86 protein-coding genes, 12 tRNA genes, 10 rRNA genes, 1 pseudogene, 1 riboswitch and 2 other annotated features (2 of these 112 running past the window's edge) are annotated in these 115,343 nt (G+C 40.3%); of the genes and pseudogenes, 24 read left to right on the top strand and 85 right to left on the bottom strand.

The annotated features are described in order from the left end of the window. Positions 1 to 1,662 carry the 3' portion of an ABC-F family ATP-binding cassette domain-containing protein gene (locus RE409_RS01650; protein WP_201188343.1) on the top strand. The gene continues 258 nt to the left of window position 1, outside the view, so the window shows 1,662 of its 1,920 coding nt (coding positions 259-1,920); the start codon falls outside the window, past its left edge; it ends in the stop codon at positions 1,660 to 1,662. Positions 1,663 to 1,943: 281 nt separating this feature from the next. Here RE409_RS01650 and tsaD read toward each other — a convergent pair whose 3' ends face one another. From tsaD to RE409_RS01550, 20 genes are all read right to left on the bottom strand, one after another. Then, positions 1,944 to 2,957, bottom strand: coding sequence for a tRNA (adenosine(37)-N6)-threonylcarbamoyltransferase complex transferase subunit TsaD (gene tsaD, locus RE409_RS01645; RefSeq protein ID WP_056523290.1), 1,014 nt, complete (start codon positions 2,955 to 2,957; stop codon positions 1,944 to 1,946). Further along, positions 2,954 to 3,406, bottom strand: coding sequence for a ribosomal protein S18-alanine N-acetyltransferase (rimI, locus tag RE409_RS01640; RefSeq protein ID WP_201188341.1), 453 nt, complete (start codon positions 3,404 to 3,406; stop codon positions 2,954 to 2,956). Before rimI ends, tsaD begins: the two co-directional genes overlap by 4 nt. Before the next feature lie 25 nt (positions 3,407 to 3,431). Continuing rightward, positions 3,432 to 4,124 (bottom strand): tRNA (adenosine(37)-N6)-threonylcarbamoyltransferase complex dimerization subunit type 1 TsaB, encoded by a 693-nt coding sequence (tsaB, locus tag RE409_RS01635; protein ID WP_201188339.1) that lies wholly within the window; start codon positions 4,122 to 4,124, stop codon positions 3,432 to 3,434. Beyond that, a complete protein-coding gene (gene tsaE, locus RE409_RS01630; RefSeq protein WP_053348963.1) occupies positions 4,124 to 4,576 on the bottom strand; it encodes a tRNA (adenosine(37)-N6)-threonylcarbamoyltransferase complex ATPase subunit type 1 TsaE in 453 nt (150 codons plus the stop codon). Before tsaE ends, tsaB begins: the two co-directional genes overlap by 1 nt. Before the next feature lie 225 nt (positions 4,577 to 4,801). Beyond that, positions 4,802 to 4,875, bottom strand: a tRNA-Met gene (locus RE409_RS01625). Positions 4,876 to 4,946: 71 nt separating this feature from the next. Next, a 5S ribosomal RNA gene (rrf, locus tag RE409_RS01620) occupies positions 4,947 to 5,062 on the bottom strand. Positions 5,063 to 5,177: 115 nt separating this feature from the next. After that, positions 5,178 to 8,110: ribosomal RNA gene (locus RE409_RS01615) — 23S ribosomal RNA — on the bottom strand. 175 nt (positions 8,111 to 8,285) lie between these two features. Continuing rightward, a 16S ribosomal RNA gene (locus tag RE409_RS01610) occupies positions 8,286 to 9,836 on the bottom strand. Together the 16S, 23S and 5S rRNA genes with 12 tRNA genes alongside form the textbook arrangement of a ribosomal RNA operon. 97 nt (positions 9,837 to 9,933) lie before the next feature. Continuing rightward, positions 9,934 to 10,007: transfer RNA gene (locus tag RE409_RS01605), tRNA-Gly, on the bottom strand. Positions 10,008 to 10,039: 32 nt separating this feature from the next. Then, positions 10,040 to 10,116, bottom strand: a tRNA-Pro gene (locus RE409_RS01600). A gap of 6 nt (positions 10,117 to 10,122) precedes the next feature. Next, positions 10,123 to 10,199 (bottom strand) — tRNA-Arg (locus tag RE409_RS01595). An 18-nt stretch (positions 10,200 to 10,217) separates the two neighbouring features. Then, positions 10,218 to 10,303: transfer RNA gene (locus RE409_RS01590), tRNA-Leu, on the bottom strand. Between the two features lie 59 nt (positions 10,304 to 10,362). Then, positions 10,363 to 10,444: transfer RNA gene (locus tag RE409_RS01585), tRNA-Leu, on the bottom strand. 9 nt (positions 10,445 to 10,453) lie between these two features. Continuing rightward, positions 10,454 to 10,529 (bottom strand) — tRNA-Lys (locus RE409_RS01580). 9 nt (positions 10,530 to 10,538) lie between these two features. Beyond that, positions 10,539 to 10,613 (bottom strand) — tRNA-Gln (locus RE409_RS01575). Between the two features lie 82 nt (positions 10,614 to 10,695). Beyond that, a tRNA-Asp gene (locus RE409_RS01570) sits at positions 10,696 to 10,771 on the bottom strand. 27 nt (positions 10,772 to 10,798) lie between these two features. Then, a tRNA-Glu gene (locus RE409_RS01565) sits at positions 10,799 to 10,873 on the bottom strand. A 17-nt stretch (positions 10,874 to 10,890) separates the two neighbouring features. Then, positions 10,891 to 10,981, bottom strand: a tRNA-Ser gene (locus RE409_RS01560). A 7-nt stretch (positions 10,982 to 10,988) separates the two neighbouring features. Then, a tRNA-Asn gene (locus RE409_RS01555) sits at positions 10,989 to 11,063 on the bottom strand. Between the two features lie 132 nt (positions 11,064 to 11,195). Further along, entirely contained in the window at positions 11,196 to 11,675 is a 480-nt protein-coding gene (locus tag RE409_RS01550) for a SprT family protein (protein WP_201188337.1), read from the bottom strand. Positions 11,676 to 11,760: 85 nt separating this feature from the next. Here RE409_RS01550 and cmpA point away from each other — a divergent pair, with 85 nt between their 5' ends. Then, positions 11,761 to 11,880 carry a cortex morphogenetic protein CmpA gene (gene cmpA, locus RE409_RS01545; protein ID WP_089364909.1) on the top strand — a complete coding sequence of 40 codons (120 nt, stop codon included), beginning with the start codon at positions 11,761 to 11,763 and terminating at the stop codon, positions 11,878 to 11,880. A gap of 96 nt (positions 11,881 to 11,976) precedes the next feature. Here the strand turns inward: cmpA and RE409_RS01540 are convergent, their stop codons facing one another. From RE409_RS01540 to acpS, 14 genes are all read right to left on the bottom strand, one after another. Further along, complete coding sequence (locus RE409_RS01540; protein ID WP_242485343.1) at positions 11,977 to 14,160, bottom strand: Tex family protein; 2,184 nt, start codon at positions 14,158 to 14,160, stop codon at positions 11,977 to 11,979. A gap of 93 nt (positions 14,161 to 14,253) precedes the next feature. Continuing rightward, positions 14,254 to 14,865: a PP2C family serine/threonine-protein phosphatase gene (locus tag RE409_RS01535; protein ID WP_309558402.1), complete on the bottom strand. Its 612-nt coding sequence runs from the start codon at positions 14,863 to 14,865 to the stop codon at positions 14,254 to 14,256. Further along, positions 14,865 to 15,650: an RNA polymerase sigma factor SigB gene (gene sigB, locus RE409_RS01530; RefSeq protein WP_056526373.1), complete on the bottom strand. Its 786-nt coding sequence runs from the start codon at positions 15,648 to 15,650 to the stop codon at positions 14,865 to 14,867. The genes RE409_RS01535 and sigB overlap by 1 nt, the downstream gene beginning before the upstream one ends. Continuing rightward, complete coding sequence (gene rsbW, locus RE409_RS01525) at positions 15,628 to 16,101, bottom strand: anti-sigma B factor RsbW (RefSeq protein WP_053348277.1); 474 nt, start codon at positions 16,099 to 16,101, stop codon at positions 15,628 to 15,630. The genes sigB and rsbW overlap by 23 nt, the downstream gene beginning before the upstream one ends. Continuing rightward, the gene (locus tag RE409_RS01520) at positions 16,098 to 16,430 is read right to left on the bottom strand and encodes an anti-sigma factor antagonist (RefSeq protein ID WP_201188335.1); all 333 of its coding nucleotides are present in this window, start codon (positions 16,428 to 16,430) and stop codon (positions 16,098 to 16,100) included. Before RE409_RS01520 ends, rsbW begins: the two co-directional genes overlap by 4 nt. 59 nt (positions 16,431 to 16,489) lie before the next feature. Continuing rightward, on the bottom strand, positions 16,490 to 17,500 hold the full coding sequence (locus tag RE409_RS01515) for a PP2C family protein-serine/threonine phosphatase (RefSeq protein ID WP_201222387.1): 1,011 nt from the start codon (positions 17,498 to 17,500) through the stop codon (positions 16,490 to 16,492). Positions 17,501 to 17,508: 8 nt separating this feature from the next. Beyond that, on the bottom strand, positions 17,509 to 17,910 hold the full coding sequence (locus tag RE409_RS01510; protein ID WP_053348280.1) for an anti-sigma regulatory factor: 402 nt from the start codon (positions 17,908 to 17,910) through the stop codon (positions 17,509 to 17,511). 3 nt (positions 17,911 to 17,913) lie between these two features. Continuing rightward, positions 17,914 to 18,270, bottom strand: a complete 357-nt coding sequence (locus RE409_RS01505; protein WP_034306376.1) for an STAS domain-containing protein — start codon at positions 18,268 to 18,270, stop codon at positions 17,914 to 17,916. Positions 18,271 to 18,272: 2 nt separating this feature from the next. After that, on the bottom strand, positions 18,273 to 19,100 hold the full coding sequence (locus tag RE409_RS01500) for an RsbT co-antagonist protein RsbRA (RefSeq protein WP_053348281.1): 828 nt from the start codon (positions 19,098 to 19,100) through the stop codon (positions 18,273 to 18,275). 485 nt (positions 19,101 to 19,585) lie between these two features. Next, entirely contained in the window at positions 19,586 to 19,936 is a 351-nt protein-coding gene (locus RE409_RS01495) for a type II toxin-antitoxin system PemK/MazF family toxin (protein ID WP_034306610.1), read from the bottom strand. 7 nt (positions 19,937 to 19,943) lie between these two features. Further along, positions 19,944 to 20,225 carry a CopG family ribbon-helix-helix protein gene (locus RE409_RS01490; protein WP_309558401.1) on the bottom strand — a complete coding sequence of 94 codons (282 nt, stop codon included), beginning with the start codon at positions 20,223 to 20,225 and terminating at the stop codon, positions 19,944 to 19,946. Between the two features lie 160 nt (positions 20,226 to 20,385). Then, on the bottom strand, positions 20,386 to 21,543 hold the full coding sequence (gene alr / locus RE409_RS01485; protein ID WP_309558400.1) for an alanine racemase: 1,158 nt from the start codon (positions 21,541 to 21,543) through the stop codon (positions 20,386 to 20,388). A gap of 250 nt (positions 21,544 to 21,793) precedes the next feature. Next, a complete protein-coding gene (locus tag RE409_RS01480) occupies positions 21,794 to 22,798 on the bottom strand; it encodes a LolA family protein (protein WP_098176644.1) in 1,005 nt (334 codons plus the stop codon). A 234-nt stretch (positions 22,799 to 23,032) separates the two neighbouring features. Beyond that, a complete protein-coding gene (gene acpS, locus RE409_RS01475) occupies positions 23,033 to 23,389 on the bottom strand; it encodes a holo-ACP synthase (protein WP_201222390.1) in 357 nt (118 codons plus the stop codon). 110 nt (positions 23,390 to 23,499) lie between these two features. Here acpS and RE409_RS01470 point away from each other — a divergent pair, with 110 nt between their 5' ends. Next, a complete protein-coding gene (locus RE409_RS01470) occupies positions 23,500 to 24,090 on the top strand; it encodes a rhomboid family intramembrane serine protease (protein WP_201188331.1) in 591 nt (196 codons plus the stop codon). A gap of 27 nt (positions 24,091 to 24,117) precedes the next feature. On the opposite strand, the gene RE409_RS01465 is transcribed toward RE409_RS01470, so the two are convergent. The 3 genes from RE409_RS01465 to RE409_RS01455 form a co-directional block, all read right to left on the bottom strand. Continuing rightward, the gene (locus RE409_RS01465) at positions 24,118 to 25,593 is read right to left on the bottom strand and encodes a PH domain-containing protein (protein ID WP_201222396.1); all 1,476 of its coding nucleotides are present in this window, start codon (positions 25,591 to 25,593) and stop codon (positions 24,118 to 24,120) included. After that, positions 25,586 to 26,059, bottom strand: coding sequence for a PH domain-containing protein (locus tag RE409_RS01460; protein WP_056526348.1), 474 nt, complete (start codon positions 26,057 to 26,059; stop codon positions 25,586 to 25,588). Before RE409_RS01460 ends, RE409_RS01465 begins: the two co-directional genes overlap by 8 nt. A gap of 219 nt (positions 26,060 to 26,278) precedes the next feature. Then, positions 26,279 to 27,778, bottom strand: a complete 1,500-nt coding sequence (locus RE409_RS01455; protein WP_201250158.1) for a degradosome RNA helicase CshA — start codon at positions 27,776 to 27,778, stop codon at positions 26,279 to 26,281. 1,452 nt (positions 27,779 to 29,230) lie between these two features. On the opposite strand from RE409_RS01455, the gene RE409_RS01450 reads away from it, so the two are divergent. Beyond that, positions 29,231 to 30,382, top strand: coding sequence for a PP2C family protein-serine/threonine phosphatase (locus RE409_RS01450; RefSeq protein WP_309558399.1), 1,152 nt, complete (start codon positions 29,231 to 29,233; stop codon positions 30,380 to 30,382). Positions 30,383 to 30,435: 53 nt separating this feature from the next. On the opposite strand, the gene murF is transcribed toward RE409_RS01450, so the two are convergent. The 3 genes from murF to RE409_RS01435 all read right to left on the bottom strand — a co-directional run bounded on the left by murF (position 30,436) and on the right by RE409_RS01435 (position 34,368). Next, positions 30,436 to 31,818 carry a UDP-N-acetylmuramoyl-tripeptide--D-alanyl-D-alanine ligase gene (murF, locus tag RE409_RS01445; protein ID WP_201188323.1) on the bottom strand — a complete coding sequence of 461 codons (1,383 nt, stop codon included), beginning with the start codon at positions 31,816 to 31,818 and terminating at the stop codon, positions 30,436 to 30,438. A gap of 160 nt (positions 31,819 to 31,978) precedes the next feature. Further along, positions 31,979 to 33,061: a D-alanine--D-alanine ligase gene (locus RE409_RS01440; RefSeq protein WP_056526341.1), complete on the bottom strand. Its 1,083-nt coding sequence runs from the start codon at positions 33,059 to 33,061 to the stop codon at positions 31,979 to 31,981. 524 nt (positions 33,062 to 33,585) lie between these two features. Further along, a complete protein-coding gene (locus tag RE409_RS01435; RefSeq protein WP_201188321.1) occupies positions 33,586 to 34,368 on the bottom strand; it encodes a hypothetical protein in 783 nt (260 codons plus the stop codon). 244 nt (positions 34,369 to 34,612) lie between these two features. On the opposite strand from RE409_RS01435, the gene RE409_RS01430 reads away from it, so the two are divergent. Continuing rightward, on the top strand, positions 34,613 to 35,356 hold the full coding sequence (locus tag RE409_RS01430) for a class I SAM-dependent methyltransferase (protein WP_201188319.1): 744 nt from the start codon (positions 34,613 to 34,615) through the stop codon (positions 35,354 to 35,356). Positions 35,357 to 35,418: 62 nt separating this feature from the next. On the opposite strand, the gene RE409_RS01425 is transcribed toward RE409_RS01430, so the two are convergent. From RE409_RS01425 to RE409_RS01410, 4 genes are all read right to left on the bottom strand, one after another. After that, a complete protein-coding gene (locus tag RE409_RS01425; RefSeq protein WP_201188317.1) occupies positions 35,419 to 36,681 on the bottom strand; it encodes a cation:dicarboxylate symporter family transporter in 1,263 nt (420 codons plus the stop codon). A gap of 172 nt (positions 36,682 to 36,853) precedes the next feature. Beyond that, positions 36,854 to 37,001: riboswitch (cyclic di-AMP (ydaO/yuaA leader) on the bottom strand. Between the two features lie 210 nt (positions 37,002 to 37,211). Further along, the gene (locus RE409_RS01420; RefSeq protein ID WP_309558398.1) at positions 37,212 to 38,471 is read right to left on the bottom strand and encodes an efflux RND transporter periplasmic adaptor subunit; all 1,260 of its coding nucleotides are present in this window, start codon (positions 38,469 to 38,471) and stop codon (positions 37,212 to 37,214) included. Positions 38,472 to 38,485: 14 nt separating this feature from the next. Beyond that, the gene (locus RE409_RS01415) at positions 38,486 to 39,148 is read right to left on the bottom strand and encodes a hypothetical protein (RefSeq protein ID WP_201254168.1); all 663 of its coding nucleotides are present in this window, start codon (positions 39,146 to 39,148) and stop codon (positions 38,486 to 38,488) included. Between the two features lie 669 nt (positions 39,149 to 39,817). Further along, positions 39,818 to 40,696, bottom strand: a complete 879-nt coding sequence (locus RE409_RS01410; protein WP_309558397.1) for a TetR/AcrR family transcriptional regulator — start codon at positions 40,694 to 40,696, stop codon at positions 39,818 to 39,820. 191 nt (positions 40,697 to 40,887) lie between these two features. Here RE409_RS01410 and RE409_RS01405 point away from each other — a divergent pair, with 191 nt between their 5' ends. After that, the gene (locus RE409_RS01405) at positions 40,888 to 44,019 is read left to right on the top strand and encodes an efflux RND transporter permease subunit (protein WP_309558396.1); all 3,132 of its coding nucleotides are present in this window, start codon (positions 40,888 to 40,890) and stop codon (positions 44,017 to 44,019) included. A gap of 405 nt (positions 44,020 to 44,424) precedes the next feature. Here the strand turns inward: RE409_RS01405 and RE409_RS01400 are convergent, their stop codons facing one another. The 8 genes from RE409_RS01400 to RE409_RS01365 form a co-directional block, all read right to left on the bottom strand. Then, on the bottom strand, positions 44,425 to 45,264 hold the full coding sequence (locus tag RE409_RS01400; protein ID WP_201188307.1) for a tyrosine-type recombinase/integrase: 840 nt from the start codon (positions 45,262 to 45,264) through the stop codon (positions 44,425 to 44,427). Positions 45,265 to 45,593: 329 nt separating this feature from the next. Continuing rightward, a 5S ribosomal RNA gene (gene rrf / locus RE409_RS01395) occupies positions 45,594 to 45,709 on the bottom strand. 61 nt (positions 45,710 to 45,770) lie between these two features. Continuing rightward, a 23S ribosomal RNA gene (locus RE409_RS01390) occupies positions 45,771 to 48,703 on the bottom strand. A 175-nt stretch (positions 48,704 to 48,878) separates the two neighbouring features. Continuing rightward, positions 48,879 to 50,428, bottom strand: a 16S ribosomal RNA gene (locus tag RE409_RS01385). Positions 50,429 to 50,860: 432 nt separating this feature from the next. Continuing rightward, positions 50,861 to 51,080, bottom strand: a sequence feature (23S ribosomal RNA rRNA prediction is too short). A gap of 61 nt (positions 51,081 to 51,141) precedes the next feature. Continuing rightward, positions 51,142 to 51,697: a sequence feature (23S ribosomal RNA rRNA prediction is too short), on the bottom strand. 187 nt (positions 51,698 to 51,884) lie between these two features. Next, positions 51,885 to 53,433 (bottom strand): 16S ribosomal RNA (locus RE409_RS01380). A 650-nt stretch (positions 53,434 to 54,083) separates the two neighbouring features. Next, positions 54,084 to 54,199 (bottom strand): 5S ribosomal RNA (rrf, locus tag RE409_RS01375). Positions 54,200 to 54,260: 61 nt separating this feature from the next. Further along, positions 54,261 to 57,193, bottom strand: a 23S ribosomal RNA gene (locus RE409_RS01370). Positions 57,194 to 57,368: 175 nt separating this feature from the next. Next, positions 57,369 to 58,918, bottom strand: a 16S ribosomal RNA gene (locus tag RE409_RS01365). A 714-nt stretch (positions 58,919 to 59,632) separates the two neighbouring features. Between RE409_RS01365 and RE409_RS01360 the strand changes: the two genes are divergently transcribed. Further along, positions 59,633 to 60,391, top strand: a complete 759-nt coding sequence (locus RE409_RS01360; RefSeq protein ID WP_309558395.1) for an alpha/beta hydrolase — start codon at positions 59,633 to 59,635, stop codon at positions 60,389 to 60,391. Between the two features lie 87 nt (positions 60,392 to 60,478). Further along, positions 60,479 to 60,649 (top strand): CsbD family protein, encoded by a 171-nt coding sequence (locus RE409_RS01355; RefSeq protein ID WP_082527580.1) that lies wholly within the window; start codon positions 60,479 to 60,481, stop codon positions 60,647 to 60,649. Positions 60,650 to 60,751: 102 nt separating this feature from the next. On the opposite strand, the gene RE409_RS01350 is transcribed toward RE409_RS01355, so the two are convergent. The 5 genes from RE409_RS01350 to RE409_RS01330 all read right to left on the bottom strand — a co-directional run bounded on the left by RE409_RS01350 (position 60,752) and on the right by RE409_RS01330 (position 68,122). Continuing rightward, positions 60,752 to 61,894: a SpoIIE family protein phosphatase gene (locus RE409_RS01350; RefSeq protein WP_309558394.1), complete on the bottom strand. Its 1,143-nt coding sequence runs from the start codon at positions 61,892 to 61,894 to the stop codon at positions 60,752 to 60,754. 305 nt (positions 61,895 to 62,199) lie between these two features. Beyond that, complete coding sequence (locus RE409_RS01345; protein ID WP_201188301.1) at positions 62,200 to 63,033, bottom strand: CheR family methyltransferase; 834 nt, start codon at positions 63,031 to 63,033, stop codon at positions 62,200 to 62,202. A gap of 28 nt (positions 63,034 to 63,061) precedes the next feature. Further along, the gene (locus RE409_RS01340) at positions 63,062 to 65,860 is read right to left on the bottom strand and encodes a response regulator (protein ID WP_309558393.1); all 2,799 of its coding nucleotides are present in this window, start codon (positions 65,858 to 65,860) and stop codon (positions 63,062 to 63,064) included. A gap of 320 nt (positions 65,861 to 66,180) precedes the next feature. Next, positions 66,181 to 67,494 carry a hemolysin family protein gene (locus RE409_RS01335; RefSeq protein ID WP_376110781.1) on the bottom strand — a complete coding sequence of 438 codons (1,314 nt, stop codon included), beginning with the start codon at positions 67,492 to 67,494 and terminating at the stop codon, positions 66,181 to 66,183. 196 nt (positions 67,495 to 67,690) lie between these two features. Next, on the bottom strand, positions 67,691 to 68,122 hold the full coding sequence (locus tag RE409_RS01330; protein ID WP_309558392.1) for a MerR family transcriptional regulator: 432 nt from the start codon (positions 68,120 to 68,122) through the stop codon (positions 67,691 to 67,693). Positions 68,123 to 68,651: 529 nt separating this feature from the next. On the opposite strand from RE409_RS01330, the pseudogene RE409_RS01325 reads away from it, so the two are divergent. Further along, positions 68,652 to 69,077, top strand: a pseudogene (locus tag RE409_RS01325) (DUF4395 domain-containing protein). Positions 69,078 to 69,116: 39 nt separating this feature from the next. Here the strand turns inward: RE409_RS01325 and RE409_RS01320 are convergent. The 4 genes from RE409_RS01320 to RE409_RS01305 all read right to left on the bottom strand — a co-directional run bounded on the left by RE409_RS01320 (position 69,117) and on the right by RE409_RS01305 (position 73,792). Beyond that, a complete protein-coding gene (locus tag RE409_RS01320) occupies positions 69,117 to 70,871 on the bottom strand; it encodes an FTR1 family protein (protein WP_309558391.1) in 1,755 nt (584 codons plus the stop codon). An 89-nt stretch (positions 70,872 to 70,960) separates the two neighbouring features. After that, entirely contained in the window at positions 70,961 to 72,247 is a 1,287-nt protein-coding gene (efeB, locus tag RE409_RS01315; protein ID WP_397329060.1) for an iron uptake transporter deferrochelatase/peroxidase subunit, read from the bottom strand. Then, on the bottom strand, positions 72,248 to 73,099 hold the full coding sequence (gene efeO / locus RE409_RS01310; protein ID WP_201188293.1) for an iron uptake system protein EfeO: 852 nt from the start codon (positions 73,097 to 73,099) through the stop codon (positions 72,248 to 72,250). Positions 73,100 to 73,303: 204 nt separating this feature from the next. Next, positions 73,304 to 73,792, bottom strand: coding sequence for a MarR family winged helix-turn-helix transcriptional regulator (locus RE409_RS01305; RefSeq protein ID WP_201188291.1), 489 nt, complete (start codon positions 73,790 to 73,792; stop codon positions 73,304 to 73,306). A 132-nt stretch (positions 73,793 to 73,924) separates the two neighbouring features. Between RE409_RS01305 and RE409_RS01300 the strand changes: the two genes are divergently transcribed. Continuing rightward, positions 73,925 to 75,439, top strand: coding sequence for an MDR family MFS transporter (locus tag RE409_RS01300; protein WP_053348259.1), 1,515 nt, complete (start codon positions 73,925 to 73,927; stop codon positions 75,437 to 75,439). A gap of 168 nt (positions 75,440 to 75,607) precedes the next feature. Continuing rightward, positions 75,608 to 76,300: an SGNH/GDSL hydrolase family protein gene (locus RE409_RS01295; RefSeq protein ID WP_309558390.1), complete on the top strand. Its 693-nt coding sequence runs from the start codon at positions 75,608 to 75,610 to the stop codon at positions 76,298 to 76,300. Positions 76,301 to 76,342: 42 nt separating this feature from the next. Here RE409_RS01295 and def read toward each other — a convergent pair whose 3' ends face one another. Then, a complete protein-coding gene (gene def / locus RE409_RS01290; protein ID WP_201188287.1) occupies positions 76,343 to 76,921 on the bottom strand; it encodes a peptide deformylase in 579 nt (192 codons plus the stop codon). A 232-nt stretch (positions 76,922 to 77,153) separates the two neighbouring features. Between def and RE409_RS01285 the strand changes: the two genes are divergently transcribed. Next, positions 77,154 to 78,881, top strand: coding sequence for an AAA family ATPase (locus RE409_RS01285; RefSeq protein WP_201222415.1), 1,728 nt, complete (start codon positions 77,154 to 77,156; stop codon positions 78,879 to 78,881). A gap of 45 nt (positions 78,882 to 78,926) precedes the next feature. Here RE409_RS01285 and nagE read toward each other — a convergent pair whose 3' ends face one another. Then, entirely contained in the window at positions 78,927 to 80,837 is a 1,911-nt protein-coding gene (nagE, locus tag RE409_RS01280) for an N-acetylglucosamine-specific PTS transporter subunit IIBC (RefSeq protein ID WP_309558389.1), read from the bottom strand. A gap of 312 nt (positions 80,838 to 81,149) precedes the next feature. Here nagE and nagA point away from each other — a divergent pair, with 312 nt between their 5' ends. From nagA to RE409_RS01255, 5 genes are all read left to right on the top strand, one after another. Next, positions 81,150 to 82,328 carry an N-acetylglucosamine-6-phosphate deacetylase gene (gene nagA, locus RE409_RS01275; RefSeq protein WP_201222417.1) on the top strand — a complete coding sequence of 393 codons (1,179 nt, stop codon included), beginning with the start codon at positions 81,150 to 81,152 and terminating at the stop codon, positions 82,326 to 82,328. Further along, entirely contained in the window at positions 82,328 to 83,062 is a 735-nt protein-coding gene (gene nagB / locus RE409_RS01270; protein ID WP_201188279.1) for a glucosamine-6-phosphate deaminase, read from the top strand. Before nagA ends, nagB begins: the two co-directional genes overlap by 1 nt. A gap of 14 nt (positions 83,063 to 83,076) precedes the next feature. Continuing rightward, entirely contained in the window at positions 83,077 to 83,799 is a 723-nt protein-coding gene (gene phnF / locus RE409_RS01265) for a phosphonate metabolism transcriptional regulator PhnF (RefSeq protein WP_053348252.1), read from the top strand. An 86-nt stretch (positions 83,800 to 83,885) separates the two neighbouring features. Continuing rightward, positions 83,886 to 84,608 carry an SIS domain-containing protein gene (locus RE409_RS01260; protein ID WP_201188276.1) on the top strand — a complete coding sequence of 241 codons (723 nt, stop codon included), beginning with the start codon at positions 83,886 to 83,888 and terminating at the stop codon, positions 84,606 to 84,608. Between the two features lie 208 nt (positions 84,609 to 84,816). Further along, positions 84,817 to 85,341 carry a YtxH domain-containing protein gene (locus tag RE409_RS01255; protein WP_201188274.1) on the top strand — a complete coding sequence of 175 codons (525 nt, stop codon included), beginning with the start codon at positions 84,817 to 84,819 and terminating at the stop codon, positions 85,339 to 85,341. A 171-nt stretch (positions 85,342 to 85,512) separates the two neighbouring features. On the opposite strand, the gene RE409_RS01250 is transcribed toward RE409_RS01255, so the two are convergent. The 10 genes from RE409_RS01250 to RE409_RS01205 form a co-directional block, all read right to left on the bottom strand. After that, a complete protein-coding gene (locus RE409_RS01250; protein ID WP_201188272.1) occupies positions 85,513 to 86,403 on the bottom strand; it encodes a foldase protein PrsA in 891 nt (296 codons plus the stop codon). 365 nt (positions 86,404 to 86,768) lie between these two features. Beyond that, positions 86,769 to 87,842 (bottom strand): ABC transporter substrate-binding protein, encoded by a 1,074-nt coding sequence (locus RE409_RS01245; RefSeq protein WP_201250169.1) that lies wholly within the window; start codon positions 87,840 to 87,842, stop codon positions 86,769 to 86,771. After that, positions 87,839 to 88,642 carry an ABC transporter permease gene (locus RE409_RS01240; protein ID WP_201188268.1) on the bottom strand — a complete coding sequence of 268 codons (804 nt, stop codon included), beginning with the start codon at positions 88,640 to 88,642 and terminating at the stop codon, positions 87,839 to 87,841. Before RE409_RS01240 ends, RE409_RS01245 begins: the two co-directional genes overlap by 4 nt. 1 nt (position 88,643) lies before the next feature. Beyond that, entirely contained in the window at positions 88,644 to 89,447 is an 804-nt protein-coding gene (locus RE409_RS01235; protein ID WP_309558388.1) for an ABC transporter permease, read from the bottom strand. Then, on the bottom strand, positions 89,437 to 90,546 hold the full coding sequence (locus RE409_RS01230) for an ABC transporter ATP-binding protein (protein WP_053348245.1): 1,110 nt from the start codon (positions 90,544 to 90,546) through the stop codon (positions 89,437 to 89,439). The genes RE409_RS01235 and RE409_RS01230 overlap by 11 nt, the downstream gene beginning before the upstream one ends. 73 nt (positions 90,547 to 90,619) lie before the next feature. Further along, positions 90,620 to 91,162 carry a helix-turn-helix domain-containing protein gene (locus RE409_RS01225; RefSeq protein ID WP_053348244.1) on the bottom strand — a complete coding sequence of 181 codons (543 nt, stop codon included), beginning with the start codon at positions 91,160 to 91,162 and terminating at the stop codon, positions 90,620 to 90,622. A gap of 175 nt (positions 91,163 to 91,337) precedes the next feature. Beyond that, on the bottom strand, positions 91,338 to 92,723 hold the full coding sequence (locus tag RE409_RS01220) for a protoporphyrinogen oxidase (RefSeq protein ID WP_201188264.1): 1,386 nt from the start codon (positions 92,721 to 92,723) through the stop codon (positions 91,338 to 91,340). A gap of 296 nt (positions 92,724 to 93,019) precedes the next feature. Next, complete coding sequence (locus tag RE409_RS01215) at positions 93,020 to 93,514, bottom strand: GNAT family N-acetyltransferase (RefSeq protein WP_309558387.1); 495 nt, start codon at positions 93,512 to 93,514, stop codon at positions 93,020 to 93,022. Positions 93,515 to 93,628: 114 nt separating this feature from the next. Further along, a complete protein-coding gene (locus RE409_RS01210; protein WP_201188260.1) occupies positions 93,629 to 95,662 on the bottom strand; it encodes a Na+/H+ antiporter in 2,034 nt (677 codons plus the stop codon). A 238-nt stretch (positions 95,663 to 95,900) separates the two neighbouring features. Further along, the gene (locus tag RE409_RS01205; RefSeq protein ID WP_201222426.1) at positions 95,901 to 96,791 is read right to left on the bottom strand and encodes a diacylglycerol/lipid kinase family protein; all 891 of its coding nucleotides are present in this window, start codon (positions 96,789 to 96,791) and stop codon (positions 95,901 to 95,903) included. Between the two features lie 715 nt (positions 96,792 to 97,506). Here RE409_RS01205 and yhfH (RE409_RS01200) point away from each other — a divergent pair. From yhfH (RE409_RS01200) to yhfH (RE409_RS01175), 6 genes are read left to right on the top strand one after another with little or no spacing between them, the layout of a single operon-like run. Then, the gene (yhfH, locus tag RE409_RS01200) at positions 97,507 to 97,641 is read left to right on the top strand and encodes a protein YhfH (protein ID WP_082527581.1); all 135 of its coding nucleotides are present in this window, start codon (positions 97,507 to 97,509) and stop codon (positions 97,639 to 97,641) included. A gap of 46 nt (positions 97,642 to 97,687) precedes the next feature. Beyond that, on the top strand, positions 97,688 to 97,825 hold the full coding sequence (yhfH, locus tag RE409_RS01195) for a protein YhfH (RefSeq protein WP_098176682.1): 138 nt from the start codon (positions 97,688 to 97,690) through the stop codon (positions 97,823 to 97,825). A 28-nt stretch (positions 97,826 to 97,853) separates the two neighbouring features. Further along, positions 97,854 to 97,994, top strand: a complete 141-nt coding sequence (gene yhfH, locus RE409_RS01190; RefSeq protein ID WP_082527583.1) for a protein YhfH — start codon at positions 97,854 to 97,856, stop codon at positions 97,992 to 97,994. A 23-nt stretch (positions 97,995 to 98,017) separates the two neighbouring features. Further along, entirely contained in the window at positions 98,018 to 98,158 is a 141-nt protein-coding gene (gene yhfH, locus RE409_RS01185) for a protein YhfH (protein ID WP_082527583.1), read from the top strand. A 23-nt stretch (positions 98,159 to 98,181) separates the two neighbouring features. Beyond that, positions 98,182 to 98,322 carry a protein YhfH gene (yhfH, locus tag RE409_RS01180; RefSeq protein WP_082527583.1) on the top strand — a complete coding sequence of 47 codons (141 nt, stop codon included), beginning with the start codon at positions 98,182 to 98,184 and terminating at the stop codon, positions 98,320 to 98,322. Positions 98,323 to 98,345: 23 nt separating this feature from the next. After that, positions 98,346 to 98,486 carry a protein YhfH gene (yhfH, locus tag RE409_RS01175; RefSeq protein ID WP_201222427.1) on the top strand — a complete coding sequence of 47 codons (141 nt, stop codon included), beginning with the start codon at positions 98,346 to 98,348 and terminating at the stop codon, positions 98,484 to 98,486. Between the two features lie 148 nt (positions 98,487 to 98,634). Here yhfH (RE409_RS01175) and RE409_RS01170 read toward each other — a convergent pair whose 3' ends face one another. The 11 genes from RE409_RS01170 to RE409_RS01120 form a co-directional block, all read right to left on the bottom strand. Beyond that, positions 98,635 to 100,269, bottom strand: a complete 1,635-nt coding sequence (locus RE409_RS01170) for a PucR family transcriptional regulator (protein ID WP_309558386.1) — start codon at positions 100,267 to 100,269, stop codon at positions 98,635 to 98,637. A gap of 324 nt (positions 100,270 to 100,593) precedes the next feature. Next, entirely contained in the window at positions 100,594 to 100,809 is a 216-nt protein-coding gene (locus RE409_RS01165) for a hypothetical protein (RefSeq protein WP_053348238.1), read from the bottom strand. 16 nt (positions 100,810 to 100,825) lie between these two features. Beyond that, positions 100,826 to 102,310, bottom strand: a complete 1,485-nt coding sequence (locus RE409_RS01160) for an NCS1 family transporter (protein WP_201188255.1) — start codon at positions 102,308 to 102,310, stop codon at positions 100,826 to 100,828. A gap of 46 nt (positions 102,311 to 102,356) precedes the next feature. After that, a complete protein-coding gene (gene hydA, locus RE409_RS01155; RefSeq protein WP_056525995.1) occupies positions 102,357 to 103,775 on the bottom strand; it encodes a dihydropyrimidinase in 1,419 nt (472 codons plus the stop codon). 27 nt (positions 103,776 to 103,802) lie between these two features. Then, positions 103,803 to 105,089 (bottom strand): NAD-dependent dihydropyrimidine dehydrogenase subunit PreA, encoded by a 1,287-nt coding sequence (gene preA / locus RE409_RS01150; protein WP_309558385.1) that lies wholly within the window; start codon positions 105,087 to 105,089, stop codon positions 103,803 to 103,805. A gap of 26 nt (positions 105,090 to 105,115) precedes the next feature. Further along, positions 105,116 to 106,474 carry an NAD(P)-dependent oxidoreductase gene (locus RE409_RS01145; protein ID WP_201188420.1) on the bottom strand — a complete coding sequence of 453 codons (1,359 nt, stop codon included), beginning with the start codon at positions 106,472 to 106,474 and terminating at the stop codon, positions 105,116 to 105,118. Between the two features lie 748 nt (positions 106,475 to 107,222). Beyond that, positions 107,223 to 108,485, bottom strand: coding sequence for a GTPase HflX (gene hflX / locus RE409_RS01140; RefSeq protein ID WP_201222429.1), 1,263 nt, complete (start codon positions 108,483 to 108,485; stop codon positions 107,223 to 107,225). A gap of 625 nt (positions 108,486 to 109,110) precedes the next feature. Next, on the bottom strand, positions 109,111 to 111,234 hold the full coding sequence (locus RE409_RS01135; RefSeq protein WP_201250174.1) for a heavy metal translocating P-type ATPase: 2,124 nt from the start codon (positions 111,232 to 111,234) through the stop codon (positions 109,111 to 109,113). Then, a complete protein-coding gene (locus RE409_RS01130; protein ID WP_376107593.1) occupies positions 111,227 to 111,589 on the bottom strand; it encodes an ArsR/SmtB family transcription factor in 363 nt (120 codons plus the stop codon). Before RE409_RS01130 ends, RE409_RS01135 begins: the two co-directional genes overlap by 8 nt. Positions 111,590 to 112,281: 692 nt before the next feature. Then, positions 112,282 to 112,482, bottom strand: a complete 201-nt coding sequence (locus RE409_RS01125; RefSeq protein WP_034304915.1) for a cold-shock protein — start codon at positions 112,480 to 112,482, stop codon at positions 112,282 to 112,284. Between the two features lie 251 nt (positions 112,483 to 112,733). After that, positions 112,734 to 113,312 (bottom strand): TetR/AcrR family transcriptional regulator, encoded by a 579-nt coding sequence (locus tag RE409_RS01120; protein ID WP_201250175.1) that lies wholly within the window; start codon positions 113,310 to 113,312, stop codon positions 112,734 to 112,736. Positions 113,313 to 113,497: 185 nt separating this feature from the next. Between RE409_RS01120 and RE409_RS01115 the strand changes: the two genes are divergently transcribed. Continuing rightward, positions 113,498 to 114,256, top strand: coding sequence for an SDR family oxidoreductase (locus RE409_RS01115; RefSeq protein WP_056525958.1), 759 nt, complete (start codon positions 113,498 to 113,500; stop codon positions 114,254 to 114,256). Positions 114,257 to 114,317: 61 nt separating this feature from the next. On the opposite strand, the gene RE409_RS01110 is transcribed toward RE409_RS01115, so the two are convergent. Then, positions 114,318 to 115,343, bottom strand: partial view of a methyl-accepting chemotaxis protein gene (locus RE409_RS01110; protein ID WP_309558382.1) — the 3' portion only. The gene runs 669 nt beyond the window's last position; only the last 1,026 of its 1,695 coding nucleotides appear in the window; its start codon lies beyond the right edge, outside the window; the stop codon is at positions 114,318 to 114,320.

Raw genomic sequence — 115,343 nt, 5'->3', positions numbered from 1 at the left:
ATGCAGACTGTATTCAAAGACCTAATAGAGCAAGAGAAAGAACTGCGCCGACTTGAGGCCGAAATGGCCAAACCTGACACTTTTGATAACGAAATACTTTACCAAAAGGTGTTAAATGAATATGACACTTTACAGGTAGCCTTTAAAGAAAAGGGGGGCTATCAATATGAAGCAGATATCCGTTCCGTATTACATGGTCTTCAGTTTGGTGACTTTGACTATTCCACTCTCATTTCCACGTTGAGTGGAGGCCAAAAAACACGGCTTGCATTAGGAAAGCTGCTTTTAAAGAAGCCCGATATATTGATTCTCGATGAACCAACAAACCATCTGGATATCGAAACTCTCTCCTGGCTTGAACAATATTTACAAAGTTACCAAGGTGCTGTACTTATTGTTTCCCATGACCGCTATTTTCTAGATAAAGTTGTAAACCAGGTGTATGAAATTTCAAGAAATAATATGAAAAAGTACTATGGTAATTACAGTTCTTACTTAGAAGGAAAAGCGGAAGATTATGAACGGGACATGAAGCAATTCGAAAAACAACAAGGTGAAATCGAAAAACTGCGTGACTTTGTTCAACGTAATATCACAAGAGCTTCGACCACCAAAAGAGCGCAAAGCAGGCGCAAGCAGCTCGAAAAGATGGACGTATTGGACAGGCCACAAGGTGACGAAAAATCTGCTAATTTTTCCTTCCAAATTGAAAAGCAAAGCGGAAACGAAGTACTTCATCTTCAAAGCTTAGCTATTGGTTATGAAGGGGAAACAGTATCTAATAATATTAACTCTCGGATGACAAAAGGAGAAAGTATTGCCCTTGTCGGTCCAAATGGCGTTGGTAAATCGACGTTATTAAAAACGATTATATCCAAGCTGCCTGCAATTTCTGGCGATTTCCGTTTTGGAACGAACGTCGAGGTCAGCTACTACGATCAAGAACAGGCCAATTTGATTTCTAATAAACGCGTACTAAATGAACTATGGGATGAATATCCCCTTAAACCGGAAAAAGATATCCGCACAGTACTTGGTAATTTCCTTTTTAGTGGAGATGATGTATTGAAAACCGTTTCGACACTAAGCGGTGGTGAAAAGGCACGGCTTGCTTTAGCCAAAATGATGATGGAAAAAGGGAATTTTTTAATTCTTGATGAACCAACGAACCATTTAGATCTCGACAGCAAATTAGTGCTTGAAAACGCTTTGATAGATTATCCAGGAACCATTCTTTTCGTCTCACATGACCGTTATTTTATTAATCGAATTGCAACAAAGGTCATTGAGCTATCCAAAGACGGCAATGAAGAGTTTCTCGGCGATTATGATTACTATGTAGAGAAGAAACAAGAGCAAGCAGAAATTGAAGCACTCGAACAACAAAATAAATCGACCAATGTGGAACTAATCGTCGAAAAGACAAACTACAAAATTGATAAAGAAGCAAAAAAAGCAGAACGCCAGCGAAAACGCCGTATCGAGGAAATCGAGTCAGCCATGGAGCTACTCGAAACTGAAATAAACGAGTATAATGAGCTCCTTTGTGACCCAAACGTCTTCCAAGACCATGAGAAGGTAATGGAAGTTCAGACAAAGCTTGATAAAGCACAGGAAACTTTAGATCAGCATCTTGAAGAATGGGCTGAATTAGAAGAATAAACAATCGGACCGAGTTATTTAACTCGGTCTTTACATGATGTTTTGAAAAGATCGACTCAAAGTTATCCACATTTTTATACACAAACAAGTTGCTACTCAATAGCTACTCAATCAATTTATCCACAATATCCACAGAAACTTATGCACTTATCCACATAACAATTGGTTATACACAGCGGGTTTGAATAATAAAAAAACGTTATCCACAGAATATTCTATTTTTTTTAAAACATTATAAAAAAGACAGGATACCGAAGTTTGGTCTCCTGCCTTTTTTATCGTTAGAAAACTTCTAAATCTAAGCCGGGGTTTCCGTTCAAATCTAACCCAGAGCGCTTTCCTTTTTCAAACATGACACTTGCAGCTGCACCAATCATTGCTGCATTATCCGTACAAAGGTATAAAGGGGGAATAGAAATATCCATTGGTAAATCCATAAAGGCTTCAGTTAGTGCTTCCCGTAGGCCTTTATTAGCGGCAACACCACCTGCAAGTAACACCTGTTTCACATCATATTCCTTAGCAGCTTTTACAGCTTTTGTCACAAGTACCTCTATGACGCTTGCTTGGAAACTTGCGGCCAAATCTTTAGGATCAATTTTTTCTCCACGTTGTTCTGCATTATGCAAAGTGTTAATTACAGCTGATTTCAACCCACTGAAAGAAAAGTCATAGCTGCCATCCAGCCATGCCCGAGGCAGTTTCAAAGATGGTGAACCCTCTTGTGCAAGCCTATCGATATGAGGACCGCCTGGATAAGGAAGTCCTAAAGTTCGAGCTACTTTATCATATGCCTCTCCTGCTGCATCGTCCCGCGTCTCCCCTATTACTTTAAAGGAACCGGGCTCCTCTAAAAGCACCAATTCCGTATGGCCTCCTGAAACGACTAATGAGAGGGCTGGGTACTGAATTTCTTGAACAAGTCTATTAGCATATATATGGCCCGCGATATGGTGCGTTCCAACAAGCGGGATTCCATGAGCGAATGCCACCGCTTTAGCAGCATTAACACCTATTAACAATGCCCCTACTAGCCCAGGACCTTCTGTAACAGCAATAGCGTCCAAATCTTCGTACGTCACACCAGCCTGAAGCAAAGCCTCTTCAAGCACGATTGTAATTTGCTCTACATGGTGCCGGGACGCTATTTCAGGTACAACACCACCAAACCGCTTATGGCTTTCTATTTGTGAAGCAACGACATTGCTCAATATCTCTGTTCCATTTTTTATGACAGCTGCAGCAGTTTCGTCACAGCTGGTTTCAATTCCTAATATAAGTTGATCTTTTTTCATGAAAAATTCACCCACATAACATAAGCATCTTCTTGATTATCTGTATAATAATTTTTACGAATTCCACCCTTTTGAAAGCCTAGTTTTTCATAAAGTGAAATGGCCACTGCATTACTAACACGAACTTCAAGCGTCATCCTTACAACGCCCATGCTAATTGAGATTTCAATCATCTTTCTAAGCAGAGCTTCACCCAGCTTTTGCCCTCGGTATTCAGGTAAAATAGCGATATTGGTAATATGCGATTCATCAATGACAATCCACGCGCCGCAATAACCAGCAATTTCCCCTTCATCTTCAATAACCATGTAAACAGCATATTGATTATGATTTAATTCATTAAAAAAAGCTTCCCGGCTCCAAGGCAAAGTAAAGGATTGTTTTTCTACGTTTAACACTTGGTCGATATCTTCCGTTTTCATCTTTCGAAACGTCAATGTTTTACTCATAATAATCGGTCGCTTTCCTATTATTTTATTTCCCCTGCTGTTCGAGCCACTTAGCTTCCGCTTCAGCCATACGAATATAGTTCGGTACAAACTGGTGTATGTCCACTTCATTCTTGTTCAGGCCAATAAATGCAAGTTCGCTTGGTCGAGAGTTAAATAACTGTACGGGAGAAAATGCTGCTAAATTCCCTAACACTTTCGTAATCGCTTCCCGATGAATTTCTACATCCTGACCAACAAATAAAACAGGACGCTTTAATTCCTTTAATCGAATTGCCCATTCAGAGGATAGAATATTGCAATCTTCCATGACTGTATTTAACACATTATTTTCTATTTCATATAATCCAGTATAAATCTGGCCTCTTCTTGCATCAAACAAGGGCGAAACTAACCCGTTAAAATAACGTCCATTAGCAGCTAAAACTTCTAAACTAGAAACAGCCGATAATGGAATTTTCAACGTCCACGCCAATGTTTTCGCAATTGTCACACCAATCCTAACCCCTGTATAAGATCCAGGGCCCTGAGCGACCACAATTTTAGTCAATTCCTTAGGACTAGTATCACAATCCCTTAATAGGGTCTCAATTGCTGGCATCACTCGAACCGAATGATTTTTCTTTAAATTCGTAGTATACTCGCCAATTACTTGAGTATCATTTATTAGAGCAATCCCTAACGTGAAGTTCGATGTATCTATAGCTAAAACCTTCATCAAATAATCTCCTTACATAACGTAACATACCTTTCGCCTTTGGCTTCTAAGACAAGACGGCGGCTTGTATCACTAAGACGATAAATATAAATAGTTAAGATTTCATTTGGAAGCTGGTCTTTAATTAAATGAGCCCATTCCACAACGGTCACACCTTCACCATCAAAATATTCATCGAAACCTAAATCTTCTTCTGATTCACTTACCCGATATACATCCATATGGTATAAGGGTAATCTCCCAACGTATTCCTTTATTATCGTAAAAGTTGGGCTATTCACAGTTCTAGATACACCTAAACCTTTAGCAAGACCTTTTGTGAACGCCGTTTTCCCTGCTCCCAAGTCCCCTTCTAAAGCAAGTACATCACCACTTGAAAGCTTTTGTGCTAATTCCTGTGCAAAATGCGCTGTTTCTTCCTCATTCTGAGAAATCCATTCAAATTGTTGCATATATCAATCACCTTTATCATCTATTAGGAAAATGTTCTCTAGTTTTATCTTGAGAACCATAAACACAATACTTAAAAAAGCTAACGACCATAATTATATCCCTAATAAAGCATTCTATATGTAGTTTACCTTGTTTCAAAAGAAGAAACAAATAAGTTAAGGACATTATTATCCGAAATTCAGATAAAACAAAAAAACGAAACCAAGGTTTCGTTTTTTTCATGATTGCGGGGACAGGATTTGAACCTGCGACCTTCGGGTTATGAGCCCGACGAGCTACCGGACTGCTCCACCCCGCGACGGTATAAATGTTTCTTTTATAAAATTTAGTATGTCCTTTTTTTAAAAAAGGATACAATTAAAGGTTATAGCTTGGCGGCGTCCTACTCTCACAGGGGGAAACCCCCAACTACCATCGGCGCTGAAGAGCTTAACTGCCGTGTTCGGAATGGGAACGGGTGTGACCTCTTCGCTATCGCCACCAAACATTTAACCTTTTATCAGGACATATATTATTATAACATGCATCCTAATAAAATGCAAGAAGAAATTTTCATTCCTTCAAAACTAGATAATAAGAAGGTATTTCATTTTTTAAAGCGTGGTTAAGTCCTCGATCTATTAGTATCAGTCAGCTCCACATGTCGCCACGCTTCCACCTCTGACCTATCAACCTGATCATCTTTCAGGGATCTTACTAGCTTGCGCTATGGGAAATCTCATCTCGAGGGGGGCTTCATGCTTAGATGCTTTCAGCACTTATCCCGTCCGCACGTAGCTACCCAGCTATGCCTTTGGCAAGACAACTGGTACACCAGCGGTGCGTCCATCCCGGTCCTCTCGTACTAAGGACAGCTCCTCTCAAATTTCCTGCGCCCGCGACGGATAGGGACCGAACTGTCTCACGACGTTCTGAACCCAGCTCGCGTACCGCTTTAATGGGCGAACAGCCCAACCCTTGGGACCGACTACAGCCCCAGGATGCGATGAGCCGACATCGAGGTGCCAAACCTCCCCGTCGATGTGGACTCTTGGGGGAGATAAGCCTGTTATCCCCGGGGTAGCTTTTATCCGTTGAGCGATGGCCCTTCCATGCGGAACCACCGGATCACTAAGCCCGACTTTCGTCCCTGCTCGACTTGTAGGTCTCGCAGTCAAGCTCCCTTGTGCCTTTACACTCTACGAATGATTTCCAACCATTCTGAGGGAACCTTTGGGCGCCTCCGTTACTCTTTAGGAGGCGACCGCCCCAGTCAAACTGCCCACCTGACACTGTCTCCCACCCCGATAAGGGGCGCGGGTTAGAATTTCAATACAGCCAGGGTAGTATCCCACCAACGCCTCCACCGAAGCTAGCGCTCCGGCTTCTCAGGCTCCTACCTATCCTGTACAAGCTGTACCAAAATTCAATATCAGGCTGCAGTAAAGCTCCACGGGGTCTTTCCGTCCTGTCGCGGGTAACCTGCATCTTCACAGGTACTATAATTTCACCGAGTCTCTCGTTGAGACAGTGCCCAGATCGTTACACCTTTCGTGCGGGTCGGAACTTACCCGACAAGGAATTTCGCTACCTTAGGACCGTTATAGTTACGGCCGCCGTTTACTGGGGCTTCGGTTCAAAGCTTCGCTTGCGCTAACCTCTCCCCTTAACCTTCCAGCACCGGGCAGGTGTCAGCCCCTATACTTCGCCTTGCGGCTTCGCAGAGACCTGTGTTTTTGCTAAACAGTCGCCTGGGCCTATTCACTGCGGCTTTTCCGGGCTATTCACCCTAAAAAGCACCCCTTCTCCCGAAGTTACGGGGTCATTTTGCCGAGTTCCTTAACGAGAGTTCTCTCGCACACCTTAGGATTCTCTCCTCGCCTACCTGTGTCGGTTTGCGGTACGGGCACCTTACATCTCACTAGAGGCTTTTCTTGGCAGCGTGGAATCAGGAACTTCGGTACTATATTTCCCTCGCCATCACAGCTCCGCCTTAATGGAAACGGGATTTGCCTCGTTTCCGGCCTAACTGCTTGGACGCGCATATCCAACAGCGCGCTTACCCTATCCTTCTGCGTCCCCCCATCGTTCAAACGATGTATAGGTGGTACAGGAATATCAACCTGTTGTCCATCGCCTACGCCTTTCGGCCTCGGCTTAGGTCCCGACTAACCCTGAGCGGACGAGCCTTCCTCAGGAAACCTTAGGCATTCGGTGGAAGGGATTCTCACCCTTCTTTCGCTACTCATACCGGCATTCTCACTTCTAAGCGCTCCACCAGTCCTTCCGGTCTGACTTCAACGCCCTTAGAACGCTCTCCTACCATCGACACCATACGGTGTCAATCCACAGCTTCGGTGATACGTTTAGCCCCGGTACATTTTCGGCGCGGAGTCACTCGACCAGTGAGCTATTACGCACTCTTTAAATGATGGCTGCTTCTGAGCCAACATCCTGGTTGTCTAAGCAACTCCACATCCTTTTCCACTTAACGTATACTTTGGGACCTTAGCTGGTGGTCTGGGCTGTTTCCCTTTCGACTACGGATCTTATCACTCGCAGTCTGACTCCCAAGAATAAGTATTTGGCATTCGGAGTTTGACTGAATTCGGTAACCCGTTGGGGGCCCCTAGTCCAATCAGTGCTCTACCTCCAATACTCTCATCTTGAGGCTAGCCCTAAAGCTATTTCGGAGAGAACCAGCTATCTCCAGGTTCGATTGGAATTTCTCCGCTACCCACACCTCATCCCCGCACTTTTCAACGTGCGTGGGTTCGGGCCTCCATTCAGTGTTACCTGAACTTCACCCTGGACATGGGTAGATCACCTGGTTTCGGGTCTACGACCTCATACTCATTCGCCCTATTCAGACTCGCTTTCGCTGCGGCTCCGTCTTATCAACTTAACCTCGCATGAAATCGTAACTCGCCGGTTCATTCTACAAAAGGCACGCCATTACCCATTAACGGGCTTTGACTACTTGTAGGCACACGGTTTCAGGATCTATTTCACTCCCCTTCCGGGGTGCTTTTCACCTTTCCCTCACGGTACTGGTTCACTATCGGTCACTAGGTAGTATTTAGCCTTGGGAGATGGTCCTCCCTGCTTCCGACGGGATTTCTCGTGTCCCGCCGTACTCAGGATCCACTCAGGAGGGAACGAAGTTTCAACTACAGGGTTTTTACCTTCTTTGACGGACCTTTCCAGATCACTTCATTTACCCCGTTCCTTTGTAACTCCATGTTGAGTGTCCTACAACCCCAAGAGGCAAGCCTCTTGGTTTGGGCTAATTCCGTTTCGCTCGCCGCTACTCAGGAAATCGCATTTGCTTTCTCTTCCTCCGGGTACTTAGATGTTTCAGTTCCCCGGGTCTGCCTTCAGTACCCTATGTATTCAGGTAAAGATACTGTTCCATTACGAACAGTGGGTTTCCCCATTCGGAAATCTCCGGATCAAAGCTTACTTACAGCTCCCCGAAGCATATCGGTGTTAGTCCCGTCCTTCATCGGCTCCTAGTGCCAAGGCATCCACCGTGCGCCCTTTCTAACTTAACCGTTAAAAAAGATCTTACTGATGCTTTGAAAAAATTAATTGCCTTCTATCTATTATCTAGTTTTCAAGGAACAAAGAAGAAAGAATTCCATCACTACGTGATGAGATCTTTCGAATCTGAATGAATTACTCATTCAAAACTGAACAAAACAAAAGCGCTCTCGTATTTATCCTTAGAAAGGAGGTGATCCAGCCGCACCTTCCGATACGGCTACCTTGTTACGACTTCACCCCAATCATCTGTCCCACCTTAGGCGGCTGGCTCCATAAAGGTTACCTCACCGACTTCGGGTGTTACAAACTCTCGTGGTGTGACGGGCGGTGTGTACAAGGCCCGGGAACGTATTCACCGCGGCATGCTGATCCGCGATTACTAGCGATTCCGGCTTCATGTAGGCGAGTTGCAGCCTACAATCCGAACTGAGAATGGCTTTATGGGATTCGCTTACCTTCGCAGGTTTGCAGCCCTTTGTACCATCCATTGTAGCACGTGTGTAGCCCAGGTCATAAGGGGCATGATGATTTGACGTCATCCCCACCTTCCTCCGGTTTGTCACCGGCAGTCACCTTAGAGTGCCCAACTGAATGCTGGCAACTAAGATCAAGGGTTGCGCTCGTTGCGGGACTTAACCCAACATCTCACGACACGAGCTGACGACAACCATGCACCACCTGTCACTCTGTCCCCCGAAGGGGAACGCCCTATCTCTAGGGTTGTCAGAGGATGTCAAGACCTGGTAAGGTTCTTCGCGTTGCTTCGAATTAAACCACATGCTCCACCGCTTGTGCGGGCCCCCGTCAATTCCTTTGAGTTTCAGCCTTGCGGCCGTACTCCCCAGGCGGAGTGCTTAATGCGTTAGCTGCAGCACTAAAGGGCGGAAACCCTCTAACACTTAGCACTCATCGTTTACGGCGTGGACTACCAGGGTATCTAATCCTGTTTGCTCCCCACGCTTTCGCGCCTCAGTGTCAGTTACAGACCAGAAAGTCGCCTTCGCCACTGGTGTTCCTCCAAATCTCTACGCATTTCACCGCTACACTTGGAATTCCACTTTCCTCTTCTGCACTCAAGTTCCCCAGTTTCCAATGACCCTCCACGGTTGAGCCGTGGGCTTTCACATCAGACTTAAGGAACCACCTGCGCGCGCTTTACGCCCAATAATTCCGGACAACGCTTGCCACCTACGTATTACCGCGGCTGCTGGCACGTAGTTAGCCGTGGCTTTCTGGTTAGGTACCGTCAAGGTACCAGCAGTTACTCTGGTACTTGTTCTTCCCTAACAACAGAACTTTACGACCCGAAGGCCTTCTTCGTTCACGCGGCGTTGCTCCGTCAGACTTTCGTCCATTGCGGAAGATTCCCTACTGCTGCCTCCCGTAGGAGTCTGGGCCGTGTCTCAGTCCCAGTGTGGCCGATCACCCTCTCAGGTCGGCTACGCATCGTCGCCTTGGTGAGCCATTACCTCACCAACTAGCTAATGCGCCGCGGGCCCATCTATAAGTGACAGCCGAAACCGTCTTTCCATCTTCTCTCATGCGAGAAAAGAACGTATCCGGTATTAGCTCCGGTTTCCCGAAGTTATCCCAGTCTTATAGGCAGGTTGCCCACGTGTTACTCACCCGTCCGCCGCTAATCTCAGGGAGCAAGCTCCCATCGATTCGCTCGACTTGCATGTATTAGGCACGCCGCCAGCGTTCGTCCTGAGCCAGGATCAAACTCTCCGAAGAAATGTTTGACTTGCTCATTTTGCTTTTTTTGATAGTGTGTGCTCACTTAAAATTTAACGTTGGCGCTTTGTTTTGTTCAGTTTTCAAAGAGCAATAATGGAGCGGGTGAAGAGAATCGAACTCTCATCATCAGCTTGGAAGGCTGAGGTTTTACCACTAAACTACACCCGCATTTAATTTTTCAAATTATTTCTAAGAAAGAATGGTCGGGAAGACAGGATTCGAACCTGCGACCCCTTGGTCCCAAACCAAGTGCTCTACCAAGCTGAGCTACTTCCCGTAAATATGGTGCGCCCGGCGGGAGTCGAACCTACAACCTTCTGATTCGTAGTCAGATGCTCTATCCAATTGAGCTACGGGCGCTAATTTCTATGATGTTTTTGGTGCGGCCGAGAGGATTTGAACCTCCACGGGGTTTCCCCCACTAGGCCCTCAACCTAGCGCGTCTGCCATTCCGCCACGACCGCGAAAGCGACTTTGTAAGTCTAACACCTTTTCAACTTGTTGTCAAGAAGAAAAATATCAGTGCGGGTGAAGGGACTTGAACCCCCACGCCTTGCGGCGCCAGATCCTAAGTCTGGTGCGTCTGCCAATTCCGCCACACCCGCGAAATAAAATGGTGAGCCATGAAGGATTCGAACCTTCGACCCTCTGATTAAAAGTCAGATGCTCTACCAACTGAGCTAATGGCTCTAAATAAAATGGCTGGGCTAGAAGGGATCGAACCTTCGCATGACGGAATCAAAATCCGTTGCCTTACCGCTTGGCTATAGCCCAATAATCAATTACTAATTAACAGCCCGATTAATATTATATCACAATAACTTAATTCTAGCAAGTGTTTTTTTAAAGAAATAAATGGCGGTCCCGACGGGAATCGAACCCGCGATCTCCTGCGTGACAGGCAGGCATGTTAACCGCTACACCACGGGACCAGTAATTTAATTTAAACATACAAAAGATGGTGACCCATACGGGATTCGAACCCGTGTTACCGCCGTGAAAGGGCGGTGTCTTAACCGCTTGACCAATGGGCCGTGATAAAATGTATAACTGGCGGAGAAGGAGGGATTTGAACCCTCGCGCCGCTTACGCGACCTACACCCTTAGCAGGGGCGCCTCTTCAGCCTCTTGAGTACTTCCCCAAAAAAATGGCTCCGCAGGTAGGACTCGAACCTACGACCGTTCGGTTAACAGCCGAATGCTCTACCACTGAGCTACTGCGGAATAATGAAAATTGGGTTCCTTTTTTACGCTCAAGGACCTTAGTGGTTGTCGTGAAGAACAAGTTGTTATCTTGTCGACTCTTATGATTATAAGGAGGTTGCAACATAAAGTCAAGGGTTCTTTTGTTTTTTTTTATTTATTTGCTTCTTTTTCTTTAAAACCTTGGTATATCAGTGTTCCACGACACTTACCACAGACAAAACGAGTGGTATCGATACGCTTCTTTCTTAAATATAACTCCTGACAGTTTTCACATCTATATTGAATAGTATTCATTTTTCTCTTTAACTGGTTTGACGGTAGTGGCGTGCAAAATCTTGGGGCTCCAACTTTTTCGAGTAAACGCTTAAAGTCAGCATCACGATGCTGGTATCCTTTCTTCTCAAGGTGAAGGTGATAATGGCATAATTCATGCTTTATGATTCCTATCAATTCTTCCACTCCACGTTCATCAAGATATTTCTTATTAATTTCTATATTATGTGAACGTAGCAAGTACCTTCCTCCAGTCGTTCGAAGGCGCGGATTAAAACAAGCTAGGTGTCTAAAGGGCTTTTGAAAGTCTTTCCTCGAAATATCTTCAACTAATTTTTGCAATTGCTGATTATCCATCTTCCCCCTCCCTTTCCTTGGTAACATGACAACCCATTATAACATAGACTAATAAAACAATAGAAAACTACTGGAGGTAAGCGCTATGCCTAATTGGTTCCAAAATCAAATTCGTAAAGCCTTTTATGAAAAGGATTATTATCAAGTGAAGATGTTGAATCAATGCTGGTTTTTTTATCAAAAAAAAGAAAGTCTTCGATTATAGACCTCCATTTGAACCAAGCACTAATAAATTATAAAGAAGCATTACTATTCTTACAGTAATAAAAAACCCCTTCTATATAGAAGGAGTTTATAATAGCTAATCTTGATCTTTAGGCTGCAGCATCGTTAAAGATACCCTTTGCTTTTGAGAGTCCACCTTCTCGACCCAAACTGTTACAACATCCCCAACAGCAACTACATCCAATGGATGTTTTACAAATCGGTTGCTTAATTTAGAAATATGCACCAGCCCGTCCTGTTTGACACCGATGTCCACAAATGCACCGAAGTCTACAACATTCCTTACTGTACCTTGTAATTCCATTCCGGTTTTTAAATCCTCCATTTTTAGCACATCTTGCTTAAGCAGAGGTTTTGATAGTTCATCCCTAGGGTCTCTTCCCGGCTTCATTAAATCATCAATAATGTCCTTAATCGTGATTTCTCCAATTTCTAATTCATCCACTAATTCTGTTGGATTTAATTTGACTAACTCTTTATTCAAAACATCACTGCCTAAGTCTTCAGACGTGAATCCTATTTTCTTTAACAGTTTATTCACGGCCCCGTAGTTCTCCGGATGGATCGCGGTTTGATCCAAAGGTTCATTGCCATTAATAATACGCAAAAAACCTATGCACTGTTCGTACGTTTTAGCACCAAGCCGAGGAATTTTCTTTAATTCCTTCCTGCTTGAAAACTTCCCTTCTTCTTCCCTTTTCTTCACTATATTTTGAGCAACAGATTTTGATAACCCAGCTACATATTGTAATAGAGATGACGAAGCTGTATTGACGTTCACCCCAACTTGGTTAACAGCTGTTTCAACAACAAAAGTAAGGGATTCTGATAACTTTTTCTGAGAAACATCGTGCTGATACTGACCTACTCCTACGGATTGGGGATCGATTTTAACAAGTTCCGCAAGTGGATCTTGCAGTCTTCTCCCAATTGATACTGCACTTCTCTGCTCAACTTGAAGATCCGGAAACTCTTCACGAGCAATATCAGATGCTGAATACACACTGGCACCTGCTTCATTAACAATTATATAAGATATATTCCCTTTCACTTCTTTTAAAATATCTGCAATAAATTGCTCCGATTCACGAGATGCCGTTCCATTACCTATTGCCACAATCTCCACTGCGAATCGCTGAAGAATTTCAATTGTTTTTTCACGAGCAGCTTCAAACTTCGCAGCAGGAGGGTGTGGGTAGATTACACTGATATCGAGTACTTTGCCTGTTTCATCAATAACAGCCAACTTACAACCCGTCCGATATGCTGGATCTAGAGCAAGGACCACTTTCCCTTTAAGAGGAGGCTGTAGTAGTAAATTGCGAAGGTTTTCCGAGAATATATGGATAGCTTGATCTTCTGCTTTTTCCGTTAGCTCTTTTCTTATTTCCCGTTCTACAGAAGGCATGATTAGACGCTTAAGTCCGTCTTCAATCGCTTCCTTAATCAACCCTGCCGCTTCGGATTGATTATTTTTAATGATTTTCCGTTCCAAATAACTAATAATAATTTCTGTCCGAGGCTGGATGGATATTCGTAGAACCTCTTCCTTTTCACCTCTATTAAGTGCCAAGACTCGATGTGGGACGATTTTTTGGACAGGCTCTTCATATTCATAGTACATTTCGAAGATTTTTTTTTCGTCCTTTTCTTCATTTTTCACAATGGAGAACAATTTTCCTGCTTTAAAAATCTCAGCCCTTATCCATTTCCTCAATTCAGCATCATCAGAAATAAGTTCAGCAATTATATCCTGCGAACCCGCAATTGCCTCTTCAATAGAAGGAACTTCTTTTTCTTCAGATATGAATTCGGCTGCTTTTTCACTAACTGAAGCCTGAACTTGACATTCAAGAAGCCAAATTGCAAGCGGTTCAAGGCCTTTCTCTTTAGCCACAGTTGCTTTCGTTCTCCTTTTTTGTTTAAAAGGTCGGTATAAATCTTCCACTTCCTGCAGCTTTGTTGCCTTTTCAATTTGTAACTTTAATTCTTCTGTCAATTTACCCTGTTCACTAATCGAGCGTGTAACTTCCACTTTTCTCTGCCCAAGGTTTTCTAGATAGTTCCATCTTTCCATAATAGAACGAATCTGCACTTCATCTAGTGAACCCGTCATTTCTTTTCGATAACGAGCAATAAAAGGAACGGTATTACCATCTTGAAGCATCTGTATGACATTTTGCACTTGATGATTTTTCAAAGTTAACTCATTAGATATTTGTTTAATTAATTCTTTTAATGAATCTTCTACTACTATCAAATTTATTACCTCCAACCTTTTTATTCTGATATATATAGTCTAGCAAATGAGAGATGAAGTTGCGAATCCAATACAAAAAAGCTCACTTCCGAATTACGACGAAAGTAAGCTTCCTAAAATGAAAGTTGTATCATCCGCAGTAGCTGGGCTGCTTTCCAAAATACAACGAGCGTTTTTATCGATAGGGACCAGCCTCTTTAAGTACGATTTAGCTCCCTTAAGTTCCAACCCATCTGAATGAATAATGAATTTGGCATTTGGTTCGTATTTGAAGCTCTGCGTTCTATACTTTTGCTTCCTACCGGATAAATATCCGGTTACAGGTAGGGGGTAAACCAGCTTGTCGACGCTTGGATTGTACAAGAAAAAGCGAACGTTGCCTACTGAACTGTATACGAACTCATTCTTTTCATAATAGATTTTCAAGATAGAAACGGCCGCTCCCCGCTTATCGATCAAAACTTGATTACAGACCTCCATTAGCAACTCAACATCTAACTCATGGTTACGTTTTACTACCTCTATTACGGCATGGGAGGATTCATAAGCGGATTTTCCGCTACCTAGGCCATCCGCTAATACACAAACAAAGTATTCCTTCGTATGAAGAAAAAAGTAATCATCACCACAATAAATCATTCCGTTTTTAGAAGATTGGGAGACAAGGACTTCTATTTTCTCTTCTCGCATTATGTCTTTAATCACTATATTAACTCCGAGTTTTCGGCATTAATAGCTTCTTGAAGTTTTTTGATTGCGCGGCGCTGGAGTCTCGATACATGCATTTGTGAAATACCAAGTTTGTCCCCCGCTTCTTTTTGGCTTAAATTTTCTATATAAGTGTGTTGAATAATCATCTTTTCACGGTCACTTAGTACATGCAGCACCTTTTCAAGTACTAGGCGCTGATTGACTTTTTCAAAACCTTCATCTACGTTGCCGAATATATCCAGCAACGTAACCGTACCACCATCAGAATCTGCCTCAATAGAATGATCAACAGATAAAGCCTGATAGCTTTTCCCCATTTCCATTGCTTCTAAGATTTCTTCTTCTGTTACTCCTATACAATCAGCTATTTCATCTATTCTTGGTGAACGATGCAGAGTCGTCGTCAATTCCTCGACTGTCACTCTGATTTTTGGTCCAAGTTCTTTTATTCTTCTTGGCACATGGACGCTCCATGTTTTATCACGCAAAAACCTTTTGATTTCCCCGATAATAGTAGGAACAGCAAATGCCTCAAAGCTTTTACCGAAAGATTCATCATATCGTCGAATGGCACCTAATAAACCAATCATACCGACCTGAGCGATATCTTCCTGAAACGATCTCCCTTTTGCATATTTACGAGAGATTGTTTCAACCAAACTTTTATAATGAATTACCAGATTACTTTGCGCTTCATCATCCTGATTCTGCTGATAGGCTCTAATCCATTCATTAACTTGTTCTCTTTGTGCTTGATTAGGTTGAGACTGTTTTTGCATCCATCTCCACCTGCTCTCCTTCTAAAAACTTAGTCATAAAAACTGTAACCCCGTCATGCTGATGAATTTTCACATCATCCATCAAAGTTTCAATGAGGTAAAGACCCAAGCCTCCTTCTCTCAAGAGTTCAACTTTTTGCCCATGCTCATATGGACCGAGCCCTTGACGAACCTCTTCGAAATTACAGCTCTTTCCACTATCAGAAACCATGACCTCTAGGCGGTCAGGGTAAAGCCCAAAACTTACTTTCACTTCGCCTTTTTCAAGATCTTTATAGGCATGCTGTACCGCATTTGTACACGCTTCACTGGTAGCGATTTTCAAATCCTCAATTTCATCATACGCAAATCCCATCCGGCTACCTATCCCAGAAAGTGTTAAACGGATGACACCGATGAATTCCGGTTTTGCAGGTATTTTCATTTCAATGTAATCATATACTTGACTCATTCTAACCCACCCTCTGTACCACTTTTAATATCAATGATATCTGCAAGACCCGTAATATCAAATAATCGTCGTAACCTTTCTGATAAGCCAATCAAGGTAAATTCGCCATTATGTGCTCTTACGCTTTTAAACGCACCAACAAATACCCCCAACCCGGTACTGTCCATATAGGAAACTTCAGTTAAATCAATAATAATCGAAACATTGTCCTGTTCTGAAATTGGAAATAGCGATTCTCTTAATTTTGGTGCAGTATAGGCATCAATTTCACCTTTTAGTTTCACAATAAATTCCGCATTTAGTTCATTAACATCTACCGTTATATTCATCCTTGACCCACCTCTTTATATCCTCTTCATGCTTATATCTATACCCCGAAGAAAATATACTAAACATTTGATTTTAAAATTATTAATGTAAAATCATCCCTTAGTTGAAAGTTCTGCATTTTCTCCAATTGTTTATATATGTTATTTACTATTTCCTGTGCTTGTAAATGCATATTCTTTTGGATAAAACCAATGAGTGTTTCCCGTTCTATAAAACCATCATTTGTTCGGCACTCTGTTACTCCATCCGACAACAAAATGATCATATCTCCCGGATTAACTGTTTTTTCATATTGTCGATACCTTGTTTTTTTATCTACCCCAAGCAGTAAACCTTTTGCATCTAAATCGCTAAAATTCCCTGTAGTGGCGTCATAGTAAAACCCCGGCTCATGACCAGCTGAAGCATAGGAAAATTGCTTGTCATGAGGGTCATATAATCCATAGAACATCGTAATAAACATACTTGGATCAACATTGTGCTCTACAACACGATTTAAACTCTCTAGCACACTATTCGGTTCATGCCTATGTTCAGGAAGACTATCCATCGCATATTTAATCATTGACATGCACAAGGCCGCAGGGATCCCTTTCCCTATTACATCCGCAATTCCTACTCCGATGCGCTCATATTCATCCTGAACAAAGTGATAATAATCTCCATTCATTTGCCTAGCAGGGACACTAATCGCCCCAATTTCCAGGCCTTTGATATCCGGTATCTTCGTTTCTAAAAGCGTATGTTGGACATTTGCTGCAATCTCTATCTCCGTTTTTAGTTCCTGCTGTTGATGTCTAAGGCTCTGATGTTCACGATATGCAATACCGTAGCCCATCATGACTTCAAGCAGAAAATCGAAAGAATCCATTACTTTCACTGGTAAATCCGGGTATAATTCGATTAAGTTATTTTTATGCATACTGATAATTTCTTCTGGAGATATATTGTATTTAATATTTAGGCGACTGATTTTTTGACCTTGATAAAGCGCCTGCTCATTTTGGTCTTTAAGATAGGTAGAAAGCGCCTCATAATACTTTTTCTCCATATTCTCTTTAATATCCATAGTCCCCCCTAACGGAGCCATTTGGTTGCGACGATCTTAGTCCCTTCACCTGGTATCGATTCAATATCGAAATCATCCATTAAACGTTTGGCTCCAGGAAGGCCTGCTCCCAGTCCCCCTGAAGTGGTATATCCGTCTTCCATGACCCTGCGGATATCCTCTATTCCCGGCCCCTGGTCCTCTGCAATGATTTTCAACCCTGACTTTCCATTTATATTTAGCTTTTCTATGCTTACACTGCCTTGTCCAGCATATAGATATATATTTCGGGCCAATTCGCTTATAGCTGTTGTGATTCTAGCCTGGTCTATTGTACCGAATCCCAGCTCTTTAGCGACATTTCTTCCGAGCTGCCTTGCAGCTACAATGTCCCATTCATTTATGATTTTTACGCAGGATTGGAACTCCATTCTTTAATCCCCCAGTTCCTGTTGTAATTTCTCCAGGCCTTTCTCTAAATCTAATGCTGTCAGAACATCATCGAGACTTATTCCCAGTTCAATTAATGTTATTGCAACAGCCGGCTGGATTCCTGTAATTACAACCTTGGCCCCCATAAGCTTTGACATACTAAAAACATCACCTAATACCTTTGCGATAAAGGAATCTATAAAATCAATTGATGTAATATCAATGACAACTCCATTCGCGCTTGTTTCGTGTATCTTATGCAGTAAATCCTCTTGAAATTGAAGGGCTGTCATATCATCCAATTCCCACTGTATAGAGACTAACAAGCAGTCATAAAGCTTTAATATCGGAATCCTCATACCTATCCCTCCACCTTTACAATCTTACGGCTCGTTAATTCTAAAGCAACTTCAATTCCTTTTTTCAATGTATTCTTTGTAATCACTTCATTTAAATTAATTCCCAGGTTCACAATAGTTTGGGCGATTTCAGGGCGAATGCCGCAAAGTATGCATTTCGCGCCTACTAATCGGACTGCTTCTGCTGCCTGAATAATATGATGGGCAACCATTGTATCCACAACCGGAACTCCTGTTATATCAATTAGAACGACTTCAGACCTATGCTTAACCACACCAGTCAACAGATTTTCCATTATCTGCTTCGCACGCTCTGTATCAATTGTTCCAATTAGCGGCATAACCGTAATACCTTCCAATACAGGAATAAGTGGCGCCGAGAGTTCTTGCAAGGCTATTTTTTGCAATGAGACAGTTCTTTCCCAAGTTTGGGTATATATATTGACTATTTCATTATTTATTGGAGTGGACCACTTATCTAAATGGTTAACAAGTTCCACTTGATTACCAGGAGTTACAATGCCTTTTTCAACCATTCCATTAATAACAATTAGCGTGAATTTATGAAGTCCTTCATTCACAAAGGTAAGCGGCCATCCTAATTGGACGACTTTCTCAGCAAAATCAGAAAGCTTCAAGGTAAATTCCCTGTTTTTACTATCAACATGCGTGATAATCATATCTATAAATTCACTACTCGTTTGTGTAAACATCCGATCAGAGACAACTTTAATTAATCTTTCGTCCGTACTTTCCTTCATGATATCCATCCACTCAGTTAGGATGTAATCTTGATTTTGCTTAATAAAATCGTAAACCAATTGATTCATAATATCCTCCCATTCTAACACAATTACTATGTTTTCCCGTCCTCGTCACAAGGATGTTATCGAACTGTAATGTAACTCCACCAAGGGTTGTTACCGTTCTTCCCCAATATTTTTGTTTGTTTTATTTAATATTTACAACATACCTTTTTACCCGAAAAAGGAATTTGAAAACATTCTTCAAAGAAAAATTAGGAGGATACTATTTAAAAAATTGTATAAACATTCTATTATTTCGTTAAAATCTTTATTTTTCCTGCTGAAAGTTCCATCCATCATTAAACAATAAAATGAGAGGGACTACCTTAACTGCATTAATTCTTCTTCTTCAAATCCTATTAGAAATAAAAAGATCACAGGAGAATAATACACTGAATCCACAAATGCAAAAAAACACGATTCCCACTAATGCAGGAATCGTGTCATCTAAAATATAGAAAGAATAATTTGTATTATAATAACGCCCGTAATAACGGGAAAACTTTTCTCTAAAACTCAATGAGCCCTAAGCTGATTTGCAAAGCTTCATTGACTTTTTGCATCATAGGTTCGTCAAGATGCGTAATTTTATCAGTTAAACGCTGCTTATCAATTGTCCGGATCTGTTCTAATAAAATAACGGAATCTCGTTCGAATCCGTACTTTTTCGCATTAATCTCAACATGTGTAGGCAATTTCGCTTTTTGAATTTGAGCTGTAATGGCTGCCACAATCACAGTCGGACTAAAGCGATTACCAATATCGTTTTGTAGAATGAGTACCGGACGTGTTCCACCCTGCTCTGAACCGACTACCGGGGAAAGGTCTGCGAAGTATACGTCACCACGCTTAACAACAATCAATGGCTCAGCCTCCGCTAACTAATCGTTCAACGCAATGCCCAGCCTCGAATTCAGCCTGAAAGGCTTCAGAAGCAATCGTTAAATTAATGGCCGCCATTTCAATATAACCGCGTTTCATCGATTCACGAAACTCTTTCTTTCTACGTTCGCGAAGATACATTTTTGTGGCACGATAAATAAATTCACTGCGATTAACATTTTCTTCACTCGCATACCCATCTAACTCAGTTAAAAAATTTTGAGGTAATCGAATTAATATCTCTCTTGTTGCGCTGGATTCAGACACAAACATACACCTCCACCATCACTACACACCTTTATTATATATCCTTTTCAATATTACCATTAAAATGCCTATCTGCAAAGAGTATATTCTATTCTCAATCCTATTATCAGCATAATGAAGGAAATCTTATTCACAATCTTAGGATTTTTTTACAATCCAATTATTCTAAGATAAAGTTGCGTACATGATCTAAAAGATTGTCTTTTATATATATGCGGGGGACCCTCGCACCTATCATACAAGTTACTTCATAATTAATTGTTTCTAGCTTCGCTGCTATCTCATCAACAGAAACCGCTTCATTTCCATTATCTCCAATAAGCGTAACCTCTGTTCCTACAGGGAAAGACTCGGGTAGTTTAATCATGAATTGATCCATGCAAATCCTTCCGACTATTGGCACTCTTCGCCCCTCTACAATAACTTCCTGTCCTTGAAGCTTTCGTATCCAGCCATCGGCATACCCTATTGGCAATGTGGCAATCCATTCATTTCCCTGAGCAGTATAAGTCGCTCCGTAGCTAACACTTTCACCCTTAACTAGTTGCTTTACTGCGACCATCTTCGTTTTCAACGATATGGCTTGTTTTAACGGGAACGGTAAAATCGGAAGCATTTCCATTGAGGGACTTAGACCATACATGGAAATGCCCATTCTTACTGCATTCCATTCAGGATCAGTAAACCTTAAAGATGCTGCGCTATTAGCGGCATGAATATATTCAGGTCGTCTAATTAAGGTTGAAAGCATTCCTTTAAATACCTCAAGTTGTTTTTCATAATAGTCGGTCTTTAGTTCATCTGCTGTAGCAAAATGAGTGAATATCCCTTGAAAGTTGAAACACGCTTCTTGATTAAGTAAGCTCTCCACCTTCGTGAGCTGGTCTTTATCACGAATCCCAATTCTCCCCATACCACTATCCACTTTCACATGAACTTGTAGAATTTGACCCGGTTTAAGATTATCCCTTGCTCTTTCCAACCAGGCTACATCAAAAACCGTCAACGAAATACCCTGTTCAGCAGCAAGTCCTGCACTTTCAGGCCTTGAGGCCCCAAGTACTAGAATCGGCGCTGAAATCCCCTTTTTCCTTAAAGCCAGAGCCTCATCTACAAATGCAACACTTAAAAAGTCAGCCCCTGCTTCAAGCGCAGTTTGAGCCACTTCAAAATCTCCGTGTCCATACGCATTTGCTTTTACAACAGCGAAAAGACTAATGCCGGATGGCAGCCTTTTTTTCATAGAAGTGATATTTTCATAAATGTTATCTAAATTTACTTCTGCCCATGTATCTCGGTGAAATATTTTCGTTTCCAAACCAAGTTCCTTCTTTCTTACACTCGCAATAAGATTTCTTCTCAGTATCGAAGTTTGCCTTTTATTATAGACCATTCTATAACCAACGGATAGAAAGTTAAAGTGCTTTTTTACCATGACGCAATTTTTCCATAAATAATAAACCGCTCCAACCGAAAATAATTTAACAGTATAACAAGCCGCTTTCCCGCCTATCCTTCACGGGAGAACCCTTAAAAGGCGACGGGAAACATCAGCTCATTATGCACTGCTATTTAACAGGGTCTCCCCCAACTGAACGGGCTACTTCTATCATCTCTTCCTGGGTTAAGTCCTTTGATGCAAGCATGTAATCTACACCTTCAAAAGTCCATGCAATCGTATTTCCCGTCATAGCTCCAACTGTATATCCTAAATCAACCGGTTCTCCATTCACATTAGTTGAAACTGACGTCTGTACTACCTCAGCTTTTTCCTGAACCAATGTAAAACTTTTTGTGCCCTCATATGTCAAAATGATACGTTCTCCCTTTTCGGTTGCAATTTCTTTTTCTTCTGTTAAATTCATCCCATTAATAGCTTCAGGATATTTAACCGCAAACCCTTCATCTTGGACTTCTGCCATGACAGGGGCTTCAAGTTGTGCACTTGTCATGTTCTTTTTCATATCAAATGCATCTTTATCAAAATTCGTATTGAATTTCACTTTTGAAAATTCCACAAGGACTAACGCCGTCTTATCAGGGTCCATGACTTTAACACTCACTGGAGATAGGTCTTTTTTATTTATAGTAATCTCTTGAAAAGGTAGCATTTTATTGTTTTGATAGCGTGTTTTTGTCACAAAAACATAGTGTTTATCTGTTTCTTTATAAGTCGCACTCTTATCTTCCGTAATGTCTTTCACTAACGACTCAAACAAATAGGCCTGGCTGCTGTTCTCCGGCCACTCGCTTTGAAATTTAAAGCTTTTATTCAAAGCAGGTGTCAATACATACACACCATCATCATTTTTCAAGATCATCTGACTTTGATCCTTCTCTTCATTTTTTAGGTTTACGCGATAAAAAGAAGGATCTTTATGCCAGATTTCCACATTATACACTTGAGGCTCCGTCCCCATCTTCAGTGTCATTTTCGCATTGGCTTTATATCCCTTCATTTCTCCAAGCTTGTCATTCAGTTCACTCACTACATCACCTTGTGATTTTTGGCCGCAAGCAGAAAGAGCAAGCAAGAGCATGATCCCTGCAAAAAGCATTAACATCTTCTTCATCTTTTCAACCCCTTTTTGTCATTTGAACGTAAAAGGGAGAGGAAAAGGCAGGATCCGGACATTGGCTCGACTGATGTCTTACATTCCTCAGCATTTTAGCATGGACACTTTTGATCCCGCTAAAATCTTTTCGAGAGCACCTACTCTGCCATGTACCTTTTACCGGGCCTTGTCTCCCTATAGCACTAAATGTATATGAGACAACCTTAAGGATTATGACCCGATAAGACAAACTCAGTTCATCCTTTCAATTACAACTTGAGCTACTGCATAGTCACGGCTATGACTGATTGAGAGGTGAACCCCCTCCGAAAAAGGCTTTGAAATCAACGGTTTACCTTTTTCATCCGTGATGACTTCTATATCCAGAAAAGACAAGTGTTTACCAATTCCTGTACCGTACGCTTTTGAAAAAGCCTCCTTTGCAGCAAAACGGCCAGCAAAATACTCAATCCTTCTTCTTCCATTTAATCTTTCAAATATCAAAATTTCTCTGTCAGTTAATATGCGGTTCTTAAAACGGGGTTGCCGTTTGATCAATGTTTCCATTCTGTCCAACTCGGTAATGTCCACGCCTATTCCTTTAATCACTTTGACACCTCTTCTATTAATTAATATCTTGCATAGGTATTAGGAGGACCCTTTTACCAAAAAATGATAATATTATATGTAATTGAAATCTTTATGATAAGGAGGAATTTATGTTTACAAGAACTGAAAGTTTTCGTGAATACGCTACTTCCCACCGAGCCGTGACTGTGCTCATTCTTATTATGATGATTGTTTTTGTTCTCGTCCTTTTCCCCATATTTCCCGGCAATGTACTTTTTTATTATGGTACAGGTGTGAACTTATACATTGCTGATGGACAATGGTGGCGCTTGATTACACCAATTTTTCTACATAGCACCTTTTCACATTTACTTTTTAATGGATTCTCACTTGCCATCTTTGGTCCATCACTTGAGAATTTTCTCGGCTCCTTTAAATTCACGATCTTTTTTTTATCGACCGGTATCCTTGCGAACATTGCAACCTTCTTAGTTAAGCCACTAACTTATAGCCACGTTGGCTCAAGCGGTGCAATTTTTGGCTTACTCGGTTTCTTCCTCTACCTTGTGTTGTTTAATAAAAGTAATTTTTCGAACAACGAGAAAAATACGGTTTATACCCTAACTGGCATTGCAATTATTATGACATTTATTCAACCGCAAATAAATGTTGTCGGACACTTATCAGGTCTAGTAACTGGCGTTTTAACAGCTCCTTTATATTGGAGAAAAAAATGGTAGGACAAACAGCCGACTCTTCCTATTTTATCATTGGGAGTCGACTGCTTTTTTTGGTAAAAACCAAGATTTAATTATTTGACAATCTTTTTCTTCTACATCCACTACCATACCGACTTGAGAGCCGACTCCTGATTTAATCGAAGCTGAAATAGTTGCTAGTTCTTTACGTTTTTGAAACCAACTCTTTTTATATGTGATTGATTGAATCCTGTTTCTCTGCATAATCAAAGTCTCTTTAGAAAGAAAACGACTGCATAAAAGCAATAAATCCCCCTCAATACTCCACCCAGCATCTCTATATTGGAGATAAGCCCAAACCAATGCAAACGGAATAAGCAACAGTGAGAGGAACCCCCATGGTCTGAAAAACCATACCATGGCACCGATAATTGGGATGATGTAGATACCTTTTCGAAATACGTATCGGGAATAAGCACGCTTAGGTAGAGATGTCATTTCCATAGCTGTTTGATAAACCGGTAAAATTTCTTGGATTTTGCCATGTAAATGTTTCCTTTTGATCAAAGGGAACAGCATGATGGATAAACTTTCTTTATCTTCCACACTGCCACCTGCATACTCAAGGTAAACTGTCGCCAACCCCAATGGCTTTCGAACCAGATTTTCCATGATTCGAATACCTTGTACTTTATGAATGGGGATAGTCAGCCTCCTTTTCTCAAGCAGCCCCCTAGAAATAACAATTTCCTCATCCGTTTTTACCACGGTAAAAGAAGCATACCTAATAACCATACTTAAGGTAGCTAGCACATAAACGACCAATATACCCAATATAGCTAGCACAGTAAGAATAATAGTGCCCATTCCAATAAACTCTTCATAATCCTTAAATATTCGCTCAAAAGGGATTATCTCATCAAACTGTGAAATAAAAGCGATTCCGCCAGATAAGAATACACCGATTGCTCCCGAAGTAGCTGCCATAATGAATAGTTGTGGCAATGTCTGCTTAAAAACGGAAGTAGCTTTTTCTACTTCTCCATTCCCTTTTATTCCCTCTTCTGAAAAATCCCCTTCAAGAGAGTTATTTGTTTTTTTGTTTTTTTCCTCTATTATTAAAGCGTTAAGTTGTGCGGCTTCACTTTTCCTTATGGCTGATAAAACAGCATCCGCCTGAGTACCGCCTGCAGTTTCAATGTTCACCTTCACCAGACGGAATATCCGCTGGATAATGCCCTCTGAAATATCTATACTATGTATCCGATCGAACTTAATATACCGTTTCTTCCTTACGATTACTCCGGACTCAATTCTAAATTCGCCGTCCTCTATGCGATATGTAAAACGTAACCATTGTATAAATGCGTTAACAATTAGTAAAAGTACTATAATGCCAATGACCAGAGGTTGAATCCAACCTGGTATTCCATCATTCTTCCCTGGAAGAACGACCACTAGTAGAAAAGGAAAAACTAACTCTTTTATCGATTTAATAATGTTGAGCAATACAGCTATGGGGTGAAGCCGTTTAGGTTCAGACATCTTCTTCCTCCACACTGGCCATTTTAGAAATATAGTGCCGTAATTCATCTGCCTCTGTAAGATCCAGAGCAGGTATGACATGCATTGTTGCTGCCGTAGAAATTTCAACAGACGCTAATTCATATTTTCTTAATAAAGGTCCTTGCTTCGTTTCAACATGCTGAACCCTAATCATCGGTATGAGCGTTCTTTTAATGACAAAAATACCACTTTGGATGTCAATCTCTGTATTTCTCACTTCGTAACGCCATCTCTTCCATTTTACCGAAGGAATCAGAAAAATGGTCAGGTAGGATTGGATTATTGAAATAATAATCATTGCCCCAAAAACCCAATAAGTCCAATCAAAAATGATGGTTAACACTAAAATAGCGATGCTCAAAATCCACGTTATTGAACAGCCTATAAGTCCACTGATTTTCCAAACAGTCAACGCCTTATTCGAAATACGATTTTGAGGCTCCATAAGGTTCTCCTCTTCTGCACAGGCTATATTTGAATGAATCTACGTCATCCACCCTTCGCTTTCATCCATTATACTATATTTGGGTGATGGGATTTAAACACTTTCCAAACAATGTTAATAACCAGCCTATTCAATACTGAATTCAACTTAGGAATCCTAAGGAATTAGGGGGATTAGACAAAAAAAATGCCGCTCTAATGAGCGGCATTTTAAATTCAATTAAATTTTATTCGATTTTTCTCTTTTTTGGCTCGTGCTACGATTACCGTAACCATTTGATTTGCGGTTTGTGCTAGGACGTTTACTTGACCCGCTACCGTAATCTTTTCTGCCAGAAGAACTACGTCCATTACGTTGTCTGTTATTAGAAGAACTGCTTCCACCGCGGTTACGACGCATTGGGGATGGAGACTCTTCCGTTAACTTGATTGGCGTTTGATCCGGTTCTTTTGTCATTGATTTAAGCATAGCTGCAACTAAATCTGCTGCGCCGTGTTTTTGTAATAACTCTTCAGCTTGACCAAGGTATAATGATAAATCATCATTCTCAATTGCTGAAAGAATTTTTTCTGTTACTGCTTTTTGTTGGCCTTCCAACGCTTCAGTTAATGTAGGAGTTTTAAGTTTCTCCATACGTTTTTTCGTTGTATGTTCAACCGCATGCAGTTGGCCTCTTTCTCTTGGTGTTACAAACGTAATCGCAATACCATGTTTGCCCGCACGTCCTGTACGTCCAATACGGTGAACGTAGCTTTCTGGATCTTGAGGGATATCAAAGTTGTATACATGAGTTACGCCGGAAATATCAAGTCCACGTGCAGCCACATCTGTCGCTACAAGTACATCAATACTACCTTCTTTAAATTTTTTCAATACTGACAGACGTTTCGCTTGGCTAAGGTCACCATGAATACCTTCAGCCATATAGCCACGGATATTCAATGCAGAAGCCAATTCATCTACACGGCGTTTTGTACGTCCGAAGACAATAGCAAGATCCGGTGTTTGAATATCAAAAAGACGCGCTAGTGTATCGAATTTTTCACTTTCTTTTAGCTCCAAGTAATACTGTTCGATACGATCTACAGTCATTTCTTTAGCTTTTACACGCACAAGAACTGGTTCTTGCATGAATCTTTCAGCAATTTTACGGATTGGGTCAGGCATAGTAGCTGAGAAGAGCAATGTTTGTCTTTCGTCCGGAACCGTTGAAAGGATTGATTCGATATCCTCAATGAATCCCATGTTAAGCATTTCATCTGCTTCATCAAGAACTACAGTGTGAACTCCGCCTAATTTAATATTTTTACGTTTGATATGGTCCAAAAGACGACCTGGTGTACCAACGATAATATGTGGTTTTTTCTTTAAAGCACGGATTTGACGGTCGATATCTTGTCCACCGTAAACCGCTAATACACGAGCGCGTTTTCCATAACCAAGTTTGAAAAGTTCTTCAGAAACTTGAATCGCAAGCTCACGTGTAGGTGCAATAACAATTCCTTGCACATTTTCATTGGCAATATCGATATTTTCCATCAATGGAATACCGAACGCTGCTGTTTTACCTGTTCCTGTTTGCGCTTGACCAATAATGTCTTTACCTTCAAGTGCTAGTGGAATCGTTTGGGCTTGAATCGGGCTTGCTTCTTCAAATCCCATTTTTTCTATTGATTTCATAGACGTTCTATCTAATCCTAATTCGCTAAACAATGTCAATGTTTTCGTACTCCTTTTTATATCGTAAATTTACACGTGCATTCATAGATCATGCACAGATGTTTAGTTCAAATCCTCATCATCATGACGGATGTTCTACTTTATCTCTTATGAAAAAGTTTATCATTATCACCTAAAAGTATGTCTGCCTTTTAGTTCAAATGAACTCAATATGATTTTTTAAAAAGGAAATATACCAGCACGAACATTTCACTGGCATTCTTAGCATCGCGCACGTGTAGACTTATTTTTAACATACGCCCATCTTTTTAAAAGTACATGTAACCAAAATTAAATTCAATATGGAAAATTAAAAGTAGCATAAACGGCTGTTTCACCGTTTTATTCAGGTGAGGGCTGCTGCACCTATTATTCCACAGACTTAAAAGACTGTATGAATAAAACTTGACGAGCGCCAAGATTCTTATACAAAACAGGCCCGGTGCGTTGAGGATTTGCAGAAGTGGAAAAGCGCTAAACGCGGCTTGATTCCCTATTAGCTACTAAAGCCGCCAAGAAATGCAGCTTTTATATATGACCAGACGCGCGGCCTATTTAATCTAAAATAATCTCAAAAATGAACCTCATGAAACATGTAAGAACAAACAATTTTGTTGCCTCAACCTGATTTAATTTAATTAATCATCAATGATAAGACATTTAAACTCATACTTTATATTACCATTTTCAAACTGTTATTGCAATAAAGGATATCACTGCATCCATGGTTACTCAAAAGTTTCGAGTATTCAAGAAAAGCTAAAATGAAAATCCCCATAGAAAAATGTGCGGCCGAGATACGTTTATTAACTAATATATTGTATTCATACAACATTGAAACTGTTTAATGTTTGGTTTCAAAAAAATCCTGTCACACTTGTCCATTAGATTTGTCTAAAACTCTCCTCAAATTAGGGGAACTTAGACGTATCTACATTTAGGCTAGAAAACTGCTTCCTTTACAATTGACCAAACTTACACTAGATAAATCAAATTAATGGTATTTTATATTTTTTTGGAACTTGGAATCTTGCCTATAACACCTCACAGTATGTTGAATTCTCAAAATAAACGTTATATCTCCATATAATGTTTTGGGTCAATATAGTTCCAACATTCTTTTTCAATGCTGCTTAACATAAGTAAAAGGGCAAAATATAAAGGCGCACGAGTCAAAATACATTCAGAGAACCGCTGAATTCTTTCTCTTTTTTCAGTAAATTCTTCCTTAAATATAAAATACCCATTTAATTAGAAACCCACTCACCCTTATTCCATTCTTCCTTTTCTCGCAACAAGACTTTATACCCGTAATTCTTTATAGTTTAACGTGTTTATAAATAAGTGGAAGTCGGATAATTCTAAAAAAATAATTAATTTTCACTTAAAATAGATATTAAACTTGTCGAAATGCAGTATGATTGACCTATTAAAAAGATACTAGGGGGTTACATGAACATATACACATTAGATATTCCTTTGTGCAAGGACTTTAGTCTTATGTTAGAGACATTTAGTAAAAAAGTCATTTTTTTAGAAGACCCACTCAATCAAAGGCATCTATTCCATGCCCCAACGGACTTATTGCAATCATTATTTATATTACCTTTACACATTTCAAAAGATTGTTGGCAGCAAACTTCCATGTTTGCCTTAGCAGAATCCCTTGAGATTCCTATTTTATTTATTTACAAACGATCCAGAAGAATGGAAAATCCTCAGGTGTTACCGAAAAAGACCTTTTATGAAATCATAGCAGTTCCAGCCAATTCTGTGGAAATTAAGATAAAATTCAAATCCCTCCAAAACATCAGCATGCAGTTGTACTCAGCAAAAATGAATGAACAGGAACTTGAAAAAATTAACAAGAAATCAAAAAAGAGTCTGCACATTGCAAGGAACTTTCAACAATTAGGTTTACCACTGGCGATCCAGAAGAAAGATATAGAGATCCATGGGCTTTTCCAACCTTCAAGTGAGCTGTCCGGAGATTTATTTTACTGGATGGAGGTTGACGACGGAAAGTACGGATTCATAATCATCGATGTTTGCGGAAAAGGCATTCACACCGCACTTATAAGCATGTCCATCCGCACTTTAATGCCAGACCTTATTAAACGTGTAAAAGACCCTATTTTCATTACAAAGGAACTGAATAAACATATGGGGCAACTATTTCAAGATATGCAGAAGGTAAGTGTGAATAACTCTTACTTTACAGCCTTCATTGGTTACGTGAATACAAGGACACGGCTCATCGAATATGTGAACTGTGGACACCCTCCAGCCTTTATGTATTCCCCATGCACCAATGAAATCCACAATTTAAGTGAAGGGTCGATACCTATAGGCCTTATTCCTGATATGCCTATTAAAAAAGTGGTATTTCAATATGATGCCGGGAGCCGTTTCATCACCTATACAGATGGACTTTCTGAGTCATTCAATCGCCCTGCCGTTAACCGGTTTGAAAATATTGAGAGGGAGTTTATTGATAACGTCCATCTTGATACGCATGACCTTCTGCAGAAGTTACTGGTTTCAAGGATGAAGCATTCAGAAATAAATGATGACATCTGTATTATTGCTGGTACGCTTTTTTGAATGTGATAGAAAAAAGCCGATTTCAAAAAAATCGGCTTTTTTTACTCTAGATTTTACTTTTGTAAAGCTTGAACAACTTCCTCTAACTTCATACCTCTCGATGCTTTAACAAGAATTATATCATTGGCCTGGGTAGACTTCTTAAGCTCTTCAATTAGCTGCTGCTTATCTTGAAAAGACCGAACCTTCTCAGCTGAAAAGGTTTTGCTCGCTCCTTTGGCAATGAAGTTGGCTAGCGGACCATACGTAAAGATTCTATCAATACGATCACCAGAAATTAGTTCACCGATTTTCAAGTGAAAGTCTTTTTCCTGTCTCCCTAGCTCCAACATATCTCCCAGTACTAGGATTTTATTTTCAAAACCAGATAAGCCTTCAATCAACTCGACCGCAGCTTTAACAGAAGTTGGACTGGCATTATACGCATCATTGATGATTTTCTGTCCCTTCGCACCCTCAACCATTTCCATTCTCATATTAGTTAACCGGATAGTTGACAGACCTTTTTGAATCGATGAAACATCTACTTGCAATTCCTTCGCAGCCAGTATAGCTGCCAATGCATTAAGAACATTATGATGCCCTAGAACTGGAATCTCATAGTTAATTTCCTGTTTATCATTTGTGATTGTAAACGAGGTGTTGTCTGTCCCTTGCGTAATCGTCTTTGGAAATAAATCATTTTGTTCAGTACGTCCAAAAGATACTACCCTTAATTCAGGAAATTCGGTTTTAATCCGGTTACAGAGCAAAGGTTCATCACCATGGTAAATCAGTGTTCCGTCTTCTGCCAATCCTTCAACAATTTCTAGCTTTGCATTGGCAATCTCTTCACGTGAACCTAAATCCAATAAGTGTGATTCACCGATGTTGGTAATAACGGCTACATCAGGTCTTGCCATTTTGGATAAAAACTCGATTTCACCACGGCTACTCATCCCCATTTCCAAAACAGCCACTTCCGTATCCTCATCCATAGAAAGCACCGTCAGCGGCAGACCAAGATGATTATTGAAGTTACCATTGGTTTTATGAACTTTATAGGTGGTAGCTAGCAGGGCAGCCGTCATATCTTTTGTAGTTGTTTTACCATTGCTTCCCGTTATCCCAATGACTTTAATATTCAATTGCTGACGATAAGAGCGCGCTAATTGCTGGAGTGCTATTTCGGTATCTTCGACAATGATAATCGGTAAATCTTGGGGAGGATTCGGAATATCTCGTTGCCAAAAAGAAGCCGCCGCTCCTTGCGCTAATGCCTGCTTGACATATTGATGGCCATCAACCTGCTCACCCTTTAACGGAATGAACAAACATCCTTCCTTAACTGTTCTTGAATCAATAGTTACTCCATGAATTCCTTTGGACTGAAATGGAATAATATCATTCAATCCACCTACCATTTCATATACTTGTTTTAACGTTCTCTTTATCATTTCGTTCCTCCTACATTCATCGAACCGTTAACCGCTCTCTCTTTTTCCATTAAACAAACTAAGCAGAAACCGGTATGATACCCCGACTCCTGCTGAATTGAATCCATTACATAAATCACCTTTGATGGATTATTATAATTACTAATAAATTCTCTGACGTTTAAACTGTATATTTGATTTTCTGTTTTTCTTCATGACGTTCCAAGGCAAGCTTCACAAGTGTTTCAATTAACGCTGGATAGTCAATGCCTGTGTGCTTCCACAATAACGGGAACATACTGAATGGAGTAAATCCTGGCATTGTATTAACTTCATTAATATAGATTTTTCCTTCTTTCGTTAAAAAGAAATCAGCTCGAACCAGTCCAGAACAGTCTAATGACTTGAAGGCCGTTATAGCCATTTCAGATAAAGCTGCATATTCACTTTCCTTTATCTCCGCTGGAATGACCATCGCTGAATTACCGTCAACATATTTTGCTGAATAATCATAGAAGGCAAAGTCTTTCTTAGGAATAATTTCTCCTGCTACTGAACAAGAGGGGTCATCATTACCAAGAATACCAAACTCAACTTCACGAGCAATGACTCCTTCTTCGATGATTATCTTCCGGTCAAATTGAAATGCTTCTGCAACTGCTTTTTCTAATTCGTCTGCATCATTACATTTGCTGATACCGACACTTGAACCTAAATTAGCCGGTTTAACGAAGCATGGGTACCCTAACTCTTCTGCCACCTTATTAATGGAGCTTTCAGTATTTTTCTCCCACTCAGAGCGGATAAACCAAGTGTATTTCACTTGCGGAAGACCAGCCTGAGCAAAAATATTTTTCATGATTACCTTATCCATTCCAGCAGATGAAGCTAGAACTCCATTCCCTACATAAGGAAGATTCAATAGCTCAAGCATCCCTTGTACGGTTCCATCTTCCCCATTCGGTCCGTGAAGTAGTGGGAAAATGACATCATATCCCGTAGATCCACTATTTTCATCCGTTGAATGAGCTTGTAGAGCAAGAGGAGAGATCGATCTTTCAGTTGTAAAAGTTAGAGCCTCCACACTCTCAGCAGGTCCTGTTAACTTCGGTCCATTTATCCAAGAACCATCTTTTGTTATGTAAATCGGATATATATCAAACTTTGCTAAATCTAGAGCTTTAATGACCGCTAAAGCCGTCTGCATTGAAACATCATGCTCCGCAGATTTCCCACCATAAAGCAAACCAAGTTTAGTTTTCATGAGTTATTACCCTCCAATATTCTATTAACCTTGTTCATTGTATCATTTTACACTAAAACGGATAAAGTGAAACTTCTATCGTTGGTGGTTTTCCAATGATGGTTAGTTAAACCAATCGGGCATTTACAGGCTGTTGACCCGAAATTCCCCCTTTTTTATTACCTTTACAGCCTGTTGATGCGGGGAAAAGTGAAACTTCTATCATTGGTGGTTTTCCAATGATTACCTTAGTGAAATCACAGGCTAAATTCGCCACGTCCTGTGGCAACTCCTGTGTTAGCACATCTTGTGCGTCGGAACCAATCGGGCATTTACAGGCTGTTGACCCGAAATTCCCCCTTTTTTATTACCTTTACAGCCTGTTGATGCGGGGAAAAGTGAAACTTCTATCATTGGTGGTTTTCCAATGATAAAATAGACCATTAATTACTTTATGCATGGGATAGTAAGTTTTACACCTAAAAACCTCATATATATCAAGGGTAAAAATTCCTTCTATGTAACCCCAGGCAACTTTCGAGGTATTATGAGAATGAGTTGCTTTTTATAACACTCTCCCATACTTTTTCCTTTCGATGAAAGGTGATAAAGACATCCGGTTCTTTTATTTTTCTATCAGAAAAGTCGTCATACATCTCATCCATGTTTAAATAATCCCCCACAACCCATGCCGGAACCTCAATCTTAGTCCTTGAGTACTTAACATGCCTGAATGAAAAAACGAGACCCTCTGCCAGAATAGGGGCCAAGGCAGTAATGATATCTACAGGAATAGCCGTTAATTCTTTTTTCTTTCTGATCCTCAACCAATTTCTTTCCACTTTTAATGGCTCCAGCTTCAATGGAATTAGACTCCCTAACATATTATAATATGTCGAAAGAGAACGAAAATAAATTTTATTAAACCAGCCGTCATCCTGAGCAAGATACACGAACTGATTATTCAGTTTACGAAAAAAAGGAGGCTCCAAATGATTTTTCGTATGCCCTAAATATAAAAGTTCCGATATTTCCCTCCCCTCTAATTCATCTAATCCGTCTGCCTCTTCAAAATCGATCCAACAGAAATCCCCATACCCTTGAACATTCTCTTTAAGGAGTTTAGAAATATCTTCAGATGATACGCTTTCAAGCAGAACATTCAAATTATATTCCCCACCATCGAATTGATGTTTCAATAATAAGATGGAATTCAAGGTATATGGCAGTGAGAAGGCAAACTCTTGAAAAGTAAGACCGTTAAAAAGGACAAACCGTTCGGAAGCCTGCATATGCATATATAAAATATCATTACTTTCATTTTTCATAACCTTATCCCCTCCGACCCTTTCAATCATTAGTGTTATTTTATCAAACTTTTTGGATTTCACGAAGGTTATATAATTAAGAATGTAAATCCACACCTGCATTTTATGACATTATAGTGAAAGATATATGCCTTTATTTCTTACCATGTAAAAAGTTCAGCCATTAATTTAAATAAGATAGATCCAAGCTCGACAAAAATAAATATCCATATTATAGTAAAAATAAAGGTTTGGAGGAATGACGATGGATAAAATTGAAAAAGGTTTTATCATTAATTCTTTTCATGAAGCCGCTCCCCTTTATGCCGATGCAACGAAAAAGATAGGCCTGTGGCAATCTGAAAAGTATGCATTCGAGAAATATTTTTCCCAAGATGACAAAATCCTTGATATCGGTTGTGGTACAGGAAGAACTACCTTTTCCTTATATAAACAAGGTTTCCACAAAATAACCGGGTTCGACTTAACTCCTGCCATGCTACAAGAAGCCCGGAAAATATCACGCGAAGAAAACCTAGATATACCTTTTATCCTTGGCGACGCCACAGACCTTCCTTTCAATAACTCATCATTCGATAAAGCAATCTTCACCTTTAATGGTTTAATGCAAATCCCTCAACGAAAAAACCGCATTCTAGCTTTAAAAGAAATTAACCGTGTTTTAGTATCTGATGGAATTTTCATTTTTACCACCCATGACCGTGACAAAAATGAAAATTACCTGAATTTTTGGGAGCAGGAAGAAATGATTTGGTGTGAAGGTAAACAGGATGACCGGCTATATGAGTTTGGTGATATATTCACTTCTGGAAAGACCCTACAAAAAGATACCTTTCTTCATATACCTAATCAACGGGAGGTCTTTGACAGTCTCAATGAAGCAGGTTTTACTTTCCTAGAAAGTTTTTACCGAAGTGAATTATTCCATGAAAGCGATGATGTCATCACTTTCTCATCAGATTGCCGCTTCTGGATTGTTCAAAAGTAAGAATTAGTTTTTCAAAATTCACAAAAAAAACCAGAGTGACATATCACTCTGGTTTTTTTATATTAAGAAACTTGTTCTAGTTTTTCATTATTGGCAGGAGGGTTGAATTGACCTTCCCATTTTGAGATAACAATTGCTGCAAGTGAATTACCAATAACGTTTACTACTGTACGGCCCATATCAAGAATACGGTCTATACCAGCAATAAATGCTAAACCTTCAATTGGAATACCAACTGTTCCTAATGTCGCTAAAAGAACTACGAAAGATACACCAGGTACACCTGCAATCCCCTTAGATGTGATCATTAACACTAACATTAGTGTAATTTGTTCATAAGCGCTTAAATCAATCCCATACATTTGAGCGATGAAGATAGCTGCTAACGCTTGATATAATGTAGAACCATCAAGGTTAAAAGAGTATCCTGTCGGAATAACAAACGTAGCAATATGTTTCGGACATCCCGCTTTCTCCATTTTTTCCATGATTCTCGGAAGAACTGCCTCAGAACTTGCTGTCGAGAACGCAAGAATTAATTCCTCTTTTAGAAGCTTAATCAACGTAAAGATATTGAACCCTACAAATTTTGCAATAAGACCCAGAACGACAATTACAAAGAAAATCATTGTTCCGTATACAGAAAGCGCTAACTTACCTAATGGAATTAAAGATTCCAAACCGAACTTGGAGATGGTCACACCGATTAGTGCAAATACCCCGATAGGAGCAAATTTCATGACCATATTAGTTAAGTAGAACATTCCTTCTGCTGCACCTTGGAAGAAACGGAATACAGGTTTACCTTTTTCACCGATAGCCGCAATACTAAGTCCAAACAAAACAGAGAAGAAAATGATTGCTAGCATATCGCCTTCTACCATAGCTTTAATTGGATTGGATGGCACAATGTGAACAATTGTATCCACAAAAGATTCATGCTGCTTAGTTTCTGCTGTATCAACATAGGTAGAAATATCAGTTTGTTCTAGATTGTTCATATTTACACCAGCACCAGGCTGGATAATATTCGCGGAAACTAGACCAACAGCAATCGCTATCATTGTTACCACCACAAAGTATGAAAGTGATTTAGCTCCTAGTTTACCTACTGCTTTTAAATCACCTACACCCGCAACTGCAACGATAAGACTTGACACAATGATTGGTACTACAATCATTTTAATCATTCGTAGGAAAATGTCTCCGAATGGTTGTAAAAAGTTTTGGGCTGTCGCATTACCATAAAAAATGGCACCAACAATAATCCCTAGAATTAAACCAATAAAAATTTGGCTAGCTAAACTTAATTTAAATTTCTTCATTTACTTTCCTCACCTTCCATAAAGTCTTTAAAGCAAAAACATTTTGTCTCGGTAAGGGAAACAAGATACTAATAGAAAGAAAGTAATTTTTCTTTTATTGAAAAACTCTATCTTTACGCCGAAAAAAAAGACACTTCATGTGTCGATTTCCTATAGGCGTGAATATTCACACATGTTCCCTTAAAGACGCTGACGAGGTTAGCTGTCGGGTTAGGAATTGGAAACACAAAAGCCCTTTCATTTCTGAATTCACCCCTAGCGAAAAAAATCCGCAAAAATGGGTCCCCCGTTCTTGTAATAAGATTAAGCGAATACTTAATAATAAAATATTATACTAAAAATGTTATTCTGTAAATATTTTTTCTTGTCCCTTTAAGAAAAAACCTTTGCAAATGTCTGAATATTCTGTATTAGTGACTATTTTACCTATAATAACACATTCTCTATTTTGCTTAATTTTGTTATATGGATATATAAATAACAATAAAACTGATTGATATATCCCCTCTCTCGAATAATGAAAAAATGGATTATTTTTCTAACATACCCAGTAATATATACCTCACCTTTTCCCGAGTGGTGAATTTTTTATAACTAGCAGATTTCACCTTCTCAAACTGAATTGGAGTAACAAAATAAGAATGATTTTTCACAATCCTATTCGGTTCTATTAGAATAACATCACCTACCGCCGGTCCCTTTATGAGTTCTTGCTTTCCTTCTGCTTTAAGCCCTTTTGTAATATAGTGTTTATCCACATAGCCTTTTTTAGTCAATTTGTAGACATGCGGCTTTTTTTTATGATGTACTGCCTCTACAGGGATAGAGGGTACACCCGCTTTCTCATTGGTTATTACAGTAAGATTGACTTTTGACCCTACCAACAAAGGTTTAGTTTCTTCATCTCCTGGCTCAATCAATGCCTGAAATGGAAATCTGTTATCTTTTTTTAGTGATGGCTCCTCTTCTGGATAAGAATGTATACGACCTATTGTTCCGTTCAACGCCTTTTTTAAATCAGGGGAACTTGCCTTTATAGTCATGCCCACTTCAGCTTTTTTCATCTCCTCTTCAGAGAAATCCCCTTCAATTGCCACATTTGTTGAAACAATGGATATAATGGGATTATTCAGGTTTTTATTGATGTTTTTTACAACACCATCAGCCTCACTCGCCGTCTCAACCGCGCCTTTTTGCTCCTCAATTGAACTTAATTGAGCATCCAGCATAACAACCTTTTCTTCCAAGCGGTTTTTTTCAAGTTCCAGCTTGTACATTTCTTGCTCAATATTACTTTCAATCAAGTCTGAAGAGGTAGTTGTTATATCAATATTTAAGCTCTTTTCTATCGAATTATCGATTACTGCTTTATTAGAATTACTTGTCAAACTTCCTTGATAAGCTTTCAACTTATCAATGTAATCATTAATCCCCACCATTTCACCCTCAGCGGCAGTTTTTTCCGCTTCTAGATTTCCTTTGAGAGCATCAAGTTCGGGTGTAGTATATTCAAACAACGAAGATCCAGCCGTTACCTCATCTCCCTCTTTTACAAGGAATTTCTGAAAATCATTTTTCTTGGTATCGAAATAGATATCATACTCTTCTACAGGTTTAACTACCCCTTTTGTTTGAATAGTATCCGTAATTGTATCTTTTTTTACCTTTGTCCAGTTTTCGACAAAAACAGTTCGTTCTACTTTGCTTTCTTTCTTTTCAATAAGGTAAAAGTTAACGGTTATTAACGCAGCCGATGCCACTGATACGGCTGCAATTTTCCATTTTTTCATTGTTTTCACCCACCTTATACAAATACGCCCACTTGGATGTACGCTAAAAAGGCTTTAACAAACCACGTGGCCAGATAGAATAGAACAATCATTAAAAGCACCAAATAATTATTCCGTTCTGAAAATTCCTTTAAATAGAAATATTGCAGAGCAATAATCAGAAATTGAAAAATGGTGATTTCACTGAAAAAGTGAATAAAGTAATCACTTCTGAGAAAGTACTGACTGATAACTCCCAATGAAAAAGGATTTGCATCGTTTCCGATATCCATTAATACTAATATAGGGATTAGAAACACCTTTTCTAATAATTGCAAACCAAGAATAATCATTTGAACGATTACTAATTTTATGTATGGGATATCTATAACAATCCAAAAGAATAGAGATGATAAAAATAAGTATATGGTAGGGTAAAATAGACCTGCTATTATATTGCCGCCTACTATCAACAACTTTCCCATTTCAAATTCACTAGAATCCATCTTCGTAATTTCTTTGGAAAACGATTCCGATCCAACGCCAAAATATCCTTCCACAGCAAAAACTATGAAACTAAGAAAATATAATAATAGTAATTTCCATCCAAGTCGTGTGACTGCTTCTGCGTTTTGCAGCTGATAACGACTCCTATGAGGCTCTAAAATGCCCTTTAACAATCTGACCTGGTACACCATATGTGTTCCTCCTGCAATAAATGAAATATCACTCTATATTTTATCTTATTTTGGAAACAATTGCAGAAATAAGGAATGAATAAAACAAAAAAAACACATTAATATTAAATAATACTTTGTCTCCCTAATTTGAAGTTAATATAGAAAGATGATGCATAAAGACGTTGATTCGCATTGGCGATTTGCTATAATTCCCTCCATACTTATCTACCTCAAGCGGCACTTTTGTTTCAATACAGATGCCCCGCCTTCACATTCTTCAACCTGCTGAGTTAGGATTTTCAGATTAGGAAAGCTTGAATTTGAGACGAAGGCACGCCAAAAAACCCAGCGCCTAGACTGACCATGGGGAAATGCATTAAACTCGCGCCTATAAAACTCTTCTGGACCAAAACCATCATAGTCTTCCCTACATCAATCGACAAAACTTGCCATTTAATTAAGCTTCTAGACTTCTTTCAAACTTATCCTTTCCATAATTTTTATTATAAATTAACTTTCCTTTTTCCTTTTCTGACCTCAACCTCATATAAAAGTTACCTTCTTCCTACTCTTTCCTAATCATCAATTTTGAAATTTAATCATAATCATGTGAAGAAATTTATATAGGAGTTATTTAGAAAAAGGTTTAAATAAAAGAAGAGGCAGTATGCCTCTTCAGAAAAATCTTTAATTTTTTGTCAAATAATCTTTCATTAAAATGATAAGCTTAGAACACATGGTATTTCGTTTTTCGTTTTTTTCTAAAAATAATAAAAGTCCTTCTAATATTATGCCATTTGGTCTAACTTTAGAGAATTCCTCTTGAATTGCTTTTAACGCTTCAACATTTTTACTTGTCTCTAACCCCTCTTCTTTATGTTTTTCTACTTCCAATACCTGGCGAATTATAGATTTAATTTCCTCTTCAGGGCTCACTTTTTGTATGGAACATTCAATTAAAGGGAATTCTTTCAATAAAGGATCGTCCGTTTTATGTAGACCTTTTATAATGGAATCCATCCGATTTAAAATGAAGATAGGCAGCCTCTCCACTTCAAATGAATGTTTGTTTCTGAATAAAATTCCGATATATCCTTTGAAAAGTGCTTCTAACATAATAGTACAATCTGGCAAGAAGTTTGTCGGTATTTCTGGATACAATTCTACTATTTTACGTTTGAACCAAACTAAGCCCTCTTCATGGATATAGTGTAAAAACCTATCTAGCTCTTTACTGATATGAACCATTTGTTCCTGCATCATCATTCGAATTAAGTTGGTATTTCCTGTCACATGCTCTATTTGTACAATGATTTGCATCAAAAATTTCTCTTTACTGGATAAAGAATCATCTAACTCAATATCAAGCAACGAGTCCGTTAATGCACCATAATAATATTTGAAAATTGAAACAAGCAACTCTTCCTTCGATTTAAAATAATTATAAAAGGATCCCTTGGCTATCCCACACTTTTCAGTAATTTCCTGAACGGAAGTAGCATGATACCCTTTCTCTGCGAAAATCTCTACGGATTTATCTATAATTATTTTATGCTTTTCATTCATCAAATTCATCCTATCTCTTAAATATTGTCCACTAGATGACCAGCGAGTCATTTCTTCCACATTGTATCTCAAAACCCTTGAAATCACAACGTTACACCAACTGAATATTATTTATTGCATTCATAATCCATATACTATATATTTGAGTTTATGACCGACTAGTCACAATATAAAGTATGGAGGGTAAAAGTTTGAATTCAATCATTAAATTTTCTTTGAAAAACAAACTGGCAATCTGGTTGCTGACAATTATCATCGTTGCAGCAGGTCTATATTCCGGTTTAAACATGAAGCAAGAGACCATTCCAAACATCTCTACTCCTTTAATAAGCATTTCCACGGTATACCCTGGTGCTGCACCTGAAGAAGTAGCCAATAAACTTACAGATCAAATTGAACAAAAAGTCACAAACTTATCAGGAGTTGAATTAGTTAGTTCTTCTTCTATGGCTAATGTTTCTTCAATCCAATTACAATATGACTATGATACGGATATGGACGATGCTGTAAAAGAAGTGAAAGAAGCATTAGAGAAATTAGAACTACCTGAGGGGGTTGATAGCCCCAGCGTATCTAAACTAGAGCTAAACGCTTTTCCTGTTGTAGCACTCAGTATAACAGATAAAGATTCGGATTTACCTGCCCTAACAAAAAATGTCGAAGAGGTGTTAGTCCCTAAACTTGAAGGAATTGACGGAGTGACTTCCGTAACAATTTCAGGACAACAGGTAAATGAGGGTAGCCTTGCATTCAATCAAGAAAAGATGGCTCAATACGGGCTAGATGAAGAGACCGTAAAAAAAGTCATCCAAGCTGCTAATGTAACAATGCCACTTGGTCTATATAACTTTGATGATAAAGAAAAAACAATTGTTGTTGATGGAAACATCTCCACTTTAAAAGACTTAAAAAACATAAAAATACCTTTAACAGGCGGTTCTAACACAAAGGCACCAACTCAAACAGCACCGGGAACCAATCAAGTATCACCTGAACAAGCACCTGATGCAACAGTTCCTCAACTACAAAGTGTCAAATTATCAGACATTGCTGATGTGAAAATCACCGGTAAGGCTGAGACTATATCAAGAACAAACGGTAGTGAATCAATCGGGATTCAAGTAACCCGATCGCCGGATGCCGATACAGTTGCAATCGTAGACGAAGTGCAAGACCAAGTTTCGAATTTTAAAGATGAATTTAAAGGCGTAAGCGTACATACTACGCTTGATCAAGCCAAACCGATTAAAGATTCTGTCGAAACCATGATTAGCAAGGCCATTTTCGGCTGTCTGTTTGCCGTCATAGTGATCATGCTTTTCCTAAGAAACTTTAAAACGACCCTAATATCCGTCATCTCGATTCCATTATCTTTGTTGGCAGCCCTTTTGGTGCTCAAACAATTGGACATCTCATTAAATGTTATGACATTGGGAGCCATGACAGTTGCTATTGGCCGAGTCGTCGATGACTCAATTGTCGTAATTGAAAATATTTATCGAAGAATGGCATTAAAAGGCGAGCAATTAAAAGGCGGCGAATTAATACGTTCCGCTACTAAGGAAATGTTCATCCCTATCCTTTCATCAACTATCGTTACTGTAGCCGTTTACCTGCCGTTAGCAAGCGTTACAGGACCTGTTGGCGAACTATTCATGCCATTCGCTTTTACAATGGTGTTTGCATTAGTCGCATCATTAATAATTGCCATCACTCTTGTACCGGCCATGGCAGACTCATTATTTAAAAACGGCCTTTCCGAAAAAGAATTGAAATCACATGAAGAAAAGCCAAGCAAGCTATCTGGATTCTACCGTAAAGCACTGAATTGGTCATTAAGCCATAAGTTGATCACATTCGGTACAGCAATAGTATTATTAGTCGGTAGCTTATTCCTCATTCCAAGCATCGGTGTCAGCTTCATGCCTGCGGATGAAGAGAAGCAGATCATCGTTACTTATACCCCAGCACCTGGCGAATTAAAAGAGGATATTGAAAAGGAAACGGAAAAAGTAGAAAAGTACCTAATGGATAAAGATGATGTGAAGACAGTCCAATACACACTAGGTGAAAACATGATGAGTGGCATGATGGGCGGCTCTAGTAACTCAGCCCTCTTCTATGTACTTTATGATGAAGACACCGAAAACTTCGGGGAAAAGAAAGAAAAGATCATAAAACATTTAACCAATCTTGACTCTCCTGGAACGTGGAAGCAACAAGAATTCACTTCCACATCAAGCAACGAAACGACCCTTTATGTCTATGGAAATACACAAAAAGACATTGAACCGGTAATCGATGATATTCAAAACATCATGAAGAAAAATAAAGAATTGAAAGATGTCGACACAAGTCTTTCCGATGCATATGAGCAATACACACTCGTGACAGACCAGAAGAAACTTAGTGAACTTGGATTAACAGCCGCCCAAGTTGGCATGTCCATTGCAAATTCAAACAAAAATGATGCTCTAACTACAATTAAGAAAGATGGAGAAGAAGTCAAAGTATATGTAGAGACAGAAGAAAAGACATTCGAAGATAAAAAAGATCTCGAGAATACGAAAATCACTTCTCCAATGGGAATGGAAATTCCTTTAAAAGAGCTTGTTAAAATCGAGGAAGGCAAGGCATCCGATACTATAAGCCGTCGCGATGGAAAAATTTACGCGGACGTTTCTGCAACAATCAAATCGGATGATGTTGCAGCAGTAACATCAGAGGTACAAAAGGAAGTTGAAAAATTAGACCTTCCAGCAAGTGTCACTGTAGACTATGGTGGAGTAACCGAAGATATCCAAGAATCATTCACTCAACTTGGAATCGCTATGTTGGCAGCCATCGCTATCGTTTACTTTGTCCTTGTCGTTACTTTCCATGGCGGGTTAGCGCCAATCGCCATTCTATTCTCCTTACCATTCACGGTAATCGGAGCTTTAGTAGGCTTATTCATTGCCGGTGAGACCATCAGCGTTTCGGCCATGATGGGTGTGCTCATGCTTATCGGTATCGTTGTAACCAACGCCATCGTATTAGTGGACCGGGTAATCAAAAATGAAGAATCCGGCTTATCAACACGTGAAGCATTACTCGAGGCGGGATCTACCCGTCTACGTCCAATCTTGATGACTGCCCTTGCTACGATCGGTGCTTTAATACCATTGGCCATAGGAGCAGAAGGCAGTGGCTTGATCTCACAAGGTTTGGGAATTACCGTTATCGGCGGACTAGTGAGTTCTACATTGCTTACACTTGTCATCGTACCGGTAGTATATGAAGTAATAATGAAAATTGGTAAAAAGAAAAAAACAGCTAAGTAAGCAAGCAAGAGGGTATCTCATACTGGGATACCCTTTTTAGTTTGATAATTTGGACCCACATCGTTATCCAATACATCATAATTCTTATCGATGTTTTTAATGTGGTGGCTTCTAAACCTAAAAAAACGTTTGATTAACTTAACCCTCACCTTCCTTGAGATATAAAACAGTTAATAGTTTATACTTACAAGTTTTCGGTTTCTGCTTCACTAAGAGGCTCCATATTGTGCATCATTAATTGTTTCAGGGTGCTACATCAATCAGACTCCGTATTCCTTTTCATCCAACCCTGCCGACAGAAACTAGACAACTGACTCCCTATCCCCTGACAATCCATAGTCTCAAATGCCAATTTTTATAACAAAAAAAGGAAGGGTTTACCCCTTCCTTTTTATTTTATATAGACTAATGTTTGGTAAAAGTTTGATCTATCGCATTTTCAAGATTCAGTGATTTATCTTTCAAATAACGCTTCGTGACGTTCAAATCTTTATGACCAGCTAACTTGGAAATGGTTTGTACATCTATCCCGTTATCCACTAATCTTTGACAAAATGTATGACGTAATTTATGTGGGTGTACATTGTACTTTTTCAAAATATATTGTACCGATCTCGGAGTGATTCTTTGATTGTAACTTGAAATAAACAACGGATCTGCTTTTTCTTTTAATGAATAAAGGTAATTCTTAACATGTAGTATAGCCGATACTGTAAGTGGGACTGTTCTATCAATTTCACCCTTCGCGTTCCGGACAAGGATATAATTTCGATCTGTATCCATGATGACATCTCTACTATTTAAGTCGCATAATTCAGAGACACGAATTCCAGTATGTAATAATAGGTAGACGATGGCAATATTCCTCAGATTCCCCTCTGCCTCTATATCCCTCAAAAGTGCCTCCTGCTCTTTGATGCTTAAGGTTTCTGGCACCTCATGCTTGTGCTCCTTTACCTTACGCTCAACAGAAAGCATTATCTGTGGCTTTTCTAAAAATTTAAAGAAGACATTTAGAGCAATATAATGCTTTTCAATTGTCCCTGGACTTTTCTTGCAATTTTCTAAATAATCCAGATAATCTTGAATATCCTCAGAGTGAATCTCCATTAATATCTTCTGTGTCTGCTCACAAAACTGTGAAAGAACACCAGTATACGTTTTGATCGTATTATCTGATTTGCCTTGGTCTCTCAACCATCCAGCAAACGAAAAAATCATTTCATCTTTAGCAGAGGTATCCATCGGCTATTCCCCCAATGACAGTTTCAGAACTAATTTAAGTTTAACATATATCCCTTTAGAAACGAAGAATTCTGTCCATTTGTCTTTACACAGGTATGATTATACAGATATAAGAAAAATATCCCTTACGAACAATAAAAAGTAAATTTAATGTATCATTCGATATAGTATGTCTATATCCTACACACTTCCCTAACTACATCCAATTTTTCTCTACAGTTATCATTCTCTACCTTTTATGTTAACTCAATGGTGGTTAGACCTTTATTATACGAATATAAATATAATACAAAAAAGACCAGCCAAGGATGGCTGATCTTTTCAAAATGGCTTGGCGGCGTCCTACTCTCACAGGGGGAAACCCCCAACTACCATCGGCGCTGAAGAGCTTAACTGCCGTGTTCGGAATGGAAACGGGTGTGACCTCTTCGCTATCGTCACCAAACAATAAAGGAACGTTGTTCCTTCAAAACTAGATAATAAGAAGGTATTTCATTTTTTAAAGCGTGGTTAAGTCCTCGATCTATTAGTATCAGTCAGCTCCACATGTCGCCACGCTTCCACCTCTGACCTATCAACCTGATCATCTTTCAGGGATCTTACTAGCTTGCGCTATGGGAAATCTCATCTCGAGGGGGGCTTCATGCTTAGATGCTTTCAGCACTTATCCCGTCCGCACGTAGCTACCCAGCTATGCCTTTGGCAAGACAACTGGTACACCAGCGGTGCGTCCATCCCGGTCCTCTCGTACTAAGGACAGCTCCTCTCAAATTTCCTGCGCCCGCGACGGATAGGGACCGAACTGTCTCACGACGTTCTGAACCCAGCTCGCGTACCGCTTTAATGGGCGAACAGCCCAACCCTTGGGACCGACTACAGCCCCAGGATGCGATGAGCCGACATCGAGGTGCCAAACCTCCCCGTCGATGTGGACTCTTGGGGGAGATAAGCCTGTTATCCCCGGGGTAGCTTTTATCCGTTGAGCGATGGCCCTTCCATGCGGAACCACCGGATCACTAAGCCCGACTTTCGTCCCTGCTCGACTTGTAGGTCTCGCAGTCAAGCTCCCTTGTGCCTTTACACTCTACGAATGATTTCCAACCATTCTGAGGGAACCTTTGGGCGCCTCCGTTACTCTTTAGGAGGCGACCGCCCCAGTCAAACTGCCCACCTGACACTGTCTCCCACCCCGATAAGGGGCGCGGGTTAGAATTTCAATACAGCCAGGGTAGTATCCCACCAACGCCTCCACCGAAGCTAGCGCTCCGGCTTCTCAGGCTCCTACCTATCCTGTACAAGCTGTACCAAAATTCAATATCAGGCTGCAGTAAAGCTCCACGGGGTCTTTCCGTCCTGTCGCGGGTAACCTGCATCTTCACAGGTACTATAATTTCACCGAGTCTCTCGTTGAGACAGTGCCCAGATCGTTACACCTTTCGTGCGGGTCGGAACTTACCCGACAAGGAATTTCGCTACCTTAGGACCGTTATAGTTACGGCCGCCGTTTACTGGGGCTTCGGTTCAAAGCTTCGCTTGCGCTAACCTCTCCCCTTAACCTTCCAGCACCGGGCAGGTGTCAGCCCCTATACTTCGCCTTGCGGCTTCGCAGAGACCTGTGTTTTTGCTAAACAGTCGCCTGGGCCTATTCACTGCGGCTTTTCCGGGCTATTCACCCTAAAAAGCACCCCTTCTCCCGAAGTTACGGGGTCATTTTGCCGAGTTCCTTAACGAGAGTTCTCTCGCACACCTTAGGATTCTCTCCTCGCCTACCTGTGTCGGTTTGCGGTACGGGCACCTTACATCTCACTAGAGGCTTTTCTTGGCAGCGTGGAATCAGGAACTTCGGTACTATATTTCCCTCGCCATCACAGCTCCGCCTTAATGGAAACGGGATTTGCCTCGTTTCCGGCCTAACTGCTTGGACGCGCATATCCAACAGCGCGCTTACCCTATCCTTCTGCGTCCCCCCATCGTTCAAACGATGTATAGGTGGTACAGGAATATCAACCTGTTGTCCATCGCCTACGCCTTTCGGCCTCGGCTTAGGTCCCGACTAACCCTGAGCGGACGAGCCTTCCTCAGGAAACCTTAGGCATTCGGTGGAAGGGATTCTCACCCTTCTTTCGCTACTCATACCGGCATTCTCACTTCTAAGCGCTCCACCAGTCCTTCCGGTCTGACTTCAACGCCCTTAGAACGCTCTCCTACCATCGACACCATACGGTGTCAATCCACAGCTTCGGTGATACGTTTAGCCCCGGTACATTTTCGGCGCGGAGTCACTCGACCAGTGAGCTATTACGCACTCTTTAAATGATGGCTGCTTCTGAGCCAACATCCTGGTTGTCTAAGCAACTCCACATCCTTTTCCACTTAACGTATACTTTGGGACCTTAGCTGGTGGTCTGGGCTGTTTCCCTTTCGACTACGGATCTTATCACTCGCAGTCTGACTCCCAAGAATAAGTATTTGGCATTCGGAGTTTGACTGAATTCGGTAACCCGTTGGGGGCCCCTAGTCCAATCAGTGCTCTACCTCCAATACTCTCATCTTGAGGCTAGCCCTAAAGCTATTTCGGAGAGAACCAGCTATCTCCAGGTTCGATTGGAATTTCTCCGCTACCCACACCTCATCCCCGCACTTTTCAACGTGCGTGGGTTCGGGCCTCCATTCAGTGTTACCTGAACTTCACCCTGGACATGGGTAGATCACCTGGTTTCGGGTCTACGACCTCATACTCATTCGCCCTATTCAGACTCGCTTTCGCTGCGGCTCCGTCTTATCAACTTAACCTCGCATGAAATCGTAACTCGCCGGTTCATTCTACAAAAGGCACGCCATTACCCATTAACGGGCTTTGACTACTTGTAGGCACACGGTTTCAGGATCTATTTCACTCCCCTTCCGGGGTGCTTTTCACCTTTCCCTCACGGTACTGGTTCACTATCGGTCACTAGGTAGTATTTAGCCTTGGGAGATGGTCCTCCCTGCTTCCGACGGGATTTCTCGTGTCCCGCCGTACTCAGGATCCACTCAGGAGGGAACGAAGTTTCAACTACAGGGTTTTTACCTTCTTTGACGGACCTTTCCAGATCACTTCATTTACCCCGTTCCTTTGTAACTCCATGTTGAGTGTCCTACAACCCCAAGAGGCAAGCCTCTTGGTTTGGGCTAATTCCGTTTCGCTCGCCGCTACTCAGGAAATCGCATTTGCTTTCTCTTCCTCCGGGTACTTAGATGTTTCAGTTCCCCGGGTCTGCCTTCAGTACCCTATGTATTCAGGTAAAGATACTGTTCCATTACGAACAGTGGGTTTCCCCATTCGGAAATCTCCGGATCAAAGCTTACTTACAGCTCCCCGAAGCATATCGGTGTTAGTCCCGTCCTTCATCGGCTCCTAGTGCCAAGGCATCCACCGTGCGCCCTTTCTAACTTAACCGTTAAAAAAGATCTTACTGATGCTTTGAAAAAATTAATTGCCTTCTATCTATTATCTAGTTTTCAAGGAACAAAGAAGAAAAAACTTCATCACAACGTGATGAGATCTTTCGTATCTGAATGAATTACTCATTCAAAACTGAACAAAACAAAAGCGCTCTCGTATTTATCCTTAGAAAGGAGGTGATCCAGCCGCACCTTCCGATACGGCTACCTTGTTACGACTTCACCCCAATCATCTGTCCCACCTTAGGCGGCTGGCTCCATAAAGGTTACCTCACCGACTTCGGGTGTTACAAACTCTCGTGGTGTGACGGGCGGTGTGTACAAGGCCCGGGAACGTATTCACCGCGGCATGCTGATCCGCGATTACTAGCGATTCCGGCTTCATGTAGGCGAGTTGCAGCCTACAATCCGAACTGAGAATGGCTTTATGGGATTCGCTTACCTTCGCAGGTTTGCAGCCCTTTGTACCATCCATTGTAGCACGTGTGTAGCCCAGGTCATAAGGGGCATGATGATTTGACGTCATCCCCACCTTCCTCCGGTTTGTCACCGGCAGTCACCTTAGAGTGCCCAACTGAATGCTGGCAACTAAGATCAAGGGTTGCGCTCGTTGCGGGACTTAACCCAACATCTCACGACACGAGCTGACGACAACCATGCACCACCTGTCACTCTGTCTCCCGAAGGGGAACGCCCTATCTCTAGGGTTGTCAGAGGATGTCAAGACCTGGTAAGGTTCTTCGCGTTGCTTCGAATTAAACCACATGCTCCACCGCTTGTGCGGGCCCCCGTCAATTCCTTTGAGTTTCAGCCTTGCGGCCGTACTCCCCAGGCGGAGTGCTTAATGCGTTAGCTGCAGCACTAAAGGGCGGAAACCCTCTAACACTTAGCACTCATCGTTTACGGCGTGGACTACCAGGGTATCTAATCCTGTTTGCTCCCCACGCTTTCGCGCCTCAGTGTCAGTTACAGACCAGAAAGTCGCCTTCGCCACTGGTGTTCCTCCAAATCTCTACGCATTTCACCGCTACACTTGGAATTCCACTTTCCTCTTCTGCACTCAAGTTCCCCAGTTTCCAATGACCCTCCACGGTTGAGCCGTGGGCTTTCACATCAGACTTAAGGAACCACCTGCGCGCGCTTTACGCCCAATAATTCCGGACAACGCTTGCCACCTACGTATTACCGCGGCTGCTGGCACGTAGTTAGCCGTGGCTTTCTGGTTAGGTACCGTCAAGGTACCAGCAGTTACTCTGGTACTTGTTCTTCCCTAACAACAGAACTTTACGACCCGAAGGCCTTCTTCGTTCACGCGGCGTTGCTCCGTCAGACTTTCGTCCATTGCGGAAGATTCCCTACTGCTGCCTCCCGTAGGAGTCTGGGCCGTGTCTCAGTCCCAGTGTGGCCGATCACCCTCTCAGGTCGGCTACGCATCGTCGCCTTGGTGAGCCATTACCTCACCAACTAGCTAATGCGCCGCGGGCCCATCTATAAGTGACAGCAAAACCGTCTTTCCATCTTCTCTCATGCGAGAAAAGAACGTATCCGGTATTAGCTCCGGTTTCCCGAAGTTATCCCAGTCTTATAGGCAGGTTGCCCACGTGTTACTCACCCGTCCGCCGCTAATCTCAGGGAGCAAGCTCCCATCGATTCGCTCGACTTGCATGTATTAGGCACGCCGCCAGCGTTCGTCCTGAGCCAGGATCAAACTCTCCGAAGAAATGTTTGACTTGCTCATTTTGCTTTTTGATAGTGTGTGCTCACTTAAAAAAATTAACGTTGGCGCTTTGTTTTGTTCAGTTTTCAAAGAGCAATTTTATCGTCGTTCTTTCGAACAACTTGTTTATTCATCATAACACGCTATTGATTAGTTGTCAACTTCTGCGAAGTTTTTAACTTGTTTTTAATCGCTGTGTTTTTCAGCGACCATTTCATCTTAACATTTTCATAATAAGAAGTCAACAGTTATTATTTCTTTTAGTAATCTACCAAAAGTGGATGAAGTTTTTTGTTAGTCGTACTTGGTGCTTATTTATATTAATCCTTTCCTACCTTAAAGTCAACATTATATATAAAAAATCATTTTTATTTTAAGCTCCATTAAGAATGCCCTTTATTAAGAAGAATACCTATTAGGTTCGTAAAGTGTTTATCTATCGTGTTAAGTTAAACTATTCAGAAACAAGATCAATAAAAAGTCTCGCACTTTTCAACGTGCGTGGGTTCGGGCCTCCATTCAGTGTTACCTGAACTTCACCCTGGACATGGGTAGATCACCTGGTTTCGGGTCTACGACCTCATACTCATTCGCCTATTCAGACTCGCTTTCGCTGCGGCTCCGTCTTATCAACTTAACCTCGCATGAAATCGTAACTCGCCGGTTCATTCTACAAAAGGCACGCCATTACCCATTAACGGGCTTTGACTACTTGTAGGCACACGGTTTCAGGATCTATTTCACTCCCCTTCCGGGGTGCTTTTCACCTTTCCCTCACGGTACTGGTTCACTATCGGTCACTAGGTAGTATTTAGCCTTGGGAGATGGTCCTCCCTGCTTCCGACGGGATTTCTCGTGTCCCGCCGTACTCAGGATCCACTCAGGAGGGAACGAAGTTTCAACTACAGGGTTTTTACCTTCTTTGACGGACCTTTCCAGATCACTTCATTTACCCCGTTCCTTTGTAACTCCATGTTGAGTGTCCTACAACCCCAAGAGGCAAGCCTCTTGGTTTGGGCTAATTCCGTTTCGCTCGCCGCTACTCAGGAAATCGCATTTGCTTTCTCTTCCTCCGGGTACTTAGATGTTTCAGTTCCCCGGGTCTGCCTTCAGTACCCTATGTATTCAGGTAAAGATACTGTTCCATTACGAACAGTGGGTTTCCCCATTCGGAAATCTCCGGATCAAAGCTTACTTACAGCTCCCCGAAGCATATCGGTGTTAGTCCCGTCCTTCATCGGCTCCTAGTGCCAAGGCATCCACCGTGCGCCCTTTCTAACTTAACCGTTAAAAAAGATCTTACTGATGCTTTGAAAAAATTAATTGCCTTCTATCTATTATCTAGTTTTCAAGGAACAAAGAAAGAAAAACTTCATCACACGTGATGAGATCTTTCGATCTGAATGAATTACTCATTCAAAACTGAACAAAACAAAAGCGCTCTCGTATTTATCCTTAGAAAGGAGGTGATCCAGCCGCACCTTCCGATACGGCTACCTTGTTACGACTTCACCCCAATCATCTGTCCCACCTTAGGCGGCTGGCTCCATAAAGGTTACCTCACCGACTTCGGGTGTTACAAACTCTCGTGGTGTGACGGGCGGTGTGTACAAGGCCCGGGAACGTATTCACCGCGGCATGCTGATCCGCGATTACTAGCGATTCCGGCTTCATGTAGGCGAGTTGCAGCCTACAATCCGAACTGAGAATGGCTTTATGGGATTCGCTTACCTTCGCAGGTTTGCAGCCCTTTGTACCATCCATTGTAGCACGTGTGTAGCCCAGGTCATAAGGGGCATGATGATTTGACGTCATCCCCACCTTCCTCCGGTTTGTCACCGGCAGTCACCTTAGAGTGCCCAACTGAATGCTGGCAACTAAGATCAAGGGTTGCGCTCGTTGCGGGACTTAACCCAACATCTCACGACACGAGCTGACGACAACCATGCACCACCTGTCACTCTGTCCCCCGAAGGGGAACGCCCTATCTCTAGGGTTGTCAGAGGATGTCAAGACCTGGTAAGGTTTTCGCGTTGCTTCGAATTAAACCACATGCTCCACCGCTTGTGCGGGCCCCCGTCAATTCTTTGAGTTTCAGCCTTGCGGCCGTACTCCCCAGGCGGAGTGCTTAATGCGTTAGCTGCAGCACTAAAGGGCGGAAACCCTCTAACACTTAGCACTCATCGTTTACGGCGTGGACTACCAGGGTATCTAATCCTGTTTGCTCCCCACGCTTTCGCGCCTCAGTGTCAGTTACAGACCAGAAAGTCGCCTTCGCCACTGGTGTTCCTCCAAATCTCTACGCATTTCACCGCTACACTTGGAATTCCACTTTCCTCTTCTGCACTCAAGTTCCCCAGTTTCCAATGACCCTCCACGGTTGAGCCGTGGGCTTTCACATCAGACTTAAGGAACCACCTGCGCGCGCTTTACGCCCAATAATTCCGGACAACGCTTGCCACCTACGTATTACCGCGGCTGCTGGCACGTAGTTAGCCGTGGCTTTCTGGTTAGGTACCGTCAAGGTACCAGCAGTTACTCTGGTACTTGTTCTTCCCTAACAACAGAACTTTACGACCCGAAGGCCTTCTTCGTTCACGCGGCGTTGCTCCGTCAGACTTTCGTCCATTGCGGAAGATTCCCTACTGCTGCCTCCCGTAGGAGTCTGGGCCGTGTCTCAGTCCCAGTGTGGCCGATCACCCTCTCAGGTCGGCTACGCATCGTCGCCTTGGTGAGCCATTACCTCACCAACTAGCTAATGCGCCGCGGGCCCATCTATAAGTGACAGCCGAAACCGTCTTTCCATCTTCTCTCATGCGAGAAAAGAACGTATCCGGTATTAGCTCCGGTTTCCCGAAGTTATCCCAGTCTTATAGGCAGGTTGCCCACGTGTTACTCACCCGTCCGCCGCTAATCTCAGGGAGCAAGCTCCCTGAGATTCGCTCGACTTGCATGTATTAGGCACGCCGCCAGCGTTCGTCCTGAGCCAGGATCAAACTCTCCGAAGAAATGTTTGACTTGCTCATTTTGCTTTTTGATAGTGTGTGCTCACTTTTAAAAATTAACGTTGGCGCTTTGTTTTGTTCAGTTTTCAAAGAGCAATTTTATCGTCGTTCTTTCGAACAACTTGTTTATTCATCATAACACGCTATTGATTAGTTGTCAACTTCTGCGAAGTTTTTAACTTGTTTTAAATCGCTGTGTTTTTCAGCGACCATTTCATCTTAACATTTTCATAATAAGAAGTCAACAGTTATTATTTCTTTTAGTAATCTACCAAAAGTGGATGAAGTTTTTTGTTTGTCGTACTTGGTGCTTATTTATATTAATCCTTTCCTACCTTAAAGTCAACACATTATATATAAAAAAATCATTTTTATTTTAAGCTCCATTAAGAATGCCCTTTATTAAGAAGAAACAATACCTATATTAGGTTCGTAAAAGTGTTTATCTATCGTGTTAAGTTAAACTATTCAGAAACAAGATCAATAAAAAGTCTTCTTATTAAGTTTAACAGCTACTGGGGTAAGCTAGTCTTGCCCTTATGATTCCCACTTGTATTCTGACCTTATAAAAGTCTTTATTTTTTTTCTAGATACTTTTTTCAAATTATACAAACACAAAAAGACCAACCAGAATGGCTGATCTTTTCAAAATGGCTTGGCGGCGTCCTACTCTCACAGGGGGAAACCCCCAACTACCATCGGCGCTGAAGAGCTTAACTGCCGTGTTCGGAATGGGAACGGGTGTGACCTCTTCGCTATCGCCACCAAACAATAAAGGAACGTTGTTCCTTCAAAACTAGATAATAAGAAGGTATTTCATTTTTTAAAGCGTGGTTAAGTCCTCGATCTATTAGTATCAGTCAGCTCCACATGTCGCCACGCTTCCACCTCTGACCTATCAACCTGATCATCTTTCAGGGATCTTACTAGCTTGCGCTATGGGAAATCTCATCTCGAGGGGGGCTTCATGCTTAGATGCTTTCAGCACTTATCCCGTCCGCACGTAGCTACCCAGCTATGCCTTTGGCAAGACAACTGGTACACCAGCGGTGCGTCCATCCCGGTCCTCTCGTACTAAGGACAGCTCCTCTCAAATTTCCTGCGCCCGCGACGGATAGGGACCGAACTGTCTCACGACGTTCTGAACCCAGCTCGCGTACCGCTTTAATGGGCGAACAGCCCAACCCTTGGGACCGACTACAGCCCCAGGATGCGATGAGCCGACATCGAGGTGCCAAACCTCCCCGTCGATGTGGACTCTTGGGGGAGATAAGCCTGTTATCCCCGGGGTAGCTTTTATCCGTTGAGCGATGGCCCTTCCATGCGGAACCACCGGATCACTAAGCCCGACTTTCGTCCCTGCTCGACTTGTAGGTCTCGCAGTCAAGCTCCCTTGTGCCTTTACACTCTACGAATGATTTCCAACCATTCTGAGGGAACCTTTGGGCGCCTCCGTTACTCTTTAGGAGGCGACCGCCCCAGTCAAACTGCCCACCTGACACTGTCTCCCACCCCGATAAGGGGCGCGGGTTAGAATTTCAATACAGCCAGGGTAGTATCCCACCAACGCCTCCACCGAAGCTAGCGCTCCGGCTTCTCAGGCTCCTACCTATCCTGTACAAGCTGTACCAAAATTCAATATCAGGCTGCAGTAAAGCTCCACGGGGTCTTTCCGTCCTGTCGCGGGTAACCTGCATCTTCACAGGTACTATAATTTCACCGAGTCTCTCGTTGAGACAGTGCCCAGATCGTTACACCTTTCGTGCGGGTCGGAACTTACCCGACAAGGAATTTCGCTACCTTAGGACCGTTATAGTTACGGCCGCCGTTTACTGGGGCTTCGGTTCAAAGCTTCGCTTGCGCTAACCTCTCCCCTTAACCTTCCAGCACCGGGCAGGTGTCAGCCCCTATACTTCGCCTTGCGGCTTCGCAGAGACCTGTGTTTTTGCTAAACAGTCGCCTGGGCCTATTCACTGCGGCTTTTCCGGGCTATTCACCCTAAAAAGCACCCCTTCTCCCGAAGTTACGGGGTCATTTTGCCGAGTTCCTTAACGAGAGTTCTCTCGCACACCTTAGGATTCTCTCCTCGCCTACCTGTGTCGGTTTGCGGTACGGGCACCTTACATCTCACTAGAGGCTTTTCTTGGCAGCGTGGAATCAGGAACTTCGGTACTATATTTCCCTCGCCATCACAGCTCCGCCTTAATGGAAACGGGATTTGCCTCGTTTCCGGCCTAACTGCTTGGACGCGCATATCCAACAGCGCGCTTACCCTATCCTTCTGCGTCCCCCCATCGTTCAAACGATGTATAGGTGGTACAGGAATATCAACCTGTTGTCCATCGCCTACGCCTTTCGGCCTCGGCTTAGGTCCCGACTAACCCTGAGCGGACGAGCCTTCCTCAGGAAACCTTAGGCATTCGGTGGAAGGGATTCTCACCCTTCTTTCGCTACTCATACCGGCATTCTCACTTCTAAGCGCTCCACCAGTCCTTCCGGTCTGACTTCAACGCCCTTAGAACGCTCTCCTACCATCGACACCATACGGTGTCAATCCACAGCTTCGGTGATACGTTTAGCCCCGGTACATTTTCGGCGCGGAGTCACTCGACCAGTGAGCTATTACGCACTCTTTAAATGATGGCTGCTTCTGAGCCAACATCCTGGTTGTCTAAGCAACTCCACATCCTTTTCCACTTAACGTATACTTTGGGACCTTAGCTGGTGGTCTGGGCTGTTTCCCTTTCGACTACGGATCTTATCACTCGCAGTCTGACTCCCAAGAATAAGTATTTGGCATTCGGAGTTTGACTGAATTCGGTAACCCGTTGGGGGCCCCTAGTCCAATCAGTGCTCTACCTCCAATACTCTCATCTTGAGGCTAGCCCTAAAGCTATTTCGGAGAGAACCAGCTATCTCCAGGTTCGATTGGAATTTCTCCGCTACCCACACCTCATCCCCGCACTTTTCAACGTGCGTGGGTTCGGGCCTCCATTCAGTGTTACCTGAACTTCACCCTGGACATGGGTAGATCACCTGGTTTCGGGTCTACGACCTCATACTCATTCGCCCTATTCAGACTCGCTTTCGCTGCGGCTCCGTCTTATCAACTTAACCTCGCATGAAATCGTAACTCGCCGGTTCATTCTACAAAAGGCACGCCATTACCCATTAACGGGCTTTGACTACTTGTAGGCACACGGTTTCAGGATCTATTTCACTCCCCTTCCGGGGTGCTTTTCACCTTTCCCTCACGGTACTGGTTCACTATCGGTCACTAGGTAGTATTTAGCCTTGGGAGATGGTCCTCCCTGCTTCCGACGGGATTTCTCGTGTCCCGCCGTACTCAGGATCCACTCAGGAGGGAACGAAGTTTCAACTACAGGGTTTTTACCTTCTTTGACGGACCTTTCCAGATCACTTCATTTACCCCGTTCCTTTGTAACTCCATGTTGAGTGTCCTACAACCCCAAGAGGCAAGCCTCTTGGTTTGGGCTAATTCCGTTTCGCTCGCCGCTACTCAGGAAATCGCATTTGCTTTCTCTTCCTCCGGGTACTTAGATGTTTCAGTTCCCCGGGTCTGCCTTCAGTACCCTATGTATTCAGGTAAAGATACTGTTCCATTACGAACAGTGGGTTTCCCCATTCGGAAATCTCCGGATCAAAGCTTACTTACAGCTCCCCGAAGCATATCGGTGTTAGTCCCGTCCTTCATCGGCTCCTAGTGCCAAGGCATCCACCGTGCGCCCTTTCTAACTTAACCGTTAAAAAAGATCTTACTGATGCTTTGAAAAAATTAATTGCCTTCTATCTATTATCTAGTTTTCAAGGAACAAAGAAGAAAAAACTTCATCACAACGTGATGAGATCTTTCGTATCTGAATGAATTACTCATTCAAAACTGAACAAAACAAAAGCGCTCTCGTATTTATCCTTAGAAAGGAGGTGATCCAGCCGCACCTTCCGATACGGCTACCTTGTTACGACTTCACCCCAATCATCTGTCCCACCTTAGGCGGCTGGCTCCATAAAGGTTACCTCACCGACTTCGGGTGTTACAAACTCTCGTGGTGTGACGGGCGGTGTGTACAAGGCCCGGGAACGTATTCACCGCGGCATGCTGATCCGCGATTACTAGCGATTCCGGCTTCATGTAGGCGAGTTGCAGCCTACAATCCGAACTGAGAATGGCTTTATGGGATTCGCTTACCTTCGCAGGTTTGCAGCCCTTTGTACCATCCATTGTAGCACGTGTGTAGCCCAGGTCATAAGGGGCATGATGATTTGACGTCATCCCCACCTTCCTCCGGTTTGTCACCGGCAGTCACCTTAGAGTGCCCAACTGAATGCTGGCAACTAAGATCAAGGGTTGCGCTCGTTGCGGGACTTAACCCAACATCTCACGACACGAGCTGACGACAACCATGCACCACCTGTCACTCTGTCCCCCGAAGGGGAACGCCCTATCTCTAGGGTTGTCAGAGGATGTCAAGACCTGGTAAGGTTCTTCGCGTTGCTTCGAATTAAACCACATGCTCCACCGCTTGTGCGGGCCCCCGTCAATTCCTTTGAGTTTCAGCCTTGCGGCCGTACTCCCCAGGCGGAGTGCTTAATGCGTTAGCTGCAGCACTAAAGGGCGGAAACCCTCTAACACTTAGCACTCATCGTTTACGGCGTGGACTACCAGGGTATCTAATCCTGTTTGCTCCCCACGCTTTCGCGCCTCAGTGTCAGTTACAGACCAGAAAGTCGCCTTCGCCACTGGTGTTCCTCCAAATCTCTACGCATTTCACCGCTACACTTGGAATTCCACTTTCCTCTTCTGCACTCAAGTTCCCCAGTTTCCAATGACCCTCCACGGTTGAGCCGTGGGCTTTCACATCAGACTTAAGGAACCACCTGCGCGCGCTTTACGCCCAATAATTCCGGACAACGCTTGCCACCTACGTATTACCGCGGCTGCTGGCACGTAGTTAGCCGTGGCTTTCTGGTTAGGTACCGTCAAGGTACCAGCAGTTACTCTGGTACTTGTTCTTCCCTAACAACAGAACTTTACGACCCGAAGGCCTTCTTCGTTCACGCGGCGTTGCTCCGTCAGACTTTCGTCCATTGCGGAAGATTCCCTACTGCTGCCTCCCGTAGGAGTCTGGGCCGTGTCTCAGTCCCAGTGTGGCCGATCACCCTCTCAGGTCGGCTACGCATCGTCGCCTTGGTGAGCCATTACCTCACCAACTAGCTAATGCGCCGCGGGCCCATCTATAAGTGACAGCAAAACCGTCTTTCCATCTTCTCTCATGCGAGAAAAGAACGTATCCGGTATTAGCTCCGGTTTCCCGAAGTTATCCCAGTCTTATAGGCAGGTTGCCCACGTGTTACTCACCCGTCCGCCGCTAACCTCAGGGAGCAAGCTCCCATCGATTCGCTCGACTTGCATGTATTAGGCACGCCGCCAGCGTTCGTCCTGAGCCAGGATCAAACTCTCCGAAGAAATGTTTGACTTGCTCATTTTGCTTTTTTGATAGTGTGTGCTCACTTAAAAAATTAACGTTGGCGCTTTGTTTTGTTCAGTTTTCAAAGAGCAATTTTATCGTCATTCTTTCGAACAACTTGTTTATTCATCATAACACGCTATTGATTAGTTGTCAACTTCTGCGAAGTTTTTAACTTATTTTGAATCGCTGTGTTTTTCAGCGACCATTTCATCTTAACACTTTCATAATAAGAAGTCAATAGTTATTATTTCTTTTAGTAATCTACCAAAAGTGGATGAAGTTTTTTGTTTGTCGTACTTGGTGCTTATTTATATTAATCCTATTCCACTTGAAAGTCAACGACTATTCCTATTTTTATAGTTTTTATTTTGTTAGGCATTTTAACAACCTCTTAGATCGGTATTTTAGTAAACATATATTATAGAAGGAGTTGTATTTATTAATTGAAACCAAGCTAGATTTCTTTGTTATATTTAGGTACTCGCGTCAACGTATATCTTCCACAAGTATTTGCAGTCCTGTTATTTTCTTGCCTTAAGTACCTTCTTGATGTATTGAACAAGAAACATAACCAAGTTGACTTTCTAAATCTTGTTATGATATTATATAACCAAGTAATATAATCGGAATAGTTAATATTATTAGAAAGACAGAATCTAATAATCAATAACCCCTTTTTTAATAGATTATGATTTAAAGGAGATGGAGATATGACAGCAGCAAAGGTAATACCAGGTGCAGAATCTTTTTTCCTCCCTGGCAATTCTATCGGAATCCTCATTTGCCATGGCTTTAATGGCACACCACAAAGTGTAAGGTATTTAGGTGATAACCTCGCTGCTAAAGGCTATACAGTCTATGCTCCACGTTTGAAGGGCCATGGTACCGATGAGCTGGATATGGAAACGTGCCATTATCAAGATTGGGTACATGATGTCGAGACTGCCTATGCAAAGCTAAAGCAAACCTGCACATATGTATTTGCAATAGGACAATCAATGGGCGGCGCCCTTGTTTTGGATTTAGCGACAAAAGTACCTTGTGAAGGAATTCTCACTATTAACGCCGCACTTCAAGTTCCTGAGTATGAAATCTATCGTAACCCATCGGTTCCGCGTTTCATTCCTGAAGGTGAGCCTGACGTAAAAGACGATACTGTTACTGAAATCACTTATGACCAAGTTCCCTCAAAAGCAATTAATCAGTTGCTTGATATTATGGAGCATACAAGTCAACAGCTCGAAAACATTAGCTGCCCGATACTTCTTTTTCATTCTCCAGAAGATCACGTTGTACCAGCCCAATGTTCCAATCAAATATACGATAATGTGTTGTCCCTTGATAAGGAATTAATCGCCCTTGAAAATTCCTACCATGTTGCTTCGTTGGATTATGATAAAGATCAAATCATTGAACAGGCTTATCGGTTCATTCAAATCCACAGTAAAAAGGCAACAATCGCTTCATAAATGATTCTTATATACAACTTGGTTTACTCGACCTATACAAGGGTATATATAGTATATATAGTATATAAAGAAAAAGGAGGCAGCATAATGAGCAGTTTATCAGACAAAGTAAAAAGTACGGTCAATAAAGTAAAAGGCGAAACGAAAGACCAGGTCGGTAACGCGAAAAATGATCCTCACTTACAAGCAGAAGGTAAAGTTGATAAATTAAAAGGCAATCTCCAAGACGCTGTTAGTAAATTGAAAAATAAACGTTAATTAGCAAATTAAAATCGCTGGATACTACATCGAAACTCTCCTGTATAAGAATTTCCACACCACAGAAGAGGCTGCAGGTATAAACTGCAGCCTCTTCCTTTTTCAATTAGCTTGAATTACAACAACACACATATCATCCGGCTGGTCTTGTTGCATTTCAGGGGGCATAACAAAATCAATAGGAGCGGTTTCCTTGATATCAAACCAACTCGTTGAGACCGCTTCTTGTATTTGATTCAGCCCTTCGGTGCCATCCCGATCGATAGCCTCCATGACTCCATCTGTAAATAACAGAAGTTGAATTCTGTCTTCATAATGAATGATTGATTTCTCTATATTCATCTCAGTGAAGAATCCCACAGGACATGTCCCTTTTGAAAGAGAAGCCACTTTTCCATCATCCATTAAAGCGAAGCCTGGAGGATGTCCAGCGTTAACATATTCCACTGTTTTTTGCTCTGTATCAATAATCATATAAATCGCTGTAAAATAATAGTGCACTTGGTTATCTTCTTTATTAAGGACACTCATCCAGTGATTCATTTCGTTTATGACTGCCACAGGATCTGTATGTGTCCGAATCGCATCCCTCAAAACAGAGGAAATAAACATACAAACAAGTGAAGCAGATATTCCATGCCCCATCATATCAAGCAGAATGATTCCATATCGATTTTCATCAATGCGATGCCAATAGTACATGTCTCCCGCTAACTTATTTGCAGGTAAGTATGAGGCTTTGATAGTTAAGTGGTCATTGTGAATGGGCTCACTTAAGAGACTGCTTTGGACCTGCATCGAGAGATCTAATTCATTACGAATTTTTTCATCCTGCATTTTATGCCAATCTTTTTCATATTTAAGCCTTAATCCCACACGAATCCGGGCCAGCAAGTCAATTTTATTAATAGGCTTCATTATATAATCAATACCGCCCACATCAAGTGCCTCGGCTACCTTGTTTGAGTCTTCAAGTGCGGTCACAAAAATCACGGGTATATCTTTAAGGTGTGGGATATTTTGAAGACGTCTGCACGCCTCTATTCCATCGATTTCAGGCATCATAATATCAAGCAGAATAATATCAACAGAAGTCTCCTTTGGTTTCAGACCACCCACCTGTAAATATTCAAACATCTCCACAGCAGAAGTTAATGAAAGAAAATCCGTATAGCCAGCCCTCTTTAGAATTTTCTCTATAACGAAAAGGTTAACCTGGTTATCATCTACGATTAATATCGTCATTCTTTTATTCCCCTTTTGGCTTATATCGAGCGGCAAGTTTTTATCTTTATTATGTAAATGCGTTTCATTATTGTGGTTCCCTATAGGGTAGTTTCCATTTTATTATAACGAAGCTCAGTCTCTTTTAATAATAATAAACCACTTTATCATCACATTCGCAGACCAATTCATTATATATACCCGTTACTATGACACTCTAAACATATTATAAGCATTTTTTTGTATCACCCAAAAACAGGGTGAGAACATATTACTAGTGGCCTAATGAAAAAGAGGAGTCCGCTAAATATGCGAACTCCCCCTTCTTATAATTTCCGATAAATCCGTTCCTTTGAATCAAAGTCCTCATAATCTTCCGATAAGGAAGATGTATGAAGTGTTTCCTTACTACCAACTGCAAGAAAGCCTTCTTTACTAAGACTGTCATAAAACAAATGGTTTACATAGGTTTGTAATTCACCGGTAAAGTAAATCATCACATTTCGGCACATGATAATATGAAACTCATTGAACGAACCATCAGTGACCAAATTATGCTGGAAAAACACTATGTTTTTAAGAAGGCTAGAATTAAGATAGGCATTTTGATAATCCGTCGTATAATACTCCGAAAATTCCTGTTTTCCGCCGGCCTGCAAATAGTTTTTTGTATAAGACTGCATTCTATTTAGCGGAAGTATCCCTTTTTCTGCATGGCGGAGGACATCTTCATTCATATCAGTCGCATAAATTTTCGCCTTTTCATAAAGCCCCTCTTCCTTAAGAAGGATGGCCATTGAAAAGGCTTCTTCACCAGTCGAACAACCCGCATGCCAAATTCTAATTTCCGGAAGCTGTTTTAAAAGCGGTACAATTTTTAATCGAAAAGCTTTAAAGAAATCCGGGTCGCGAAACATTTCAGTAACGTTTATCGAAAAATCATTCAGAAGTTTCTCGACATACCCTTTTTCATATAAAACCATTTCAATCATTCCACTTATCCTACGAATATGGTCCAGCCTCATCCGATTTTCAACTCTCCGCTTTATAGAAGAACGCATATATTTCCGAAAATCGAAGCCGGAGACAGAATAAATGGCTTGCAATAATAATTCAATTTCTATATCTTCTCGTTCTTCAACAGTTAATGTATCCTTCATGAAAAACCTTCCTTACCCGTACTATCAATCAATTAGTCAGCCACACACGAAGAACTGATAGCAACTGATCTAATTTTAATGGCTTACTGACATAGTCGGACGCGCCAGCTTTCAGGCATTTTTCTCTATCGCCTTTCATCGCTTTAGCTGTTAAAGCGATGATTGGAAGATTCTCGAACTTATTCTGCTCGCGAATTCTAGTCATCGTTTCATAACCATCCATTCCTGGCATCATAATATCCATTAATATTGCATCTATATTATTTCCTTTTTCAAGAAGCTCCAAACATTCATAGCCATTTTCAGCCGTAAGGATTTCCATCCCCTCATGCTTCAGGGCATTTTTTAGTGCAAAGATATTACGGTGGTCATCATCGACGACCAGTACGGTTTTATTGCAGAATGGATTACCATTTTTCTTGCCGTCACCATCGAATATTACGACATCCTGTTCTTCCTGCTCTACAAAAGATTCGGTTGCTTCATGGGAAGCTGCTGCCACTTCTGTAGAAGCAGCTATTGCTTCGCCAACATGTTTGAAGCCCTCTGGCATGCTTGGAATAAAGAAGGTAAATGTACTACCTTGGCCTTCTTTACTATCTACAATGACCCAGCCTCCTAGCAGCTTGGCAAACTCACGACATATGGAAAGCCCAAGTCCTGTACCACCGTATTTCCTCATTGTAGCTCCGTCGCCTTGCTGGAACGCCTCAAAGATTAGTTTTTGCTTTTCTTTGGAAATTCCAATACCAGTATCCGCCACATTAATTTCAATCCAATTGCTTGCACCTTTTGTTTGAATCCACTGTGCGACATTTTCTTCATCCGCTTTTTTAATTCGGACAGACACAGAACCTTTTTCCGTGAATTTAAATGCGTTGGACAATAAGTTTTTCAAGATTTGCTGGAAGCGCTGTTCATCCGTAAAGAAAATGTCCGGTACATTTTTATCTCTATCGATTATAAAGTCGATGTTCTTTTTCTTCGCTACATGATCAAAGTTACGGTGCAAAACCTCAGGCAGCTCACTCATATTCATTTCGTCAAAGACAACTTCAAGTTTTCCAACTTCAACTTTTGATAAATCCAGAATATCATTAATCAATGTTAATAAATCTTGACCTGATGAGTTAATAACACGAGCAAATTCCTGCTGCTCTTCATTTAATTTACTATCATTAGGATCAGAAAGCATTTCAGATAAAATCAAAATACTGTTAAGCGGCGTCCGCAATTCATGGGACATATTTGCCATGAACTCCGATTTGTATTTTGAACTTAACTTTAATTCTTCTGCTTGTTTTTCAAGATTTAATTTTGCGACTTGAAGCTCTTTCGATTTATCTTCGGTTTCGCGATTTCTCTCTTCTAATTGTTCGTTAATCATCCGCAACTCTTCAGCCTGTGTTTGCAATTCCTCTGATTGGGCCTGCATTTCCTCTGACTGAGATTGTAACTCTTCCGATTGAGCCTGCAACTCTTCGGTCTGTGCCTGTGATTCTTTCAATAAACGCTCTATTTCCATCCGACCTTCTACATTATTGATCGTGATGCCTAGAGTATCCAACACACGGGTTAAGAAACTTTTTTGCAACTTCGTAAAGGCCTCCAAACTTGCCAATTCAACCATTGCAACAACTTCGTCCTCAAATACGACCGGTGCAATGACAATACTTTTAGGATTGACTTCCCCTAGCCCTGTTGTAACCAAATGGAAGTCTTCTGGAATATTGTCGATGAATTTCGATTTTCCTTCTTGAGCGCATTGTCCAATCAAACCTTCACCCAGTCGAAATTCACGTCTACCTGCATCCTCACCATCTCCTGCAAAGCTGGAAATCTTTACAAAACGCATATCTTTTCCCACACCTCGCCTGACGTAAATCGCCCCAATGGACGCTCCCATCATCGGCGCAAGCCTTGTAATGAACCTGTCAGCAAGAACCTCCACATCAACAATACGCTGATACATGGTAGCAATATCTGCAACACGAGTCTGAATCCAGTTCTGTTCACTGATTTTTTCAGTGAAATCTTTCTCCTTTTGATTATAGGCTTCAAGCGATTCTGCCATATCATTGAAGGATCGAGCGATATCACCAATTTCATCTTTTGTTCGAACTGAAATTCTTGGTACTACCGATAAGTTTTTAAAATCAATATTCTTGATGACCTTCGTAATGGATTGCAAATCTTTTGATGTGCTGCGAATCATCCAAACCATCGTTACTGAAATAACTAAAATGCTAAGAATAACAGCGAAGATTGTGAAACTAATCATATCTTCATAGGTTTGTTTCGAATTCCTTAAGGTTTCTTTCATAATGCCTTCTTGGAAATCTTTAAAGTCATCCATCGCGCTGATAACTTTTGTCCGCTTTTCCCGCTGATCTCTCATCAACCTGGAAATATTTTCAGAAGAATTTTCTTCTTGTATATTTTGAATAATCTCAGTCTCTGTTATGGAGTAAGATGTATATTGAGTCTCAAACTCTTTCAACAATTGCTTTGCTTTTACTTTATTTAAAGTACCTGATAATTCAGCAATTTGTGATTCAATCAAACTATGATTCTCTTTTATAATTTCTAGACTATCAGCTCTTTCTTCTTTATTCGCATCATCAGCAGCAAACAAAATTTCACGGTCTGACCTTGAAAACAACTGACGGATTTCCATCGAAGCTTGAACTTTTTCATAGCGGTTTTCAACTATTTCGGTCATACTGCTCTTTAAATTGTTAAGCGTAAACATCATGAAAGAAAGTAATATAGCCAAGAAAAGCAAGATTAAACCGAACCCTAACATTTGCTTCCTCTTAAAACCCATTTTTCCGCCTACCTTCTTCTCTTAATTTATAATCAGCCAGAAAAAGAATGTCTTTGCAAAGATAAATCTTATTACTAACATTCCAATATGTTTATATTTAGATAGATTTAATGTCTCACTCTACATTTTAACATTTTCATAGTATAAATTGTACTTACAGCGTTATTATTCATGAATTCCTTTTCCATTAGAGTAGTAGTCTACCTTTTTAATTGTAAGAAAATCCAAAGCATTGTGTTCGAATCCATACTCAATTATTAATTCATTATTTAGTAAAATTATAAAAACCGAAAGCTTTCGCTTTCGGTTTTTCGTGATTATTAAATTTTCTTAACTTCAACATATAAGACATGATGGCCATCCATCTCTTTTACGGTAAATTCAAAGCCGGCATATTCTATTCTATCGCCGACTGCAATTTCAAATCGCCCTGTTAGGAACCAACCGCCCAATGTATCTATATCTTCTTCTGGCAATTCTATTGCAAGGGTATCATTAACATCTTCGACCAATGTTTTTGCATCAAAAACATAATGTCCCTCATCAATTTTTTGAATAAGCGGCCGTTCGTCTTGGTCAAATTCATCTCGTATTTCTCCGACGATTTCTTCGAGAATGTCTTCAACCGTAACAAGACCTGCAGTACCGCCATATTCATCTGTTAAAACGGCCATATGAATCCGTTCCTTCTGCATTTTCAGTAGTAAATCATGAATTGCGATTGTTTCAAGAACACGAATAATTGGAGTTACAAATGAATCAACCGTCAATTCTGAAACATTTTCTTCTGTAATTGTTGCTGTATAAAGACGCTTGATATTGACCATACCCACTACATTATCTTTATCACCGTCTATAACAGGATAACGGGTGTATTGCTCTTCTTGAATGAGTTCAACAACCTCCAATAAGGGCATACCTTTTTCAATTACCGTCATTTCCGTACGAGGAACCATAATCTCATTGGCAATACGCTCATCAAATTCAAAAATTTGGTTTACATATTTATATTCTGATTGATTAATCTCACCGCTTTTATAGCTTTCTGATAAAATAATGCGCAGTTCTTCTTCTGAGTGAGCCATTTCGGATTCAGAAGCAGGCTTTAACCCGAACATGCCTGTAAGAACACGAGCAGAACCATTCAATAACCAAATAAACGGGTACAAAATACGATAAAACAGAATTAATGGCTTTGAAAACATTAATGTTACTTCCTCAGCCTTTTGAATCGCAACTGTTTTTGGTGCTAGTTCCCCGACTACAACGTGAAGGAATGTGACAGAACCAAACGCGATCACGAAAGAGATAATATGGCTTACGGATTCATCTAATCCCCATCTTAAAAACAAAGGTTTAAATATTGCCTCCACCGTCGGTTCACCCAGCACCCCTAAACCTAATGCGGTTACTGTAATCCCCAATTGACAAGCAGATAAGTACTCATCAATATGTGTGGTTACTTTCTTGGCTGCAAGTGCATTTCTATGTCCTTCTTCAATCAATTGATTAATACGAGAACTTCTGACTTTTACGATTGCAAATTCTGAGGCAACAAAAAATGCCGTTAATGCTATTAATACAGCTACTGCTAATAATTTTATAAAAATCTCCAATATGTGCGGGTTTACCATGTATATACCCTACCTTGAGTAATACCAAGGAATAGGCAAACACGGTTTAATCCCAAGCACCTCCTGTGTAAATGGTTAATGTCCATTTCAAAAACAAACTGAATTTTAACATGAATGCCGCATCCCAACCATTTTGTGAAGATGTCCTTTATTAATATGCACCTTAGTACAGTAAACTATCGAGAATAAATCTGGATTATACTAACAACACTAATAATGATTGGATTAAGGCAATGCTTTCGTGAGAAATCTGTTTTTTTAGAAGAAGTTCATTTTTTTCGTCCTTTTCAATCAGCCTGATTACTTCCCGTAGTTCCTCATTCAAGCCATCCAGTTTACTTTTCAGTTGAAGTCCTGTTTCCTCAATGGCAGATGAAACTTCCTTGTCCTGGTTAAATAGTTCCTTTATATCTTCTAATGAAAGGTTTTTTCTTTTATACTCCTCAATACGGTGAAGCCGTTCAAGTTCCCTGACTGAATAATAACGGTAGTTAGAGGCGGAACGTTCTGCTTTTAGCAGGCCCATGTTTGTATAGTAATCAACAGTTCTCTTCGTAACATTCGCCATTTCTGCCAACTCGCCAATTTTCAACGTCTCGATCCCAATATAACCCCTCCCAACCGTCACGTGATGGTTTAGACACTAATACACTGTCTTTTGTTCCACCCTGACATTAAATTCTATTCTCTAATCGTACATTATTTTTACTCAAAATTAAAATATTTAATATTGGATAAAAAGATATTTTTTTTAGTTACACATCTTTACACTCCACAAGTAAACAAAAAACCGATTATTTCCAATAACCGGTTTAATTTACCATTCTATTTTATGCCGTTTATTTTTTTGTTTTAGCTGGAAATTGATTGCTCAATATTTTAGGACCGCATTGGCATATCGAAGAATGCTTTAGTTTTTTTATTGGTGTACCGCATGTTTGACAAACTTTTGTTACCATTATACCGTCCTCCTACTTTAACTAATTGTTATATATTATATTATACCGATTTAATAATAATAATCAATACTAAATTAAAATTATTATAAATAAGGAGGTTGAGTTTTGATTTTATAGACTTTTTTATCATTCCCACTTAACAAGTAGCCATAATAAAGATAAAATATAATAAAACTCATCAGGGAGGTTGGTATTTAAATGACGAGTGAAATTCGTTCTATTCCCCGTCCCTTAGTACGCACGAATCAATGGGTCATATTTTCAAGTGTGGTGACTGCCTTACTAACCGGTCAAATATGGATATTAGCGGTTCCGTTTACAGCAGGACTTTTAGGGCTTATCTTTAATTTCAATCCGATTATGCGGCTTGCAAAGCTCTTCTTGAAAAAGCGGCCTTCTGATTATATTCCGGAAGATCATTCACAACAGCAATTCAACTAAGTTATTGCAGTCGTTTGCTTGGGACTTGGATTAATTTCTTTCTTGCTTGGTTGGACCGTTTCAGGATATATTTTTACGGTGATGGTCGGGCTTGCTTCTTTCATAGCCATCCTTGGATTCTGCATTGGTTGCTTTATCCTCTATCAATGGAAACAATATTCCTATCGCCGATCTCTGCGCTAGATACTACAAAATAGGACTGACATTCGTCAGTCCCTTTTTTTATTCAGATGCATGTACAGAATTATTTTTTTTAACCCAATAGGTAGCCAGTAAGATCAACAGAATTAATACAGCTTGCGGCAGTAACGTTTCTACTGTCGGATAAAGTCCTATCCATTCTACAAACGGGAAGGAAGTAATCGTATGTGTCTGCAGAACTTGTGAAACTTGAAGTGAATGAATAGAGACCCCAAGAATCTTAAATGCCAAAACATAGATGAGTATCGTTGCTGCTTTAAAGAATAGGGTAATCGGTAGTTTCACGCTGTAACGTAGCATGATAAAACCAATCACTACTAATATGAGGAAGGCAATTACAATCCCGCTTAATAGCTGCTTCAATTCCATATAAGGCGCCATACCTGCATAAAAGATAATTGTCTCCGCACCTTCACGGAAAATGGATAAAAAGCTAATTAAAGCAAACGAGACGATACTACCTGTAGCAATAGCTTGGTCCATTCGCTTGCCAATATAACGGTTCCATGCATGGATATTCGATTTACTATGGAGCCAAAGGCCAATTGTCAACATCATCAATACTGCCACTATCCCTGTGATTCCCTCAATGTACTCACGGCTTGACGCAGCTGTAATTTGAGAGAAAACAATATTGATGATGACCGCAAAGATGGTACTCGCGGCTAATCCAGCACCTACCCCTGTCCAAATCCATTTTTGTTTGTCCGCTTGTCCAATTTTCTTTAGAAAAGACAATAATGTCGCTACAATCAAGAGTGCTTCTAGCCCCTCCCGTAAAAGAATCAAAGCAGCATCCCATGTTGTATAACTCGTATCATCAATCAAGGGTAGCAACCGGGTGTTTAAATCCGAAACGATATCCTTCGCTTCCTCTGCTTTTATCTTTTTCGATTGTAACAAGCTGATTGCGGTCGGAACTTTTGTTTCCATATCACTATACAACTTGCTGTCTCTTGTTGAAACTTCCCCTTCGACATTAGGCCAAATTGTTAAAATTTCATTCAACTGATCAATTGCTGAATCGACATCATTTTTTTCAATATCGGTTATGCTTCCTTGTAAGAGTTGTGTAACATCTCCAAGTGAATAAGTCACCTTCTGGTCTTCTTCTTTAACCTTACCAGCAAGAAAATCCTCCAGTAAACCTTTTAATTCAGAAAGATTCGTTTTGGCTTTTTCCGAATCAGGTGGGTCCTGGGTAATGGCTATCCGCACAAAGGCCATATACGTTTCAATCTTACCGTATGAAGCAACACTTGCCTCCCGAACAACAACCTCTGCGTCAATCCAATAATTCCGTAGGTTTGTATATTGACTCTTAGCTTGAACAAAGTCACCTTCAGCTATTGTTGCATCCAACTTATCTATTAATGGGATTAACGCTTGTAACCGGTCTTTATAGACCGTCTTATCTACTGGGTTTTCCTCTGTATCATATGTAATTAGAGTACTTGATAAAGCCGATAATTGCTTTTTAATTTCATCAGCGTCTGCTTCGTTCTTCACAGCACTTTTTACAGCCAATAGTTGCTTATCAACTTTCTTCGCAACTTCACTGTCCGTTTTTATCATTTTCCAATCTTTTTCAAATAAAGCTATATTATCCGAAACTGCGTCAAGGTCGCCGGATTTTGTCTTCATTAAACTATCGCCAATATAGACAAAAAGCTGATCATGATTTTCACCTGCCGAAACAACTCGTACTGCAGATGAAATAAATAAAAGACTGACTATTAAAACCAATATCCCACTTTTCCATTTAGAAACAGTCATACTGGTACCCTCCTTATTTATGAACTAAAATCGCCAACCCGGATACGCATCCATGCTGGCGATTTTCTCGTCTATCTTTTAAAATTCAATTACCTAAAAAGGGATTCTCCGATATAGCCACCCTTTTTCACACCTGGCAAACAAGCAAATACAGCACTACCTCGGTGAATGATATATTCATTCAGCTTATCATTTTTCGCAAGGCGTTCCTGTATAGGAACAAATTGTTTACTTGGGTTGCGTTGATAACAAATGAACAGAAGGCCAGCGTTCAAGCTTCCTGTTTTGGGATCCATTCCATCCGCATATGAATAAGGACGCCGCAGAATCTTTGCTTTTCCGTCCCCCCTGGATAGACTCATATGCGAATCTTCTGGAATAATCCGATTTCCATTTTTATCTTTAGCTTCTAAATCAACACTATCAAATTCATTCTTCATCCCTAATGGAGCTCCACTGTCACGGTGACGGCCAAATGTATTTTCCTGCTCTTTCAATATAGTACGGTCCCATACTTCAATGTACATCTGAATTCGGCGTACAACCATATAACTGCCGCCAACAAGCCAGTCTGGACCATCCCCAGCCTTTACCCAAACATGATCATTCATTTCACTACTTTTCTTCGTATCCGGATTGGCAGTTCCGTCCTTAAACCCGAATAAGTTACGCGGTGTCGTTTTTTGAGAATCGGCTTGTTTAGTACGTTGGAAACCTGTTTGGGCCCAATGAATAATCGTTTTCCCTCTCCCGATTCTCACTAAGTTCCTAACGGCATGAAAAGCAACCTGAAGATCATCTGCACATGCTTGAATACAAATATCTCCACCGCTCCAAGAATCTTCTAACGCATCTAAAGGGAATTTGGGCAGATCCTTTAATTCAGCAGGCTTTTTCGATTTCAAACCAAACCGATCTTTACCATTCTTCGTAAATAGGGTAGGACCCACTCCAAAAGTAATCGTCAAATTAGAGGGTGACAATTCTTTTGCTTCCCCAGTATCTTTTGGAGGCATACTAGCATTTAGAGAAGCTTCACCTACCAATTTTCCCTCTGTCATCTGAGCCGCTGCTTCTGTCCAGTCCTTAAATAGCTGGATTAAGTCGGATTTATTATCTGTCGTAACTTCCAGTGCTGCAAAATAAAGGTTATCCTGAGCTTCAGTAGTAATGCCCGCTTGATTGGCCCCATAAAATGGAACAATATCATTAGTTTGTCCATTTGCCTTCGAATCAGATAGATTCAAAAGCCCACCAAATCCAGAGGCTCCTATCACGACTCCGACCCCACCAACTCCTGCTGTTTTCAACATATTGCGACGACTTACTTTTTTAGTAAAAAGCGAGGTTTCGTCATTCGGCATTTTCTCTTTCAATTATGATTCCTCCGTTACAATCCCTATTTGCGAAAGTGGTTCAGCTAATGCATCAATGGCTTGGCTTAGCTCTTTAACCTCAGATTCTTTTAAATCCGTATAAGAGGTATAGCCATCACCTTCTTTATGCTTCTCAAGCAAGCTGTATACATCGTCAAAACGTTGTTGGATTTCCGTTACAAGCTTTTCGTCTTTTTCTTTAAGAGCTGGTGTAAGAAGTTCGTAGATTTTTTCGGCACCTTCTACATTTGCAACAAAGTCATATAAATCTGTATGAGAGTATCGATCCTCTTCTCCAGTTACCTTACTGGTAGAAACTTCATTTAATAAATCAACCGCACCTGTGATTAATAAATCCGGTGTGACCTCAACAGTTTCAACTTTGGCACGAAGCAAATTGACATCACTCATCAATTGATTCGCATACTCTTCATAACCTTTTGTTGTGTTTTCTTCCCATAAACCCATTTCAATCCGGTGGTAACCGCCCCACTCTTCATCTTTAACGTCCCCTTTACGCGCATCAATTTTGGGATCAAGATCGCCAAATACTTCTGCAATTGGTTCAGCTCTCTCATAATGCATACGGGCCGGTGCGTATACTTCCTTCGCTTTTTCAATATCACCAGACGTTACAGCTGTCGTAAACTCTTCAGTCGCTTTTACAAACTCCTCTATTTCACCAATCGCATATTCCCGATATTCGCTAGATACATCATCTAAAGCACTCGCACTTGCACTCGTTTCTTTGGCATTCTTGTCTGCCGGCTTTACTTCTTCCTTTTCCTGTGAGCAGCCAAATAGTAGGCTAGTAGATAGTAAGACTGCTAATGATGCCTTTGTTTTCTTCATATATGAATCTCCCTTTTAAATGAATTCTAGATTCATATTAGCAGACAATGAAAATCATTATCAATATAAATTTTGTTGAAAACGAGACATTTTTCATATGTTGTGGAAGAATTTGTTATACCCCTAGCGTTTTTCTTTCTCATTAAAAAGGAAAAAACGCCTATTTCACTCTCCTCATATCTCTAAAAGTAAAAAGGGTAGCCTTTATTTCAGCCACCCTTCCCGTTCACTCATTAACTTGTCATTTTCCTTGTCCATAATTTCTGAGATATCCTCCACAAATTGAAGGATAAATGTAAGCTCTTGCTCATTATAAGTGGAACATAGATTTTTGGTAGCCGTAGAGAGTGATTGATAATGCGATTTGATCTGTTCTTGTCTTGCGGGCATTGGGACAATCATTACCCGCCTTCCATCCAATTGATCTCGTTCCCTTTTTACATAGCAAGATTTTTCAAGACGATCGATTAGCGCCGTTACAGAGCCCGTGCTCAACCCCGTAATTTTCGATAGTTCACCGGCGGTTATCGGTCCTGTTTCATTCAATATCTCAGCAGTCTTTAAGTCCGTATGGGTAACTCCTATTTTTTGGGCCATGTTTTGTTGAAATAAAACCGATCTCATTCCATATTTTTTCAGACTATGCGTTAACTTCTCTAACATATCTGCATTCACCATATTATCGCTTGACATAAAATACCACCCCTCTTACACTTAAATTTATCTTGAAAATCAAGATAAATGATTTTATTTTATCTTAATGGTTATCATTCATTTATGTAAATAAAATTATGAAATATTAGTACGCACTAAGGAGGAAAATAAATGAAAGAACAAAAAAACCAAAAATTCATTGTTGCCGGTTTATTATTAGGTATCTTGATGTCAGCAATGGATAATACGATTGTTGCGACTGCCATGGGAACGATCGTTTCAGATTTAGGCGGTTTCGATAAGTTTGTCTGGGTGACATCCGCTTATATGGTCGCCACAATGGCAAGCATGCCAATTTTCGGTAAGCTTTCCGACATGTATGGACGGAAGAGGTTTTTTATTTTTGGCCTCGTAGTCTTTCTAATCGGCTCTGCATTATGTGGTATGGCTCAAAGCATAGTCCAGTTAAGTATTTTTCGGGCAATCCAAGGGATTGGCGGCGGCGCTTTAATGCCAATTGCTTTTACAATCATATTCGATATTTTCCCACCTGAGAAACGCGGAAAATTAACTGGGCTTTTCGGAGCAGTATTTGGAGCTTCAAGCGTATTGGGCCCGCTTTTAGGTGCTTATATTACAGAGTATTCTAGCTGGAACTGGATTTTCTATGTCAATGTTCCAATCGGAATCATTTCTTTATTTTTCATCATGCGATATTACAAAGAGTCAGCCAATACCCAAGAACAAAAAATTGATTGGGGTGGGGCAGCAACACTCGTTATTGCCGTTATTAGCTTAATGTTTGCCCTCGAACTGGGCGGAGAGTATGGTTGGGATTCATTTCCTATCATAGGTCTGTTTGCAAGCTTTTTAGTTTTCTTCATTTCTTTTTTCTTTTTCGAAAAAAGAGCAAAAGATCCTATCATTTCATTATGGTTATTTAAAAGACGGTTGTTTGCAACCTCTCAAATCTTAGCCATCCTATATGGCGGTACATTTATTATTTTAACTGTCTATATACCAATTTTCGTCCAAGCTGTTTACGGGGGATCTGCAACAAATGCCGGGTTAATTCTTACTCCCATGATGCTTGGTTCCGTCGTTGGTAGTGCAATTGGTGGGATATTCAATACAAAGACCAGCTTCCGCAACTTGATGACAATTTCTGTCGTCTGCTATTTTGCAGGAATGCTTCTGTTAGGGACAATTACCCCTGATACCAGCAGAACTTTACTAACACTTTACATGATTCTTACTGGCTTCGGCATGGGCTTTTCGTTCTCTCTTTTGCCTATTGCTTCGATTCATAATTTGGAACCGAGATTTCGCGGATCGGCCAACTCTACAAACTCATTCCTACGTTCTTTTGGGATGACACTCGGTGTTACGATCTATGGAGCGATACAGAATAATGTATTCACAAGTAAAATGACAGACGCATTTAAAGGGATGCAGGGAGGACCGGACACATCTGTACTAATGGAGGACCCTCGTCAGCTCTTCCAATCAGATGCACGTGCACAGATTCCGGACTTTATCCTAGATAAAATTGTTCATGCAATGTCTGATTCCATTTCCTTAATATTCACTTTGGCCCTCATCCCAATCGGTCTTGCTGCAATCACAGTTTTCTTTATGGGAAAAACAAGAGTAGAAACGCCTCCAAAAGAGGAATCGTTACAATGACTAAAAAAGCGCTGGGCTTTCAGCGCTTTTTTAAGTTTTTATTAAGGAAAAGCGGGTACTATTTCAATAAAATACCTCTCTTCTATATGAATAGAAAGTAAAGTTTGCTGAAAAACTATTCTACTACTAAAATAATAAGTAACACAGTCACATACCGAGGTGAGAAATTTGAAGATTGTATGTTTTGGGGATAGTTTAACCAGAGGTATTTCTTATGTTAAAGGTCGGCTTCGCATTATTAAAGTCAATTATCCGAACTCTTTAGCTAAGCTTACAGAATCGTTGCCATTCGTTGAAGTATTGAATAAAGGGGTTTTCAATGACAACTCCGACCTGCTAGTTAGCCGGATCGATAAAGATGTCATGTCAGAAAATCCTGATATCGTATTAATAGAGGTTGGTGGAAACGACTGTAACTTCCATTGGGATGAAGTCGCCAAAAATCCAGAAGGTGATCATGAGCCAATTGTTCCCATCGAACGGTACCTAGAAAATATTACTCATCTTGTTAAACAGGTTCAGGACAAGCATGTCACACCTTTTCTTTTGACCCTCCCACCATTAGATCCAGCTAGGTATTACCGATCTATCGCTGAAAGGTTCGGGCCTTCAATCGGGCATTTTGTGTCCCAAGTCGGCGGAATTGAACATTGGCATGGAATGTATAACCGCCAATTGAAAAACCTCGCTGAAGAACTTAAGGTGCCACTGATTGATGTGCGTTCCTACATTAAATCCGCTGGCGACTTGAACCACTTAATTAGCGATGATGGCATCCACCTCACCTCCAAAGGATACCAACAAATGAGTATGGCCATATTCAGTGATTTACAGAAGCATATGGCAGGAAGACAATCTTAAACATGTAAAAAGGCAAAGCATTGGCGCTTTGCCTCTTTGGTATTACAAGCTTTTCACTTCTACATTTTCTGGAAGCTTGAAAGGGTTCTCGATATTGATACGGTCATAAAACATCATCCCGTTTAAATGATCTAGCTCATGTTGAAACACGATAGCAGCAAAGCCCTTCAGCCGCATCTCGATTGTCTCACCTTTGCTATCCAATGCTTTAATTTTAACGCGTTCATAACGAGGTACATAGCCTTTTATATCACGGTCAACAGAAAGACAGCCTTCACTTTGCGGTAAATAAATCATCGTAGCTGAATGGCTGATTATTTTCGGGTTCACAAGGGCATATTCAAACAGCTTCCCTTTTTCATCCGGAAAATACATAACAAACATGCGTTTATTCAAGCCAATCTGATTTGCCGACAAACCAACACCTTCACGTAAATTGTATTTCTTTTGAAGTTTTGGGTCTTGGCTATTTTTCAAATATTGCATCATGCACTCCAGCGTTTCACGATCTTCATCTGAAATCGGCAGGCTAACTTCATCCGTTACCTGACGCAGAATTGGATCTCCTTCTCTGACGATATCCTTCATTGTAATCAAATAGTCTTTTATAAATTTACTCATAGAACTTCACACTCTTCTACCTTTTTATTTTTTCATGACTTAGACCATTTCACTTTAGCATTTCATTTTTAAAAAGTCTAATATGCAGGTTGAAAATAGAATAGTACTCATCCCTAAGTTATTGGAATTTCGTTCCTTTACATTATTTACCTAAATTTTAAGGACTAAAGACCTATAGAATACACGTTTAAAAATTCTATACTGAATATATATCCTTAAAGGAGATGAAAATTTGAACTCGAATTCTAAATTTGTCTCGAAGTTGCTGCCGTTCTTAACGGCTTTCATTGTGATAATAGGTGGAATTAGTTGGTATGTTGTAACTCAATCAAAGGAAATGGTTATTCCCTTTTCTTCTGTTGAAAAGACAATTAAAGCTCAAAATGGGGCCCTTGTCTCAATAGAAGAGAAACGAAACGGTACCCTTCACATCACTACACCAGATGGAGAATATGTTTCTAATATTCCCCCCAATAGTCAAATGATCAATAAACTAGTCGAAACTTATAATGTTCAATATTCATTTTCATCAACTAATAAGTCAGCATTATGGATTTTAGGTGGATTGATGGCAGCATTAGTCACAACCATTGTTATTATACAGAAAAGGTCAAAAGGTGGATTACTTATTGGCAGCAAGAAACAAAGCATTTCTGCTCCTAGAGATTTGCCCGAGATAACTTTGGAGGATGTAGGCGGTTTGCAAACCGAAATCAAACAAGAAATCCTGCAAACCCTAACTACTCTAAAAGAACCAGAACGTTCAGCTAAAATTGGAATTAAGCCTCCTCAAGGCATTTTATTATACGGCCCACCAGGAACTGGGAAAACGCTTCTTGCACAGGCAATTGCAAAAGAATTGGGTGCCAACTTCTTCTCAACAAGCGGTTCGGCCTTCAACGAAATGTTTGTCGGTGTTGGAGCAGCCCGTGTCCGTAGTCTTTTTCAAAATGCACGTAAGCAATCACCAGCTGTCATTTTCATTGACGAAGTAGACGCATTAGCGGGTAAACGGAAAGCTCATGGCGGAGAAGAAGGCGAAAAAACGCTGACTGAACTGCTTGTCCAATTGGATGGAGGTCATCCAAATGAAGGCATTTTATTTATTGCCGCAACAAACCGGAAAGATATGCTCGATGAGGCATTTCTTCGCCCTGGTAGAATTGATTTCTCCTTTCAAGTACCACTTCCAGATACACAGGGAAGAAAAGAGATCATTGCTATCCATACTAAAGGAAAGCGACTCGCAACAGATGTACTTGCTTCCTTGGATGAACTGGCTGAAAGCACATCAGGTTTCTCCGGAGCAGATTTGAGGTCTTTATTTGATACTGCTTCCCGTCATGCTCTCAGAAATGAACAGGAAATGATTCGCAAACAAGATCTCGATTATGCCATTGACCGTACAATTCTCGGTGCCACATCACGTACCTTGAATGATGTAGATACTAAACGCCGCGTGGCCATCCATGAAAGTGGACATGCTTTGATTGCAGCCCTAACCAAACCGGGCTCTGTTCGAAAAGCTACCATCATACCGCGTGGTGAAGCTCTTGGATATGTAGCACCGATTCCGAAAGAACTTCATTTATCTACAGCAAGTGAATTACTTGATCAAGTCAAAATGATTTTAGCAGGTGGCGTTGCAGAAAGAATGTATTTAGGGGAACACAGCATCGGTGTAGGCGGCGACGTACAACAGGCGAAACATCTGCTTGAGCAAATGGTCGATACCGGAATGCTTCAAGATGGATTTACCCTAACATTTAATAAAGGCGAGAAAGAACAAAAGATGCAGGAACTGTTCACAAAAGCGATTCAGGAAACGGAAAAATTGCTCGATTCAAATCGCCCGCAGTATGAAGAGCTGGTCGAAGAGCTACTGAAAAAAGAAACGCTTGAAGGGACGGAAGTTCAAAATATTGTTGATGCTTCACCTCATGAACTGGTTTTGGTTTAATTTAAAAGAAGGCGTCCTATTGGACGCCTTCTTTTTTACTGTTATTTAAAGTTTTTCCAACCGAATGATGTCTGCTGTATTTTGTTTCTGGAACCCTGTCTTCTGTAATTTCACTGCCGTTCCTTCAGGTAAGTTAGTGAATATGATAGGAGTAACAGTAGACGGAGCATTTCTTTGTATGAAATCTAGGTCAACTTCCAAAAGAGGCGTTCCTTTTGTTATCTTTTGACCTTCTTGTACAAGAGATGTAAAGCCTTCTCCATTTAATTTAACTGTATCTAAACCAACATGGATCAGAATTTCAAGACCATTATTCATTTTCAATCCCAATGCATGCTTTGTTGGGAAGATACTGAACACTTCCCCATCAATTGGTGATACGAGTGTCCCATTTACCGGCTCAATAGCTAAGCCGTCACCCATCATTTTCATAGCAAACACTTGATCAGGAACCTGGTCTAACGGCAAAACATTACCTTCTAACGGAAGAACAAAATCATTTACATCTAAAGCTTGGTTTTCTTCTACTGTTTCAGCCATTACTTGTGCTGATGGTTTTGTTTTAACTTGGCTTGGATGAGCATCATTCTTTACAAGTTGTTTCATCGCATTGGCAACAAATTCTACATTTGTTCCAACAATGACCTGAACACTTGATTTATTTAACTTCATCACGCCACGTGCACCATGTCTTTTTAATGCTACTTCATTCACATTATCTGAATTGCCAACCTCTAAACGTAACCGTGTTGCACAATTATCTATAACTTTAATATTTTCTTTACCGCCAAGGTCTTGAATGAAAAGTGACCCCATATCGGCATATTTATCCCCTGTTTTCACAACAGTATCTTCTTCTGCTTCTTCCTCATCATCTTCACGACCAGGTGTTTTTAAATCCATAATTTTTATAACAAAATAGAAAATCACAAAGTAAATTGCAGCGTAAACTAATCCAATCGGTATTAACCATAGTGGCTTTTGAGCAATTCCAAAGTTCAAGAAATAATCAATGGCTCCTGCCGAGAATCCAAAACCATGATGGATATCCAATAGAACAGCGAGAGCTAATGAGATCCCAGTTAAAATTGCATGTATTACATATAATACTGGAGCAATGAACATAAACAGAAATTCAATTGGTTCAGTGATTCCTGTTAAGAAAGAAGTGAAAGCTAAACCAACCAGCATCCCCGTTACTAATTTACGTTTCTCTTTCTTAGCAGCTGCAATCATCGCTAATGCTGCTGCTGGTAAACCGAACATCATGATAGGGAAAAATCCTGTCATAAATGGCCCAGCAGTTGGATCACCTGCGAAGAAACGGTTTATATCACCAGTTGCTCCATTGTATTCACCAAAAACAAACCATACCATACTATTCAAGACGTGATGCAAACCTACTGGAAGCAATAAGCGATTCAATACGCCAAATACACCAGCACCTAAAGCTCCTGCACCTGTAATCCAGTCTCCAACGTTATTGATTACATCTTGAATTGGCGGCCATACAAAGCCAAATATTCCTGCCAGTATTATCATCGCTAACGATGTAATAATCGGAACAAATCGTTTCCCTGAAAAGAATCCAAGCCATTCAGGGAGTCTTATTTCAGAGTATCTATTATATAGGAAGGCAGCAACTATACCTGATATAATCCCACCTAAAACAGCCATGTCGATATCTTTATTAATTGCTTGTGTACCATTCGTTAAAACAAAGTAACCAACAAGACCAGCTAATGCCGCTGCACCGCTTCCGTCTTTAGATAATCCTATCGCTATACCTAAAGCGAACAGTATGGCAAGATTATCAAAAATCGCTTTTCCTGCGGCAGCTATAAATGCAATATCAAGTAAATCCGGTTGACCTAGGCGAAGCAATAAAGCCGCTGCAGGCAAAACAGCGATCGGTAACATCAAAGCTTTCCCAATCTTTTGTAAAAAATTTAACATCGAACTCATCTCCCTTGTTCCTAACTTCTTTTGATTCAGCAGAACGACAAGACGTATAAAGCGTTTTCATTTTGTCAATATAATAACTTTTCTTTGGATTATACTAGCATAAAAAATATATAGATGTCTATACCAATTTAATTGAAAAATATACTATATCCTTCGAAAATAAAGCAAAAATATCATTTTTATTCCCGCTACTCCTTAACTGGTCTAGACAACTTATAATAAAAGCGATAAAATGAGGGCAAAATATATGAGACCAATTTATGACTCATTCATTAAGTTTTACTTTCATAAAGGAGATTATGTATGAAAACATTCATTATTAATAATCTAATAGTTTATAGCGAAAAGGAAACATACAAAAATGGGTACATTAAAGTCGTCGACGGAAAAATTGCCGAAGTAGGTCCAGTCAACCAATACAAACATGACGATGATGCTAAAGTAATTACACTTTCACCGGATTATCAGGTAATTCCAGGTGCCATCGATATTCATATTCACGGGGCATCTAATGCTGATGCAATGGACGCCACATATGAAGCTTTATCTACAATGGCAGAAACACTTCCAAAAGAAGGAACCACCAGCTTTCTGGCCACTACAATGACTCAATCGACAGATGCCATTGAATCAGCACTTCTTAATGCGGGTAATTATATCGGAAATCAAACACAGGATCACGCTGAAATAGTTGGGATTCATTTAGAAGGTCCTTTCATTTCACCAGCACGTAAGGGAGCACAGCCTGAAGAGTACATCGTTGATCCTGATGTCCCTCTATTTAAAAGATGGCAGGAAATTGCCCAAAATCAGATCAAGCTTGTAACGCTTGCACCTGAACAACAAAACGGATTAGATCTTGCAGCTCACTTAAAGGAAACAGGCGTCGTCGCTTCCATTGGACATTCAGATGCAACGTATGACCAAATAGGTGAAGCGATTTCTGCAGGGACTACTCACGTCACGCATCTTTATAATGGGATGCGGGGTCTTCATCACCGCGAGCCTGGTGTATTGGGTGCTGCTTATCTTAGAGACGAGCTGTTTGTTGAACTTATTGCTGATGGCATTCACTGCCGACCGGAAATGGTGAAGTTAGCTTATAGCCAAATTACCAGTGACCGGATGATCTTGATAACGGACTCGCTTCGTGCCAAATGGCTTGAAAAGGGTACCTATGATTTAGGCGGCCAGCCCGTGTATGTTAACGAAACGACAGCAACCCTATCAAATGGAACACTCGCAGGCAGTATATTGAAAATGAACGATGCCATTAAGAACACCTTGCAATATACAGGCTGTTCCATGACTGACATTATTAAAATGACGGCAGAAAATCCTGCCAAACAGCTTCGGATTTTTGATCGAAAAGGTAGTATACAGGTTGGAAAAGATGCTGATCTTGTAATATTAAATGAAAAATTGGATGTTGAAATGACGTTCTGCAGAGGTAAATTAGCATTTAAAAAGGAGAATGTATAATGAATATTATTAAAGTGCAGGATTACAAAGAAATGAGTCAGTCAGCTGCAAATATAGTCATTCGAAAAGTTAAAGAGAATTCGAAAATCAAGCTCGGTCTTGCAACAGGCGGGACACCAAAAGGGACGTACGATACGCTAATTGAAGATCACATGCAAAATAATACTTCTTATGAAAACGTAACATCATTTAATCTTGATGAGTATATCGGCTTAGATTCAAATGATCCAAACAGTTATCATTATTATATGGACCAGTCATTATTTGCTCATATTAATATAAATAAAGAACAAACTTATCTTCCAAATGGTACAGCCGATAATCTTGACAAGGAATGTACTCGTTTTGACAAAATGATTGAAACATTGGGTGGGATTGATCTTCAAATACTTGGAATTGGACAAAATGGTCATATTGGTTTTAATGAACCAGGAACTTCTTTCTCGTCTGGTACACATGTAGTCGCACTTGAGGAATCAACTCGACAAGCGAACGCACGCTATTTCGACTCCATCGACGAAGTACCCACACATGCAATTACGATGGGTATTGCCACAATAATGAAAAGTAAAGAAATTCTGCTGCTAATATCAGGAGAAGAGAAAGCCGAAACCTTGAAGAAATTAATACACGGGGAAATAACAGAGGAATTTCCTGCATCTATCCTTAAAAAACATAATAATGTTACAATTATCGCAGACCAAAAAGCGTTATCTGGAGTGTTAATACCCTAAAGGAGCGAAAATCAATGATTGATAAAAACTCACCTCTTCCAATTTATTTTCAAATCGAAGAACAAATAAAAAGACAAATAGAAAGTGGTGAGTTCCAAGCGCACAATGCCCTTCCATCTGAACGTGAATATGCAGAACAATTCGAAATTAGCCGAATGACTGTCCGTCAAGCCATTAATAACCTAGTTAATGATGGATACCTATATCGTCAGAAAGGCAGAGGAACCTTTGTAGCCGATAAGAAGCTGGAGCAGCAGCTTAATGGACTGACTAGCTTTACAGAGGATATGAAAGCCCGAGGGCTAAACCCAAGCAGTAAACTGCTGAGCTTCGAAATCATTCCGGCAAATAAAAAAATTGCTAATGAACTGCACATTTCCACTTATGCTCCTGTTTATGAAATAAAGCGGATACGATTGGCCGATGACGTTCCAATGGCACTCGAAACGATGTATATGTCTGCGAATTTAATTAAGGGATTAACTGAAGAAATTATCAACCTGTCCCTTTACCAATATATAGAAAATTACGCTAAACTTAAAATCGACTATGCTACACAAACATTAGAATCAGCGATTGCTTCAGATACAGAAATTACCCATTTAGCGATTCCTAAACATTCGCCCATTTTATTCATTCAAAGGAATACGTTTTTACAAGATGGAACCCCCCTAGAATATGTTAAATCAGCTTATCGTGCAGACAGGTATAAGTTTACAATCAACATTACTAGATAATTTGAATATTTTTACCGGATATGCAAGTAAGGACAAATTCATCACTATAATCTTTTAATGCTAAAGGTAATCGGAGGGTGTCACATATGAACTCATATTTTGAAGCAGTGCAGGATTTACTCTCAACTGTGGTAGAACAGGAAAAGCTTTCGATTAAGGAATCTGTGAAACACATCTCAAAAGCAGTAATGTCAGATGGAATCATCCATTTGTTTGGAAGCGGACACTCTCATATATTGACAGAAGAGGTATTCTACCGCTCAGGCGGGTTAGCAGCCATTCGTCCTATTTTCGTTGAAGATTTGATGCTTTTTAAGGGAGCATCAAGGTCATCGCAACTTGAAAGACAAAATGGCCTATCAGAGAAATTCATGAATGATGAGGATATCCGTCCTGGTGATGTCTGTATCGTCATTTCATCCTCTGGTGTCAATCCCGTTCCCATCGATGTTGCTACAATCGCAAAAGAAAAAGGCGCCTTTGTTATTGGATTGACTTCACCTGAGTATGCTAACAGTTGTTCTTCACGGCATAAACAGAAACTTTTTCTCCACGATGTCGTTGATTTAATCATAGACAATCATATTTCCAAAGGTGATACATTACTGAAATCAAACAATATATCATTTGGATCTGGATCGACTGTAATTGGAGCTGTCCTTCTAAATATGATTTTCACCCAAGTCATTGAGACCATTATTAAATCAGGGGTGACCCCTCCCGTTTTCCTAAGTGGGAATATCGAAGGGGCAGATGAACACAATCAAAAACTAATCGCGAAATATAAAACAAGGATTCCCCAATTGTGAATCCTTTTCCCAAAAAGGAATACATAAGTTTTTTGTTTCGTTAGTTCCATATGCAAAATTAAAAGAAGGCATCCATACGGATGCCTTCTTTTAATTTTAGAGGTACTCCCTTTTATTCCTTGTTTTTATTATACAAGTTTAAGTTATGGTAAATAAGGGAAAACCCTAATAAGCAATCAATCTACTATTCTTAGAGGAGGAAATATAGATGACACAACCAACTATTGAAACTGAAACGAATAGCAAACTGTTAAAAGGTATTCTTATTGGCGGACTTGTAGGTGGTGCTTTAACCTTACTTGACTCCAATACAAGGAATAAAGTAAAAAGATCGGCAATCCTTTTAAAAGACAACTCCGTGAATATGATTGAACAAGTTAAGGAAAATCCAGGCGAAGTGAAGGAACAGATGGTATCTGGCGTTAAAGGAGCAGCCAACACGATTAAAGAGGCAATCAATGACGTTGAAACTTTATATGAAAACGTTAATGAAGACGTGGTAGGCAAGGTAACCGAAGTAAAGGATATCTCCACTGATGCCCTTGATTCAGCCAAAGAAGCAACAAGTGAACTAAAAGGCATCAGCTCCAAAGTTGTAGTGGCGGGAAAACAATTGAAAGAAACCCCAGCTCAGTCATTAAAAGATGACAATAAAAAAGGAGAAAAAGAAAGTGATGAACTAGTTACAAAATCAGAACTCTCCAATGAAAAGTCCATTTCATCTAACTTCTAACAAATAAAAAAGGAGAAGAGGACAATACGTCTCTGCTCCTTTTTTCTAAATATGGTCCTATCCTCTTCAATAATCATATTTTCAAAAAGATTACTAAATACAATGGATAGTGTTATAAAAAAGATGGTCCAAAGTGGATGTTATTCGATTTGGAATCATCTTTTTCACCCCTTATTCAGTACCTTCTAATTTATTCGTTATCTCATGATCTTCTTTTACTTCAGCTAACCAAACAGAATATTCCTCTTGTAATCTTTCAGAAAGAAGCGTTTCTTTAATTTCTTTTTTACTGTCTTCTAAATTAGCTTTTTTCGCTTCCTTCTTACCGGTTACTTTTATGATATGGTACCCATAATCTGATTTAACTGGATCACTGACTTTATCTATATCAAGATCAAAGGCAACGTCTTCAAATTCCTTCACCATATCACCTTTACCAAAGTATCCTAAGCTTCCACCCTTTTCTGCCGTTTCTGTATCAGTAGAATATTCAGCTGCCAATTTAGCAAAATCGCCACCTTCTGCAATTTCTTTCGCAACTTTCTTAGCCGTTTTTTCGTCATCAACTAAAATATGACTAGCTTCCACTTGTTCTGCTTGAGCAAAGGTATCTTTATTATCTTCAAAATACGTGCTGATTTCATCATCTGTCACGGTAATTCTCGGTTCAATCAATTTTTTCGTTTGAAGATAAACCACAATGTCTTTTTTCAAGGCATCCATGGAAGAACCGCTTGCTTCCAATTGTTCTTTGAACGCTTTTTCATCACCATAGGATTCTACCAGAGTATCGATCTCTTTCTGGATTTCTTCATCCTTAATTTTAATTCCCTCTTTTTCCGCTTCCAATGCAACCAATTTATTTGTAATTAATAGGTTTAATGTATCTGCTCCATACCCCTCAACAAGCGCGTCATAAAGCTCATCCTTATTGATTTTCTCTCCATCTACGCTCGCCATTGTCTTATCTGTAGACGAAATCATCGCAAATACCATGATACCAGCAATGACTAAGATGCTTCCTGCCCAAACATATGCCTTCGTGCTTCTTAATAGTTTCATGAATACTCTCCTTAATTTTTCTATTATAATAGCTTGGAAATATTAATAAATCCTTAAGATTTTACTCCCACTGCTGTATACACTTTATCCAGTCATTATACTAACATACTTATCTCTCAACTGATATTTTAGAGTACTTTTACTAAAGACTGATTGTCTACCGTCTGACCAATTCAATAAAGATTCATTATTCCAAAGATGATAAGTTATATCATAATACTGAATTTGGGAGTATAGCTAACAGGAGATGATGATGTACTTTTATATGTTTGGCACGAAATCCACATTAGAACTAGTCACAAACTTAGAAAAGAAAAAGCATGGCGTAAGTAGAGGATTCCTCTTACACCATGCTCTTTCTTGTATTATTTACGATGCATTTTGAATTCCAAAAAGAGTTCATTGTAATGGGCTAAGTTTTTCTTCCCAAGGTTTTCGTACACTTCCAGTTTCTCTGTTAATTCTGGTGATGGATAAAAACGCTCATCCTTCACTACTTCTTCCGGCATATATTTCAACGCTTCTTTATTAGGAGTTGAGTAGCTAACATATTCAGCGTTTTGTGCCGCTACTTCTGGATCCAGCATGAAGTTGATAAACTGATGAGCTGCGTCCACATTTTTGGTCGTTTTCGGTATTACCATATTATCAAACCATAAATTAGACCCCTCTTCAGGCACCACATATTCGAGATCTTCATTTTCAGCCATAATTTCAGAAGCCACTCCCGACCAAACCAGACCAATCGCCGCCTCCTGTGCTTCCAATAGCATGCGGCTTTCATCCCCAACAATTGCTTTAATGTTCGGAGTGAGTGTATCGAGCTTGGCTTTTGCCGCTAGAAGATGTTCTTCATTCGTATCATTCAGGGAATAATTCAAAGAGTTCAGCCCCATACCAATTACTTCTCGGGCACCATCTGTTAAGAGGATTTCATTTTTCAAATCCTTATCCCATAAATCTGCCCAGGCTGTAATCTCTTTACCACCAAGCATCTTAGAATTATAAACTATACCAACAGTTCCCCAGAAGTAAGGAACGGAAAATTTATTTTCTGGATCGAACGGCAGGTTGATAAATCGCTCGTCGATATTTTTCAAATTAGGAAGCTTGGAATGATCCAAGGGAACAAGTAAATCTTCTTCACGCATTTTATCAATCATATATTCGGACGGGATAGCGATATCATAAGTCGTACCGCCCTGTTCGATTTTGGTCATCATTGCTTCATTAGAATCGAACGTCTCATAAATGACCTTGATGCCTGTTTCTTCTTCAAAACGGTCGATTAAATCTGAATCGATGTAATCGCCCCAATTATAGATGGTAAGCGTATTGCTGCTCGTAAAACCCTGCGATGTATTCAATCTTGAAATCGCATATAAAAGCAGGGCAGATACGACAGAAATGACTAAGAACATTTGGACGAGCTTTTTCATCGTCTGCCCCCCATTCCCGTCTGCCTGACTCGTTGAGTAATAAAATAATAAACGACAACCAACAGAAGTGTTACTGCGAACAGCAATGTCGATAACGCATTAATATTTAATGAAATTCCACGGCGCGCCAATGAATAGATTTCCACGGAAAGGGTGGAGAATCCGTTACCAGTCACAAAAAATGTAACCGCAAAATCATCGAGTGAATAAGTCAAAGCCATAAAAAATCCAGCAAAGATACCTGGTAAAATGTAAGGCAAGATAACCTTCGTCAATACATCCCACCGGCTTGCCCCTAAATCACGGGCAGCATCGATTAAGGTCGGACTCATCTCCTGAAGTTTTGGAAGCACGAGTAGAACAACAATTGGAATACTGAAGGCGATGTGTGACAACAGTACGGAGTAAAACCCGAGCTTGATTCCGGCCATTGTGAAAAGAATCAGGAAGGAGGCACCAATAATCACATCTGGGCTGACGATCAATACGTTATTCAGAGACAATAACGTATTTTTTGCTTTACTGCTCGTAAAGGACCGGATTCCAATTGCTCCAATCACGCCAATGATCGTAGCGATTAGTGCAGATAATAAAGCAATCACAAGTGTATTTAATACAATGATCAACAACCTTGTATCTTGGAACAGCTCCCTGTACCATTCAAAGGTAAACCCTTTGAAGTCATACATCGTACCACCGCTGTTAAACGAGTAAAATACTAAAAAGAAAATCGGTGCATAGAGTACGAGAAAAATCAAAACGAGAAACGCTTTTGATAATGGTGATAATTTATTACTCATTTTACACACCCTGCTTTCGGTTACCCGTTACAAACATAATCAGGAACATTATAATAATCAAAAAGACAGCAATTGTGGAACCCATTCCCCAATCCTGTGTCACGAGAAAATGCTGCTCGATTGCCGTACCAAGGGTAATGACACGATTACCGGCAATCAACCTTGTCAGCATGAACAATGAAAGTGCTGGGATGAAGACGACCTGGCACCCCGTCTTAACACCGTCGATTGTTAACGGGAAAATCACGCGGTGGAATGTCATCCATCGGGACGCTCCTAAGTCATTTGCCGCATCTAAAAGTGTTGGATTCATTTCGTCCAGTGCATTGAATATCGGTAAGATCATGAACGGGATAAATATATAAACCGAAACGAATATGAAACTGAAATCTGTAAAGAGAATTTGCTGCTTCCCAATTCCTATGGCTTCTAGAAAACCATTCGCCACACCATATGTGCCAAAAATACCGATAAAGGCATAAGCTTTTAAGAGTAAATTAATCCAAGAAGGTACGATGATCAGTAACAGCCACAACTGCTTATGTTTGGTTTTTGTCAACAAGTAAGCAGTCGGATAAGCCACTAACAGCGATATCCCTGTAATTAAAAAAGCATACCAAAATGAGCTCAAAGTCATTTTTAAATAAACGGGTGTAAAGAATTTTTGATAGTTAATCAATGATAGATTTCCTTCGATATCAAAAAAAGAATAATAAAGGATGAGCAGAATAGGCGCAATAACAAATAGAGCAATCCATAGGACATAAGGAATGAAGTAAATATTACGGGACATTTTATTCTGCATGACTTTCCCCATCATGATACGCTTCTAGACGCTTATCGAATTCTTCCTCTGTTTCACCTAACCTCATGACATGAATTGCTTCAGGATCGAAATACAGTCCAATTTCGTCTCCAACTGTCGCCTTTTTAGTAGATTGGACAAGCCATTCATTACCATCATGGTCATAGCAGCTGATTTCGTAATGCACACCACGAAATAGCTGAGAATCCACTCGAACCTGCAGTTTCCCGCGATCAACAGAAGTAATCTCTAAATCTTCTGGACGGATGACAATATCCACTGCTTCATTACGATTCAAACCTTGGTCGACGCATTCAAATTGCCTGCCGACAAATTCCACTAGATAATCTTCAATCATTTTTCCTTTTACGATGTTAGACTCACCAATGAAATCAGCAACAAACCGATTCAGCGGCTCATCATAAATATCCGTAGGCGTCCCACTTTGTTGAATTTTCCCTTTGTTGAGGACAAAGATTTCATCCGACATCGCGAGTGCTTCCTCTTGGTCATGAGTGACGAAGATAAAGGTGATTCCAAGCCTTTGTTGTAGTTCACGTAATTCATATTGCATTTCTGTACGCAATTTCAAATCAAGGGCAGATAACGGTTCATCAAGAAGGATAACTTCTGGTTCATTAACAATCGCTCTGGCAATCGCTACCCGTTGGCGCTGACCACCGGACATTTCCCTGATTTCACGTTTTTCATAGCCCTCCAAATTTACGAAGCTCAGAGCTTCCTTTACCTTTATTTCTACATCCGCATTTTTCATTTTTTTGATTCGGAGCCCGAATGCCACATTTTCAAATACATTTAAATGCGGAAAAAGTGCATAATCTTGAAAAACCGTATTAACTTGTCGTTTATTGGCTGGAACATTATTGATTTTTTTTCCTTCAAAATAAATATCGCCCTTGGAAGCTTCCGTAAATCCAGCAATCAAGCGAAGGATAGTGGTCTTACCACAGCCTGAAGGACCTAAGAGTGTGTAGAACTTGCCCCTCTCAACTTCAAAACTAACATTATCGAGAACAACGGTATCATCATCAAATTGCTTTGTAACGTGTTCGAAGCGTATAATCTTCTCGTTTGTCATAGCTACTTCCCTCTTTCCATTACCTTAATAATCTATTTTTACCCTAAACAAACGGCAGCATATGTTTTGGTTTCTATAAATATGATTCCGTCACCACAAGCAATAACTCAGATGGACCATCAAAATCATTGATGATTTGGTGTTCATCAGATGCATGAAAATAAATCGATTCCCCGGCTTTTACTAGATAAGTATGTGTACCTAGCTTTACAATAACTCTTCCACTTAATACATAACCGAATGTTTCCGATAAGGATGGTTCAAATTTTTTGAATTCCCCCTTTTCCTGAAGAGTCAGGCGAATTGGTTCCATTTCCTTCTCATTCGATTCAGGTACAAGCCACTGAATTTGATAGCCTCGTTCCTCATCAATAAAAAATGTTTGTGCCTCTTCCTCATAAACTACTTTCTGGACCTGTTCCTCTTCATCGAAGAATTGCTTTGGAGTACAGCCTAGTACTTCTAAAATATTGAAGAAAGTTTCAATTGAAGGCGAACTCAAATCTCTTTCTAATTGTGAAATATACCCTTTGCTTAAATCAGTTCTTTCTCCCAACTCTTCTTGGGTCAATCCCTTTTTCAAACGAAGGTTTTTTATTTTCTTTCCAATTTGCATAATTTTACCCTCAATCGGTTTACAAATAGTAAACTCGAAGTGCATAAAGTTTTGTATTAGTAAACTTAAAGTTTAATTTAACGAATATTATTATACAGGAAATGCAGGAAACTTCAAACGAAATTTCCAGGATAGCAGATACAAAAAAAAGGACTGCCCCCCTGGCAGTCCCCCTTTACAACTTCGCATAAATCTCTTGTGCTTTCTTTTCCCCATCTGCAATACAGTCCGGTATTCCGACACCATTGTATGAACAGCCAGCAAGTAAAACATTCGGATAATTCTCGGCGATTTTCGCCTCCAACGATTGAACAATGTGAGGATGCTTTATATGGTAGTTCGGCATATCTTCATGCCATTTTGTTACTTCACTAGTTATAGGAGTCCCGGAAATATCCAAGCTATTTTTAATATCACCTAAAGCCACCTGTATTAATTCCTGTTTCGTTAGGGACTGTAATCGATCATAGTCTGGACTTGAGCTTTTATAAAAGAGCCTTACTAAAAGCTGACTGTTTTCAGAGGTATGCCCCCATTTCCTGCTCGTCCACGTACAGGCGTTACAAATTAAATCACTATTATCACCAGCAATGAAACCTGTCCCATCATTAGGAAGCATGATATCTGGTATATCAAACCCAAGATAAATGCTAATCATCGAGCTATTGATTAAGCCCGCGAAGTCTTTATCCAGCTCCTGATCACCCAATAGTTTCTGGGCAATAGTGTGCGGCGTACTCAATACGACGAAATCCGTTTCCAGCATTTCACCATTTGCCAATGAAATTATATACCCTTCATCATTCTTTATTATTTTTTCCGCCTGGGTCCCTTTTAAAATTTCCACCACATCTAGACTTTCCTCAATACGGTCAATCAATACAGATAAGCCATTTTTAAATGAAAGGAACTTCTTATTTCCCTTGCTCTGGTATTTCTGCTTATTTTCAGATAGACCGCGTATGATGCTGCCATATTCATTTTTATAATCCAGCATCTCTGGCAGTGTTTTAGCAATGGTCAATTCATTCAATTTCCCTGAATAAACTCCCGATAGGACAGGTGAAATTTGTTTTTGCACCAATTCCTTACCTAAGAAACTTTCAAGAAATAAGCCGATTGAGTCATTCTTCGTAAACGTCTCATTTTTTGTATAGAAATCCTTTAAGGCGTCGACCTTCCCTTGTGCAGATACAAGTTCACTCTCCGCCAAAGACTCTAAGCTCATTGGAATTCCAAATAAGGCATCTTCCGGGATTTTCTTTAGCACGCCATCCGTATGGATAAATGATTTTCCTGTAGCATTATAGACCACTTGATCCTCTAGGTTCAATTCTTTAAGAAATGGTTTTATATTTTGTTTCCTGGCGACAATCGAATCGGCACCCGCTTCTATTTTAAATGGCCCGTCATGCACGGTCCTGATTTTACCGCCTAATTCCTCATTACCTTCTATTAATATTAATCGTACGGAGAGACTGTCCGCTTTAGCTGCTTTTTGTAAATAATACATGGTTGATAAACCTGTAATGCCTCCACCTACGACTACGACTGTTTTCATTAGGACTACACCTCGATTAACGAAATTTTCATTAAGTAAAGTGTACCATAAGGCAGCCGTATTATTAAAAGCGACCCTCTAAATCATCAAGTTTCCTAATGAAACTTGTAACAAATTGGACAAAGAAAAAGACCTTCCCTGTTTCGAAAAGTCTAATTGCCCTATGCATATATCAGTTGTTACCTATTTAATAATTCGTAATCGAATGAATCTATATTTACGTGTGGTTCCTTTTTCTTTTTTTCCAATCAGAAGGAAAGCAATACACTTCACAAACCAACCCATCAAATGCAATCTCATAATCTATATTCCATTATCTCCATCCACCCGCTTCTTCCTTCTTTTTGAATTCCTGTATCTTGAAATCCGGATTTCTCATAAAGAGTTTTCGCTATCACGTTCATAGCGTCCACTGCAAGAATAATCAAATCTTTGTTTGGAAAAATCTCCTTTGCGAATTCTGGAAGGACTCGCAAGGCTTTCTTCGCAATCTTTTTGCCTTGGTGCTTTTGATCAACGAGAAATCCACGGAGTAAAATTGCTTTCTTATTGTTGGTGAAAGGGCTAATGTTTTCTCCAATGTGTAAAACGAAAAAACCAACAGGGATACCATCAGCCAATATAACGAAAGGATGCCTGTCCACATCTTCCCGGCAGTATTGTAGTGACTGTTCCGGTAGAGCTGAAAAGGAGGTTTGTGTTTCCGGTAAATAAAACTGTGACAGCTCCTGATGATGTTCCAGCAGATAAGGCGTTAAAGTGATGGTCTCGATTTTCTGATCCTGTTCCAACTGATCACACTCCTTCAATATTGAATACCTTAATAATTCGATACTTCCTCCGAAAATCCCTCCACTAACTGGAAGAAGCGCTGCCGAAGATATCGGCAGCGCTTCTTCATATATTCAGTGAGTGTTTTCATTGATTGTTAGTGCTTCACGTAAATTGATTTGCTGGCGGAGTATATTGGCGACATCACGGGAAATTTGTCGTTTTTCAAACATATCCTGTACTTCGTCACGCTCTGCCTGAATCGCTTTATAGAATAGCTCTCTTTCATATTCGACCATTTTACTGGGAACACGGCCTCTATTTTCTCGTTTGCATCTTAAAATAAGCACTTTATACTCTTCAATAATCATGGAAGACGTCTCATGGTTTTCGGAAGTAATCCCGGCTTGGATCTCTTGGATGGCAGCTTTATACATCCTGATTTTAAGGTCTCTTACCTTTTCCAATCTCTTTAAATTGATTCTTCTTATTTCATTTTTATTAGGGAAAAATAATTTAAAAACTCGCAACATACTTCTTCTAAAAAGTGTTACTGTCCTGAAAAAACGGAATTTCATCCGATTTGTGACCGCGCCTTCCATACGTTGAATATATTCCTTGCATATAAATGCCGTTTCTCGGTCCACTTTCTCATCTTTAATAAGTTTATCTAGGAATCTTTGCTCTGCCTCAAGAGCTTTAAAGCGAAGAACCCTTTCTTCCTCTCTTAGTGCAGCAGGCTCTTTCTCTTGTTCTACATAGGACAGTGCGTTGATTTTCGTATGATATCTTGAAATGATCGATAAAGCCGCTTCTCGGTTTTCATCTGTCATTTGGGATTCTACAACTCGAATCGCCGCTTGATGTGTGTGAATGGTAGCCGATTTTGTTTTATCAGCCTGCTTATCTACGATTTCCACTTCTTCTGATCTTGCTACAATAGGTAGAAATACACTCGCAACAATCAAGGTCAATAGTATAACTCCTGCTGCAATAAAGATGATTAACGAGCGCTCTGGGAAAGGACTTCCATCTGCCAATACGTATGGAATCGAAAATGATCCAGCTAATGTTACCGCTCCTCGTACTCCGGAAATGGTAATGATTCCGGCCGCTTTCAAGTCTGGTTTTTGGGCTCCAGCTTTTTTTGTGATCCAGCCAATCGACCAAGCTGCAATAAGCCAAATGAATCGTAAAGCAAAGAGGAACAGTGTAATAATCACAATATAAATAATCACTTGTCCATTATTGAAAGCTGGATCTTCAAATATAATTTTCGCCACGCTTGGAATTTGCAGGCCAAGTAATACAAACACAAGTCCATTTAGTACATACAAAATGACAGACCATGTACTCTTTGAAACAACCTGCAGTTCTACCGTCGGTGATAATTCCCGATCCCGTTCAATGGCATGGACAATACCCCCAGCCACGACCGCTAAAATCCCAGAAAGGTGGAAATGTTCCACAGCGAGGAAAATAATAAAAGGAGTCAGGATTTGGATTAACATGTGCATCGTAACATCTTCCATTCCTAAACGGCGAAGAAATACACGGAGCCTGATAATGATGAAGGCAATAATTGCTCCACCTACAAAACCACCAGTCGCAATCCATATGAAACTGAACGTTGCGTCCACTAAGGAGAAAACACCAGTGACTGTAGCTGCAACGGCAAATTTAAAGGCAACTAGACCTGAGGCATCATTCATGAGCCCTTCTCCTTCAAGAAGGTGCATTATGCTCTTCGGCAGCTTAACGCGGCTCGCCAAAGCGCTGACTGCCACTACATCGGTAGGTGACAAAATGGCAGCTAAAGCAAATGCAGCCGGCAGTGGAATCGAAGGAATCATCCAGTTGATTAGATACCCTCCTGCCCAAACCGTTATGAATACTAGGCCTAATGCAAGCATGAGAATAGGCGCTCTCAGCCTCCATAGGGCTGTACGGGGCACATTCTTCCCATCGTTGAATAAAAGAGGTGCGATAAATAACAGCAAAAACAGCTCTGTCTCCATCTCTACGTGGATACCAAAAGGTAAAAGCGCCAGCACAACACCCAGCGTTATTTGAATTAACGGTACAGGTATAAAGGGTATAAAATGGTTAATTACATTAGACATTCCAATTAAAATTAGAAGGGCTAATATAACAAGAAAAAACTCCATACAAACATCAAACATCCTCTCTCATCTATTTTCATAACTATAAGCGTACCATATATATACCCCTTCATTCATTCAATAACTATTATTTCCTAGAAGCACCCGGAATAATGATACCTTTTTATAAAAGCAAGTGACCCTCACGTTGCGGGATAGATAAAGTTGAATATTGAGGTGATTTTGCGACATTTACCCTATCAGCTTTTTCCGATTAGTGTACTCGACTTCTATACCTATACATTCATATTGTTCGCGGAACAAAAAGACGAAGGTGTTTGTGCAACACATTTGCCTGAATAGGTAAAAGACACCCTACATCGCCATCAATATTGATTGCAAGTTCCTCTGATGTAGATAAATGCAGCTTAGAAGTTTGAATATATTCTACTTCTTCGTGTCCCTTTACCTCGCCCTTTATTAAACTCGGAATAATCTTGATAATAAGAGGAAGGGATAAATCTTTAATAATAAATGTGTGCAACTTTCCATCATTTACTTCCGCCTCGGGTGCAAGTTGTTCGAAACCTCCGACTGAATTAGTCATCGTGGCAATTAATAAATAAGCCTCTCCCAACCACCTTCCCTGATCATGTTCAACAGTTAAAGGAAACGGAGTCTTTTTGACTAATGTTTTTGCTCCTTCTATAAAATAAGCAAGTGAGCCCAGACGAGTTTTTTGCTCAACGGTCACATTAGAGGTAGCCTCAGCAATTGCACCGACCGCCAGCACATTCATGAAATAACGATCATTGATCTTCCCGATGTCAGCATCCTTAATCTGTGCTTCTTTTAACATCTCTATGGATTTATCAGGATCCAACGGTATGCCAAGGGACCTAGCGAAGTCATTTACCGTTCCTAGTGGAATGATGCCGAAAACAGGCCGATGCTTCTGTTCGGCCAACCCATTCACTGTCTCATTTACTGTTCCATCTCCCCCCATCGAAATGACAGCATCAAATTTTTCTGCACAGGATTCCTTAGCAAACTCCATAGCATCACCTTCGACTTCGGTTTTACGAACAATCACTTGATCATAGATACACCTTAGTACCCTTTCTGCGTTCGGCAATATCTGTCCTGCCTTTTCCTTCCCTGAAGATGGATTTATGATAATCATCACTTTTGACATATGCGACCTCCCATTAATGTACTTCTACTACCAAGTTACCTCTTTACTAAAGCACTAAAACCGCACACCCCCTTTTCAGGAGCTTAATATTCATTTTTTTGAATCAAAAGTATCTGATCACGAAAAAAAAGAACGCAACACTACTGACAAGTCAGATACTTTCCTTCTTTACGATGATATTTTCCGCCGTACTTTAACAAGTTGAGAATGCAAGCCATCGTTTCATATTTCTAGTATTCACTCTGTTTTTTGCTTATCGGTGCTTAAAGGAGAAAAAGTTATATTCATTAGTCCTGCACAGGAACTTTCATATATTAACTGCTGTCTTATGAACTTACCGACATTTTAGAGCAGCTAAAAGACATATAGAAATAGAAACAGGTTAGCCATCAATTTGTTTTTCGTGTAATTTATCTGTACTTCAATCTGTTACATAAAACACTATTTTATTTCATTGAATATTGCATAACCTTTCGTTCGCTCTTAATTTTCCTCACTTCTCAACCTATATATTTCTTCAGATTTTCATTTTTTTTAATAAATGACAAAAAAAAATATTAACAAAAACCCTATTCCTATAGGGTTTTTGTGCTCAATCTGAAATATTTTTTAAATTTTCTGTAAAATACCTATACATTTTCCAATTTCGGGTATATACTGTATTATAACAACAAACAAACAACAAAAACTGTACTATATAGAGGAGGAGCGAGACATGCAAACAAATCAATCAAGTTTATTAATAAACCATTCATTTAAACATTGCCCGGAATGTGGTGAAACACTTGTTGAACAATCAGATTCCTATCTGATGGAATGCGATCGCTGCCTTTCTAAACGTGAAGAATAAATCATTTTAAGAAAAAATATAAAAACATTAAAAGGAGGAAATAATCATGCAAACGAAAAAAACCATTGAATTTTTCAACAATATCCCTGCTAAACATTGCCCTGAGTGCGGTGATCATATTGTCGAACATGCTGAGTCCTACTTAATGGAATGTGACCGCTGTCTTACCAAACGTGAAGACTAGTTTAACCAAATTAAAAGGAGGGAACCACATGCAAACTAAAAATCCGTTAGAGTTCTTTAGAACCCTGCCACCTAAACAATGTCCCGAGTGCGGTGATCAAATCACTGAACAAGCTGAATCTTACTTAATGGAATGTGACCACTGCCTTTCTAAACGCGAAGACTACTAAACCATTTAAAGGAGGAAACTATCATGCAAACTAAAAATCCGTTGGAGTTCTTTAGAACCCTGCCACCTAAACAATGTCCCGAGTGCGGTGATCAAATCACTGAACAAGCTGAATCTTACTTAATGGAATGTGACCACTGCCTTTCTAAACGCGAAGACTACTAAACCATTTAAAGGAGGAAACTATCATGCAAACTAAAAATCCGTTGGAGTTCTTTAGAACCCTGCCACCTAAACAATGTCCCGAGTGCGGTGATCAAATCACTGAACAAGCTGAATCTTACCTCATGGAATGTGACCACTGCCTTTCTAAACGCGAAGACTACTAAACAATTAAAAGGGGGAAACTATCATGCAAACTAAAAATCCGTTGGAATTCTTTAGAACCCTGCCACCTAAACAATGTCCCAAGTGTGGTGATCAAATCACTGAACAAGCTGAATCTTACCTCATGGAATGTGACCACTGCCTTTCCAAAAAAGATGAATATTAAAAAAAAGATACTGACATCAAGAAGCTGTAAAGGCCAACTTTTTGATGTCAGTACATTTCCGAGAAATCACAAATATATTAACTTGCCACTCCAACTCCCTTTCAGTGCATTATAAAAAGGATGTCCTTTGAACACCCTTGGTTTTTTTCTATTTACCCACATATTTATCCATATATTCCCCACTAGTCTTCCTACTACTGTTCTGTAAGTAATCCAAGGCAAAAATCATGAATTCGATGCCAAGGCGTTGATCTGAGCGCATAAAATTTGACCCTAATAGTTTTTCTAATTTTTCTAGCCGATGGTACAGTGTTTGCCGGACAATAAATAGTTGTTTTGAAGTTTCCTGTTTCGATCCATTACAAGCGAGATAGGTCTTCAAGGTAGGCATCAATTCACCGTTATTTTGTTTGTCATATTCGATAACAGGACCTAAATATTCATGAACGGTTTCTTCCAAATTACCATGCTTATTGATTAGAGAAATCATACGATACATATGTAAGTCCTGATAAAAAAAGCTTCTGTTCTCCTCTGGTAAGGTATCCTGAAGCAATAAAGTCTCACGAGCCGTTTCATAACTTTTATAAATCTCACTTAACTTTTGAACGTGTTTTCCAAACCCAATAGTAAGCAGGCTCATACGATTACGTCCGCTGACATCCATTTTCATAATACGATCCAAGGCACTTGTCACCCTTCCTTTCCAATCTTCGGATGAACGATTATCGCCTAGGATGAAGACAAGGTGCTGATGAATTTCCATAGAGAAAATCTGAAAACCATATTGTTCAAAAACTGTCCTAAACATTATCTTAAAATAGGTTCCATCTAATTTTGTTGAACTTTTATTATACCGTGGATGTTGTTTGCAAATGCAAACAATCCCGCCATCTAGCTGCATTTTCGGATCAATATAGGAAAGCCGCTCACGGATTGCTTCGTCGCTATACTCCCCTTCAATCCAGTTTGTTAGCCATTTGCTTTCTTCTGACATTTTCTTTTCTTCTATATATAATTCCCGTAATAGATGCTGAGCCAAAGCGGTGGCTGTCCGATCCAAGATCAGTGAATCAAAATCCGTCAACTCTCTATCGCTACTGCAAATGAGCAGTTCCGCATAATTCTCACCGAGCACTTGAATCGGTTGTCTAAGAACGGTTTTGTTCAAAGTTCTCTTTTCTTCATTTACTTCCACTAACATTTGATAGGTTATTTTTTTCTTTATTTTTGGAATACTGGCTATATCGTTTTCATTAAAGATAAGAATAACCTGTACATTTAAATAGTTATGGAGAAATTTTAGAATTGATTCATAATGGTCAATTTCGAGGAGATTTTTATTTAGCTGCTGGGAGTAGTTCTCTAAGTTGGAGATCATTTGATATTGTTTATTAATGATTAGGGAATGAATATCCTGAGTAATTTCTACGAATGGAACTTCTTGATGAAATAGGATGATAGGGAATTGGTGTTCATCTGCAAGATCTATCGCACATTTGGGAATTGCCATGGTACGGGTACCTATCTCTATACACAGTCCTGCTGCATTACATTGAATTAGCTGATTTAAATAGGAAAGAAATGTGCTATCACAATCTTTCCACCCCAAACCGGTGGTCAGAATCAGTTCATTTCCATTTAACAAGTGGCTGATTTGGGTGACTTCCATGCAGTGGACCCATTTCACTTGACGCTTTATTCCACTGCTGCCGGCGATTATATCCGTCTGATTAAAATGCCTGCGCGTTAGAATTTCCTCGATTGTAATCGAAGTATTCATTCATCCATCCACCATCCTTCTATAAAACTGCTATAAAATCTATTATAAACGGACAGTCTATAAATCTCCAGACACTTGTCAGAAAATCTAACGTCAAAATTCAACAAAAAATTCATCACTTATGTTCAAAATGATGCTATGAACTCAAATTCTACATTGATTATCTATATCTATTGGCTATCTATCTTATCATTTCTATCAGAAAGCCAAGAATATTGATTTCTTAGGTTTAAAAGCATTCTCGAACTTTGATTCAAGACAGCTACACAAAAGTGGCCTATTCATTTAACGAATAGGCCAGAATTTCAAGTTTATACGTGAATTTTAATGCAACTTCCTGAAAAGCAATGTTGAGAAGTATTTTCTTCCTTCCGGGGTTTTGATATTCAACTGCTTCCATTCCTGCTTCGTACCTTCTATCAGTTCGAAATCGAGAAAAGCCCCACTTAAATTTTCCGAGACTCGGGTGATTCGATATCCTCTTTCAAGTAAAAAATCAATTTGTTCCCTTTCTAAGCGATACTCTTGATATTCGGACATTTCTACTCCCCCTTTTTTACACATTCTCCCCGCCAGTAGCAGTCGTAATAACCAATTCTTTTTCAATTTCTAATTCCTTTTCGATTTTCCAATCCCTCCCTATTGATATACCTAAATATTTCTCATCACTTGGGTCAATAATTTCGGCTTGTTCATATTTCTTAAACCACCAAAATTTTGCCAATACATAATAACTTGCGCTACCAAGCACGAATCCCACAATAAACGAATAGTTTGAAAAAACTGTGGCACCTATTCCACCAATCGCCCAAGAAATGATTCCCGCCCAATTCACACCATTCAAGTATTTATATTGACCTTCACTTTCATATAGTTCTGGTACATTAACACGTCGTTTACGAAGGAAATAATAATCAGCCACCAAGATGCCAACAATAGATGCTAAAACTCCACCTACAATTAACAAAACTTCTATTATTATGCCGAACAAGCTCCATGGCTGAACTACGATTCCAATAAACCCGGCGACAACAACTCCCGCCCAAAAAGGCATTTTAGGACCCATGATATTTGAGAAAATGGTAGCTGCCGGGATTACATTGGCAGTAGTATTCGTCGACCATTGAGCAAAAACTATCATGATTAAAAGGACTCCAAGAGCAATTCCACTTGCCGATCCTTGTATAGCAACGACGGGATCATAATTGGAAACAGCCATGTAAGAAACCCCTCCGATAATAACCATGAACGTCTGAGTAATGGGATAGGTAATAATATTCCCAATAACCTGCCCCTTATTGCGCCTGAACCAATTTTTTTCATTTTTAGGTGCCTTGATATAACGAGAAAGTGTCGGCATATCCGCCGCCAACGTACCCCAAAATCCCATATTAGCCATTATGACGACCATGAAAGCCGTTGCCGCTGCACCTCCAGTTACCGGACTTTCAATCCAGGTCCATACATCTCTTCCTTGGGCCACAGCTTGATCGGAAAGAGTAAAATACATCCAGCCTGAAATCAAGATGATGACTGGTGCTGCTAAGTCAGCAAATCGTTCAATCGACTTGATTCCCATTGCCGTGTTAACTAATTGTAAAACGGCAAAAATGAGGAAGCAGATAAACCAATTATCAAAGTTAAAAAGGGTTGCAAAGATTGCATTCATTGCAGTTGCACCGAAGTAGGTGTTAAGACCGAACCAGCATGAGGCAACAAACCCCCTAACAACCGATGGAATATGGGTACCGATCGTACCGAATGGCGCCCTCATATAGACTGGGAAAGAGATGCCATGCTCAACCCCGATATCTCCTGTCATTGTCATCAAAAAGCCAAGAACTACACAAGCAATGACCGTTGCCAGCACGACCCAACCAAGCGCTAAGCTTTGTACACCGTTACCGCCAATTGCAAAGGCGGCCAATACTACAGCCATTCCTACCCAAATAAATCCAAAACCGGCTGCACTTATGTTCTTCTCACTATGAGGTATAGGCAGCAAATCGGGAGACTTTAAATAATCTTTCTTCTCACTCATATAAAATCCCCCAATATTAATTTGCTTGTTTTTCCTTACAGACGTTTTAGACAGGAAGCTTTTGCTCTGAATCCGACTCCAGCGACGTGTTATATTTAGCCCGTTTCAAGAATTGCCCTTTTCCAGCCTCACCTACAAATTGCTTTTCTCTAATGACAAATTGACCGCGTGATAAAACAGAAACCGGTTCACCTGTTATTTTCATTCCCTCAAACGCATTATAATCGACAGCCATATGATGAGTATCTGCAGAAATAGTCCGCTCCACCTTTGGATCAAAGATGACAATATCCGCATCTGATCCTACAGCAATCGTTCCTTTTTTAGGGAACAATCCAAAAAGTTTGGCTGCCCGGGTTGAAGTGATGTCCACGAATTGATTCAAGGTGATACGCTCTTTCTTGACTCCTTCCGAAAACAGAATACTCATTCGGTCTTCAATTGTAGGACCACCATTGGGGATTTTCGTAAAGTCTTCACGCCCAAGATCTTTTTGACCTTTAAAATCAAAAGAGCATTGGTCGGAGCCTATCGTTTGCAACTGGCCTGTTTTTAAAGCGTTCCATAGTACTTCCTGATTTCTCTTTTCCCTTAATGGAGGAGACCATACATATTTAGATCCTTCGAAATTGGGCTTTTCAAGGTAGGTTTGGTCAAGGACCAAGTATTGCGGGCAAGTCTCACCCCAAATATCAACCCCTTTATTTCTTGCCTCTGTAATTTTTTCAACCGCATCTTCACATGTGACATGAACGACATAAAGCTGACTGTTTGCCATCTCCGTCAACTTGGCTGCTCGTCCCGTTGCTTCTCCTTCAAGTTCCGGAGGCCTTGTTAACGCATGATAAATCGGATCAGTATGACCTTCAGCAAGCGCCTGTTTTGTTAAATAATCAATCACATCGCCATTTTCAGCATGGACCATGACAAGTGCGCCAAGTTCTTTCGCTTGAAGCAGTGTACGGTAAAGTGTCGCATCATCGGCTTGAAAAACATTCTTGTAAGCCATAAACACTTTAAACGAAGAAATCCCTTCATTCTCGATGATACTTGGCAACTCAGCCAGAACCTTATCATTAATTTCACTAATCATTAAATGAAAACTATAATCTATTGCTGCTTTTTCACTTGCCTTTTCGTGCCACGTTTCTATAGATTTCTTTAATGGCGCCCCTTTTTCGGTCAAACAAAAGTCGATGACCGTAGTCGTACCTCCATATGCAGCAGCTATCGTACCTGTTTCATAATCATCCTTTGTTGTAGTCCCACCGAACGGCATATCAAGATGGGTATGTGGGTCAATACCTCCTGGAAAAATATACGCGCCTTTTGCATCAATGATTTCCGCTCCCTCTGCTGAAAGGTCTTTACCAATCATTGTAATGATTTCATTTTCAATTAAAATATCCGCTTGATACGTATCTGCAGCCGTTGCAATTGTTCCATTTTTAATAATTTTCTTCATGATCTTCTTCATATATAATCTCCTCCATTATTTTACGAAATCAACACTTTCATTACCGATGTTCCCAAGGAATGCCTGACGTTCATTCCAAGTCATTGGAGGCAAATCACTTGTCAGTTCAATCATGTCGATTGCCCCATCAACCGGGCATACAATCGAACAAAGATTACATCCGACACAATCTTCTTCACGGACTCGTAAGAATGGGCTGCCTGACGGGTCTTTTAACATATCTATACATTGATGTGAAGTATCTTCACAGGCAATATGACATTTATTGCAGTTAATGCACACATCATTATTAATGCGCGCCACTACCTTATAATTAAGATCTAAATTTCCCCAATCGGAATAACGGGGTACAGACTTACCAACAATATCCATCACAGAGAATATCCCTTTTTCATCGAGGTAATTAGACAGACCATCAATCATGTCCTCGACAATTCGAAAACCGTGATGCATGGCAGCAGTACAAATTTGCACCCCCGTTGAACCCATCAATAAAAATTCAACCGTATCCTGCCAATTAGATATTCCACCGATTCCCGATATCGGAACATTAATCAGTGGATTCCTTGCACATTCTGCAACCATATTTAAAGCAATCGGCTTCACAGCAGGACCACAATACCCGCCATGGGCACCCTTACCGCCTACATGGGGAATCGTATTCCATGAATGGATATCCACTCCTGCCAGGCTGTTAATCGTATTAATCATACTAATTGCATCCGCTCCACCGCGTATAGCGGCTTCCGCAGTAACCGTGATGTCAGTTATATTCGGAGTAAGTTTGACAATGACAGGTTTCGATGCCGCTTCCTTTGCCCAATATGTTTGCTTTTCCACAAGCTCAGGAACCTGTCCAGAAGCAGCGCCCATACCCCGCTCAGCCATACCGTGCGGGCAGCCAAAGTTCAATTCATAACCATCAACCCCCACGTCTTCTATGCGTTTGATAATTTCATGCCACTTATCTTGATGCGGTTCGACCATTACTGATGCAATGATTGCATGGTCAGGGAAACGTTTTTTCGTTTCATATATTTCTTTTAAGTTCACCTCAAGTGGTCGATCCGTAATCAATTCAATATTGTTGAAACCAGCTACTCGCTGGCCATTAAAACCCACAGCTGCAAAACGTGATGAGACATTCAGAATAGGATCTCCCAACGTCTTCCAAACGGCTCCTCCCCAGCCAGCCTCAAATGCCCGCTGCACTTGATACCCCGAATTAGTAGGTGGTGCCGACGCCAGCCAAAAAGGATTGGGAGATTTAATACCCGCAAGATCAATTGATAAATCAGCCATGTTAAGCCTCCTAATTTTCATTTTTATTAAGCAATATCTACCGCTTCGCTCATTAAAATCCGGTCAATTTCATAGGCTGTCTTCTTCCCTTGCTGGGCAGCGGAAACAACCATTGCCTCACCTTGGCCTTTTCCAAAAATAACGTCACCACAGGCAAATACTTTTTCATTCGACGTTTTATATGAGTCTCCTTCTAATGTTACGACGCCTCCATCATGCTCAATGCCAAACTGTTCAATCAGTCCTACATATCTAGATTGGCCGATAGCACGGATAACGCCATCGACAGGTATAACAAATTCTGATCCAGAAATCGGTACAGGACGACGGCGACCATCTTCTCCTGCCTCACTAAGCACCATTTTTACACACTCGATACCCGTTACCTGACCATTGCTATCTGAAATAATCCTAGAAGGGTTCGTCAGCCAGTGAAACCCGACACCTTCCTGTTTAGCAAACTCATATTCAAAATCGTAAGCTGTCATTTCCTTCTGGGTACGACGATAGATAATTCCAACTTGTTCGGCACCAAGACGTACAGAACAGGTTGCTGCATCAATCGCTGTATTCCCAGCTCCAATGACCGCCATCTTCTTCCCAACGAATTTATCAGTGATAGCCTCTGTTTTCGTTGCCTTGACGAAGTCGATTGCATCATATACTTCAGCCAGGTCTTCTCCTTCAATTCCAAGTTTTGGAACATCAGACATACCAATCGCCAAAATAACGGCATCATAGTCGGTGGTTAGCTGGGTAGCAGAAACATCAACACCAACCCTCGTATTCGTTTTAATTTCAACATCTAAACTCTTTACTTGTTCAACTTCCCAATAAGAAATGCTCTGTGGCAAACGGAAAGATACGATACCGTACGTATTTAATCCACCTGGATTTTTTTCAGCTTCGAAAATGGTTACACTGTAGCCAAGCAAGGCTAATTCCCTTGCTGCAGATAAGCCCGCAGGTCCGCTTCCGACAATGGCAACCTTTTTGCCATTCTTCTTCCCGGCCTTGAATAGAGCTTGTTTATTTTGGATGGCCCAATCTGTGGAATAACGCTGGAGATTGCCAATCATGATTGGCTTTGTAGAATGGTTTAGGACACATGCCCCCTCACATAATTCTTCTGTCGGGCATACTCGCGCACAACTGGCACCGACTGGATTGGCTGTCATGATCGTCTTGGCCGATCCTTTAAAATTCCCTGATGCTATTTTCTTAATAAAACTTGGAATATCTATCCCTGTCGGACAGGCTTGAATACATGGGGCATCATAGCAGTATAAACATCGATTCGATTCTTCCAAAGCTTCACGTGGGGTTAACCCCCTCTCCACTTCCTGAAAGTTCATCGCCAGACCATCTTTTAACGGACTCGTCATACTCATCTACTATTCTCCTTCCAAAAATTTATTTGTGAAAAATAAAAAGGGAGGAATTGCATGTATTCATCTAAAATAGCATTTCCTATCCTTACAATTAGAGAATTTATGGCAGTAACCCACTGTCGTTCTTCATCGTTCTATTTAGAAAGACAGTCACGACGATATAATTGCCAATAATCTCACATTCCGTTTATTATTTTCTTTTATTTTCTTGATGATCACGCCTTGGTCTCTGCTTCCTTTGGCCATTAAAAGCCCCCCCAATCGTTCTTAAAAACTCACAATCTGGTAATAACCAGATAAATTGAGTATTCTTTATTTTATAATGATAAAAAGCAAGTTACATTATACAAAGTGTAAAATATTGTTAACTGTTTAATGTGCACTATGTAATAACCATGTGATATTTCCTAACAACAAATGATAAACATCGTCATTTTTCTACAAACCTTACTTAATATTCATCACACTTACTGAATTTTTTTAATAAAACTAACTTATCAACACTTTGTCCACAAATTAAAAAGCCCTAGAAAATATTAAATGCAATTTTCTAGGGCTTTTTAATTTTATTCACAGGTTATCCACATAAAAATAATATGTGGATAACAAGAAATACTGAGTTATTTCAACGTTTTCCAGTAAGTATTGTATTTTTCTTAAAAAACTATACACAGGTTCAATAGTGAATTTTCAGTCATTAACAACTTGCTAACAACTTATACACATATTATCAACAAAACGATTACTTAGAGTTAATAACGTATTGATGATATTTTTCATAATCTGTTTTCTTGCACTCAAGTTTTAATTTAGATCCATTCTCATCATATTCTGTTTCCGTTATATGACCATGTTCATTGAAATAGGATACCAACTGTCCCTGGTCATACGGAATCAGCATCTCACAGCGAATATAGTCTACAAAAACATGTCCTCGGATTTGATCGATCAATTCCTGTATGCCTACTTTGTTTTTCACTGACATATAAACAGAGTCACGATTCACCTGCGGGATATCTATTTCAGTCAGATCTGCTTTATTATAAGCAAAAATAGTTGGAATTTCTTTAATGCCTATATCATTCAAAGTTTGATCTGTAATCTCTATTTGCTGCTCATAATTGGGATTGGAAAAATCAACAACATGAATCAATAAGTCAGCTTCGACCACTTCTTCTAAGGTTGAACGGAACGCTTTCACAAGATGATGCGGTAGTTTTGAAACAAAACCAACCGTGTCCGTCAGTAAAAATTCCTTATTATCCGGCAAAGGAATGTTTCGCACGGAAGTCTCAAGCGTAGCAAACAGCATATCCTTTTCCAAAACCTGCTTTTCGGTTGTTGGGTGAAACATTTCAATCAAAGCGTTCATGATCGAGGATTTCCCTGCATTCGTATAACCGACTAAAGAAACGACTGGGATGGCATTCTTTTTCCGCTGCTTCCTCTGCGTTTGACGGTGTGCAACAAGTTCTTCCAGTTCTTTATTCAAAACACTTATATTTTCCTCTATTCTCCTACGGTCAAGCTCTAACTGCTTTTCCCCAGCACCTTTGTTTGTACCAACTCCACCACTCTGACGACCTAATGACTCCCTTAATCCAACGAGACGTGGGAGCATATATTGAAGTTTTGCCAATTCTACCTGAAGCTGGGCTTCCTTTGTTTTTGCTCGGTGTGCAAAAATGTCCAGAATCAAGATTGTCCGATCAATTACCTTACAATCCATGTCCCTCTCCAGATTCCGAAGTTGTGAAGGCGACAACTGATCATTAAAGATGACGACATTCGCTTCCTTATACTCCACAAGATTTTTTACTTCCTCAATCTTTCCGGTTCCAATAAAATGTGATGAGTTCACCCGATGCAAATTCTGTGTGATCGTCCCGACAACCTCTACCTCACAGGCCTCCGTTAAATTAGCCAATTCCTCCATTGAATAATCAAAATCCTTTTGGCTATTGAGGTTTACCCCAACTAAGATTGCCCTTTGCTCTAATTCCATTCTTTCAAATCCCTTCCTGTAACTGCCATACTCAATTTAACAATCACACAGGATCATCCTATGCCTCATTAAAAGTCAGCCACATTGTAGCACACTACATAGAACATGCATAACGATTGCTTGGCTCTGCATTCAAAAATGTTCTTATTAGGATTCCTTTTACTTAAAAGAAAATTCAACATATTAAATACCAGGCCATATTCAGACCTGGTATTTTTGATATTCTATTGGTTTCTTATTTTCTTTCGACCTTATAGGATTGAATTCAATCGTTTATTAATCGTCCCGCTCTACTTTACCCTCTTTTACCTCGTCATTTTCATTAAGCAACTCGAGCCATAGTGGAAATTCAGATTCAGCTATATATCCGCCTTTTTTATACGATACCAGGACTCTTCCAGTATCGAACCGTTTCTGTACATCCCTTCCTCTTTTCTCAATAATGGTTTCGATAACGATCGATCACTTCATCTGGCGACGTTGTACTCGCCCATTCAATTGCTTTACTGTTGAGTGAAAAACTTCTGAACTGTACGTGAATTATCAGTTTCACATGAAACATTTTGAAGCAGTACAAGAAAAGGCTTCCTTGCACCTTTAAAAGGAACCAGGAAGCCATATTCAATTACTCTTTTATTCTTAGCAATCTAAGACTGTTCAATGTGACCAATAACGTTGCTCCCATGTCTGCAAAAATTGCCATCCACAGTGTTAACCAGCCTGGTGCTATCAATAGTAAAGCCAGAATCTTAATCGCTAACGAAAATGTGATGTTCTGCTTAATAATTTTTAACGTTTTACGACTTAGGCGTATCGTATAAGGCAGCTTTGATAAGTCATCACCCATTAAGGCAATATCTGCGGTTTCAAGGGCGGTGTCCGTCCCCGCTCCCCCCATCGCAATCCCAACCGTGGAAGCCGCTAAAGCCGGTGCATCATTGACACCATCGCCAATCATAGCCACTCGATTATATTTCTGTTTCCATTGTTTGATAAAGGCCAGTTTATCTTGCGGCAATAGCTCCGCTTGAATCTCATGAACGCCAGCTTCTGCTCCAATCGCTTTTGCTGTTCCGATATTATCCCCGGTTAGCATTATCGTTTTTTCAATCCCGAGAGCATGCAGTTTCCGGATTGCTTCCTTACTGCTTTCCCTTATTTCGTCCGCAACTGCAATCAGTGCAAGGAGTTTTATTTGATTGCCAAGCACCATCACCGTTTTTCCTTCATTTTGATAATCATTTATTTGGATACGAACATCTTCAGAAAAGGCTAAACCGCCCTCTTCTTCAAAAAGATGTGGTTTCCCAATGTAATAGACTTCTCTATTTATTGTTCCTTTTATACCTTTACCCGTGATTGCGGTAAAATCCTCGACCACTAGAGAGTGATAGTCCATGTTCTGGCTCTCTGCTTTTTGGAGAATGGCCGTGGCAAGAGGATGTTGTGAACAACTTTCTAAAGCTGCAGCAATCCCTAGAACTTCCTGTTCACTCACCCCGTCAACCAATACCGTGAAATCAGTCACTTCAGGTATTCCCTTTGTCAAAGTACCTGTTTTATCAAACGCAATCGCCTTTATGGCTCCAGCTTCCTCCAAATGGACTCCGCCTTTAATCAGTACACCATTTTTCGCAGCATTTCCGATGGCTGTTACAATTGCAATTGGTGTAGAGATAACTAAAGCACATGGACAACCAACAACCAGCACAGCCAATCCTCGGTAAATCCATTCACTCCATTCCCCGTTTATGACAAGCGGCGGAATAACGGCAATGGCCAACGCTATCAGCATAATGGCGGGCGTATAGAATTTTGCAAATCTATCAACAAATGCCTGGGAAGGAGCTTTTTCAGCCTGAGCTTCTTCAACAAGATGTATGATTTTTGCAATCGTCGTATCCTCTACTCGTTTCGTGACCTCCACTTCCAGCAGTCCTTCACCATTTAAGGTTCCAGCAAATACTTCACCCTCAACCGTTTTAAATATTGGCTCTGATTCCCCTGTAATGGCTGCTTGATTCAGTGTCGAGGCACCTTTCGTGATCCTGCCGTCCATAGCGAGCTTCTGACCGGGTTTGACAATCATGGTGTCGCCCACCTCAATCTCATCAACAGCAACCATCATTTCGTGATGTCCCCTACGAATCAAGGCCTCTTTAGGAGCTATATTCATTAATGATTCTATAGAATTCCGGGCTTTATCCATCGAATATTTTTCCAGCGCTTCACTGATTGCAAACAGAATAACGACTGTTGCTCCCTCGCCCCATTCACCCAGCACAGCTGCTCCAATAATTGCAACCGTCATTAGGGTGTGCATATCAAAGCGCAGTCTGACAAGATTTTTCAGTCCATTGATAAATAGTGAATATCCACCAACTAAAATTGCAACCGCATAGCCAATCACTGACATGTTGCTTCCATCACCATATTGTTTATCCAATATCCAACTGATTAAAAGAAGGATAGCAGAAAACACTACTTTAATATTTTCTTTTTGCTTCCAAAACGGTTCCTTTTCCATAACCTGTTCTTGTTCATCCCGGATTTTAAGATTATCAAAGGCTCCCGCTTTTTCAATTTCTTCAATTGTTGTACTTCCTTGAATCGAAATCTTCGAAGCCCCGAAGTTGATTTTGGCAACTTTCACTCCCTCAAGGTCACGGACATTATTTTCAAATTTAGCCGCACAATTCGTACAGGATAGACCTTGAATTCGATACGTTTTTGATTGGGATTCAGCCATCGACCCTCACCTCCTGCTGATGTTCTAATGCAATAAGAATTAATTGTTTTATATGATGATCATCTAATGAATAAAATGCTAACTTACCTTCTTTTCGATATTTTACGATTGCATGTTTATATAGGGTACGAAGATGATGTGAGGTTGTCGCCATTGAGGCACCAATGATATTCGCCAAATCACACACACACAACTCCTCATCCGTACATAGCGCATAAGCAATTTTCGCTCTGTTTTCATCACCGATAACTTTAAACAGCTTCGATATACTAGAGATATTCACCTGGCTCATTTCTTCTTGAATGCAGTTCACCTTTACTTCATCATGCAGGTGAACATCACACATATCCTTCATTTCCGCCATCTTCTCACCCCCCCTCATTCAAATATGCGTTTGATTATAATATACCATAATTTGCTGAATATTCAAACCTAGATTTGAATGTAAAAGAAACTTACTTCCTCCCCAAAGCAGACTTGATAAAAGCGGCATATATGACTATATATGAAAAACACTGGCTTTTGTTTCAATTTGAACTTCATCCACATACACCAAGATCAGATCAACGCATGACTAGAAATCGTTCATAACTCATAAATTTTATTGTTGTATAAACGAAGAGAGGTCAAAGTGCCTATTTTGGCAACCTGACCTCTGTATTATTATTCTCTATACCTTTATAGGTGTCATAGAAGGCTTCATTCTAAAATGGTTAAGAAATGTCTTATCAAATATCCCCTGAATCGTATCAATTTTTTCTTTAATCATCTTCTAATGAAAAAAAAGATTGAAAGGATATGAGCTTCCCTCATGTCCCTTCAATCTAATGATTTCCGTACTTTCCTATCCCAATGCCTTAATAGAATAAAATAATTAATTTAGTATTTTTTTGAAAAACTATGATATACTTAGTCAAACCTTTTAAGCGTTTTACTTTACTTGTACCATTTACCCTGCTCAATCTTTGAGCAGGTTTTTTTGACTTTCTTTTTACAAAACAAAAAGACAGACCCTATAACTAGGATCTGTCTTTATTTGTTTTGAAATTATGCTTTTTGAACGTTAGAAGCTTGAGGTCCACGTTGACCTTGCTCTACTTCAAAAGTAACTTCTTGACCTTCGTCTAAAGATTTGAAACCTTCGCTTTGGATAGCTGAGAAATGTACGAATACGTCGTCTCCGTTTTCGCGTTCGATGAATCCAAAACCTTTTTCTGCGTTAAACCATTTCACTTTACCTTGTTCCATTGTTGTTGCCTCCTAGTGCATTTAAGCACATTGTATTACTATCCTTGCTCTAAGTCATCATCGAAAACGAAAAGTAGTACTTTTAGTATCCTTAGTACCGAACAAAAATAATTAAGACTAAGCATAACATTAAATGGCAGCGATTGCAAATAGTTTAAGTAAACTTTTTTCAAGCAATTTTTAATACTCTTAAAATTCGACTTCAATCAACTTCTATATACTAAAGTGGGTCGGACCACATAAGCACTTTTTTACTTTTTAGGAACTGTTACTCCTATCGGCCGATAATGTATGATTTTAACAAGTTGCTCAGCCATATATTCAGGTGTATTTTTAAATTCATCCTGTACCCATTGTATGATCATTCCCAATATAGAATAAGCATGATAACTAGCAAGCAAGTCTTTATTAATGGCTTTGTCATCACTTCCTACTAATAAGTCCTCTAGAGATAATTGTTTTATGACAGTCCCCAATCTGTTCTGAAAACCAGACAAGGCCGTTGGCTTCAATATCATTTGGTAAAAGGTCCTATGATTTTCTACATGATGAAAAATACGTATAGTAGAAGACTGCAACCGTTCTATATCCAAAACCTCAATAGTCTTGTAAGGTGCTTGATACGATTCAATTAAGTCATTCATCACGTCATCAATCACGTCATTAAACAAGTCTTCTTTGTACTGAAAATGCTTATAAAAAGTGCCACGATTAAGATCCGCTCGTTGTACGATTTCTGAAATTGTTATTTCTCTAAATTCTTTTTCAACCATTAAAGATATAAGGGCCTCTTTTAATGTAGCTATAGATTTTTTTACCCGCCTATCCATTTCATAACCTCCAACACATTTTAATGCACATACTTTCATTTATTTGTCTATTAATAAACAAATTATGGTTTATTTGCTGATTGTACCTCTTTATATAGGGGATTATAATATAGATATTGAAAGTTAACAAACAAGTGTTCATTAAGTATCCAGTAATTAAACATTATGAATCTGGGGGAACAAATATGAAATTACAAGGGAAAGTAGCCGTTGTTACAGGCGCTGCATCTGGTATGGGGAAAGAAATCGCGGTTCTTTACGCAAAAGAAGGAGCAAAAGTAATCGTTTCGGATATTAATCTAGAAGCGGCACAAGCAGTCGTTTCTGTTATCGAAGCAAACGGTGGCACAGCTGCTTCCATCTTAGCTAACGTTGCTAAAGAAGAGGACGTACAAGCCATGATCGACCTTGCTGTTGAAAAATATGGTACTCTGGACATTTTAGTAAATAATGCAGGCATCATGGATAACTTCATTCCAGCTGCTGAAATTACAGATGAACATTGGGAACGGCAATTTGCAATCAATACAACGAGTGTAATGCGCTCAACAAGAAAAGCCCTTCCAATCTTTCTTGAAAAAGAAGCAGGAGTAATTGTGAACATTGCCTCTGCTGGCGGATTATTCGGTTCAAGAGCAGGTGCTGCCTACACAGCTGCTAAACATGCTGTAATGGGTTTTACAAAAAACGTTGGCTTCCAATATGCAACAAAAGGTATCCGTTGTAACGCCGTTGCCCCAGGGGCCGTAGCCACAAATATCGGTACAACCATTAATCAGCCAAATGATTTTGGTATGGAGAGAGCAATGGTTGGAATCAACGTCAACCCTCGTGTGGGAGATGCTACAGAGATTGCTAAAGTAGCTTTATTCCTGGCTTCTGATGACTCGAGCTTCGTGAATGGAACAGTTGTTACAGCTGATGCCGGCTGGACTGCTTATTAATTTATAAAAAACTCACTGACGCCTTTCTCAGTGAGTTTTTTTAATGATTATCTTACCTTTTTTATTTTTCGGTAATAAACTTTTCGACCATTTCCTCTAATAAGGCTGATTCTTTTGCCAAGTCTCTGTTTTGTGCCTTTAATCCGGTCATAATGTTACTTTGTTGAATAGCAGCAGCAGAAATTTGTTCAGTTGTTGCTACTCCCTCTTCTGAGATTGCAGCGATTTCCTGAATAGATGCTAAACTTTCATCTGAGGATACATTAATTTTTTGCGAATGGTGCGCTAATTGTTCTGTTCCTTTCAATAGTTTTTCTACAGAATCAAAAATCTTATTGAAAATCTCACCATTGTTCTCCACTAAGGATACTCCATTTAATATATCTTGGAAGCTCTCATCATTATTTTGGATAACTTTTGCGGTTTGTTCATTAATTCGCATGATAGATTCAGAAATAACATCAATGGATTCATCTGTTTGTACAGCCAGTTTTTGCACTTCGTGGGCAACTACAGCAAAACCTCTGCCTGCATCCCCCGCTCGTGCAGCTTCAATAGAAGCATTCAAGGATAGCAGGTTCGTTTGAGAAGCAATGATTCGTATTAAACCAATCACTTCATTTATCTTAACTACATCCTCTTCCAAGCTCACCAAATTGGCTTTACTCGCTTGGCCATTTCCCATAATTTTATCCATCTGACTCGTTACATCCTGTACTTGTTTACTCCCCTGTTCAGCAAGTTTGTTCGTATGTAGTGTAAATTCGTTCATTGTATTCGTTTGCTCGCTCATTAAACGAATTGTATCCGTTAAATCACTGATCATATTAGAAATTCGGTCAATATGGTGGGCCCGTTCTTCTGAAGCTTTTGCTTCTTCCGTTGTCCCTGTTACGATCTGATCATAGGATTCTACCATCTCTTCAAAAGATTGATGAATGGACACTGTGGTTTTATTCATCGTTTGAGCACGTTCACGGACATTTTGAATAATATGGGACAAGCTCACTCGCATATCTTCAAACCCGTGTGATAGATCCCCAATTTCATCTTGTCGAACACTAGTGATAGGTTTACTTAAATTCCC

The sequence above is a fragment of the Peribacillus sp. R9-11 genome, from assembly GCF_031345095.1.
GTDB lineage: Bacteria > Bacillota > Bacilli > Bacillales > DSM-1321 > Peribacillus > Peribacillus butanolivorans.
Note: the sequence above shows the minus strand (reverse complement) of the source record. Positions and strands in the feature narration are given on the sequence as shown.

What these genes read in the sequence shown, in the direction of transcription:
- tsaD (WP_056523290.1), bottom strand. Translation starts at nt 2,957, where the DNA reads ATGAAAAAAGATCAACTTATATTAGGAATTGAAACCAGCTGTGACGAA.
- rimI (WP_201188341.1), bottom strand. Translation starts at nt 3,406, where the DNA reads ATGAGTAAAACATTGACGTTTCGAAAGATGAAAACGGAAGATATCGAC.
- tsaB (WP_201188339.1), bottom strand. Translation starts at nt 4,124, where the DNA reads ATGAAGGTTTTAGCTATAGATACATCGAACTTCACGTTAGGGATTGCT.
- tsaE (WP_053348963.1), bottom strand. Translation starts at nt 4,576, where the DNA reads ATGCAACAATTTGAATGGATTTCTCAGAATGAGGAAGAAACAGCGCAT.
- RE409_RS01550 (WP_201188337.1), bottom strand. Translation starts at nt 11,675, where the DNA reads ATGGATAATCAGCAATTGCAAAAATTAGTTGAAGATATTTCGAGGAAA.
- cmpA (WP_089364909.1), top strand. Translation starts at nt 11,761, where the DNA reads ATGCCTAATTGGTTCCAAAATCAAATTCGTAAAGCCTTTTATGAAAAG.
- sigB (WP_056526373.1), bottom strand. Translation starts at nt 15,650, where the DNA reads ATGCAAAAACAGTCTCAACCTAATCAAGCACAAAGAGAACAAGTTAAT.
- rsbW (WP_053348277.1), bottom strand. Translation starts at nt 16,101, where the DNA reads ATGAGTCAAGTATATGATTACATTGAAATGAAAATACCTGCAAAACCG.
- RE409_RS01520 (WP_201188335.1), bottom strand. Translation starts at nt 16,430, where the DNA reads ATGAATATAACGGTAGATGTTAATGAACTAAATGCGGAATTTATTGTG.
- RE409_RS01515 (WP_201222387.1), bottom strand. Translation starts at nt 17,500, where the DNA reads ATGGATATTAAAGAGAATATGGAGAAAAAGTATTATGAGGCGCTTTCT.
- RE409_RS01510 (WP_053348280.1), bottom strand. Translation starts at nt 17,910, where the DNA reads ATGGAGTTCCAATCCTGCGTAAAAATCATAAATGAATGGGACATTGTA.
- RE409_RS01505 (WP_034306376.1), bottom strand. Translation starts at nt 18,270, where the DNA reads ATGAGGATTCCGATATTAAAGCTTTATGACTGCTTGTTAGTCTCTATA.
- RE409_RS01500 (WP_053348281.1), bottom strand. Translation starts at nt 19,100, where the DNA reads ATGAATCAATTGGTTTACGATTTTATTAAGCAAAATCAAGATTACATC.
- RE409_RS01480 (WP_098176644.1), bottom strand. Translation starts at nt 22,798, where the DNA reads ATGAAGAAGATGTTAATGCTTTTTGCAGGGATCATGCTCTTGCTTGCT.
- RE409_RS01470 (WP_201188331.1), top strand. Translation starts at nt 23,500, where the DNA reads ATGTTTACAAGAACTGAAAGTTTTCGTGAATACGCTACTTCCCACCGA.
- RE409_RS01465 (WP_201222396.1), bottom strand. Translation starts at nt 25,593, where the DNA reads ATGTCTGAACCTAAACGGCTTCACCCCATAGCTGTATTGCTCAACATT.
- RE409_RS01460 (WP_056526348.1), bottom strand. Translation starts at nt 26,059, where the DNA reads ATGGAGCCTCAAAATCGTATTTCGAATAAGGCGTTGACTGTTTGGAAA.
- RE409_RS01450 (WP_309558399.1), top strand. Translation starts at nt 29,231, where the DNA reads ATGAACATATACACATTAGATATTCCTTTGTGCAAGGACTTTAGTCTT.
- murF (WP_201188323.1), bottom strand. Translation starts at nt 31,818, where the DNA reads ATGATAAAGAGAACGTTAAAACAAGTATATGAAATGGTAGGTGGATTG.
- RE409_RS01440 (WP_056526341.1), bottom strand. Translation starts at nt 33,061, where the DNA reads ATGAAAACTAAACTTGGTTTGCTTTATGGTGGGAAATCTGCGGAGCAT.
- RE409_RS01435 (WP_201188321.1), bottom strand. Translation starts at nt 34,368, where the DNA reads ATGAAAAATGAAAGTAATGATATTTTATATATGCATATGCAGGCTTCC.
- RE409_RS01430 (WP_201188319.1), top strand. Translation starts at nt 34,613, where the DNA reads ATGGATAAAATTGAAAAAGGTTTTATCATTAATTCTTTTCATGAAGCC.
- RE409_RS01425 (WP_201188317.1), bottom strand. Translation starts at nt 36,681, where the DNA reads ATGAAGAAATTTAAATTAAGTTTAGCTAGCCAAATTTTTATTGGTTTA.
- RE409_RS01420 (WP_309558398.1), bottom strand. Translation starts at nt 38,471, where the DNA reads ATGAAAAAATGGAAAATTGCAGCCGTATCAGTGGCATCGGCTGCGTTA.
- RE409_RS01415 (WP_201254168.1), bottom strand. Translation starts at nt 39,148, where the DNA reads ATGGTGTACCAGGTCAGATTGTTAAAGGGCATTTTAGAGCCTCATAGG.
- RE409_RS01410 (WP_309558397.1), bottom strand. Translation starts at nt 40,696, where the DNA reads ATGAATGAAAAGCATAAAATAATTATAGATAAATCCGTAGAGATTTTC.
- RE409_RS01400 (WP_201188307.1), bottom strand. Translation starts at nt 45,264, where the DNA reads ATGGATACCTCTGCTAAAGATGAAATGATTTTTTCGTTTGCTGGATGG.
- RE409_RS01360 (WP_309558395.1), top strand. Translation starts at nt 59,633, where the DNA reads ATGACAGCAGCAAAGGTAATACCAGGTGCAGAATCTTTTTTCCTCCCT.
- RE409_RS01355 (WP_082527580.1), top strand. Translation starts at nt 60,479, where the DNA reads ATGAGCAGTTTATCAGACAAAGTAAAAAGTACGGTCAATAAAGTAAAA.
- RE409_RS01350 (WP_309558394.1), bottom strand. Translation starts at nt 61,894, where the DNA reads ATGACGATATTAATCGTAGATGATAACCAGGTTAACCTTTTCGTTATA.
- RE409_RS01345 (WP_201188301.1), bottom strand. Translation starts at nt 63,033, where the DNA reads ATGAAGGATACATTAACTGTTGAAGAACGAGAAGATATAGAAATTGAA.
- RE409_RS01340 (WP_309558393.1), bottom strand. Translation starts at nt 65,860, where the DNA reads ATGGGTTTTAAGAGGAAGCAAATGTTAGGGTTCGGTTTAATCTTGCTT.
- RE409_RS01335 (WP_376110781.1), bottom strand. Translation starts at nt 67,494, where the DNA reads ATGGTAAACCCGCACATATTGGAGATTTTTATAAAATTATTAGCAGTA.
- RE409_RS01320 (WP_309558391.1), bottom strand. Translation starts at nt 70,871, where the DNA reads ATGACTGTTTCTAAATGGAAAAGTGGGATATTGGTTTTAATAGTCAGT.
- efeO (WP_201188293.1), bottom strand. Translation starts at nt 73,099, where the DNA reads ATGAAGAAAACAAAGGCATCATTAGCAGTCTTACTATCTACTAGCCTA.
- RE409_RS01305 (WP_201188291.1), bottom strand. Translation starts at nt 73,792, where the DNA reads ATGTCAAGCGATAATATGGTGAATGCAGATATGTTAGAGAAGTTAACG.
- RE409_RS01300 (WP_053348259.1), top strand. Translation starts at nt 73,925, where the DNA reads ATGAAAGAACAAAAAAACCAAAAATTCATTGTTGCCGGTTTATTATTA.
- def (WP_201188287.1), bottom strand. Translation starts at nt 76,921, where the DNA reads ATGAGTAAATTTATAAAAGACTATTTGATTACAATGAAGGATATCGTC.
- nagE (WP_309558389.1), bottom strand. Translation starts at nt 80,837, where the DNA reads ATGTTAAATTTTTTACAAAAGATTGGGAAAGCTTTGATGTTACCGATC.
- nagA (WP_201222417.1), top strand. Translation starts at nt 81,150, where the DNA reads ATGAAAACATTCATTATTAATAATCTAATAGTTTATAGCGAAAAGGAA.
- nagB (WP_201188279.1), top strand. Translation starts at nt 82,328, where the DNA reads ATGAATATTATTAAAGTGCAGGATTACAAAGAAATGAGTCAGTCAGCT.
- phnF (WP_053348252.1), top strand. Translation starts at nt 83,077, where the DNA reads ATGATTGATAAAAACTCACCTCTTCCAATTTATTTTCAAATCGAAGAA.
- RE409_RS01260 (WP_201188276.1), top strand. Translation starts at nt 83,886, where the DNA reads ATGAACTCATATTTTGAAGCAGTGCAGGATTTACTCTCAACTGTGGTA.
- RE409_RS01255 (WP_201188274.1), top strand. Translation starts at nt 84,817, where the DNA reads ATGACACAACCAACTATTGAAACTGAAACGAATAGCAAACTGTTAAAA.
- RE409_RS01250 (WP_201188272.1), bottom strand. Translation starts at nt 86,403, where the DNA reads ATGAAACTATTAAGAAGCACGAAGGCATATGTTTGGGCAGGAAGCATC.
- RE409_RS01245 (WP_201250169.1), bottom strand. Translation starts at nt 87,842, where the DNA reads ATGAAAAAGCTCGTCCAAATGTTCTTAGTCATTTCTGTCGTATCTGCC.
- RE409_RS01240 (WP_201188268.1), bottom strand. Translation starts at nt 88,642, where the DNA reads ATGAGTAATAAATTATCACCATTATCAAAAGCGTTTCTCGTTTTGATT.
- RE409_RS01235 (WP_309558388.1), bottom strand. Translation starts at nt 89,447, where the DNA reads ATGCAGAATAAAATGTCCCGTAATATTTACTTCATTCCTTATGTCCTA.
- RE409_RS01230 (WP_053348245.1), bottom strand. Translation starts at nt 90,546, where the DNA reads ATGACAAACGAGAAGATTATACGCTTCGAACACGTTACAAAGCAATTT.
- RE409_RS01225 (WP_053348244.1), bottom strand. Translation starts at nt 91,162, where the DNA reads ATGCAAATTGGAAAGAAAATAAAAAACCTTCGTTTGAAAAAGGGATTG.
- RE409_RS01220 (WP_201188264.1), bottom strand. Translation starts at nt 92,723, where the DNA reads ATGAAAACAGTCGTAGTCGTAGGTGGAGGCATTACAGGTTTATCAACC.
- RE409_RS01210 (WP_201188260.1), bottom strand. Translation starts at nt 95,662, where the DNA reads ATGGAGTTTTTTCTTGTTATATTAGCCCTTCTAATTTTAATTGGAATG.
- RE409_RS01205 (WP_201222426.1), bottom strand. Translation starts at nt 96,791, where the DNA reads ATGTCAAAAGTGATGATTATCATAAATCCATCTTCAGGGAAGGAAAAG.
- yhfH (WP_082527581.1), top strand. Translation starts at nt 97,507, where the DNA reads ATGCAAACAAATCAATCAAGTTTATTAATAAACCATTCATTTAAACAT.
- yhfH (WP_098176682.1), top strand. Translation starts at nt 97,688, where the DNA reads ATGCAAACGAAAAAAACCATTGAATTTTTCAACAATATCCCTGCTAAA.
- yhfH (WP_082527583.1), top strand. Translation starts at nt 97,854, where the DNA reads ATGCAAACTAAAAATCCGTTAGAGTTCTTTAGAACCCTGCCACCTAAA.
- yhfH (WP_082527583.1), top strand. Translation starts at nt 98,018, where the DNA reads ATGCAAACTAAAAATCCGTTGGAGTTCTTTAGAACCCTGCCACCTAAA.
- yhfH (WP_082527583.1), top strand. Translation starts at nt 98,182, where the DNA reads ATGCAAACTAAAAATCCGTTGGAGTTCTTTAGAACCCTGCCACCTAAA.
- yhfH (WP_201222427.1), top strand. Translation starts at nt 98,346, where the DNA reads ATGCAAACTAAAAATCCGTTGGAATTCTTTAGAACCCTGCCACCTAAA.
- RE409_RS01170 (WP_309558386.1), bottom strand. Translation starts at nt 100,269, where the DNA reads ATGAATACTTCGATTACAATCGAGGAAATTCTAACGCGCAGGCATTTT.
- RE409_RS01165 (WP_053348238.1), bottom strand. Translation starts at nt 100,809, where the DNA reads ATGTCCGAATATCAAGAGTATCGCTTAGAAAGGGAACAAATTGATTTT.
- RE409_RS01160 (WP_201188255.1), bottom strand. Translation starts at nt 102,310, where the DNA reads ATGAGTGAGAAGAAAGATTATTTAAAGTCTCCCGATTTGCTGCCTATA.
- hydA (WP_056525995.1), bottom strand. Translation starts at nt 103,775, where the DNA reads ATGAAGAAAATTATTAAAAATGGAACAATTGCAACGGCTGCAGATACG.
- preA (WP_309558385.1), bottom strand. Translation starts at nt 105,089, where the DNA reads ATGGCTGATTTATCAATTGATCTTGCGGGTATTAAATCTCCCAATCCT.
- RE409_RS01145 (WP_201188420.1), bottom strand. Translation starts at nt 106,474, where the DNA reads ATGACGAGTCCGTTAAAAGATGGTCTGGCGATGAACTTTCAGGAAGTG.
- hflX (WP_201222429.1), bottom strand. Translation starts at nt 108,485, where the DNA reads ATGGAATTAGAGCAAAGGGCAATCTTAGTTGGGGTAAACCTCAATAGC.
- RE409_RS01135 (WP_201250174.1), bottom strand. Translation starts at nt 111,234, where the DNA reads ATGGCTGAATCCCAATCAAAAACGTATCGAATTCAAGGTCTATCCTGT.
- RE409_RS01130 (WP_376107593.1), bottom strand. Translation starts at nt 111,589, where the DNA reads ATGAAGGATATGTGTGATGTTCACCTGCATGATGAAGTAAAGGTGAAC.
- RE409_RS01125 (WP_034304915.1), bottom strand. Translation starts at nt 112,482, where the DNA reads ATGGAACAAGGTAAAGTGAAATGGTTTAACGCAGAAAAAGGTTTTGGA.
- RE409_RS01120 (WP_201250175.1), bottom strand. Translation starts at nt 113,312, where the DNA reads ATGGATAGGCGGGTAAAAAAATCTATAGCTACATTAAAAGAGGCCCTT.
- RE409_RS01115 (WP_056525958.1), top strand. Translation starts at nt 113,498, where the DNA reads ATGAAATTACAAGGGAAAGTAGCCGTTGTTACAGGCGCTGCATCTGGT.